The sequence below is a fragment of the Dinoroseobacter sp. S76 genome (assembly GCF_049801095.1).
In the GTDB taxonomy this organism is placed as follows: Bacteria; Pseudomonadota; Alphaproteobacteria; order Rhodobacterales; family Rhodobacteraceae; genus Dinoroseobacter.
Window position 1 is genome coordinate 1 of the sequence record NZ_JBNAGH010000001.1, and the last position, 108,369, is coordinate 108,369.

The following is a 108,369-nucleotide window of genomic DNA, read 5'->3' on the forward strand; positions in this document are numbered from 1 at the left end:
ATGCGAACCGCGCCCCTAGCCTCAGACCTTGCCCGGACGGTTGATCAGCACCAGCCCGACGAGCAGCATCGCGAAGGAGAGCCACAGGCTCCCGCTCAGGGGCTCGTCCAGAAGGAGCCAACCAAATCCGAACCCGCTCAGCGGCATCAGGAACCCGAAGCTCGCCACCCCATTGGCCGGGTAGATCGACAAGAGCCACAACCAAAAGATGTAGCCCGTGGTCACGATCACCACGATCTGGAACCCGAGGCTCCAGAGATGGATCGGCGCCAGATCCCGCACCAACGGCCCGAAAAGCGGCGCGATCGCCAGAAGCACCACGGCCGACACGCTCACCTGCCAGAGAAGCTGGATCTCCGGCCGCACCTGCCGCAGGGGCGAGGCCTTGGCCACCAGCCCGATCCCCGCCCAGCAGATCGCCGCCCCGAGGGACAAGAGATCGCTCAGCAGGGTGCCGGCCCCGATCCCCTCCCCGCGCCCGGCAAAGGCTACGGCCACCCCGCCAAAGGCCAGCGCGAGACCGAGGATCTTGACCGGTGTCATCTTCTCGCCCGGCAGCACCCAATGGCCGATCAGCGCGAGCCAGACCGGCATGGAATAGAAGATCACACTGACCCGGGTGACATTCCCGAGATCCAGCGCGTTGAAGAGAAACACGAACTCCAGCGCAAAGATCGCCCCGATCCCGAGACCGGCCATCGCCGTGCCCGGTGCAATCTCGACCTTGATCCCGCGAAACCGCATCCAGATCAGGATGCAGACCACCGCCCCGAGCGAGCGCAGCCCGGCGGCAAAGACCGGTTGCAACCCCTCGCCGACCACCTTGATCGCCACCTGATTGATGCCCATCAGGAGCGCGAAGCCGATCAGGGCCACCGCGCCGAAGGCGTCTACACTGTCGCGGCTGGGCATGAGGCTCTCCGGGTTACTATCGCCCTCGGTACCCCCATGTTAGGCTCTGCGCAACCCGGACCAAACCACGAGAAACCCGATGGATTTTGTACAGATCACCTCATTGTTGATCGTCTTGGCAGCCCTGTTCAGCACGTTGAACTACATGTTCCTGCGCTTGCCCCCGGCGATCGGCGTGCTGGTCGTGGCGCTGCTGGCCTCCATGGCGGTTCTGGGGATCGACGCTCTCTTTCCGCAAAGCGAGATGGCCGAGACCATGCGCGGCGCGGTCACCGCGTTCAACTTCTCGGACGCCTTGCTCGACGGGATGCTGGGGCTTTTGCTCTTTGCCGGGGCGCTCCATGTGAAAATCTCGGATCTGCGGGTCGAGGGGCGGATCGTGCTCCTGATGGCGACCCTGGGCGTGCTGATCTCGACCCTCGTGGCCGGGCTGGGCCTGTGGTGGCTGGCAGGCGCACCGATCCTGATCGCACTCGTGTTTGGCGCGCTGATCTCGCCCACGGATCCGGTGGCCGTGCTCGGCATCCTGCACAGCACGAACCTGCCGCGCAGTCTGGAGACCAAGATCGCGGGCGAGAGCCTCTTCAACGATGGCGTGGGCTATGTGGTGTTCCTGCTGCTCGTGGGGCTCGCCTTCCCGTCCGAGGCCCATGGGGGCGAGAGCGGTCTGATCCATGCGATCCTCCTCTTTGTGCGCGAGGCGGGGGGCGGCGCGCTGATCGGGGGCGTGCTGGGCTGGCTCGTCTTCAAGCTGATGGCGCGGGTCGATGACACCTCGGTCGCTGTGCTGCTGACGCTGGCGCTGGCGCTGGGGGGCTACTCCCTGGCCGAAACCCTCGGCGTGTCGGCGCCGATCATGGCGGTGGTGGCCGGGCTGATGATCGGTGAGGCGATGACAGAACACGTGATGTCCGAAGAGACCCGCGGCCATGTGGACACGTTCTGGCACATCATCGATCAGGTGCTGAACGCGATCCTCTTCCTGATGATCGGGTTCGAAATCTTTGCCGTGACCTTCACCCAGGCCTCGATCGAGATCGCGATCATCGCCGTGGGGCTGTCGCTGGTGGCGCGGCTCGCAGCGGTGATCCTGCCGAGCTACATGATGCGCAAGACGGAACCCATCACCCCCGAGGCGATCCCGATCATGACCTGGGGCGGATTGAAGGGCGGGATCTCGGTGGCGCTCGTGCTGTCCCTGCCCGAAAGCGATTGGTCCACGCTGTTGCTCACGGCGACCTATGTGGTCGTGGTCTTCTCGATCATTGTGCAGGGCCTGACCGTGGCGCCGCTGGCCCGGTTGCTGACCCGGTCCCATGGCACGCCGGAGGCCGCGCGCAAGGCGCCGGTGGACACGGATGCCGAGGCGCGCCCGACCGCAGACTGAGCCCGAGCCTTGACAGAATGCAGGGCAAGACGCGACCCTCGCTGAAAACCAGCGGGGGATCATGGATCTTGTCGTCGTAACAGGGGCTTCCAGCGGGGTTGGCGCAGCCACCGCCCGGGCCGTGGCCGAAACCGGCGCGCAAGTGGTGCTCGTGGCGCGCAACGCAGAGGCCTTGCGCCGGATCGCCGGGCAGATCGGCAAAGGCGCCGTGGTCGAGCCCTGCGATGCCAGCGACTGGCAGGCCGTGGACCGCATGGCGGGCGATGTCTTCGACAATTACGGCACGCCGGATGTGATCATCAATTGCGCGGGCGCGGGTCAGTGGAAGACCCTGCCCGAAACCTCCGCTGCCGAGGCCGCCGAGATGATGGGCGCGCCCTACTTCGCGGCCCTGCACACGACCAAGGCCTTTCTGCCCCAGATGCTCGAGAAGGATCGCGGCACGATCCTCCATGTGAACTCGCCCGCCTGCATCGCGCCCTGGCCTTCGAGCGTCGGCTATGCCGGAGCACGGGCGGCCCTGCGCGGGTTCCACGCGGCTCTGGCGCAGGACCTGCACGGGACGAGCCTGCGCAGCTGTCATGTGATTTTCGGCAAGATCAGTTCGGAGTATTTCGACCACAATCCCGGGGTCGAAGACCAGATGCCGCGCCTGACGAAGATCATCCCCACCCTGACGCCCGAGGCCTGCGCGGCGAAACTGGTGCAGCTCGCCCGGCAGCCACGCTATGAGGCGATCTATCCCGGGATCCTGCGGCTTTTGCTGATGTCCGGCGCGCTGGCCCCGCCGCTCACCCGTTGGCTTGCGCGGCTCTGAGCGCAAAATCGCGTTCCGCGGCTCGCTGGGGATGACCCGCAAGCGCCCCTGTGGCAGCATTCCGCGCGTATGATTTGGGAGGACAAGATGAGTTTCATGGGAACGCTCGCCAAGGTGGCGATCGGATATGCGGCGGCGCGGGGCGTCGACAAGCTCTCGGGCGGCGAAGGACTGGCCGGACTTCTGGGGGGCACCGAGGGCGAAGGGCTGCAATCCATGCTCGGAGATCTGGGCACTGGCGAGGGCGGCGGGCTCGAGGGCCTTCTGGGCAATCTCGGCGGGGATGCCGAGGGAGGCCTGGGCGGGCTGCTCGGCAATCTGAGCGAGGGGGCCGGCGGAGATGGCGATGGCGGCATGCTGGGCCTTGCCGGGATCGCGGGCGCGCTGGGGCTTGCGGGCGGGGCCGCGGCGGCCACCACGAGCCTGGGCGATATCCTGTCGGGCAATATCAATGACGGCGCGGACAGTGCCGAGGATGAGGAGAAGGCCAAGCTCCTGCTGCGCACCATGATCCAGGCGGCGAAATCCGATGGTGGGATCGACATGCAGGAGAAGCAGCGCATCCTCGACATGGTGGGCGATGCGAGCCCGGGCGAGATCAGTTTTGTCACCGCCGAGATGCAGGCGCCGCTGGATCCCGAGGGCCTTGCGTCGGATACGCCCCCGGCCCTCACCGAGCAGGTCTATTCCACGGCTTTGATGACCATCAAGCTCGACAACGAGGCCGAGGCGCAGTTCCTGGCCGAGCTGGGCCGGGCCCTGGGGCTCGCCCCGTCCCGGATCGATGATCTGCACCGGCAGATGGGCGCGCCAACGCTCTATTCCTGAGGGTCCATGTCGGACGTCTCATTCCTGACATCCATGTGATCCAGTTCACAGACCCGGCGGCGCGGGTCGCGCACACTTCCCTTGCGTAAAGCGCGAGACCTGACCCGCGCCCCCTTATCGGAGCTGAGATCATGCCGACAGAAGAGCTTTTTGGCGCCTACCAAACGCCCTCCAAGACGGACAGCTTCGAGTTTCGCAAGACCGAGCCCGAGGACGACGATCCCCAAGCCCTGGAGATCGACCTGAAATCCGTCATGGTCACGTCCTATTCCACCGGGGGCAGTGGCGCGGACTCAGCAGGCAAAGAAGAGCACTACTATACGGTCACGCTCACCGAAGCGACGATCAGCGAGACCGCCCCGGACACGGCCAGCGACGCCTTCCTCTTCTAGCCCCTGCGGCATTCCCCACCCGGATCCGGCCCCGCTTGGCTCTGGAACTGTCGGTCCCGATTGCGTATCAGTCGGAACACGACTTCTGGGGGGACCATGCCCGACACGATCCTGAGCCGCTGCGAGGCCAAAGGCCTGCGTATCACCGGTCCGCGCCGGGTGATCGCAACCGTTCTCGACTCGTCCAAGGATCACCCGGATGTGGAAGAGCTCTATGCCAGGGCGACGGCGGTAGATCCGAGCATCTCTCTGGCGACCGTGTACCGGACCGTGAAACTCTTTGAGGAGGCCGGGATTCTCGAGAAGGTGGATTTTGGCGATGGCCGCGCGCGCTATGAAGATGCGGAGCGTGACCATCACGACCATCTGATCGACCTGAACTCCGGGCATGTGATCGAGTTCGTCTCCCCCGAAATCGAGGCCCTGCAGGAAAAGATCGCCGAAAAACTCGGCTACCGGCTCAAGGGTCACAAGCTCGAACTCTACGGCGTGCCGATCAAGAAGGGCTGAACCCTGCACAGATCCTGTGCGGGTCCGGGCGTTGTGACGGCGCCGCTCTGACGGCATTCTCGGGTGCAGATCAGAGGAGCGCCGAGATGACTTTCCGTCCCGTGACATCCACCCATATGGCCCAACCCACGATGGAGGGCGCAGGTGTGCATCTGCACCGTGTCTTCGGCTTTGGCGATCCAGGCGAGAGCGATCCGTTCCTCCTGCTGGATGATTTTCGCAATGATGATCCGCGCGCCTATGAAAAGGGCTTTCCCTGGCATCCCCATCGCGGGATCGAGACGATCACCTATGTGCTCGAGGGCGAGGTGGATCACGGCGACAGCCTCGGCAATCACGGCACTTTGGGGGCGGGATCGGTACAATGGATGACCGCCGGATCGGGGATCCTGCATCAGGAGATGCCGCGCGGCAATGCTGCCGGGCAGATGCACGGGTTCCAGCTCTGGGCGAACCTGCCTGCCGCACAAAAGATGACCGCGCCGCGCTATCAGGACATCGCCGGCAGCGATATTCCCGAGGTGATCGAGGATGATGGCACCAAGGCGCGGGTGATCACGGGCTCCTTCTGGGGCGCCAAGGGACCGGTCGACGGGATCGCGGCGGAGCCGCAATATCTCGACATCTCCATGCCGCCCAACACCCGGCGCAGCCTGCCCGTGGACACCTATGCCAACACCTTCGCCTATGTCTTTGCCGGATCCGCCAGGTTCCACGACGCCTCGGCGCCGATTGGCGTGCGGGTGGAAAAGGAGCTCGCGGGCGAGGAGCTGAATATCCGCGACATGTCCGGCAATCGGACGCTGGTGCGGTTTGATACGGGCGATGAGATCTCTGTGACCTCGGGCCCTGAGGGCGCGCGGTTTCTGCTGGTCTCAGGCCGTCCGATCCAGGAGCCTGTGGCCTGGCACGGCCCAATCGTGATGAACACCCGTGCCGAGTTGCAACAGGCGATGCAGGATCTTAACAACGGGACCTTTATCAAACCGGTGGTCTAGTCCAGCCGCCGCACCAAAAAGGTTATGTGCCTCCGGCGGGGATATTTCCGGACTTAAGATCCCGTCAGGACACGCCCAGCGGTCCCGTCTGTGCGCGCTGCGGGTCCCTTAAGTCTCCAAATATCCTCGCCGAAGGCAGTCTGGACGGCTGCGGCTAGCGCAAGGATTGGAAAGCTGTGATGGCGACGCCAAGGGCGGCATCATCCACGTCGCGGTGGAGCACGAGGCGGATCTCCGGGCTCCCCGCGCTGATCCGAACCCCCTTGGCTGCAAGACGCGGGCCGATCTCTGGCGCGAGCTCAGGCGCGGGGGTGAAGAAGACCATATTCGTGGCCAGCCGCACCTGCCCCAGGGGGCGCAGTGCCTCGGCCAGTTGCGCGGCGCGGGCGTGATCCTCGGCCAGCCGCGGCACCACATGGTCCAGCGCCCAGAGCGCCGCCGCCGCAAGCACGCCGATCTGACGCATGCCGCCACCGAGCAGCTTGCGGGCGCGCCGGGCCCGGGCCAGAACATCGGCGGGACCGACGAGCACAGTGCCCGCCGGAGCACCGATCCCCTTGGACAGACACAGCGAGACCGTATCGCCGATCCGGGCCAGATCCTGCTCGGCACAGCCCAGGGCCGTGACCGCGTTGAAAAAGCGCGCGCCGTCAAGATGGATGGCGAGCCCGGCGGCGCGCCCCGCCTCTGCTGCGGCTTCCATGCGCGAAAGCGGGATCGCTCGCCCGCCCACGGTGTTCTCGAGGCTGAGCAGGCGCGAGGCCGCATAGTGCGGATCATCGGGCTTCAGGGCGGCGCGGATATCTGCAGGCTCCAGCGCGCCATCCTCTGCCACGGGCAAAGGGTCGAGGGCGAGGCCGCCCAGAACGCTCGCCGAACCCGCCTCATCCGCATAGATGTGATACTCCCGCCCGGTGATCACCTCATCGCCACGCCCGCATTGCGCCAGAAGGCAGGCCAGATTGCTCATGCAGCCCGTGGGAAAGAAGAGCCCGGCCTCTTTGCCCATGCGCTCGGCCAGATGCTGCTCGAGCCGGGTAACGGTCGGATCGTCGCCGTAGCAGTCATCGCCGACCTCGGCCGCGGCCATGGCAGCGCGCATCTCGGCGCAGGGCTGCGTCACCGTATCGGAGCGCAGATCGCAGAGCACCTTCTCTGCCGCAAAGCTTCCTGCATAGAGCACCATGGCCCGCCTCCGATCCTTCCTGTGATACACTCACGCCTGTCTATCGCTGCCCGGGACCCTTTCGAAAGAGCCACTGCGACAGAAAATGCGCCTCTCGGCCCGGCTCACAAGGTATTTCAGCAGTTCAAACCCCGCCTGCCCCCTGCTAAGGAACGGGCCAAGTCCGACGCACCAAAGGAAACGACCCCATGTCCATGATCGTTGATGTCTATGCCCGCGAAATTCTCGACAGCCGGGGCAACCCGACGGTGGAGGTTGATGTCACCCTTGATGACGGAACGCTGGGCCGTGCCGCTGTGCCCTCCGGCGCCTCGACCGGGGCCTATGAGGCGGTGGAGCTGCGCGACAAGGATACGGCGCGCTATTTCGGCAAGGGCGTGCGCAACGCAGTGGCCTTTGTGAATGGCGAGATCGCCGAAGCGCTGGTCGGCACGGATGCCACGGATCAGGTCGGCATCGACGCCGCGATGATCGAGCTTGATGGCACACCCAACAAAGGCCGTCTCGGCGCGAATGCGATCCTTGGCGTGTCCCTCGCGGTCTCCAAGGCGGCGGCCGAGGCCACGGGTCAGCCGCTCTATCGCTATGTCGGCGGCACCTCCGCGCGCGTTCTGCCGGTACCGATGATGAACATCATCAATGGCGGCGAGCATGCGGACAATCCGATCGACATTCAGGAATTCATGATCATGCCCGTCTCCGCCGACAGCATTGCCGAAGCGGTGCGCATGGGCGCGGAGGTGTTCCACACTCTCAAGAAAGAGCTCTCTGCGGCGGGCCTCTCCACCGGGATCGGCGATGAGGGCGGCTTTGCGCCGAACCTCAGCTCCACCCGCGATGCGCTCGACTTCGTGCTGAAGGCGGTCGAAAAAGCGGGCTACGTGCCGGGCGAGGACATCTACCTCGCGCTCGATTGCGCGGCGACCGAGTATTTCGAGAATGGCCGCTACGAGATGAAGGGCGAAGGCAAGACCCTGACCCCGGAAGCCAATGTCGACTACCTCGAGGCGCTGGTGAATGACTATCCGATCCTCTCCATCGAGGATGGCTGCTCCGAGGATGACTGGGAGGGTTGGGCGCTTCTGACCGAGCGGCTCGGCGACCGGGTGCAGCTGGTGGGCGATGACCTCTTCGTCACCAACCCCGAGCGTCTGGCCGAAGGCATCCAGAAAGGCTGCGGCAACGCGCTTCTGGTGAAGGTGAACCAGATCGGCACCCTGACCGAGACGCTGGCCGCCGTGGATCTGGCCCATCGCAACCGGATGGCCTGCGTGATGTCCCACCGCTCCGGCGAGACTGAGGACGCGACCATCGCGGATCTCGCAGTGGCCACCAATTGCGGGCAGATCAAGACAGGCTCGCTGGCGCGCTCGGACCGGCTCGCCAAGTACAACCAGCTGATCCGGATCGAGGATGAGCTCGGCGAGACCGCGATCTACGCGGGCAAGTCGATCCTGCGCTGAGCGGATCCCGGCACCTGATGTGACAGGCCGCTGCGGGGATCCGCGGCGGCCTTTTTGATTTGCAGCCCCGCGGGCCGCGTGGAGCTGCATCGCATTTGAAACGGCCCGCGATGGACCTGTCGCGGGGCAATTCGTAGATTGGTCCCATGAGCCACGCACCACCAAACTCGGACCGCCCGCTCGCGGGCATGGGAATGATGCTGGTCTTTTGCGCACTGGCGCCGCTCGGGGATGGGCTGGCCAAGCTGCTCGGCGGGGTTGTGCCGCTGGTGATCCTGCTGCTGGTGCGGTTCGGGTCGCAGGCCGTGCTGTTGAGCCCTGTCCTGCTCCGCCCTGCCCCGCGGTTGAGCCCGCGGCAATGGCGATTGATCGCCCTGCGCACCGGGTTGCATATGCTGGGCCTTGGGCTGATGTTCACGGCGCTGCGTTTCCTGCCCCTGGCGGACGCGGTGGCGATTGCCTTCGTGATGCCTTTCATCATGCTGCTGTTGGGGCGTTTCGTCTTGGGCGAGGCGGTGGGGCCCCATCGCATGGTGGCCTGTGTCTTCGGGTTTCTGGGCACTTTGCTGGTGATGCAGCCGAGCTTTGCCGAAGTGGGGTGGCCCGCCCTGTTGCCCGTGGGGGTGGCGATGAGCTTTGCCCTCTTCATGCTGGTGACGCGGCAGATGGCGCAAGAGATCTCTCCCCTCCGGCTGCAGGCGCTTTCGGGCGTGATGGCGAGCGTGGTGCTGCTGGGATTGCTGCTCTTCTGGGGGGACAGTTTCGGGCTGCGCACCTTCTGGCCGGATCCGCAAACGCTGCTGCTGATGGCGGTGCTGGGTGTGATCGGGACGCTGGCTCATCTGGCCATGACCTGGGCCTTGAAGCTGGCGCCCTCGGCAACCCTGGCGCCGATGCAATATCTCGAGATCCCCATAGCCACGCTGCTTGGCTGGCTGATGTTCCGCGATCTGCCCAATGGGATCGCCGTGCTCGGGATCACCGTGACCGTGGCAACCGGTCTCTACGTGATCTGGCGGGAGCGTCGCGCGGCGCAGACGCCGACCCCGGTGCCGCCACCGCTCTGACATGCTCCCGCCGTGGTCCCGCGGAGCGAGGGTTTGCCCCGCGAGACGTCTGAATAGGCATGGCGCGGCCTGCCAAGGCACGCCGCGCGGACGCGCTGGCTCAGGCCTTGGCGCGCTGGGACCGACGACGCGAGGTCAGGCCCATGGCGCCGAGACCGGCCAGCAGCAGCGGCAGCGCCGCCGGCAGCGGCACAGGGGCCACTTCCTCAAAGCTGATCGAGGCCAAGGCCGCGCCCACTGCATTGCCATCCACGGTGAAGCCCGCGACGGTCGGCTGACCGAAGAGGAAATCGATCCCGCTCAGCTCCACAACACCGCCGACAGTTTCGGTGGCGGTGCCACCGGCGGCGGAGAAGGCTGCGCCGAGGCCGTCATTTTCCTCGGTGCCGCCATCCCAGATGTCATTGGCATCCACGAGGATCTCGGAGATGTTCGTGAAATTGCCTTGATCGTCGAACAGCTCATAGGCCAGCGGATTGCCGTTGCCCACAAACGTGTCGTTGGACGGGATCACCATGGACAGGAACGAGTAGTAGCGATTGTCGCTCGGATCGAGATCGATCACGAAGGTCGTCACCTCACCGGCATCGAGCACCGGCGGCTGGCCCGGCTGCGACCCGAAGCCCTGGGGGCCGGTGGCGACGGCGGTTTGAGCGTTGATCCCGAGACTGTTGATCCGCTCGATCTCGGCCCCGACCATGCCTTCCTCGGCGATGGCCTCAAGCTGCGAGGAGGCGGCAGAGCCCTCCTGGAAGCCCGCATAGGTGCCATCGTGGAACACATTGAGGAACGGTGTCAGATACAGCCCGTCCGTGTCGCTGAGGTTCTCAATGGTCACCTGCAGCGACGTCGCATGCACCATCCCTGCTGTCAGACTGCATGCGCTGGCCAGCAACGCTGCTCTGATCATTGTCTTCATAATACTAGTCTCCTGAAAGTCTGGCACCACCCAATCGGTGCCGCGCCCACGGAGAAACAGATTGGTAAACCACACAAGCACACGGCCGCTCACCTCCGCGCGAGCGACATGTAAGTCCTTGAAATCCTGTATATCACGTTCTTGGGACAGGCCCGTGAGATCCCGTGAGCAAGGTGAATTCGGAGGGGTTGGCCCCCGGTCGGGACGTCACGGGGGCGTGACCTCAGCCCCGCGCAATTGTATCCTCGCGCGCAACAGTTCCTCCCGCAAACGCCACAGACAGGACCCCATGGACGCAGATGACATCATCGCCCGCCTCGAGCTTGCCCCCCATCCCGAAGGCGGCTGGTACCGCCAGACCTGGATCGCCGAGGCAGAGGGCGATGCCCGTCCGGCAGGAACTGCGATCTACTTCCTGCTGAAGGCCGGTGAGCGCAGCCATTGGCACCGGGTCGACGCAGCGGAGATCTGGCACTGGTATGGCGGCGCGCCACTTGACCTGTGGCTGGCTGCGACCGAGGCCGGACCTGCCACGCGCCATCCGCTCGGGCCGGATCTGAGCCGCGCCGCCCCGCAGGTGATCGTTCCGGAAGGCCACTGGCAAGCCGCCGAAAGCACCGGTGACTGGACGCTTGTGGGCTGCACCGTCTCCCCCGCCTTCCGCTTTGAGGGGTTTGAGCTTGCGCCCAAGGGGTTCGACATCCCCCGCGCTTAGGCGCCCGGCGTGCTGGTCACCCCACCGCCGACCGGGGTCGAGACCCCGGTCGTGCCCGGAAAGGAGGTCGGCATCCCGTTCAGGACCCGCACGGCCATATAGCCGAAGGCCTGCGCCTCGATCATGTCGCCATCGAACCCGAGCTCTTCCACCGGCAAGACGTTACATGAAGAAAATCGCGCAATAAACTGTTTCAAAGCGGTATTCTTGCGCCCGCCACCACAGAGGATGACCTGATCCACCGCGTCCGGTAGAAGCGCGATCCCCGCCGCCACGGAGGCCGCCGAAGCCGCCGTCAGGGTCGCCACTGCATCCGCAGTCTCCAACCCTGCGACCGCCTCCGGCAACCAATCGAACGCATCCCGATCCAGAGATTTTGGCGGCGGGCGCAGGAAGTAAGGATCCGCCAGCAAGCGGTCGATCACCGGCTGGGAGATCTGCCCGGCCTGCGCCAAGGCGCCCCCCTCGTCGAACCGCGCCCCGGTGCGGGTGCGCACCAGATCGTCAATCGGCGCATTCGCGGGCCCCGTGTCGAACGCCACCAGCGCCTCGGGCCCAGTGCTCGGATCCACGAAGGTCACATTGCCGACCCCCCCGAGATTGAGAAAACAGACGGGCCGCGTTAGCCCCGCGCTCTGCGCCACGGCCCAGTGATAGATCGGCGCGAGCGGCGCCCCCTCCCCGCCCAGGGACACATCGACCGAGCGGAAATCCCAGACCACCGGACAGCCCACAGCCTTGGCCAGCGCGGCCCCATCGCCCAGCTGATGGGTCCCTTCGGCGCGCGGCGCATGGGCGAGCGTCTGGCCATGAAAGCCCACCACATCCGGCCGGTCGAACCGGGCGATCACTTCAGCATGGGCACGGGCCACGACCTCCGCCGCCGCCTCCAGTCCCGGCCCGGGCCAGTGCCCGAGCACCGCGCGCAGGGCATCGCGCTCAGCCTCCGTATAGGGGCGATAAGTAGACGGCCCCTGCTCCAGCACCCGGATCCCATCCGTGCGGATCAGAGCGGCATCCACCCCGTCCAGTGACGTACCCGACATGCAACCCAGCGCCCAAAGCGGCTTTCCCTTCATTCCCGTCCCCGATATAGACCTCGCGACACTTCAAGATGGACCGATCCGGCAATGACCTACCAGCCCAAATCCGACTTCATGCGTGTGATGATGGAGCGCGGCTTTCTCGCCGATTGCACCGATTATCAGGCGCTGGACGAGGCCCTGAGCACGGGCGTGGTGCCAGCCTATATCGGCTTTGATGCGACCGCGCAGTCGCTCCATGTGGGCTCGCTGATCCAGATCATGATGCTGCGCTGGCTGCAAAAGACCGGCCACAAGCCGATTGTCCTGATGGGTGGCGGCACCACCAAGGTGGGCGATCCGAGCTTTCGCGCCGATGAGCGCCCCCTGCTGACCCCGGACCAGATCGACGCGAATATCGCAGGCATCAAACAGGTCTTCTCAGCCTATGTCAGCTTCGGCGAGGCGCCCACGGATGCGCTGATGCTGAACAACGCCGAATGGCTGGACGGGTTGAACTATCTCGAATTCCTGCGGGATGTGGGCCGCCATTTCAGCGTCAACCGCATGCTCAGCTTCGAGAGCGTGAAATCCCGCCTCGATCGGGAGCAATCCTTAAGCTTTCTCGAGTTCAACTACATGATCCTGCAGGCCTATGACTTTATGGAGCTGCAGCGCCGCTATGGCTGCCGGTTGCAGATGGGCGGCTCGGATCAATGGGGCAATATCGTCAACGGGATCGACCTGACCCGGCGGATCCTCGACGAGGAGGTGTTCGGTCTGACCTCGCCGCTCCTGACCACCTCGGACGGCAAGAAGATGGGCAAGTCCCAATCCGGCGCGATCTGGCTGAATCCGGATATGCTCTCGCCCTATGAATTCTGGCAGTTCTGGCGCAACACCAACGATGCGGATGTGGAACGCTTCCTCAAGCTCTACACGGAGCTGCCGCTGGAGGAATGCGCCCGGCTCGGCGCGCTCGATGGGGCCGAGATCAACAGCGCCAAGATCGCGCTCGCGAACGCGGTGACCACCCTCGCCCATGGGGCGGAGGCGGCTGCGACGGCCGAAGCCACGGCCCGCGAGGTTTTCGAGAAAGGTGGTATGGGCGACGACCTGCCGACCCTGAGCCTGACGGCGGAGGAGATCGGCGACGGGATCTCCATCGTGCAGCTGATTACCCGTTCGGGGCTCGCGAAATCCGGCAAGGAGGCCAAGCGCCTGATCGCCGAGAATGGCGCAAAACTCGACGACGCGCCCCTCTCCGATGCGGGCCTCATGATCGACGCGGCCCGGCTCGCCAGCCCGATCAAGCTCAGCGCCGGCAAGAAGCGCCACGCGCTGATCAAGCTCGACCGCTAAAGGCACTCGGCGCGCCCCCTCCAAAGGCGCGCCCTATCCCCCTTCGCGCAACACCTCAAATCGGCTCTCTCAGCAAGATCACCCCGTGCAGCCTGCCCGCTCAGAACCATCGGTGACGCCGCAGTGCCGGAGGCACATAGCTTCCGCGCGCTCCCCACTCCCCCAGCCACTCGAACAGCCCGGCCCGCAAAAAGGGCGCGGACCTCTCAGCCCGCGCCCCAAAACATGTCTTGCGGGCGTCAGCCCGCGCCTTTGGATCACCCGTCGCCGAGCATCCATTCGCCCTCGGGCCAAAACGCGTCATAGGCAAAGGCGAACATCACATCATGGGGCAGATCCTGCCCCTCGGCGTCCCGCACGCGGATCGCACCCACATCGCGGCCATCGGCGATCCGCGAACTGTCCAGCGCCGAAGCCTTGCCCGCCTTCCAGCTGATCGTCACCCCGGCCTCGGTCACCTCCTCGGCCACGCGCAGCCGCTCCAGCGGCCAGGCGCGATCGCCAACACGGATCACCCGGGCAAGCGCGGGGATGCCGTGGGGCGGCGGATCTCCGGAATAGAGGAACGGGCGGTGAGAACTGTCATAGTTCTCATAAGGATTACGGCCATAATCGCGCCGCCAGGGCGGCTCATCCATGACCAAACCATCGGGATTGCGGGTCGAGAACGCCTCCCAGCTCTCCATCCAGGTCGGCAACTGCGTCAGGACTTCCCCGGTCTGCACGCCGACAATCCCTTCGCCAATGGCCTGCTGCCACCAGCTCTCGGTTTCACGGTCATACATCACCATGTCCGACTTGCGCAGCTTGCCACTGACCCCGAGGGTCAGGACCTGCCCATTCACGCGCCGGTCAAAGGTGATCGCCGAGTTACAGAGCGGACAGAAGGTCACCGCGATGGGTTGCCCGTCCACCTCGTCATTCACGATCTCATGCCAGGTCAGGTAGCGGATCGGATAGGCCCGGGGCGTCGCATCCCCAAGCTCCACGGCGATCACGGGCTCCATCGCCCCCAGGCGGCTTTCCGCATCCACGGAGAGAAAGCTCGGATCGCTCAGCGCCGGAATTCCGTCCTTGGGCGGCCCGCCGGAGAGGATCTCGACAAAGGGCACCGACGAGATCGAGAAATCCGTGTTTGGCCATTCTTGTTTCCAGAATTGCGGATCGGCCAGAGCCGCCCCACTCCAAAGGCAGGTCGCCGCAATTGCAGCCGTCAATTGTTTAAGCACCTTGAGCCCTCCTGTCAGATGCGCCCAAGGTGCCAATCGAAACCGGTTCTCGCTACCCCGCCTCACGGCAAGGTGACGCAAGGTGCGTCAGGCCCGGATCCGCCGGGACCGCGCCGCCCCGAGCAGCCCCAAGCCCCCGAGCAGCAAGAGCCCCGCCGCAGGCAGCGGGATCGCGGCAAGCTCAACCAGATCCTCAAAACCCAGAACCGTCTGGGTGCTACCCGTGCCGAACTTGAACTGCTCGAACTGAGTCAGCGTCACCTCAAGGCTGTCGCCACCGCTGAGCAGGGAGAGCTCCACATTGAGGCCCGAGACCACCACATCGAAAATGTCCATCGCGGCGAAATCCGCGAAGATCACCATGTCCAGATCATCCCCACCGGAATAGAGATCCGCGCCCGAAAGCCCGGCAAAGCCCGTCCCCTCGAAGATCAGCATATCCGCATCATCGCCCAGAAGGATGTCGCCCATCACGATGCTCGACGCTTTCAGGGCGACCATGTCATCCCCCATCCCGAGATCGACCGCGACACCGGAGCTGCCTTGCAGGATGCCGGAATTGACGATCTCCTGAGCCGCGTCATCGGCCTCATCCACGGTGACCGCGAGGGTGCCCGCGATCAGGCCCGCATTCTCGATCAGCGAGGGACCGGCGCCCGGATCGAAGTCGATGGCCGCATTGGTCCGAGAGGTGATCTCGGCTCCGGCAAAGTTCCGCACGGTGCCGGAATCGATGTCGATGGCATCCTGCGCCTCCACATCACCGACGATATCCGCATCCAACTGGGTGTTGCGGATGATCCCGTAATTCTCGATCACCGCATCCTCGCCCATCTGAATGGCGTCATCAAAGGCCTCGACGATCCCGAAGTTGACAATCTTCGCCCCATCGCCGGTCTCGATCCCTTCATTCGTGCTGGAAGTGATACGGGCACCCGCGGCGTTCTCTACCTCTACATCATCACCATTGGCGTCGATGGCCTTCTCGACGGCCTCAACCAGTCCGCGGTTGATGACCTTGAGCGCATCGCCGCCCTGGATCCCCTCATCCCCGGACAGGATCGTACCGTCATTGGTCACGGTACTGTTCGCGCTGTCCTTGAGGTTGATGGTCCGGTCACCATTGCCCGTGGTGTCGAGAACGGCTCCGGTGAGCACATTGATCGTGATGTCGTCGCTTCCATCCTCGATGCCCCGGGTCTCGACCGCATCGGGACCGTCGAGCACGGAAACGGCGTCGCAGGTCACGGTATCTCCCGCGGAGATGCCTGACACAGCCGAGCAATCCGCATGGGCTGCGCTGCTCAGGGCGCCCGCCGCCAAGAGTGCGATCAATGAAATCCGAAGCATGAACCTGTCCCTCAAATGGTTAACGCCCCCGGGGTACGGGGGCGTTGTAACAATTTGATAAAGACGGGGCGTTCGGTGCGCCTACTCCGTGACGGTGACTGTCACCATGCGATCCGGTTCGCCGATCACGGCGCCGTTGCGACCCTCGCCGCGCTTGATCGCGTCGACCACATCCATGCCCTCGGTGACCACACCGACGACCGTATACTGACCATTCAGGAAATGGCCTGCGTCGAACATGATGAAAAACTGCGAGTTGGCGGAGTTCGGGTTCTGCGCCCGGGCCATGCCGACCACGCCGCGGTCATAGGGCATATCGCTGAACTCGGCAGGCAGGTCCGGACGGCTCGAGCCGCCGGTGCCCGCGCGGCGCATATCCGCGCCGAGCTTGCCATGTTCCACATCCCCTGTCTGGGCCATGAAGCCGTCGATCACGCGGTGGAACACCACGTCGTTATAGGCGCCTTCGGCCGCCAGCGCCGTGATCTGTTCCACATGCTGCGGGGCGAGGTCCTCGCGCAGGTCGATGGTGATCGTGCCATTGGCCTCCCCCGCGACCTCGATCTGCAGCCCGGTGGCGAGCGCAGGGCTCGCCAGCAGGCTGAGGGCCAGGGCGAGACTACGCATCGGCGGCCACCTTGACGGAGATCATCTGATCCGGGTTCATCGGCGGCTCGCCCCGGACGATCTTGTCCACATGCTCCATCCCCTCGATGACGCGGCCATAGACCGTGTATTGCCCGTTCAGGAAATGGTTGTCCGAGAAATTGATGAAGAACTGCGAATTCGCGCTGTCCGGGTTGGCCGAGCGCGCCGCGCCTAGTGTGCCACGATCATGGGGCAGCGAGGAGAACTCCGCCGGCAGGTTCGGCAGGTCCGAGCCGCCCGTGCCCGCCATGCGGATGTTGAAATCCTTGGCGGCGTTGCCATTGGCCACATCGCCGGTCTGGGCCATGAAGCCATCGATCACCCGGTGGAAGACCACGCTGTCATAGGCACCGGCGCGGGCCAGCTCTTTCATGCGCTCGGCATGTTTCGGGGCCACATCGGGCAAGAGCTCGATGGTGACGGTTCCGTCCTTGAGCTCCATCAGAATTGTGTTTTCGGGGTCTTTGATCTCAGCCATCTGGCATCCTCCTGCATCTGTCCCGCGCAACCTAGGCGGCGCGTGCCGGATGGGAAACCCCACAAACGCATGAGCAGGCTGGAACGGCAAAGGCACACCGGCGCGCCGGGCTGGCCTGCGCGACGCGGCGACAGGTTGACCTTTGCCATGGCTCTGGCAGAACGAGCGCAAGTGCAGATGGAGGCCGATATGAGCTGGAAAACCCTCGATGACATGGATCTGGACGGCAAGATCGTTCTGACCCGGGTGGATATCAATGTGCCCGTGGCCGATGGTCAGGTGACCGACGCCACGCGGATCACGCGGATCATCCCGACCCTGAAGGATATTCTGGCCAAGGGCGGGGTGCCGGTGCTGTTGGCGCATTTCGGACGGCCCAAGGGTCAGGTCGTGCCGGAGATGTCCCTGCGGATCGTCCAGCCCGCGCTGGAAGAGGCGCTGGGTCAGGCTGTGACCTTTGTGGAGCGCCCCTCGCGTGATGCGCTGGAGGCCCTGCCCGCAGGCAGCGTCGTACTCGTTGAGAACACGCGCTTTGCCGCCGGGGAGGAAAAGAACGATCCGCAGATGGCGGATTTCCTCGCGAGCCTCGGCGATATCTATTGCAACGACGCCTTCTCCGCGGCGCACCGGGCCCATGCCTCCACCGAAGGGGTTGCGCGGCGCCTGCCCTCCTGCGCCGGTCGGTTGATGCAGGCCGAACTGGAAGCACTGCAATCGGCGCTTGGCGATCCGGTCCGCCCGGTTGTCGCCGTTGTCGGTGGGGCGAAGGTGTCCACCAAGCTCGAGCTTTTGGGCAATCTGGTGGAGAAGGTCGATGATCTGGTGATCGGCGGAGGGATGGCCAATACCTTCCTCGCCGCGCAAGGCATTGATGTGGGCGCGTCGCTGGCCGAGCATGACATGGCCGACACCGCGCGGGAGATCCTCGCCAAGGCCGAGGGCGCAGGCTGCACCATCCACCTGCCCAAGGACATCGTGGTCGCGCGGGAATTCAAGGCTGGCGCCGCATCCGAGACCCTGCCCGCTGATGCCTGCCCGAGCGATGCGATGATCCTCGATGCGGGGCCCGAGACCGTGGCGGCGGTGGCGGAGGTCTTTGCCAAGGCCAAGACACTGATCTGGAACGGCCCGCTCGGTGCGTTTGAGATTGCGCCCTTCGATACAGCCACCAACGCCGCGGCCCTCGCGGCGGCGGAGGCGACAGCGGCGGGCAATCTCGTCACCGTGGCCGGGGGCGGTGACACGGTCGCGGCCCTCAACCAGGCGGGCGCGGCCGAGAAGTTCACCTATATCTCCACCGCCGGGGGCGCATTCCTTGAGTGGATGGAGGGCAAAACCCTGCCCGGCGTCGCCGCCCTGGAAGGTTAACAGCCTGAGCTATTGCGCCACTGTTAGCGCGAGCAGAATTGCAGCTTGATCCGGGCTCAGATAGATCCGGATCAAGCATCCTGATTTCCGCGGAGTTCCCCCCATGTCTCAAGTTGACCAGATTCGTTCCGGCCAAGGCTTTATCGCTGCCCTCGACCAGTCGGGTGGCTCCACCCCCAAGGCCCTGCGGCTCTATGGTGTCGAAGAGGATGCCTATGGTTCCGAGGCCGAGATGTTCGACCTGATCCACGGGATGCGCGCGCGGATCGTCGCGGCCCCGGCCTTTACCGGCGAGAAGGTGATCGGCGCGATCCTCTTCGAGATGACCATGGATCGCGAGTTTGGCGGCAAGCCGGCGCCGAGCTTTCTGTGGGAAGACAAGGGCGTCGTGCCCTTCCTGAAGATCGACAAGGGGCTTGAGGCTGAGGCCAATGGCGTCCAGCTGATGAAGCCGATGCCGGGTCTCGACGACCTGCTGGCACGGGCCGCCAAGATGGGCATCTTCGGCACCAAGGAACGCTCGGTGATCTCTGCCGCCGATGCCGAGGGCATCAAAGCGATCGTCGCCCAGCAATTCGAGGTCGGCGCGCAGGTGCTGTCCCACGGGTTGATCCCGATCCTGGAGCCGGAAGTCACGATCACCATCGCGGACAAGGCCGAGGCCGAGGACATGTTGCTGGCCGAAATCACCGCCCATCTCGACAGCGTCCCCGAGGGTCAGCAGATCATGCTCAAGCTGAGCTTGCCGACCAAGGCGAACCAGTATCTGTCACTGGTCGAGCACCCGAAGGTGATGAAGGTCGTCGCCCTCTCCGGTGGCTATAGCCGGGAAGAAGCGAATGGTCTTCTGTCGCAGAACACCGGCGTGATCGCGTCGTTCTCTCGTGCGCTGACCGAGGGGCTTTCGGCGCAGCAGAGCGATGATGCATTCAACGTCACCATCGCCGAGACCATTGACGGGATCCACGCGGCCTCCATCGCGGGCTGATCTCACAAGAACTTGACCTAGAACTTGACCTGGGCGCGGCTTTTTGCCGTTAGGGGATTCACACAGAGTCGCGCCTGTGCCATTGTGCTGCCACCGCGCGTCAGACGCGGAGATGAGGCAGCAATGACCAACCGCCAGAAACGATCCGCCATCCATGGCGCCCTCGTGACATTGGGGGCTTTTCTGGTGGGCACCTATTTCGTCTTTCACGCGGTGCAGGGCGATTACGGGCTGTTCAACCGGGTGCAGATCGAAGCCGAGGAAACCCGGCTGCGCACCGAGTTGGCCACGCTGCAGCTTGAGCTCGATGATCTGAAGAACCGCACCCAGCGTCTGTCTGACGGCTATCTCGATCTGGATCTGCTGGACGAGCAGGCTCGCAAGATCCTCGGCTATGCGCGCCCCAATGAGGTCATTATCCGCTGACCCTTTGGTCCTATGCGGGCTCGATTGACCGCGCGCGGAGAGTATCTTAGTTTAACTCTAAACTATCCGAGGCCGCATCTGGGAGGAGCGACCATGGCTGCACGCCGTGCTGCGAAGAAATCCAACGTCTCTAAGGAAGAGCTTCTGGAATACTACCGCCAGATGCTGCTGATCCGCCGCTTCGAAGAGAAGGCAGGTCAGCTCTATGGCATGGGCCTGATCGGCGGGTTTTGCCATCTCTATATCGGTCAGGAAGCGGTGGTCGTCGGGCTCGAAGCCGCGGCCAGCGAGGGCGACAAGCTGGTCACCAGCTACCGCGACCATGGCCATATGCTGGCCTGCGGGATGGATCCCAACGGCGTGATGGCCGAACTCACCGGGCGCGAGGGCGGCTATTCTAAGGGCAAGGGCGGCTCCATGCACATGTTCTCGAAAGAGAAGCATTTCTATGGCGGCCATGGCATCGTGGGTGCGCAGGTGCCCATTGGCGCGGGCCTTGCCTTCTCCGACAAGTACAAGGGCAATGACCGGGTGACCTTCGCCTATTTCGGCGACGGCGCGGCCAATCAGGGTCAGGTCTATGAGACCTACAACATGGCCGAGCTCTGGATGCTGCCCGTGGTGTTTGTCATTGAAAACAATCAATACGCCATGGGGACCTCCGTGGCGCGCTCGACCAAATCCCCGTCCCTGTGGGAGCGAGGCGCAGCCTATGGCATCCCCGGCGAGGAAGTCGACGGCATGGATGTGCTGGCCGTGAAAGCCGCAGGAGAGAAGGCGGTCGCCCACTGCCGCGCGGGCAAGGGCCCCTATATCCTAGAGGTCAAAACCTATCGCTATCGCGGCCACTCCATGTCCGATCCCGCCAAGTACCGGACCCGCGAAGAGGTTCAGAAGATGCGCGAGCAACGGGACGCAATCGAGCATGTGCGCGAGATGCTGCTGAGCGGCGGTCACGCGGCGGAGGATGACCTCAAGGCCATCGACAAAGACATAAAGGCCATCGTGAACGCCTCAGCCGAGTTCTCCAAGACCAGTCCCGAGCCGGATGTCTCCGAGCTCTGGACCGACATCTATGCAGAGCTGTGAGAGAGGAGGAACGCATGTCCACTGAAATTCTGATGCCCGCCCTCTCGCCCACCATGGAAGAAGGCACGCTCGCGAAATGGCTCGTGAAAGAAGGCGACGCCGTCTCCTCGGGCGATATTCTCGCCGAGATCGAGACTGACAAGGCCACCATGGAATTCGAAGCTGTCGATGACGGCGTCGTTGGCAAGCTGCTCGTCGCCGCAGGCACCGATAATGTGGCCGTCAACACGCCGATTGCGGTGCTGATTGAGGATGGCGAGACGCTGACCGAATTGCCTTCTGCTCCGGCAGCAGTTGCGGATGCACCGGCCGAGACCCCAGCCGCGGCGCCCGTCACACCGGCCAAGATCGTCATCCCGGACGAGCCTGACCTGCCGCCCGGCACGCAAATGAAATCCATGACCGTGCGCGAGGCCCTCCGCGATGCCATGGCCGAAGAGATGCGCGGCAATGAGAACGTGTTTCTGATGGGGGAAGAGGTCGCCGAGTACCAGGGCGCCTACAAGATCAGCCAGGGTCTGCTGGAAGAGTTCGGCTCGCGTCGCGTGATCGACACGCCGATCACGGAGCATGGATTTGCCGGGCTCGCCGTGGGCGCCGCTTTTGGCGGGCTGAACCCGATCGTCGAGTTCATGACGTTCAACTTCGCCATGCAAGCCATTGATCAAATTATCAATTCAGCAGCCAAGACGCTCTATATGTCCGGTGGCCAGATGGGATGCCCTATCGTCTTCCGCGGACCGAACGGGGCCGCAGCCCGCGTCGCCGCGCAGCACAGCCAGGACTACGCCGCGTGGTACGCCCACATTCCAGGCCTCAAGGTGGCAATGCCCTACTCCGCCTCCGACGCGAAGGGGCTGCTGAAATCCGCAATCCGCGACCCGAACCCGGTGATCTTCCTGGAAAACGAGATCCTCTATGGCCGCTCTTTCGAAGTGCCTATGCTAGACGACTACACCGTGCCGTTTGGCAAAGCGCGGGTCTGGCGCGAAGGTTCTGATGTGACGCTGGTGAGCTTCGGGATCGGCATGACCTACGCGCTCGAAGCCGCCGATCGCCTCGCCAAGGACGGGATTAGCGCCGAAGTCATCGATCTGCGGACCCTCCGCCCACTGGATACGGAGACTGTGATCGCCTCCGTGCAGAAGACCAACCGCTGCGTGACGATTGAAGAGGGCTTCCCGGTCGCCTCCATCGGCAACCACATCTCCGCCGTTCTGATGCAGGAAGCCTTCGACTATCTCGACGCGCCCGTCATCAACCTGACCGGCAAGGATGTGCCCATGCCCTATGCGGCCAATCTTGAGAAGCTCGCGCTGGTGACCACTGACGAAGTGATCGCTGCGGTTCACGCCGTGACCTATCGCTGACGGGAGAGAGACGATGGCAACTGAGATTTTGATGCCTGCCCTGTCACCTACGATGGAGGACGGCACCCTCGCCAAGTGGCTTGTGAAAGAAGGGGATCAGGTGTCTGCCGGGGATCTTCTGGCAGAGATCGAGACCGACAAGGCGACCATGGAGTTCGAAGCCGTCGATGAGGGCGTGATCGGCAAGTTGCTCGTTGCGGCAGGCACGGACGAAGTCGCCGTCAACACACCTATCGCAATCCTGCTCGAAGAGGGTGAAGAGCTAACCGACAGCCCTGCCCCCGCGCCGCAAGCTCCAGTGGCCGCGCCTGCAACGGCGGCTGCCGCACCCGTGGCTGCCAAAGCACCGCCCCCCAAATCTGGAGACCGCGTCTTCGCCAGCCCCCTTGCCAAGCGTCTCGCCGCTCAAGCCGGGCTCGATCTCGCGCAGGTCGCAGGGACAGGTCCCCATGGGCGGATCGTAAAGGCCGACGTGATCGCCGCCGAAGCCGCAGGCCCGGCCCCCAGCACTGCCCCCGCAACGACAGCTCAAAACGCGGCACCGGCAGCGGCTCCTGCCGCGGTAGCCCCGAAATCCGATGTGGCCGCAGCCTATGCCGATCGCCCCTTCAGCGAAGTGGCGCTGGATGGCATGCGCAAGACCATTGCAGCCCGCCTGACCGAAGCCAAACAGAGCATCCCGCATTTCTACCTGCGCCGCTCCGTCCGCCTTGATGCGTTGCTGAAGCTGCGCAGCGACCTGAACGCGCAACTCGCCACAACCGGCCGCAAGCTCAGCGTCAATGATTTTGTGATCAAGGCTTGCGCCAACGCGCTGCAAACCGTGCCGGCCGCCAATGCGATCTGGGCAGAAGACCGGATCCTGCAATTCGAACGCTCCGATGTCGCCGTGGCAGTGGCCATCGAAGGTGGTCTCTTCACCCCTGTGATCCAGAACGCAGATCAGAAATCGATCTCCGCCCTCTCGGAACAGATGAAAGACCTCGCCTCCCGTGCCCGCGACCGCAAACTTGCACCCGCGGAATATTCCGGTGGCTCCTTCGCGATCTCGAACCTTGGCATGTTCGGGATTGAGAATTTCGACGCGGTCATCAATCCGCCCCATAGCGCGATCCTCGCCGTCGGTGCGGGCACCAAGCGCCCTCATATCTCAGAGGACGGCGCCTTGGGCACAGCCACGGTGATGGATCTAACGCTCTCAGTGGATCACCGTGTCATTGACGGCTCTGTCGGTGCAGAGCTTCTGGGCTCCATCGTGCAAGGCCTCGAGGCCCCGTTGCTCATGCTCGCCTAAGCTAGGACGCGCCGAGCAACTGATCCATGGTCACGGAAGGCTGGGAACACCCGGCCTCCCCGACGATCTTCGCCGGAACGCCTGCCACCGTCTTGCAAGGCGGCACATCGTGCAAAACGACAGAGCCCGCCGCGATCCGCGAGCAATAACCGATCGAGATGTTGCCCAACACATGGGCCCCGGCTCCGATCAGAACACCGTCACCAATTTTCGGATGCCGGTCATCATCTTCCTTGCCGGTGCCGCCCAGGGTCACCGAGTGCAGCATTGAGACATTGTCGCCCACAACAGCGGTTTCACCGATGACGATGGAATGGGCGTGATCAATCATGATCCCCTGCCCGATCCGCGCTGCCGGATGGATATCGACGCCGAACACTTCGCTCACGCGCATCTGGACGAAATAGGCCAGATCCCGGCGCCCCTGCCGGTATAGCCAATGGCCCACCCGATACGCCTGAACCGCTTGGAACCCTTTGTAAAAGAGCAGTGGCTGCAGGAACCGATGGCAGGCCGGGTCGCGCTCATAGACCGCAACCACATCCGCGCGCGCTGCAACGCCCAAAGCCGGATCGTCGCGATACGCCGCATCGGCTAACTCGCGCATCATCTGCTCGGACATCTCGCCCGAGGACAACTTCAATGCGATCCGAAAGGACAGCGCGTCCTCAAACGTCGCGTGATGCAGGATGCTGGAATGCACCAAGCCGCCCAAAAGCGGTTCGTCCTGAACCGCCAGACGCGCTTCATCACCGATCCGATCCCAGACAGGATCAATGGATTTCAGGGTTTTCGACGTTTCTGGCATAACGCGATCTCCGGGACTGTCTCTCCTATGGTTTAGGCAGTTTGCCCTCACCATACAAGGACCCCAAAGAAAGACAGACGCCGCCTCGCGCGGCCTGCAGCCTGCGCCAGTCGGACAAAGCATTGACTACAATAGAAAAGTTCTCGAGCACTTCGTCCGTCAACCCTCGGTGAAGCCCGTGATGCGCTGCCAAATCCGGCCCCGTCGGAACTCCACGCAAACCCGCACGCGCGGCCGCTTTCGGTCCCAGTTTCTTGCGGACCTTGTGCCGGTTATGCCGTGCCTCGAACAACTCGAGGCACAACGCGTGTTTGGATGGGCGCGAGAGAGCAGGCAATCGACCGGCGATCACCACCAGATCCTCAAGGCTGACCGGAGGCATCAGACCGGTGCAGGAATGCCCAGCTCGATCATATGCACGACGAGCCGCACGGTCCCCCCGGCGAAATCACCGCCTTCAGCGGTCAACTGCAAAGGCGTCGCGCTGTAATAGGTCAGCGGCGACCCCGTCAGCCCGTGAACATAGCCATTCAGCCCAGTCCCAAGACCTGACCCGTAGCGGTTGTCGGACGTATTCACTCCCAACCGCCAGGAGGTCAGATCCCCCGTGATCTCGGAAATCACCCGCCCCGTGACACCAATCACCGAGGCATTGGCCGGGATCAGAGCGCTGGTCGCCACGCTGCTGCCTGCCGTGATTTCTTGATCAAAGCTCAAGGTCTTGAGCTGCGGCCCAACGGCGCCGGTGGTGCTCTGAGCAACCCAGTCTATGCCATCAAACAGAAACACGCCCTGCGCGTCCCGGATCCAGGCCTGCCAGCCTTCCCGCGGCGTGATGTACTCCCAACCGCCATTGCTGCGCACGGCCAGCAACCCGGTTGCGGCGTTCCAAGGCGGCTGCGCCCCGGCGGGAACCGCATAGACCGCGCCTTCTTCCGCATCGCTCGGCGGAGTGGTCTCGGTGATCGACTGCAGCACAAGCTGCGCCACCGCATCCAATCGGATCAGGCTTTCATTCACCGTCACGTGCTTTTGCGCCTGCGCCGCTTCAACGAGTGGCAGTTCAAGATTTGCGCTCTTAACCATCGAAGATCATCCTTCCAATTGCGCCCGGCCCGAAGCGGTCCGAAACCTGTGCGACCTCGATGATGAAGGGCGCCGAAAGCCCATCCGAAGCCTGCATTTCCGTTGTGTAGACCCAGCGCGGCTCGCTGAGGGTCACCTCGCGCTGCACCTCATCCTCCATCGATTTGACACGAAGGATGTATTGCTCGCGGTTCTCGCCGAGCGGCACCTCGTTGAGGTCCCACCGATCTCCATCGATCCGTGTGCGGCGGATGAATGTAACCGCCAGCCCGCTTGCGATTACCTCCGCACTAAGATGCGCGGGCGCATAGGGTCGCTGTCCGATCCCTGCAAAGGTCGGCGCGAGATAGACAAAGCTCGGATCGTCAATCGGTCGTTGCGCAGGACCGATCCGGAAATGCCGCGGCAAGCCGAGGGATTGGGATGAGAGCGAGATCTGCTCCACCGCTTCCGTCAACAACACGACCAGACTGCCTTCCGGCCAAGCTTCGCGCATATCCGCATCCGATCCCTGCTGACCACGCAACCGCATGGTCAGGTCATAGACCCCCGGATCCACTGGCGTGACCTCGGCGAACTGGAACAGCTCCCAGCCGCCCGGTTCCCCGGAACCGATTGCCATGAGGTTCGCGCCCCGCAGCACCGCCTCGGGACTAGCCGAGGCCAGCTGTCCGGTGGTCAGCTTCACACGCAAGGCAGGTCCACGATCCCAGACACCCGGCGCAGCCTGCTCCAACACGGTCTGCGTCACACCAAGTGTGGCGGGATCTCCCATGAACCGGTCCAATTCATATCCGGCATCCTCGGGCGAGCTATAGACCGCGACACTGCCCGGCCACGGTTTGGCCGTGATCGCCAGGCGCGGCGCGTGCTCGACCTCATCCCCTGTGATCAAAGGGAGGTCCAGGAAGACCGGATAGACCGGCACCGGCGCCGCGAAGCTGCGGGCAGGTGGCAGTTCCTCAACCGAGTCACTGGGCGTGTAGACAGCGCCTGACACGCGCACGGCATCGAGGCTCCGGACGAGCCCCTCTTCCAACCGATCAACCCGATAAAGCGCCGGAGCGCCTTCTGCGCCAAGCAACTCAATCGTGTCTCCAGCCGTCACATCCGACCGAGAGAGCGGCAGGGCAAATCGCGCCGTATCCCGCGCCACCCGCGACTCCGCGAGCCAACGCTCCACGATCGCCTTGCCCTCGGAATAGGTGAGCGACATTGGAAAGCTCGACTGGGACACGGATTGCGAGGTGTCATCGGGGAAAACCGCTTCAGCCGAGCGGGTCGTGTAATCGCCGCCCTCTTCGAGATATCTTAGCTGCACCCGTCCCGCGAGTTCCGCATCCGGCGCGCGCGTTAGTTGCAGGACACCATCAGTCTCCCCTTCGAGCGCCAACCGCTCCGGATCAATCTCCGCCGGAGCCTCTTCACGACGACTGCGGAAGACCAGCTGCCCCGCCTTCTCAACCACCTCGAACCCATGGGCAAGCATCAGCGGCTGAAGCGCCGCCCGCGCGCTGGAGATCTCATCAACGATAAACCCGCGCACCAAGCCAAAGAGCTCTGAGGTATCCACCTCTGTCACGCCCGAGGTATTGCAAATCTCGCGTACTACTTCGGGCAAGGATTGGGCTGTGATCCGCCCTCCGATCCAATGCCCGCGGGCATAGTTCGGAGAATCTGCCCAAAGGGTGCTGTTGTTCGGAAAGGCTGGCCAAGGCCGAGCGTCCCAGGCCCAGGCATGGATCCGCCCGGTGTCGAGCATCTGTCCACCATACTCCGTCGAGATCGGGTTGTTTTCCGGCCTGTTCCAATAGCTCAGGATCGCCTCGTAATAGGCATGCTGGATCAGGTCATCGCGCCGCCCATCGGAGTAACGGGGCCGCGCGGATTCCGATGACCGCAAGTCGATAAACTTGTTCGGCTGATTGGTCCCTTTGTCGATTGCGGCACAGCCGATCTCCGTGAACCAGAAGGGCTTGCTCTGCGGCACCCAGGCCGTCGGTGCAGAAGACCGCACGCCGCCGACGCGGTTGTGGTGGGTGTTGCGCCACCAGCCTTCCAGGTCCTTGTAGCGAAAGACCCAGGGCTCGTCGGCCAACCCATCCTCGATGGGCGTCCGGACTTGGGCATTCCGATCGGACTGAGAGGCGTAGAACCAGTCATAGCCCTCGCCACCAGCCACCCCGGCTTGCAGATACGCCTGATCATAGATGCTGCCATAGCTGGCATCCAAGTGATCGATACCCGCCCGCCAGTCCGACAACGGCATGTAATTGTCGATCCCAATGAAGTTGATGTCGTCATCCGCCCAGAGCGGGTCGAGATGGAAGAACACATCGCCAGAACCATCCTGCGGGTGGTAGCCGAAATACTCTGACCAATCCGCCGCGTAGCCAATCTTGGTATCAGGCCCGAGGATCGCGCGGACATCTGCCGCCAAGGCGCGCAGAGCTTCGACCGCTGGGAAGGAGTTATCGGCCCCCCGGATCTGGGTCAGGGCCCGCATCTCCGACCCGATGCAAAAGGAGTCCACCCCACCCGCCGCGGCACAAAGCGTCGCGTAGTGCAGGATGAAATGACGGTATTTCCAATCGACCGAGCTCCAAGACACACCATTTCCAGCAACGGACATGCTCGATCTAGAGGCATTGCCAAAGAACGCCGCGACCTCGGCTTCCGCCGCCACGGTGCCATCGGGCGAGCCCTCAACCTGCGGTGCCAGCGAGGTCGTGATCCGCCCCCGCCAAGGCAGCACAGGCTGCCCCTCACCGCCGCTATAGGGGTCGGGTAACGTGTTGTCCGGCACCTGGTCCATCAGGATAAAGGGATAGAAAACAACACTCTTGCCGGTCTCGCGGAGCTTCCGGATCGCCTCGATCACGGATTGATCGCAAGGCGTGCCACCATAGATCTGCGCCTCGTCGATCCGCACGATCTCCTGCAGGTCATAGCGCGACCGGTTGCCCACCCGATAGGGCATCTGGACACCGTCAAACCGCTTCTGATCCACCTTGGGACGCAGCGTACAGGTGTCACAGCGCAGATCATCACCAAACCAGCTCACGACCAGCGAGACGGACTCGCAGGCAGGCAAATCCCGCTCGAGGTTCCGAAGAGAGACGTTGAAATCCGTGTCCCCAGCCGGGGAGTTGATATTGATCGAGGTATTGGCGCCCGGCCCTTCGCTCCAATGCACAGGGGTCGTGGCCAACGCGTATTCACCGGTGCCCGGGATCATCGCGACGCCCGGAACACGGGCCGCCAAGGGCAAGTCCGCGTTCTCCGGCTGCGCAGGACGATACACCTCGAAGCTGAATTGTGGGACACGGTTGCCATACTGGCCGAGATCAAGATCCTCGATCAGCACATAGGCCGTGCCGCGAAATGCTGGCACGCCACCGCCCTCGACAGCTTCGATCTTCGGGTCGATGCTCTGGTCCGCCGCGCCGGTATAGATCCGCAGGTTCAGATCGCTCTGCGAGATCTCGACCCCATCGGCCCAGATGCGACCCACGCTCTGGATCTCGCCTTCGCACAGGGCAATGGCCAGGCTGACCGTATAGGTATAGTTCGTCACCTTGGGACGCGCGGGCGAGCCCTTGCCGCCCCCGCGTGAGGTCGATGTCTCCTGAAAGCGCGACGCCCAGATGACCTGACCGGCCACCCGCATCTTGCCATGGATCACCGGGATCACATCGCCTTCACTGGCATTCGAGATCCGGAACCGGTCGATCCGCCCGGTCTCAACCGCCGCAGAGCCGCTGCCCAGCACACGCTGGTCGATCGCCTGCCCGAGGGTCGCCCCGATCGCGCGCCCGATCACCGTCGCCGACAGGCCAAACGCCGCGCCACCAATGGAGGAGCCAATGGCCGCCCCGGCCGCGGATAAGACAAGTGTGGCCATGTTCAGTCTCCTTCGGGAAAGGCAAAGCGCGCCGCGATCCGGCGCGCCCATGGCGCCGAAAGCGGACTTTCCGTCACCCCATGCCCGGAATATGCGTGGATAAAGCGCGGCGAGGCCCCAGTCCGGGACTGGATGCCCAGATGCTTGGCCACCCCGGCCGCGCGCATGCGAAAGAGCAGGACATCACCGATGGCGACATCGTCCACACCCTTTTCGCGCAGATGCCGCTTGGCACCTTCCCAGAGGATCTCTTCCCTCTGGGGCTCAGACCAATCGGCGGTATAGGGCGGCACCTCTTCCGGCTCCGCGCCATAGACCCCGCGCCACACCCCGCGCAACAGGCCCAGGCAATCCGCACCGGCCCCGCGCACAGAGCCTTGGTGGATATAAGGCGTGCCCAGCCAAAGTCGGGCCTCCTGAACGATACGATCAGAGGTGGTCATCCGCGCAGGCTCCCACCATCATTCTGTCCGCCTTGAACAGGGTAGCTGACAAGCCAGTCATCCCCCGGGATGAACGGAAATCCCTGAAAGTTCTCGATGTTCTGGAACTTGAAGCGACAGGTTTCCTGACGCTTGTCGCACCCGGCGATCAGCTTCACACGATCTCCCGGCACCACAGCCTGGCCAATCGCTTCCCAAACCTCGATGTCCCGACGACCATCCAGCCAGCGGTCATTCTTGATCAGCGCATGGAGACCCGCCGCAGCCCCGCTGAGCACGATGAACCGCCCGCGCTCGAACCAGCTCAGATCAAACGCCTCGAGAGGGGCAAAGGAGAATACACGACCCTCGCTTTGCGCCGTGACTTCCGCCTCGACCGAAAACTTGGGATCACTGACATCCAGGGCACAATTGGCATCGCCCAGCACAGCGGTACAGTCGCGCTGGTAAACACGGCCATGGGGCTGGTTCAACAGCTCGGTCAACCCGCGCAGCTCAGCCCGGAAGGCACCGTCAATCTGCTGCACCTCTCCGATCATGCCGCGAAACTGCACGGCGCGCTCATCGGGGTTGCTCCAGTTGACCAGCCAGATCTCAACCCGTGCACCATCAAAGCGTCCGGCGCGAATGTCCTCTTCCGAGATCGCCATGTCCGACAGAGCGCCCACGGCCTCGGAATTGTCCACGGACAGACCGGTGGATTGCTGCAAGGCCGCCGCCGAGAGCCCGGAATCTGCCACAAACGTCGTCCCGTCAAAGCTGAGGGGCAGGTCATGATCGGTGAAGCCGAACACAACGCCATCGAGACGCGACACACGCCAACACCGGCACACAGTGGTCAGCCCGGTGGCCAGATGCGCGAGCAGCGCGCTCTCCGCCCCGCTCATACCCGTAGCTCCACAACCGGCACCGAGGGGATATCCCCCGCCTGGAACGACGCGACCGAGGTCTGGATCCGGTCCGTGTCGAACCGCACCGGCACGTCAAACTCGAAGCCCGCCGTGACAGAGGCCCCTGTGGCCGGCGCATCGGTGAAGATGACAAGACCCTGCGCCGTATCAATCTCGTAGTGAACACCCTCGGACAGGGCGACCCCGTCCACTCCGGCGCGGACCGAGCCGATCACCGGCTTCGAGATCACACGGCCATAGGACTGGCTTCCGGACCGATAGCTCTTGACGAGCTGAAACGCGGTGGTCTCGCCATCGCCGCTGCCAATGACCTGGTCATCGAACGTCACATCCTGCGACGGCGCGCAGCTTTTGAAGTCGGACCAGTCTTTCCAGCGGAACCCGTACATCTGACCCTGTCGCGCCTCGAAAAAGCCGATGAGCTGCTCGATGTCATCCAAAGACCGCATCCCAACACCCGCGTCGTAGCGACGACGGGACTGGGACCAGGGCGTGTTGCGCTCTTCAAACCCGTTGGCGAGCGTCACGATCTCCGTGCGCCGCTCGGGCCCGCCGGTGGAGCCAAAGCTCAGATTGGCGGGAAATCTCACTTCATGAAATTGCATGTCGGGTTCCTATCGGTTCCGCTGACCAAGGGTCAGCGCGCGGCCCATATCGGCGGCCAGCTGGCTGCGCGACCGGCGGAAGCTCTCTACATCCGGGGTGGAGATATTCATCACCACCTGCACCGGGCGCGACGTGCCCATGCCGTTGGCCCGCACGCCCAGACGCCCATCGGCACCGCGCGCAAGTGGCATGATCGCCTCCGGCCCCGCCTCGCCCATCAGGCCCGTGGCTCCTTTCATGGGAAAGGTCGTCGGCGAGGTCACAACACCGCCCTTGGCGAAGGGCATCACGCGACCTTGGGAAAAGCTGCCCCCGTGGGAGAACCCGAACGCCGTTGACAGCACGCTGTTGATCCCAGAGGATAGCGTGTTGCCCAGCGCCTGCTGCACGGGCTTCATCGCGGTGTTATAGGCGGCATCCACCATCGACTGGGCGACGGTCTTCAGGGCATCCGACAGCTTCAGCCCGTCAAAGGCCAACCCGTCAAAAGCGCGCCGCAGCCCGCCCCCGATGCTGGTGCCCAGAGAGGCTGCTTCACGCTCGGTATAAAGCATGCTGTCACGCACCCGCGTCATCTCGGCATCGAAGGCGCTGGCGACCGCCGTGGCATCGCCGAGCGTCTGCTCCAGCTCGGCCATCCGCGCATCGAAGCCTTCGATCTCATCAAAATCCGTCATCTTCGGTGTCCTCCGTCCTGTCCGGGAACTCCCGGACCAATTCTTCCAGACGCGCGCGCCCCAGAGGCGCGTCCCCGCCCCCATCGGCCCCAAGCATCAGAAGGAGTTCGACTGGCGTCAGCGCCCAAAACTCGTGGGGTTTGAGCTTGAGCCCGGTCAGGCCAAGCCGCATCAATCCAGGCCAGTCGAATTCGGTCATGGCGTGCCCGCCCCTTGCGGCACCGCAAAGGCCCGCGCGAGCAGCATCGCGGCACTGCGCGCCGCGTGGACCGGACCGCCCTCGATCTCGGCATGGGCAAGATCCTCGAGCTGACCGCTCCAGCCCCCGCCGCGCAGCCCTGCATTCAGCAGAAGCATCACATCGCGCACCCGGTAGCGGCCCGCCTCAAAGCGATCCACCACCGCGATCAGGGATTCCGCACCCAGATCCGCCTCCAGCTCGGCCAATGCGCCAAGCGTCAGCTTCATGGCGTGACGCTCACCATTCACGGTCAGCGTCACCTCTCCGGCATAGGGATTGGCCATGGGGCTCAGATCGCGTTGAAGGTGAGCTGACCGGCCGAGGCGATCGTCATCTCATAGGTCGCCTCGCCATTCTGGCTGCCCGCATATTCGATCGCAGTGATCATGAAGGCACCTTCGACAATGCCGAAATCCGGGATGATGACCTGGAAATTCGGAACCTCACCGTCAAAGAAGATCTGACGCGCGCGCTCATCGGTGTTCTCATCGCGGAACACGCCGGAGCCCGAAATCGACGCGCTCTTGACGCCTGCGCCGCCCAGAAGCTCGCGCCATCCGCCCGCGCTCTCCAGCGAGGTGACATCCACCGTCTCGGTGTTGAAGGTGATCCGCGTGGCCCGCAGACCGGCGATGGTCTCGAACTGGCCCGTGCCGGTCATGTCGAGTTTGATCAGAAGGTCTTTGCCTTTTTGCACAGCCATTGGGCTCTCCAAATCTGGGGGTTAGTCATCTTCGAGACGCGCGCGGAACCACAGGTCCACCTGGCGCATCTGACCGTTGGTACTGAGACGCGCCTTGGCGCGCAGGAAATCCAGGGTGCTGAGCGAACCGCGGCTCAAGGTCAGCGGGGCATCCACCAGAATGTCGCTGACACTGGCGGCAACATCCTTGATGGTCTGGAACCCGTCGGCCTCCGTATGGACGCTCACCACGAAGTCGTGGCGCGTGGCCGCCGAACTGCGATCCGCCCGGGCCACGGCATTCTCCGGGCCGAGAGTTATATAGGTCGCGGGCAGCGTGCCCTTGGGGACCGCGTCATAGACCGCATCCCCTACAAGGGCCTGCAGGGCCGGATCCGCAATCAGCGCGCCATAGACCGCCGCCTGCAAGGCGCTGGACAAGGCATAACTCATCCCGGAACCTCCTCATCTGCAAAACATGTCAGGAACCGCGCCTGCGGATCCGCCTCGGCCACCGCAAGGATGCGGTAGATCCGGGCGCCCTCGCGGAAACGCTGCTCCGGCTTGGGACGGCTCGGGCTGTCAAAGGGCGCTGCCCGCACCAGGATCCGGTACGAAGTCAGCGAGACCGAGGCCGCCGGCCGACCCCGCACCTGACGGCCCGACCGGTGCTTGACCTCGGCCCAGAGCGTGCCGCGCTCTTCCCAGGTTTCGGTGAAACCGCCCGCCCCGTCCGATGTCTGCACCCGCGCTTCCAGCGTGAGCTTCCGGGTCAGTTTCGGGGTCATCTCGGACGCCCTCCGAAGACGCGGATGTCGCGGAACATCTCGATCAGCGACCGCACCATCCGTGGCAGACCGCGGGTCCCGAGCCCGTCACGGGTCTCGTAGAAATGGGCGGCCAGGATCAGAACAGCCTGCGCCAGACTGTCCGGGATCGCATCCCATTGCGCGCCGTATCCGGCATCGAACCGGATCTCCACAAAGGCCCCGTTGGGTACCTGCGGAAAGCTGGTCACGGCCTTGATCCCCGGCCGAAACGTGTCGGCCAGCACATAGTACGACCCGTCCGCCAGGATGGTCTCCGATCCGTCGGCCTGAACCAGCGCGACCTTGGCAACTGACTGCACAGGCCCGCGCGGAAAGGACTGAACGCCCGGCGCCTCCCAGTTGTCGAGCCGCAGGCGAAAGGATCGCCGCAGCAAGGCCTTGCCGGTTCGTGTCTCGATCGCCGAGACAGCCGCGAGCAGCGTGCTCTCCAGAACGGCATCCTGAAGCTCGTCGTCGGAAAACCCGCGCCCGAGACGCAGATGATCCCTGTAAGCCTCAAGCGGCAAGGCCGCGAGAGGCACTGGCGATACTTCTGTCAAATTCATTTTCCGCGCTCCCATCAGGGCTTCAAGTGTCGGTAGTGGACGTGCGCGACGGCGCTACTCGGACGGAGGAAAAAAGCTAGACAACGCCGCCTAGTTTCACGCACGCCCACCGATCCGCCCCGAGAGGCGGAACTGAACTACGGTGCTGGCCGCAGGGCCTTAGCTGACCGCAAACTTGAGAAGCTTGATGGCGGCGAAATCGCTCACATCCCCGCCCACGCGCTTGGTGGCATAGAACAGGACATGGGGCTTGGCCGAGAACGGATCGCGCAGGATGCGCAGGTCCGGACGCTCCGCGATGGTGTAGCCGGAGGCAAAGTCGCCAAAGGCAATCGCGGTAGAATCGGCTGCGATATCCGGCATGTCTTCCGAGATCAGAACCGGATAGCCCAGCAGACGCGCAGGCTCACCGGCGGCCAGACCATCGGACCACAGGAAACGACCATCCGCGTCCTTGATCTTGCGGACCACACCGGCGGTCTTGGAGTTCATCACGAAGGACGCATTGGCGCGGTAGCGGGCGCCGAGGGCGTAGACCAGATCCACGATCGCATCCGCCGGGTTCACGGCGTCGAACTCACCATCCTGACCGGTGACCACGTAGCCCAGATTGCCCCAAGCCCAGACGTCATTGTCGACGCTGGCATGATCGAGGAAGCCGCGCGGCTTGTCCTGACCGTCGCCGATCACGAAGGCCGAGGCTTCGGAGCGTGCGAACTTGTCCGCAATGCGCTCAGCCAGCCAAGCTTCGATATCGAAAGCCGCATCGTCCAGCAGACGCTGGCTGACCTTCGGCAGGGCGGCCAGCTCGTGCAGCGGGATCGAGATCCGGTCGATCTGCGGGGTGTCGGTCTCGGTCAGGTTCGCGGTCTCGCTCGCCCAGCCGCTGCCCACTTCGGTCTGGTCCACCAGAACGTCGTAGGAGGTGGCTTCGACGGACACGATCTGCGCGATGCTGCGGATCGAGGCCTGGGACTTCAGAACGGCCTTCACCGTCTCTGCGGTCTGGGGGTCGACCAGATAGCCGCCATCGGCAGACACAGCCGTGGACATGGCCTTGCCTTCCAGGTCGAGACCACGCAGCGCGTCGTCATCGCCGGAACGCAGATAGGCGTCAAACGCCTTCTGATGGGGGGCCGCCTCTTCGACAGCACCGGACAGCGCGGGACGCGCGGGCGAGATGGATTTGCGATCAAGCATGAGAAGACGCTCTTCTTGTTGTTTCAGTCGGGATTTCAACTCGGCTTTCTGGGCCGTCACTTCGCGCACAAAGGCGGTCAGTTCTGCGGTGACTTCAGCGATCGGAGTAGTCCCGTCCGCCACGGCGTCCGAAGCCGCTTGTCCTGCGCGAACGGCAGTAGGATTGCTGTCGCTCATTCTTCACTCCTTTTCGAAGTCGGTATCCGCCAGGATCGGATCACCCAGCGCCACACGAGCGGCACGCAGCGCGCTCGCCAAAGACCGCCAGTCGCCAGAAAGCTCTTCAGCCTTCTGTCCGACCCGCGCCTCCGGAAGCATCGGGAAGGTCACCAGAGACACCTCCCAAAGCTCCACCTCGGTCAGATGGCGTCGCCCCTGCGCGTCCTTGCTGGCGCGCTTGGTGCGATAGCCGATCGACAAACCATCCAGGGCCCCGGCCGCGATCAGCTCGGCGGCCTCGCGCCCCTTGGCGATTTCGGGAAGAAGACGACCTTTGACGTAAAGCCCGGTCTCGTCCTCATAGACCTCGTCCCAGATCCCGATGGGCTGGGCCGGGTCATGCTGCCAGAGCATCTTGACCTGCCGTCCCGCCGCCGCGAGCGCCTTGAGCGAAGCCGCATAGGCCCCCCGCTCGACAACGTCATTGCCCTGATCCACGGCCCCGAAGAGGCTGGCATAGCCCTCGATGGCATAGCCCTCGGCCACGGCCCCGTCCTGCGGGGAGTCGCCAAATTGGCAAAACTTCATCTCCAGCCCGGAGCCAAGCTCCGGTCCGTGTTTCGCATCCGTCATATGGACTGCTCCTATTGGGTGCTGAGGATCGACTGCACGGCCTCGGCGAGAACCGCGCTCGCCACCCCCACAATCGTCAGCCAAAGCCGTTTCTCGAGACGCGCCAGAAGCGCGTTCATCGCGTTGAGCCGGTATTCCAGCGCGTCCCAACGCTCCTGGGCGACGCGCTCATTGGCCTCGATCTTGTGCGAGGGCGCGCAATTGGTCGCCCGGCAATCAAAGGCGTCATAGAGAAACCGCGACCCCGTAAAGGATTTGGGCCGGTCACTCATGACGTGCTATCCGTCTGCGCCGGAAGCCCCAGCAGGACGCGCTTTTCCGCGTCGCTGAGGAAATCCGCATTGCCGATCCGGGCCCATTGGGCGTCGCGCTCCGCCGAGAGCGCCGGGATCTGATCGAGATCCGGGGCCACCGAGACGGTCTCACCGCTCAGATCCGACAACCAGTTCGCAAGCCCCGCCGTGACCTTCTGCGCGAGGGGCAGCACAGTCAGGCGATAGAAGGCCCGATGTGCCTCCTGGTAATTGGCATAGGTCGCATCTCCGGGGATCCCTAGAAGCATGGGCGGAACCCCAAAGGCCAGCGCGATCTCGCGGGCCGCAGCTTCCTTGGTCTTCTGGAACTCCATGTCGGACGGGCTGAACCCCATGGGTTTCCAATCGAGCCCGCCTTCCAGCAGCATCGGACGCCCCGCATTGCGCGCGCCCATATGGTAGCTGTCCATCTCATCCACAAGGCGCGAATACTGCTCGGGCGACAGGGTCGTATCCCCGTCCACGCCCTTGTAAACCAGCGCCCCCGAAGGCCGCGCCGCATTGTCGAGCAGCGCCTTGGACCAGGAGGTCGCGGCGTTATGCACGTCCAGCGCGCTGGCAGCCGCCTGCATCGGGGAGAGACCGTAATGGTCATCCTGCGGATGGAAGGCGCGCAGATGGCAAATGGGCGTGCGCCCCTCTTCCACCTTGAACCGGTGCTTATGGGCCCCGACGCTATAGTCATAGGCCGCAGGCCAGCCATCCGCCCCGGGCACGATCCGCACCCGGTCCGAGCGCAGCACATGCAGCTCTGCGGGCAGCTCTTCGGTGCCGAACACCGCCTCGGCAAACCCGTCCCCGCTCAGCAGAAGCTGCGCATAAAGCGCCTCAAAGAACTCCGCGCGCCCCTGCCCCGGATTGGGACGGGCCAGCAGGGAGACAAACGGATGCTGCTCATAGCGCCGCTCCGCATCCTGAAAGCTCAGCGGCAGGGCCGCCGCCGCCTCAGCGATCATCTTGACGGCGCGGAACCCGACCGGGTTCCCGGCAAATCCGTTTCGCGTCAAAGACCCGGAATCCCGCGGTGTCCAGGCCACGCGCCCGGAATTGCCCATGGCCACGACCCGGCCCGTGGCAGACGCCTTGGTCTCGGGAACAACGTCCGTCGCCGGAACGCCTTGCTTTTGTCGAAACAGATTGAACACCATCGAGGATGCTCCCTTTTACGAGCGCGCGCGGCGACACCCCGGTCCCCTTGGGGGATCGGGCCGAAGCCATGCGGGATTTATGAAGTGCGACCGCGCCGCGAGTTGCGGCTACAGCGAGCGGATCTGCGGGTCTGCTTTCGGCTTGGGCGCATCCAGCAGCAATTCGGTCAGCGCCCAAACCAGCGCGTCGACCCGGTCCGGGCTGCCCTTGCCCTTGAACCCGTGATTGGTCATCTGGCACATCTGGTCCTCCAGATCCCCCAGCCCCCGAACATGTTTCACCCGCCCCTGCTCATAGAGCGCGGCGACGGGCTCGGCCCGCACCGCCTTGCCGCGCGTGGCGCGCACGGCGCGGTAGGGCATCAGGTCATCGACCTGGCGCAGGACGGTCTCGACGAGATCGCCGCCCTGGTTGACCTCGGCCACAACCCGCTCCGCCTGATGGCGCGCGGCGGCCTCGACAGCGGCCTCTGCCCATTGCAGCGGGGTCTTGGCCGACACCGTCGCGTCCTCGAGGACATAGGCCTTCCAGTTCCGCGGATCGCCCTGGGCCATGAGGCCCGCAACCACGATCCCGCAGTCATCCGAGCCCTTATGGCCAGTGACCGGCGGGTCCACCGCGACCACGATCCGGTCCAGCGCCGGGACGGTCTCAACCCGGTTCGCCTCGATCGCTTCGCTGGTCCAGAGCGCGCCCTCCACATCATCAAGCAGAACCCCGTCCAGCTCCTGACGGCCAAGGCGCGTCCCGGCATAGCGCTGCCGGATCTCTTCGAGAAAGCTCGCCGCCAGATAGGCACGGTTGGCTTCCGTCGGAGCCGTGGTCATGACCGTAGAGGTCATATTGATGATCTGCTTGAGCAGAGGCACCGCCCGGGGCGTCGTGGTGACAACCTGGCGCGGCCGCTCCCCGAGACGCAGCGCGAATTGCAGCATGTCCCAAGTGTCGTCGGGCTTGGGCCATTTGGCCAGCTCATCCACCCAGGCCGCATCGAACTGCGGCCCGCGCAGGGCTTCCGGGTCATTGGCCGAATAGCATTTCGCCGTCGCCCCGTTCGGCCATTCTAGCTGCCGCTTGGTGGCAACCCATTCCGGTTTGCGATCCGGGGGGCAGCACGCGAGAATCCCGCTCTCCCCCTGCACCATCACGTCACGCACCTGGTCATAGGTCTCGCCGACCAGCGCGACCCGGCGCGAGCGGCCCGGATCCAGCGGACGCGGTCCCTCGACCTCGCGGCGCACCCATTCGGCCCCGGCACGGGTCTTGCCCGCGCCACGCCCGCCCAGCACGACCCAGGTCCGCCAGACATCCGCTGGCGGCAACTGGTGCGGCAGGGCCCAAAACTCGAACAGGTAAGGCAAGGCCGCAATGGCATGCTCACTCAGGCTCGACAGAAACGTCTCCGTAACTTCTGGCTCTTCGGAGCTCAGCCAGTCGGCGCCCAATCTCAGCGTTGGCTGCTTCGAGATCGAGGGCACCTGCATGGAGGCCACCGTTAGACTTTGCGAGTTCGTCTGCAAGACGATCCTCCTCTTTCAGGGCAATCTTGGATATCTCGCGCAAGTCCTTGAGGACGGTGCGCAACTCTTTGGTGACTGTCCCATCCGGCTCACCGGTATGCGTCATCTGCTCGACCTTCGCGATCGCGCATTGGACACAGTTTCGCAGGTAGACGACTTCGTCTGCTGCCGCGTCAAGAAAGCTGCCGGGTCGGCATGCTCCGCTTTCGGAGTCTTGGTACATGCTGAAAGGCCTCTCAGGCTTTCCGCACGAGTAAAAGAAAAAGCGACCGAAGATGACCTCGATCGCTTACCCACTTTTTCTAGCTTGACACAATGTATACTTTCGAGCGTTCGCAGAGTCAAGCGTTCAACTTTAGGTTGCAGCAACACCACCGAACGCATCTCGACGCAACACCGCTAGTTTCCTTGGCGGCTCCGCTCGATTTCGCGCCACCGCGCCACGTTTTCGTTATGCTCCACAAGGGTCCGGGCAAAAGCGTGCCCCCCGGTGCCATCGGCCACGAAGAAGATGTATTCCGACTCCGCCGGCTGTACCGCCGCAAAGATCGCGTCACGCCCCGGATTGGCAATCGGCGTCGGCGGAAGACCCGAGATAACGTAAGTATTATAGGGTGTTGAGGCACGCAGCTCGCTCCGCCGCAACCCGCGACCCAAAGTGCCAACCCCATTGGTGATCCCGTAGATCACCGTCGGGTCCGTCTGCAATCGCATACCCCGATTGATCCTGTTCACGAAGACCGACGAGACCACATCCCGCTCCTCGGGGACCGAGGTTTCCTTTTCGATGATCGACGCGAGGATCAGCGCTTCCTCCGGGCTTTCCAGGGGAACCTCCGGATCGCGCGCCTCCCAGGCCTGGGCGAGGATGCGCGTTTGCGCCTCTGCCATACGTGCAACAATTTCGCTCCGCGCGCCGCCGCGTTCCACCTCGTAAGTGTCCGGTGCAAGGCTCCCTTCGGCAGGCAAAGCCCCCACGTCGCCGGTCAGGAAATCCGCTTTCCGGAGCGCATCCGCGATCTGCCAGCTGGTCACGCCCTCGGCCACCGAGATCCGGTGCGCCATGGGCGTACCCGCCGCGACCAGATCCGCATAAAGCTCCGGCAGCGGATCCTCCGGCGCAAAACTCGCCACCAGCTCCGCCCGACCATCCCCGGCACTTCGCTCGGTCAGCCGTGTCTCGGCGCTGTCGACCCGGATGAAATAGGTGGCCACGTAACGGAACGAAGCCGCCCCACCGGTGGTCAGGATATCCAGTACCTCCGCCATGGACGCGCCCGCCGGCAGTTCGTAATTCCCGAATTTCAGGTCTTCAGCCTGCTCCGTATATTGCGCGCCCAGTCGAAACAGGATCGCCGAGGAAATCGCCCCATCCGCTTCCAACGCATCCGCCACCCGCGTCAGCGACGCGCCCCGCGGCACCTCAAAGAAGATCGGCGCGTCCAGCGGCCCGGAGGTCACATAGCTCCGCTGCCCCCAGCCGATCACCGCCACCAGAAGGACCGCGCCAACGATCAGCAGCGTCATCATGTTTGACGCAAGGGCGCGCCACATCAGTCTGTGACCCGAGCCATCACAAGCGAAGCATTGGTGCCGCCAAAGCCAAAGGAGTTCGACAGGGCGTAGTCGACCTTGCGCTCCCGCTTGACGTTCGGCGCCAGATCAAGCGCGCTTTCCACCGCCGGAGTGTCCAGGTTGATGGTGGGCGGAACGACCTGATCGCGGATCGCGAGGATCGAGAAGATCGCCTCAACCGCCCCCGCCGCGCCCAGCAAATGGCCCACGGCGGATTTGGTCGAGCTCATGGTGGCGGACCCAACCGCATCGCCGAGCACGCGTTCCACCGCGCCCAGCTCGATCACATCGGCCATTGTCGAGGTGCCATGGGCGTTGATGTAGTCGATCTGCGCGCCGTCAATTCCGGCCCGGGCCAGTGCCGCGCGCATGGCCCGCTCACCGCCCTCACCATCCTCGGACGGCGCCGTGATGTGATACGCGTCACCGGACAGGCCATAGCCCACGATCTCGGCATAGATCTTGGCGCCCCGCGCCTTGGCGTGCTCGTATTCTTCCAGAACCACGACGCCCGCGCCCTCGCCCATCACGAACCCGTCGCGATCCGCGTCATAGGGGCGGCTCGCGGTCTCGGGGCTGTCGCCGCGCTTGGTGCTCAGCGCCTTGCAGGCGTTGAACCCGGCAATGCCGATCTCGCTGATCGGGCTCTCGGCTCCGCCCGCAACCATGACATCCGCATCATCCAGCATGATCAGCCGCGCCGCATCGCCAATGGCATGGGCGCCCGTAGAACAGGCCGTCACCACCGCGTGGTTCGGCCCCTTGAACCCGTGCCGGATCGAGACCTGACCGGAGACAAGGTTGATCAGCGCGCCCGGAATAAAGAAGGGCGAGACCCGGCGCGGCCCGCGCTCTTTGAGAAGGACCGCCGTCTCGGCGATGCTTTGGAGCCCGCCAATGCCCGAGCCGATCATCACGCCGGTGCGCAGCTTGCCCTCTTCGTCTTCCGGGGCCCAACCGCTATCGGCCACGGCCTGATCGGCGGCGGCCATCCCATAAAGGATGAACTCATCGACCTTGCGCTGCTCTTTCGGAGCCATCCACTCATCTGGGTTGAAAGTCCCGTCACTGCCATCGCCGCGCGGCACTTCGCAGGCATAAGTGGTGGCGAGATGGCTGGCATCGAACCGCGTGATCGTGCCCGCCCCCGATTGACCGGCCAGAAGACGCGTCCACGTCTCCTCAACCCCGCTGGCCAGCGGTGAAACCATTCCCAATCCAGTGACGACGACCCGACGCATGCGCATTCCTCAAAGGTGTTCTCGTTTCGCCACCTGATACACGGGCCGCCCCCCGAGGGGCAAGGCGCAAGCCGCCGCAAGAGCGGTATCACGCGAACGAAACCGGGCCCTCGGCCCGCTTTTCAAATAGAAAACGGCGCCCCGAAGGACGCCGTCTCGGAAAACTCAGTCTGCTGATCGGATCAGCTGGCTTTGCTGATGAAGCCGACAGCGTCGCCAAAGGTCTGGATCGTCTCAGCCGCGTCGTCGGGGATCTCGATGCCGAACTCTTCTTCGAAGGCCATGACCAGCTCAACAGTGTCCAGGCTGTCTGCGCCCAGATCGTCGATGAACGAAGCGTTCTCGACCACTTTGCCTTCTTCCACGCCCAGATGCTCAACAACGATCTTCTTCACGCGATCCGCAACGTCGCTCATGTCCTAGTCCTCATTCGTGTTCTTGGGTCTTTGCCCGGTGTCGTCTGTGTCGCTCAAGTCGCGACGATGGTAGCCCGCGCAAGCGGCTGGATCGGTTCCCCGCTCCGAAACTGCGCCGCCTATAACACATGGCTTGGCAAAGGCAAACGCTTTCGCCGAAGACCAGCTATGCGCGTCAGAGCATCGCAAGTCCACCATTTACATGCAGGGTCGTGCCCGTCACATAGCCCGCTTCAGGGCTTGCAAGATAGACAGCCGCCGCCGCGATCTCGTCGACTTCGCCCATGCGCGCAGAGGGGACCTGGACCAGCAGTTTCTGCTTCTGATCATCGGTCAGCTTGTCGGTCATGGCCGTGGTCACAAAGCCCGGCGCGATGGCGTTCACGGTGATCCCGCGGCTGGCCACCTCATAGGCCAGGGATTTCGACATCCCCACCATCCCTGCCTTGGACGCCGCGTAATTCGCCTGCCCCGGATTGCCCGTAGCGCCCACGACGGAGCTCACATTCACGATCCGCCCCCAACGGGCCTTCATCATCCCGCGCATGACGCCCCGGCAGAGCCGCATGGTCGAGGTCAAGTTCACCTCGAGCACGGTCGCCCATTCCTCGTCCGACATGCGCATGAAAAGGTTGTCCCGCGTGATCCCGGCATTGTTGACCAGAATATCGACCGAGCCCATGGCCGCAGCCGCCGCCTTGGGAAGCGCTTCAACGGCTTCTGCGTCGCTCAGGTTGCAGGGCAGGACATGGGCGCGCTCTCCGAGCTCGGCCGCCAGCGCCTCGAGCGGTTCGGTCCGCGTCCCGCTCAGGCCCACCGTGGCGCCCTGCCCGTGCAAGGCCCGCGCAATCGCGCCGCCAATGCCCCCGGATGCGCCGGTGACCAGCGCAGCTTTTCCGGTCAGATCAAACATCATGCGTCTTCCTTCTTGTCGCCGAGGGCGGCCACAACATCCGCCGAGGTGCCAATCGCCTTGGTCGCCACGGAGCGGTCGATGCGGCGCACCATCCCGATCAGGGCCTTGCCCGCGCCAACTTCCCAAATCTCCGAAACACCTTGCCCGGCCATCCAGCTCACGCTTTCGCGCCAACGGACGGAGCCGGTGATCTGCTCCACCAGCAGATCACGGATCACCGCCGGATCCGCCACGCCTTCGGCGCGGACATTCGCCACGACCGGCACGCGCGGGGCCTGGATATCGACCGAGGCGAGCGCGTCGGCCATCACCTCCGCCGCCGGCGCCATCAATGCGCAATGGAACGGTGCGCTCACCGGCAAGAGAACCGCGCGTCGGGCCCCCTTTTCCTTGGCCAGCTCCACCGCGCGCTCCACAGCCGCCTTGTGACCCGAGACCACAACCTGGCCCGGATCATTGTCATTCGCCGCTTCGCAGATCTCGCCCTGGGCCGCCGCCTCGGCAACCTCCTTGACTGCCGCGAAGTCGAGCCCGAGCAGGGCTGCCATCGCGCCCACGCCCACGGGCACCGCCTCTTGCATGGCCTGCCCCCGGGTACGCAGCAGCTTGGCCGTGTCGCCCACGCTCAGCGCGCCTGCCGCGGCCAGCGCGGAATACTCGCCCAGGGAGTGCCCCGCCACGAAACGGGTCTCCGCCCAATCGAGCCCCTCGGCCTCAAGCGCCCGCAGCGCCGCCAGCGACGTCGCCATCAGCGCAGGCTGCGCATTGGCCGTCAGCGTCAGCGTCTCCGCCTCGCCTTCCCAGATCAGCGTGCTGAGCGCCTCGCCCAGCGCGTCATCCACCTCCTCGAACACCGCTTTGGCGGCCGGATAGGCCTCCGCGAGATCGCGGCCCATTCCAATGGTCTGCGCCCCTTGTCCGGGGAAAACGAAGGCTCGGCTCATGGGAACTCCTGAATGTGGCCCTGAAAATGGCGTGGTGCCTCTTACCCGAGCACGGCATCTGGTGCAATCGGGGCCGAGGGGTCGCAATCGCCGCACAATGTCTGTGCCTGTCCGACTGTTTATCGCAGGAAGCGCGCGGTCTATCTCAGGTCCAACACAAGGACGGAGCAGCGACATGGCCCTCGGCAACACCCATCAGAGCTACGGCAGCCTTTCGAAAACCCTGCATTGGGCGACCGCGCTGTCGATCCTGGCACTCATCCCCCTTGGGATCATTGCCAATGGCCTGCCCTTCGACACCAGCGAGGAGCTGGCGCGCAAGGCCTTCCTCTTCTCGATCCACAAGACACTGGGCGTCACGGTCTTCTTGCTCGCCCTGATCCGCATCGGCTGGATGATCACGCAGCCCAAACCCGCGCCGCTCCATCCCGAACGACGGTTGGAGACCTTCGCGGCCGAGATGGTCCATTGGGCGCTCTATGGGGCGCTGGTGCTGGTGCCGCTCTCGGGCTGGATCCACCATGCGGCCACGACCGGATTTGCCCCGATCTGGTGGCCCTTCGGGCAAAACCTGCCGCTCGTGCCGAAATCCGAAGAGGTCGCCCATCTCTTCGCCGGTCTGCATATCGTCTTTGAGCGGGTTCTGGTCATCGCTCTGGTCCTCCATATCGCAGGCGCGTCGAAGCACCGGATCCTGGACAAGGACGGCACCCTGGCGCGGATGCTGCCCCGGGGCGGCACCGTCCCCCCCGCCCCCCAGCGTGCGGACAGCGCTGCGCAGCATATCCTGCCGCCGCTGGCTGCCATCGCTGCCTTCGTGCTCGCCATCGGCGTGGGCAATGCGCTCGGGGTCTTTCACGGCAAGGACGCCGCCCCTGTGGCCCAGGCCGAGCTGGCCGAGGTCACCTCGGATTGGCAGGTCGAGAGCGGCACGCTGGCCATCACTGTGAGCCAGCTCGGTGCCCCGGTCACCGGCCAGTTCGAACAATGGACCGCCGAGATCGCCTATGATCCGGACACCCAGACCGGCGCGACAACCGTCACCGTGGCGATCCCGAGCCTGACGCTGGGTTCGGTCACCGGACAGGCGCTTGGGGCGGAGTTCTTTGACGCGACCACCCACCCGACCGCAGTCTTCACCGCCGAGATCACCCCTGCCCCCAACGGCGCAGAGGCACCGCTGGTCGCGACCGGCACGCTCAGCCTGAAGGGCACAGAGATGCCCCTCACCCTGCCCTTTGATCTGAACCTGACCGATGGTCTGGCCGAGGTGTCGGGCAGCGTCACGGTCCAGCGGCTCGATTTCGGGATCGGCCCGAGCTATCCGGATGAGGCCAGCGTGGGCTTCGTGGTGGAGATCTCCGTCGCCCTCACCGCCCGGCAGCAGGACAGCTAAACCACCCGCCAAGAGCGCCATGTCGCAAACTGGATAGCGCGACACGATCTGATCGGGCATGCTCCGGGGATTGTTCTCTCGGAGCGTGTCCGTTTTGGCATGAATGACTTTACGACTTTCGCGGTAGCGGACCTGGCCGGGCTGGTCGGCGTCTTCTTCTACATCATCTCTTACTTCCTGCTGCAGATCGGAATGCTGGCGAGCGATCGCTACACCTATCCGGTGCTGAACCTGATTGCCGCATGCTGCGTGCTCTACAGCCTGCAGACCCATTTCAACTTCGCCTCGGCCCTGATCCAGCTCAGCTGGATCGCGATCAGCCTGCTCGGGATCACCCGCCTTTATCTGATCGCCCATCGCACGCGCTTCTCGGACGAGGAGCAGGCCTTTCTCGATGCCAAGCTGCCGGAGGTCCCGCCCCATTGGGCGCGACGGGTGCTCGACCGGGCCAAGTGGCGCGCACTGGCGGCGGGGACGACCCTGGCACATCAAGCGGAACCGGTCAGCCATCTGACCTATCTGGTGGAGGGGGTCGCGGACGTCTTTCTCGACGGCAAGCCCATCGCGGAGCTCGGCCCCGGTGCGCTGATCGGCGAGATGAGCTGCCTCCATGACCACCCGGCCTCGGCTACGGTGGTGCTGCGTGGCTCTGCCCGCGTGATGCAGATCGATGCGAGGGGCCTGCGCCAGCTCTGCCGCCGGATCCAGGGTCTGGCCCCGCTACTGGAGCTCAGCTTCGCCCAGGAAGTGCGCGGCAAGCTCCTGCAGGCCAACCGATCGCGTCTGGCCATGGACATCTGACCCCACGCATCAGGGTCCGGAAACGCAAAACGCGCCCCGAAGGGCGCGTCTGTGGTCGCGAAATTGCGGTGTGCGTTATTCGGCGATCATCGCCTCGATGGAGATCAGAACCTCGACCTCATCGCTGACGAAGGGCGCAAAGGCGCCAACATTGAAGTCCGAGCGCACGAGCGTGGTGGTCGCATCGAACCCGGCCCAGTCCTTCTGCGCCATGGGATGGGTGCCCATGCCGTTCAGCTTGGCATCCAGCACGACCGACTTGGTCACACCATTCAGGGTCAGATCGCCAGTGATCAGCGCGGTATCTTCGCCAGTCACCTCTATGCCGGTGGAGGTGAAGGTCACCAGATCGTTGTCGTCATCGGCCCCAAAGAAGTCATCGCCCATGAAATGCTCAAAACGGCCTTCCCAGCCGGTGATCATCGAACGGACGGGCATGGCGACCGAGACAGAAGAGTTGCCCGGGTTTTCCTTGTCGAAGGCGATCTCGCCCTCGAAGCCCGAGAACATGCCATAGGTGGTCGAATAGCCCAGATGGTTATAGCTGAACACGATCTGGCTGTGGCTGGCATCAAGAACATAGTTCTGCGTCTCGGCCTGGGCGGCCCCTGCAGTCAGGGCAAGTGCGGCAGCAGCGATCGTGGAGGAGAGGAGTTTCATGGTGAGCACCTTGGATATGGAGTTATGCGAGGAACATGGGTCCAAGGTGACCCAGCGACAATTCCAACAGCTTCAACAGTTTCTCTGCACCAGCGCGCAGAGCGCAAACGACGGAAAGCGCCACCCGGCGCGTAACAGGAACCACGCCGCCCCAAGGCAACAGCAGCGGGCCTGCACGGGACGCTTGCGTTCGCAGGCACAGCCCGTATAAGGCGCGGGTCCCGATCACATGACCCTGCGTGGCCTCTCGTGTGCGGCCCGGGACCTCGGCAAGCCGCACTATGAAACACGCGTATCAGAACTGGAGAGCGCATGCCGTTTTATGAGCATGTCTTTATCTCGCGTCAGGACCTGTCCAACGCGCAAGCCGAAAGCCTGGTTGAGCATTTCGGAACCGTCCTCGCAGACAATGGCGGCAAGGTCGTCGACAGCGAGTACTGGGGCCTCAAGACCATGGCCTACAAGATCAACAAGAACCGCAAGGGCCACTATGCCTTCCTGAAGACCGACGCCCCCGCGCCGGCCGTGCAGGAAATGGAGCGCCTGATGCGTCTGCATGATGACGTGATGCGCGTCATGACCATCAAGGTCGACGAGCATGCAGAGGGTCCCTCGATCCAGATGCAGAAGCGCGAAGAGCGTGACAACCGTCGCGAACGCCGCTGATCAACGCTTGAGAAAAGGACGCTAAACCATGGCTGCAAAACCATTTTTCCGCCGTCGCAAAGTCTGCCCCTTCTCCGGCGACAATGCACCCAAGATCGACTACAAGGACACCCGTCTCCTGCAGCGCTACATCTCCGAGCGCGGCAAGATCGTCCCGTCCCGTATCACCGCCGTCTCGGCCAAGAAGCAGCGTGAGCTGGCCCGTGCCATCAAACGCGCCCGCTTCCTCGCCCTGCTGCCCTACGCCGTGAAATAAGGAGCCGAGCACATGCAAGTCATCCTTCTTGAACGCGTGGCCAAGCTTGGTCAGATGGGCGACGTCGTGGACGTCAAGCCCGGCTATGCGCGCAACTTCCTGCTGCCCCAAGGCAAGGCGCTGAACGCGTCGGACGCCAACATCAAGCAGTTCGAAGCTCAGAAAGCCCAGCTCGAGGCGCGTAACCTCGAGACCAAGAAAGAAGCCGAGGATCTGGCCGAGAAACTCGACGGTCAGCAGTTCGTCGTGATTCGCTCCGCCTCCGATGCGGGCGCGCTTTATGGCTCCGTCACCACCCGTGACGCCGCCGACGCCGCCACCGCCGACGGGTTCTCCCTCGATCGCAAGCAGGTCGCTCTGGCCCGCCCGATCAAGGATCTGGGTCTGCACACCGTGCACGTGACCCTGCACCCCGAAGTGACCGCGGATATCGTGCTGAACGTGGCGCGCTCCACCGAGGAAGCCGAGCTGCAAGCCTCCGGCAAGTCGATCCAGGAACTCGCCGCCGAAGCGGAAGCCGAAGCCGAGTTCGAGATCGCGGAACTCTTCGACGATATCGGCTCTGCCGCGTCCGAGGACAGCGACCTCGTGGAGACGGTTGAAGACAAAGCCGCCGACGAGAGCGAGGACGAGCAGCCCTGATCGGGCGCTCATCCCAGGCATTCGCGCCGTCCGGATCTCCGGGCGGCGTTTTTTTTGGGCGGATAGATGCCACACAGGTAACAGTTTTCCCGAAAATGGCTCTTTTTTGATGACGGCAAAGGGTTAATTCGTGCAACCATCGCGCGAGTACAGCCAAAGGATCGACCTTATGATTGCTCGACTTTCCCGCCGGACTTTTCTCGGCACAGCCGCTGGAGCCAGCTTGATTGCCTTGCACCCCTATTCCGCCCGTGCCGCCGCGAACCAGGCGCATCTGCGGATTATGGAAACCACTGACCTGCACGTGCATGTGTTTCCCTATGACTATTATGCAGACCGTCCGCGCGACACGGTGGGTCTCGCCCGCACCGCCGCGCTGATCGACGGGATAAGGGCCGAGGCCACAAACACGCTGCTGGTCGATAATGGCGACTTCCTGCAGGGCAACCCGATGGGCGACTACATCGCCTATGAGCGCGGGATGAAAGAGGGTGACATGCACCCGGTCATCGCCGCCATGAACGCGGTGGGCTTTGACGCCTCGACCCTGGGCAATCACGAGTTCAATTACGGGCTCGATTTCCTCATGAAATCTCTCGCCGGTGCAAACTTTCCGGTGATCTCGGCCAATGTGGTGCGCGAGATGGGCGCGAGCCCCACCGCCGACAAGACGCTGATCCCGCCTTACGTGATCCTCGACCGCATGGTCACCGATGGCGCGGGCGAAGAGCACGCGATCAAGGTCGGGCTGATCGGTTTCGTGCCGCCCCAGATCATGAACTGGGACCGCAAACATCTCGAAGGCAATGTGCAGGCGCGCGATATCCTTGAGACTGCGCGGGCCTATGTCCCGCAGATGCGCGAGCAAGGCGCGGATATCATCATCGCGCTCAGCCATTCCGGCATCGGCTCCGCGAAGGAGAGCGACGGGATGGAGAACGCCTCGGTGCCGCTGGCCGCGCTCGACGGGATCGACGCGATTGCAACGGGGCACAGCCATCTGGTCTTCCCCTCGCCCACCTATGCGGATTACGCCGCCGTGGATGCCGAGGCCGGGACGATCCATGGCAAGCCCGCCACCATGGGCGGCTTCTGGGGCTCCCATATGGGGCTGATCGATCTGATGCTCGAGCATGAGGGGGGCGTCTGGCGCGTGGTCTCGTCTGAAACCGAAGCGCGCCCGATCTCCAAGCGCAACGAGGACCGCTCGATCACGCCGCTGGTCGAAAGCCAGCAATATGTGCTCGATGCGGTGCAGCAGGACCATGATGACACCCTCGCCTATGTCCGCCGCGCCGTGGGCAAGACCGACGCGCCGCTGCACTCCTACTTCGCGTTGGTGGCAGATGACCCCTCGGTGCAGATCGTCTCGATCGCGCAGAGCTGGTATATCGGCGAGATGCTCAAGGGCACGGAGTATGAAGGCCTGCCGATCCTCTCGGCGGCAGCGCCCTTCAAGGCCGGCGGCCGGGGCGGTCCGGAATACTACACCGATGTGCCCGCCGGAGATGTGGCGATCAAGAACGTCGCCGACCTCTACCTCTACCCGAACACTGCCCGTGCGGTGCTGGTCACCGGGGCACAGGTCAAGGATTGGCTCGAACGCTCTGCGGGGATGTTCAACCAGATCACCCCGGGCCAGGCCGACCAGCCCCTGCTCAACCCCGATTTCCCGAGCTACAATTTCGATGTGATCGACGGGGTCAGCTACGAGATCGACCTGAGCCAGCCCTCGCGGTTTGACTCCAAGGGCGGGCCGCTCAACCCGACCGCAAGCCGGATCGTGAACCTGACCTATAACGGCGCACCGCTCGACCCGGAGGCCAAGTTCATCATCGCGACGAACAACTACCGCGCCTCGGGCGGCGGCAGCTTCCCGGGCACGGGCGACACGATCATCTTCGAAGGTCCGGACACCAATCGCGACGTGATCGTCCGCTACATCGTCGAGCAGGGCACGATCAGCCCGCGTGCCGATGGCAACTGGCGCTTTGCGCCCATGGCCGACACTTCGGTCCTGTTTGAGACCGGGCCCAAGGCCGCTGGCTATATCGACGATGTCACCGAGCTCGAAATTGCCCCCGCAGGCGAGGGCCCCGAAGGTTTCGCGCAGTTCCGGATCTCCCTCTGATCCACCGGCACCCGCTCAGAAACGCAAAAGGCCGCCCCGAGGGGCGGCCTTTGTCATTCCTGTGAGGGGTCGCCTCAGATATCGTCTTCAAGCGCTTCGACAGCCGCTTGCAGCTCGTCCTTGGAGACCTCTTTCTCGGTCAGCGTGGCCAGCTCGAACACATAGTCCACGACCTTGTCTTCAAAGATCGGCGCGCGCAGCTGCTGCTGCATCTGCTGGTTCTGCTGGATGAACTCAAAGAACTGACGCTCCTGACCCGGGTACTGACGCGCCTGCGCCATGATCGCCTGGGTCATCTCGGATTCAGTCACTTCGATTTTGTTCTTCTGACCCAGCTCCGCCAGCAGCAGGCCCAGACGCACACGGCGCTCGGCGAGCTTGGTGTGCTCTTCCGTTGCCTCGATCTCCGGGTGGTCATGGCCCTGAACCTCGGGGTTCTCTTCATGCCACAGCTGATGGGCGATCTGGCCCGCTTCGGCTTCCACCAGGCTCGGCGGCAGCTCGAACTGCACCAGCGTGTCCAGCTCATCAAGCAGCTTGCGCTTCATCACAGCCCGGGCCGCCCCAGCGTATTCCGCTTCGAGACGCTCGGTGATCTGACCCTTCAGCGCGTCGAGGTCTTCGGCCCCGAACTGCTTGGCCATCTCGTCATCGACCTCGGCAGCCTTCGGTGCCTTCACTTCCTTGATCTTGCACTCAAAGACCGCGGCCTTCCCGGCCAGATGCTCGGCTTGGTACTGTTCGGGGAAGCTGACCTCGACATTCTTCTCTTCACCGGCAGAGGTGCCGACGAGCTGCTCTTCGAAGCCCGGGATGAAGGAGTTCGAGCCGAGGGTCAGCGGATAGTCTTCAGCGGCACCGCCATCAAAGGCTTCGCCATCGACCTTGCCGAGGAAATCGATCACGACCTGATCGCCATCCTCCGCAGCACCTTCCTTGGTCTCGAAGGACTTGGCGTTCTCCGCGAGGTTCGACAGGGCCTCGGCCACCGCTTCGTCATCTGCCTTCACCACCAGCTTCTCGAGCGCGACGGTGCTGAAATCGGTGTCGGGAACATCCGGCAGAGCCTCATAGCTCATGGCGACCTCGATATCGTCGCCTTCCTTCCAGTCCTCATTGGTCATCTTGACCTCGGGCTGAAGGGCCGGACGGTCACCGCTATCCTCGAAATGCTTGGACATGGCGCCATCGATGGATTCCTGCATCGCTTCGCCGAGCAGCTTGGGCCCGAACTGCTTTTTCAGCAGCGCCATCGGGACCTTGCCCTTGCGAAAGCCCTTCATCTCGATTTCGGGCTGAGCTTCTGCGAGCTTTTCATTGACCTTGGCATCGAGCTCATCGGCGGTCACAGTGATCGAATAGCCGCGCTTGAGGCCTTCATTGAGGGTCTCGGTGACGTTCATGTCATCCCCTATCGGTTCAGTTCGGAAAGGCGGAAACGACCTCCGCCAGCAGGTAAATCAGCCGATCTTCTATGTGCGCAGCGGCAAGGGTGCAAGGGGGGAATCGGCCCCGAAGCGGCGTGATCCGGGGGACAAGCGCGGCACAGGGGCGAACCGGGTGCCTCTGAGCCGGTCAGGCCGCCTCCAGCGAGGCGTCTTCGGTCCCCCGATCGCGCGACCCCGGGCCTCTGCGCGGCACGTCACGCGGGGTTTGGCGCGCGCCTCGCCAAGGGTCCGGCCCGAGCTGGCCACCCGAGAGAGCCTAGGCGCAACCTAACGCCCTCCTCACGACCACATCACAACGCAGCAGGATCCTGAAGGGGCGACGTGTCGGATTTGTACGTCGCGCAGAACTCTTATGGAGGACAGTATGTTATTCTTGAAAGGCCATGGTGGTCACGCAATCTATGACGATCCGAGCACGGGCTAATCATTGTCCCACGCGTCGGAAGCCAGATCCGTCTGCGGTTTTGGCGTCGCTTAAAGCTACCCGGACTGGACCGATGCAAATCTCGGAAAGTTTGGCTATCTCTGCCTGTCCGACGAAGATGCCCCCCACGGCGCGGCGGTCCTGCATGCGCTGACACATGTTGCGTCGGACATGATCGATCAGGATCCGCCCGAGGTATCAAACAGCGACATCCCGGCTGCCTATACCTATTTCGGGCAGTTCGTGGATCACGACATCACGGCCGGAACCGATCGCGCCGTTTCGGTTTCGAAGAACGACACCGAGGATCTGGCCCCGCTGCCACGCGCCGTGGTGGTGGAGCAGCTGAGCAACCTGCGGACCGGGCGGCTCGACCTGGACAGCCTGTATGGCGGCGCCGTGCTGAGCCTTGGAACCACCACTAAGATCCCGGGACAGACAACGCCCTTCAGCACGACAGAGACAGGGTGCAAGCGTTTACACATAGCGTTTCTCCTATCTTTCGTATTCGTCCCAGGGTTTCAGTTGATTAGCCAGCGCCGTCATAGCAAGGCGGGTCACACGGTTCACTGGAACATCCCGGCCAGCCTTGGCATCAGCAAACCACGACTGCATTTTGTTCCGCGACGCATCCAGAGCGAGGGCGGCTTGACGTGCAGAGGTAAGGCCGGTCGCCTCGGTCCATGCAAGAAAGTCTTGAGCTTTCATAGCTATAACTCCACATTCAGGGTAGCCGCCCTCTGTTTCCGGGGGACGACCACTCCGATCACCAGTGGTGGACGATGTTGGTGACAAGGGCCACCACTGTAAAGATCTGGAGAGCAGTAGAGATGATTTGAAGTTTCATCCTTTTGCCTCCTGTGCGGGGCGGGACCATCCCGCCCCCTCTAGCACTTGTTTGCATTGGGGGGGCACATGGCTAAGGCGATGGGCCAACACCGTAGAACAGCAGTCAGCGAGCCGCACAAGAAAACGCGGGCGCACCGCCAGAGGGAGCGCAGGTCAAGCTCCTCGCGCCAAAGGAACAACGTCAAGTGGAAAGCATTCCGCAAAGTCTTTGCATATTTGAATGAGATGGACGTCGCTGCTGCTGCATTTGTGGCAATCGCACGGGATGCCACTCGCGCCGCGCAGCAGGAAAAAGGATAGACCTTGCCCGCCACTTCCAAGCCAGTGACGTGCCGTCCAGTGCACTCCCAAGAGGTGTTCGGCATCAGCCGCGCGACCCTCTACCGCTGGGCGAAGGACGGCCACATCAACATCTACAAAAAGGCCCCATGAGCTTTGTTAAGGTAGACGAAGTGCCGTTCTACATCGAACAGGGTGTGGGATAGAAGGTGGGTTCAAAACCGCCTATCCGGGATCTTCGCAATAAAATCAACGGGAGCTGGTGCGGGTGAAGGGACTCGAACCCCCACGCCTTGCGGCGCCAGAACCTAAATCTGGTGCGTCTACCAGTTCCGCCACACCCGCACGTGCTCCGGTTAGCAAAGCCTCGCCGCGAAGGCGAGAGGGAATTGTCGCGCAGACAGTTTCATGACACTAACGCGACGTTCAGAACTCTGGTGTATGGCGGGGTTCAACTCGTTGAAACAACTTGGCGCCCCAGGCATTGTCCTACAAAATCTACGCCTTGGAAGAGACCCATATCACAGTCGCCGGAGGCCAGCTCTCCGGGGGCAATCAGGGCAATGGCAAGCACCTTGTCGGCAAGGAGATCACGCTCAATACCGGCGATTGGGTGCCGGTCTCGATCTCGGACAATGACGACCATTTCGCCGATTCCGATGGCAGCCAGCGGTTGGCTGAGCCACTCGACTTCAACGGAGGCTCCTATTCCGGCAACCAGAAGGTCGAGGCCGAGTATACACTCCAGGTCACTGACGGGAGCGAGACCTACACGCTCATCGGGTTCAACATCAACGAGCCCGGCGCGAAGAACGCCTATGGCACGGTGGAAGGCCTCGCCTTCATCGACAAGTTTCCGCCCGTGGGCACGCCGCTCAAGGTGGTCAGCGCCTCCGAGGGGCCGGGCAAAAGCGCGCAACACCACGAAACTTATGCCCAGCCGCCTTGTTTTACCGCAGGTACACTGATCGAGACACCAAAGGGCCCGGTTCCGGTCGAGACCCTGCGCGAGGGGGATGCCGTGCTGACCCGGGACGCGGGGGTACAGATCATCCGCTGGGCCGGGGCGGCCCATATCGACAGCGCGCGACTGGCTGGAAACGCGCGGTTCCGCCCGGTTCTGATCCGGGCAGGCGCCTTTGCCCCGGGACTGCCCGCGCGCGACATGCAGGTGTCGCGTCAGCATCGGGTGCTGATGGAGGATTGGCGCGCGGATCTGCTCTTTGGCAGCACGGAGGTGCTCGCCGCGGCGGTGCATCTGGTCAATGATGACACGGTGCAACATGTCTACGACCTGACCCCTGTCACCTATTACCACTTCATGTTCGACGCCCATCAGATCGTGCGCGCGGACGGGATCTGGGCCGAGAGCCTCCGCCCCGGCCCCGCGGTGGTCTCAACTCTGGGCCGTGCGGCACAGGAAGAGTTGTTCGAGATCTTCCCGGAATTGCGCGAGGCGGAGGAGGCCCCCTTCCCCGCCGCGCGGCCATTGCTGCGCGATTGGGAGACGGCGGTCCTACTCCAGTCCTAGATCCCGGAACACGTGCGGCAGCATCTCCGGCAGGTCCTCGGCGATCAGCCCGGGACCAAAGGCGCGCGCGGCCTCCATATGGAGCCACACACCGGTTTCGGCGGCCAATTGCGGATCGAACCCGCGCGCGAGCAGCCCCGTGATGATGCCGGCCAGTACATCGCCCGACCCGGCGGTCGCCAGCCATGGTGCGGAGCGCTCATAGAGAGCCGCGTTGATAGCACATCGCCCGTCCGGGGACGCAATCACCGTATCAGGGCCTTTGAAGAGCACAGTGCAGCCCGCGCGCTTCGCCGCCGCCCGCGTGGCGTCGACCTTGGAATAGGCGGGGCCTTTGAGAGGTGGGGCCGCAAGCTCCGCCGCGATATCCGGGAACAGCCGCGCGAACTCGCCCCCATGGGGCGTCAGAACCACACTCGGGTGAAGCGCATCGAACAAAGCCTGCGGGTCTTCGGCGAAGGAGGTCAGCGCATCCGCGTCCAGCACCGTCGCGCGCTCGGCAGAAAGGGCCGCAATGACAAGCGCGCGGGTGTCGTCCCCGACCCCGAGCCCCGGCCCAAGGCAAAGCGCGTTCAAGCGGCCGTCTTCCAGCAACCCTGTCAAACCTACGGCATCCTCACAGCGCCGCAGCATGATCGCCGTCAGCTGGGTCGCGCATTCCATCATCGCGGATCCCGGCGCGCCGACCGTCACCAGCCCTGCCCCGACCCGAAGCGCTCCACGCGCCGCAAGACGGGCAGCGCCGGATCTGCCCATGGGACCGGACAAGACCAAAGCATGGCCGTGGCCAAACTTGTGCTCTGCCTTGTGCTTGGAGAGTGCGGACGCAGACGGCGCGTCCACTGAAGTTGTGATGTCGCCCGGCGGCACCGCTGGGCCGGTCCCGACCGCTCGCAACCTCGGGCGAGAACGTTCCGCAGCAGAGCCATCTGCAGAGCTCAGACCGATGCTTTTGACCACAACCTTGCCGCACGCCTCGGGACCATCCGCCAGCACATGCCCCAGTTTGGCGCTATGGAGTGTCACCGAAAGATCCGCGGGCAGAGTCGTACCGAGGATGCGACCGCTATCCGCGCAGAGCCCGCTTGGCGTATCGACCGCGACCCGGCGCACGCCTTTCGCAACCAATTGATCTTGCAAGGGCGGGGTGGCGAGCGTGGAAAACAGCCCACCGAAGGCCCGTGTCAGCCCCGTGCCGAAGAGCGCATCAAGGAGCAGATCGACGCCCCTCTCGATATGCAAGTGATCATCCATCAAGGGCTTGGGCGCGATGGCGCGGGTCTCAACCGCGCCAAGTTCCAACCACCTCTCATAATTCACCCGAGCATCCGGCGGCAGCTTGTTCGGGTCGCCATAAAGAAAGACTTCGACCTGCCAGCCCAACTCCTTCAGCAGCCGCGCCACCACAAAGCCGTCACCGCCATTGTTGCCGGGACCACAGAGGACCACGGCGCGGTGCGGCACCTTGGCCAACTCCGGCCATTCCTCGAAAATCGCCTCGACCACGCCGCGCCCGGCGCGCTCCATCAGCTCAAGCCCGGTCACAGCACCGCTGTCGATCGCGGCCTGCTCGATGGCCCGCATTTGGGCCGCTGTGAGGAGCTCTGACATCTCACCCCATCAAGTTGTTTTTCAGTTGCCCATTTTGAAGGCATGCTGCACAAATCGCAGACAGCGTCTGTGTTTTCGCAAGATGCGACCTAGTCCCGTCACGCTACCGAATTGTGGAGGGTAAATGAAAGTGTTCTGCAAAAGGCCACGGAATTAGAGGGAGTCGGGGGATGAAGAAAATCGAGGCTGTCATCAAGCCGTTCAAGCTCGATGAAGTGAAGGAAGCGCTCCAGGAAATTGGTGTTCAGGGGCTTTCCGTCGTCGAGGTCAAAGGCTTTGGACGCCAGAAGGGACATACGGAGCTCTATCGGGGCGCGGAGTATGTCGTGGATTTTCTGCCCAAGGTGAAAATCGAAGTCGTTCTGTCCGATGATCAGGCCGAGGGGGCGATTGACGCCATCGTGGCCGCCGCCAAAACCGACAAGATCGGCGATGGCAAGATCTTCGTCTCGACTGTCGAGCAAGCCATCCGCATCCGAACCGGCGAGACCGGCGAAGACGCGCTCTGATCGCACGGCGCGGCCGCGCCCAGCGCCCGCGCAGCACTTACAACAACCCACACAACCGATTGAAAGGGAAAGGTCACATGAGCAAAGACGCTGTTCTCAAGACCATCAAGGACGAGGACGTCGAATATGTCGACATCCGCTTCACGGACCCGCGCGGCAAGCTGCAGCACGTGACGGTGATGTCCGACCAGGTGGATGCGGACTTCCTCGACGAAGGGTTCATGTTCGATGGCTCCTCCATTGCCGGCTGGAAATCCATCGACGAGTCGGACATGAAACTGATGCCCGACACCGAGAGCGCGTATATCGACCCGTTCTATGCCGAAAAGACCCTCTGCCTGCACTGCTCCATCGTCGAGCCGGACACGGGCGAAGCTTATGCCCGTGACCCGCGCGGCACTGCCGAGAAGGCCGAGGCCTACCTGAAGTCCTCCGGCATCGGCGACGTCTCCTATTTCGGGCCCGAAGCGGAATTCTTCCTCTTTGACGACGTGCGCATCTCCACCGAGATGAACAAGGTCGCCTTCGAGGTGGACGCTCAGGACGCTGCCTGGAATGGCGACGCCGAGTACGAGATGGGCAACATGGGCCACCGCCCGGGCGTCAAGGGCGGCTACTTCCCGGTCAACCCGACCGACGCGGCACAGGACCTGCGCTCCGAGATGCTCTCGACCATGAAGCGCATGGGCATGAAGGTCGACAAGCACCACCACGAAGTGGCGTCCTGCCAGCACGAGCTGGGTCTGATCTTTGGCTCCCTGACCCATCAGGCGGACGAGCTGCAGAAGTATAAGTACGTGATCCACAACGTGGCCCACGCCTATGGCAAATCGGCGACCTTCATGCCGAAGCCGATCGCGGGCGACAACGGCACCGGCATGCACGTGAACATGTCCATCTTCAAAGACGGCAAGCCGCTCTTTGCAGGCGACAAGTACGCAGACCTGTCCCAGGAGGCGCTGTACTTCATCGGCGGTATCCTGAAGCACGCCAAGGCTCTGAACGCCTTCACCAACCCCTCGACCAACTCCTATAAGCGTCTGATCCCGGGCTTCGAAGCCCCCGTTCTGCGCGCGTATTCCGCTCGGAACCGCTCCGGCTGCGTGCGGATCCCGTGGGCCGAGAACCCGAAGGCCAAGCGCGTCGAGGCGCGCTTCCCCGACCCGGCGGCGAACCCCTATCTGTGCTTTGCGGCCCTGCTCATGGCTGGCCTCGACGGCATCAACAACAAGATCGATCCGGGCGAAGCCTCCGACAAGGATCTCTACGATCTGCCGCCGGAAGAGCTGGCCGGCATCCCGACCGTCTGTGCCTCCTTGCGCGAAGCCATGGACGAGCTCGAGAAGGATCACGAGTTCCTGCTGGCCGGTGACGTGTTCACCAAGGACCAGATCGAGGGCTACATGGAGCTCAAGTGGGAAGAGATCTACGCCTACGAGCACACGCCGCACCCGATGGAATACAAGCTGTACTACAGCTGCTGATCCTCGGATCCGAACCAAGATCGAAAGGGCGCCTCCGGGCGCCCTTTTTTATTGCTCGATTTCAATTTGGGAGTTGAGGCAGGCAAGCTTTTGTATTCGAGAGCCGGCTTGCTTCTCACTATCCAGGGTTAGCCCTGAGCCAGTCGCAGCTTGTTTCAAGCCCCATTTCGCAGGCGCTTATCATCAGCTCGAGAGCGCGGGCTTTGTCAATCGACGTACGTTGTCCTAGCCAAAGCACAACACCGAGGTTCCAGCAGCCTTTCGCGTCTCCCCTGTCACAGCCATAAGTGTAGTACCTCTCTGACTGGATCGGATCCGACTGGACGCCGAGGCCCTCGCTGTACAGAAAGCCCAGGTTGGTGCAACCGCGCGCGTCCCCGCCCTCACAGCCTTCAGCGTAAAGCTCAGCGGCCTTCTCTGGATCCGAAGCCACGTCAAGCGCCCGCTCATACACAAACCCAAGACTGGTGCACCCGCGCGCGTTGCCCCCACGACAACTTGCGGCAAGAAGCCGCTCGGCGGTTTTGCCGTCGATCTCCAAGATGTCCCGCCCTCGGGCATAGCACTCCTCCGTAAGGCCACTCTCGCAGGCCTGCTCAAGCAAAAACAGTTGCAGTTGTTCATCGTCGGTGAGCTCTGCCATGACGTAGCAAATCTCGCCTGGCAAAAGCACACAGACAACACGGTCGCCCAGCGTCACGGCGTCATCATTCTGGTTCGCAGCAGCGGCGGTCAGCGCCCCGAGCAGAACCGCAAGCCCAGTGATCCCTCCAATCACTTCTCCCGGGTAGCCTTTTAAGTCAGTCCGTCGGGGCAGGTTCAAACCGACCATGGCTTTGATCGCAAGCGTGCTCAACACGAACGCCCAAACCCAGAACGAAGTCAAGAAGGTAGAATAAAAGAACACCGCATACACGCTGAAAGCAGTTAAAAGCTCTGCTAGGCCAAACGCCGATCCGGAGTGGAGAGGTGATTGGCTATACAACCAAAGTGCTCCGAAAATGATCGCGCCGGTAAGAAGCAAATCTAACAGCAGCACACCAACTTGTGCCAAAGGATGGGTCCAGCGCGTTTCCATCTGCCCCAATAGCCAACGGGTTTCCAACAACGAAATATAATCTGCAACCACGTTCACCACGATGCCTGTCGCAAGAAGCGTCGGGAAGGCCAGAACCGCCTGAGCCCGCGTCTCAAAGAGTCCTGCTCGACTCATTAGCAGCCAGATCAGGACCACAAACAACAGGGAAGCAATTGCTGAGCGCTTGATGCAACGCCAAGATCGGTGATCGTCTCCGAACACCCCATCGAACAAAGTATTGAACTGCCGCGGCCAACCTCCCGGCTCTGCTCCAGCAAGCCAGAGGAACAACCGTTTCTTTGCATCGACTGACATCACACGGACAGCAAAGGCGGTTCCACCGCCAAAGGTAAGAGCGATTTTCCAGGCCCAATTCCAGTTTTCAGCAATGCTGCTTAGAAACGCGTCCAAAACCAATTCCTTAGATCAAATATCCCCTAACCTTACGGCATCTTAGATTTGTTTCAACCTTCTCGCTCCCCGTCACCCTTGCGTGACGGCGCTGACACATGGGTTGCCTGACACCTGCGCGCCCCCCATTCTCAGGCTCCAACCACGGAGCTGCCCCATGCCGACGGAAAAACTCACATTCACAGGTCACGCTGGCGATACGCTGGCGGCGCGTCTCGATCTGCCCGAGGGTCCGCATCTGGCCACGGCGCTCTTTGCCCATTGCTTCACCTGCTCCAAGGATATCCCGGCGGCGCGGCGCATTGCCCAGCGGCTCGCGGCCATGGGGATCGCGGTGCTGCGGTTCGACTTCACCGGGCTTGGGCATTCCGGGGGCGAGTTCAAGAACACCACCTTCAGCTCCAATGTGGGCGATCTGCATCTGGCCGCCGAGGCGCTGGCCGCAAAGGGCATGGCCCCGAGCCTGCTGATCGGGCACAGCCTCGGGGGTGCGGCGGTGCTCAAAGCGGCGCGTGGCATTCCCGGCATCAAGGCCGTGGCGACGATCGGCGCGCCCTTTGATCCCGAACATGTGACCCATAACTTCACCGATGCCCTCGAAGAGATCGCCGAGACCGGCGAGGCCGAGGTCAAGCTTGGCGGGCGCCCCTTCCACATCAAGCAGGCCTTTGTCGAGGATGTGGCCGCCGAGCAGCTCGCCCCGGAGATCGCCGCCCTCAAGGCTGCCCTCCTCGTTCTGCACGCGCCGCTCGATGCTCAGGTCGGGATCGAAAACGCCACACAGATCTTCAGCGCGGCCAAGCATCCAAAGAGCTTCGTCACGCTCGACGATGCCGACCATCTGATCACCCGCGCGGAAGATGCGGAATACGCTGCCGAGGTTATCGCGGCCTGGGTCGGACGCTATCTGGACCTGCGTCCCCCGGCGCCACCTCCCGGCGCACCCGAGGGGATCACCCGCGTGGCCGAGGCCGATCCGGCGGGCTTCCTTCAGGATGTGAATGCCGGGCCCGTCCACCATATTCAGGCCGATGAGCCCTTCGCCTATGGCGGCACCAATCGCGGCATGACCCCCTATCAGCTGGTGGCGGCCGGGCTCGGCGCCTGCACCTCCATGACCTTGCGGATGTATGCCCGGCAGAAGGGCTGGCCCCTGACCCATGTCTCAGTGGATGTCATGCATGACAAGGTCCATGGGCAGGACGCCAAGGGCGCCTATGACCGGATCGACAGCTTCAAGCGGCGCATCCATCTGGAAGGAGATCTGGACGACGCGCAGCGCGCGCGCCTGCTCGAGATCGCCGATAAATGCCCGGTGCACCGCACGCTGGAGGCCGGTGCGCAGATTGTCACCGAGCTGGCCGAACCTGCGAAAGTGACCGCCTAGGCCCGGATGTAGCGGCTCGTCATCACATAATCCTTGCGCGGCCCGGTCACCCGCCAGCGCGACTGCCAGCGAGGCCAATCGGCGAAATCGTAGGTCACGTCATACTGATCCGGATCGCAGAAATGCGCCGCCTCCGCCTGCGCGCCGAGCGAGAAGCGGTGAAAGAACCGCCCATCGGCGAAATGCACTGCGACCCCGCCCTCCTCGGGCTCTTCGGTCCAGTGATACTGGCGTGCGGCCGCGAAGCTGCCGCCCTGGGCGAGGGTCAGAACCCCCTCCTCCGCATAGAGCAACGCGCCCGGCCCGGACGCCGAGAGCTGCGCGCGCCCCGCGAAATGGCCCGTCCCGCTGAGCGCGTCGGCGATCTCGCGCTCGATCTGCCAAACCCCTTCAAATGCTGCGAATGAGATCATGTCCTGCCTTTGGCGGCCCTGCGACGGCCCGCAACCTTGTTCGTCCTGCTCATGCCCCGTATGACGCGCGCAAACCTGTTCAAAACGCAAGGCCCAGACATGATCCCTCGCTATTCCCGTCCCGATATGGTTGCCATCTGGTCGCCCGAGACCAAGTTCCGCATCTGGTACGAGATCGAGGCCCATGCCTGCGATGCCATGGCTGAGCTGGGCGTGATCCCCAAGGAAAACGCCGAGGCCGTCTGGAAGGCCAAGGATGTGGAGTTCGACGTGGCCCGGATCGACGAGATCGAGGCCGTCACCAAGCATGACGTCATCGCCTTCCTGACCCATCTGGCCGAGCATGTGGGCTCGGAAGAGGCGCGCTTCGTGCATCAGGGCATGACCTCTTCGGACGTGCTCGACACCTGTTTCAACGTGCAGCTCACCCGCGCCGCGGACATTCTGATCAAGGATCTCGAAGGGCTTCTCGCCGCCCTGAAGCGCCGCGCTTTGGAGCATAAGGACACGGTCCGCATTGGCCGCTCGCACGGGATCCATGCGGAACCCACGACCATGGGCCTGACCTTTGCGCGGTTCTATGCGGAGATGGATCGCAACCTCACCCGGATGCGCGACGCGCGGGCCGAGATTGCCACGGGCGCGATCTCTGGCGCGGTGGGCACCTTCGCCAATATCGATCCGGCGGTTGAGGAGCATGTCTGCGATCGGCTCGGCCTCGTGCCCGAGCCGATTTCCACCCAGGTGATCCCGCGCGACCGGCACGCGGCGTTCTTCGCGACCATGGGCGTCGTGGCCTCCTCGATCGAAAACATCGCGGTTGAGATCCGGCACATGCAGCGGACCGAAGTGCTGGAAGGGGCGGAGTTCTTCTCCATGGGCCAAAAAGGCTCTTCGGCCATGCCGCACAAGAAAAACCCGGTCCTGACCGAGAACCTGACGGGACTCGCGCGCATGGTCCGCTCCGCCGTGATCCCGGCCATGGAGAATGTCGCCCTCTGGCATGAGCGCGATATCTCCCACTCCTCGGTCGAGCGGATGATCGGCCCGGACGCGACCATCACCCTCGACTTCGCCCTCGCCCGCCTGACCTCGGTCGTCGACAAGATGCTGATCTTCCCCGAGAACATGCTCGACAACATGAACAAGTTCCCCGGCCTCGTGATGAGCCAGCGCGTGCTGCTGGCCCTGACCCAGGCCGGTGTGAGCCGCGAGGACGCCTATACCTATGTGCAGCGCAACGCGCTGAAGGTTTGGGAGCATCGGACCGACTTCAAGGCGGAGCTGCTCGCCGACGCGGACGTGACCGCCGCCTTGAGCCCTGCCGAGATCGAGGAAAAGTTCGATCTGGGGTATCACACCAAGCATGTGGACACGATTTTCGCCCGCGTTTTCGGCGAATGACGGGAAAATAGACGCGCAGCAAAGCCATATCCGAAAAAAGGCTTTGCTGAGTGGGTTTCCGTGCTACCGTTTCACCGTTCAAACACGGAGAGACGATATGCGCCTACCCGCGATTTTTACGGTTGCGATCCTCGTAGTGACACCCGGCCTCGCCATGGCTGAGTGCAGCTGGGGTCACAAGATGGAACAGACCGTCGCAAGCTGTGCCGAAGGCAAGGTTTGGGACGCGAGCACACAGGCTTGTGTGGACCAGCTCTCGGGCTGATCTGACCGGTTCAGGTTTTTCGAAAACGGCGCGCCCCGGCGGGCCGTTTTCTTTTGTGCCCAAGGGCCTATCTTTGCCGAAACCCCAATTGCAGGAGCGACCCCATGCGCTGGATTTTACTTGTTGGCCTCTGTCTCACCCCGGCTGCCGGGCTCGCGGCGGGTGGCGACAGCTTTGCCCCGCCGGTGAAGTCGGAGACCACCACAAGCTGCAGCGGCAACACGGTCTGGGACGCGAAGACGCGCAGCTGCGTGAGCTCCAGCCAGAGCAGCCTTGGCGACGATCAGCGCCACGAGGCCGTGCGCGAGCTGGCCTATGCCGGGGCCTATGACCGGGCGCTCCAGGTGCTGGCAAGTTATGACAATCCACAGGATCCCCGCGCCCTGACCTATCAGGGGTTCATCGCGCGCAAGACCGGCGATCTGGACGGGGCCATGGTGTTCTATGCCGCAGCACTTGCGCAGAACCCCGATTACCACCCGGCGCGCTCCTACCGCGCACAAGGCTATCTTGAAATCGGCCAGCGTGCCGCGGCCGAGGCCGAGCTGCGCGAGATCAAGGCCCGCGGCGGGCGCGAGACCTGGGCGGCCTTCTCCTTGGCGCAGGCTTTGCGGTCAAATACCGGTTACGCCTATTAAAATCTTGTTTGCCCTAACCGGGCGTTAAGCTTCGCCTGCGACACCTGTGGGAAACAGCGCAGGCGGAGTTTCGGGTGAGCACGACCACTGTATCAAAACCCAGGACGCCCTCCGGTGGGGCCCTTGTGACGCTGACACGGCGGCAGAAAGCGGCTGTCGTGCTGCGGCTTCTGCTCGAGGATGGGCTGGCCCCGGATCTCACGGGGCTCAGCGCCCACCAGCAGGCAACCCTGGCTCAGGAGATGGGGCAATTGAAGCCCATCACCCGCAACGAGTTGCAATCGGTGGTCGGCGAGTTTCTCGGCGAGCTCGAGGAGTTAGGCCTGTCCTTCCCTAAGGGGCTGGGCGATGCGCTGGAGAAGCTCTCGGGCCATATCTCCGATGAAGTGGCGCAGCACCTCCGTCAGGAGGCCGGGTTGAACGGCCAGACCTCGATCTGGGATCTTTTGTCGGAGATGGAGCCGGAGGCGATCGTCCCGCTGATCGACGGGGAAAGCGCCGAGATCTGCGCGGTGATCCTGTCGAAGATCAAGGTCGGCAAGGCCGCCGATGTGCTGGGGCTTCTGCCCGGGCCGCGGGCGCGGCGGATCACATTTGCGATCTCTCAGACCAGCGGGATCAGCCCGGTGCTCGTGGATCAGATCGGGGAGAGCCTGCGGGTCCGCCTCGAGGATACGCCGGTCAGCGCCTTTACCAAGGACCCGGTGTCACGGCTCGGCGATATCCTCAACTCCACGGCGGCGGCGACTCGCGATGATCTGCTGAACAGTCTGGATGAGACCGATGAGGGGTTCGCCAGTCAGGTCCGCAAGGCGATCTTCACCTTCGCCCATATCACCGAACGGGTCTCGGCGCGGGACGTGCCCGCGATCACCCGCGAAGTGGATGGCGATGTGCTGGTGCGCGCCCTGGCGGCGGGGACCGAGACCTATCCCGATGTGGTGAACTTCATCCTCGACAACATGTCCAAACGCATGGCCGATCAGCTCCGCGATAGCATGTCAGAGGCCGGTGCTGTGCCCGAGCGGGATGGCGAAATCGCCATGACCGACGTGGTGATGGCCATTCGCAAGCTCGAAGCCGATGGCGAGATCACCCTGATCGTTCAGGAAGAATAGCCCGGACCGAGGCCACCCGTCAGGCATTGTCGCGGCCCGATCATGGGGCTAGGCTGTGGCCATGCATGATACCCCACCCCCTCCCGACACGCCTCTCACCGCCCGCAGCTGGTTCGATATGGGCGGCACGGAGGCTGGCCCCGTGTTGCCGGAAGAGCATGACTTCGCCCTCTGGGAAAAGCGCGTCGATGCGCTTGTGATCCTGTGTCAGGCCAAGGGGCTTTTCACCGTGGACGGGCTGCGCCGCGCGCTGGAGGATATGGGTCCGGCGGCCTTTGAAACCATGAGTTATTACGAGCGCTGGGTCGCCTCCCTGCGCCGCAATCTGGTGGAATCCGGCGCCGTCACCCCGACCGAGGTCGCTGCGAAAATCGACGAGATCCGCGCCCGGGGTCTGAGCTATGGCGAGGTAACAGGTGGTGACTGAGCCAACCCTGCCCACCCGCGTCCGGGTCAAGACCTGGGCCCCGCCGGGCCATATCCGCACGCCCGGATATCTGCGCGGCAAGACCGGCGAGATTGAACGCCGCCTGCCCGCCTTCCCGAATCCGGAGCTGCTGGCCTATCGCCTCCCCGCGCCGGAGGTACCGCTCTTGCGGGTGCGCTTCACCATGGCCGAGATTTGGGGACCGGAGACGCCTCACCCCGACGACACGCTCGACGCCGAGATTTACGCCCATTGGTTGGAGCCTGCTGATGCCCCATGACCACGCACACCCGCACCCGCATCGCCCGGATCAGGACGGCCCGCTCACCGAGGCCCAATTGACGGAGATCGCTCTGCGCGAGCTCTTGATCGAGAAAGGCGTGCTGACCCCGGCAGAGGTCACCGCACAGGTCACGGAAATGGATGCCCGCAGCCCGGCCAACGGCGCTGCGGTGGTGGCCCGGGCCTGGACCGATCCGGCGTATCGCGCGCGGTTGCTCAGCGATGGCTCCGCCGCTTGCCGGGAGATGGGGTTTGATATCGGCACCCTGAACCTGATCGCGGTTGAGAACACGCCAGAGACCCATAACGTGATCGTCTGCACACTGTGCTCCTGTTATCCGCGCAACCTGCTGGGCTTGCCGCCGGATTGGTACAAGAGCCGAGCCTACCGCTCGCGAACGGTGCGGGATCCACGGGGCGTGTTGTCGGAGTTTGGCACGACCCTGCCCGAGGGCATGACCGTGAGGGTCCATGATTCCACGGCCGATATGCGCTATATCGTGCTGCCGGAGCGACCCGCGGGCACTGAGGATTTGGATGCAGAGGCTTTGGCAGCTCTGGTCACACGCGATGGGATGATCGGCGTGACCCGCCTCTGACCCCGCCTTGCGGGTTTACTTGACCCGCGCGGCCGCGACCATGGGGCCGTGCTTGTCTTCCTGTACGATGACCACCGCGAGGCCACCTTCGGGCTTGGGATGACGGAAGGTCTTCTTGCTGCGCCCGTCCCATTTGCCAAGGGTCACCATCTCCCGCACGGTGTTGGTGTAGGTGATCGTGCGCCCGGCATTCTCGCCGCGCTTGATCTTGACGGTTTCCTTCGGCTCATAGCCGATCAGGTTGACCACCATCTGCCCGCGCTTGCGACCGGGTTCTAGCGTCACCACCACCGTATTGTTGGCGAGCCGCGCCGCAACATCGGCCCCATCAGGCACATCGCGATGCTTCTGCACGGTATTGGCCACATCCATGGGCTTGTACCCGACGACATGGTCGAGCCCGCCAATCACCATCTGGGGCGTATAGATGCTGCGCGCGCCTGCGGCCCGGGCATAGCCTTTTTGCCGCGCCGTATAGGCGGGATCGGCGAAGATATCCTTCCAGCCGATATAGTCCCAGTAATCCACGTGCAGCGCGAGCGCGATCACATCCGCATTCTCGTCCAGCTTGGCCAAAAGCGCATCCGCCGGCGGGCAAGAGGAACAGCCCTGTGACGTAAACAGTTCCACAACAACGGTTTTCTCCGCCGCAGCCACAGGCGCGGTCGTCGATACAGCAAGGGCAGTCCAGAGTGCTAGAAGAGTGCTCGTAAAGCGCATGTCAGGTCCTCGATTCTGTCTCAATATCTAGACCAGCCCTGCGGACATAACCAATCAAGGAATTGCGAGTTTCCGCGAGCGTGTTGCAATGATCGCGACAGCGCGCTCCATGTGCGCGAATACGGCATACAATCGTATACACTTCCATTGAACAGGTTTCGCACGCTCTTATATCGAGAGGCAGACAGCACCACATTTCAATCAGATCGGGAGCCATCTCATGCCCATTTCCGTTGGCCAGGATACCGCCAAAACCCGCAAGACGCTGCGCGTAGGGGATCAATCCGTCTCCTACTACTCCATTCCAGCCGCGCAGGAGGCCGGGCTGGGTGATTTCACCCGTCTTCCGGCGGCCCTGAAAGTGGTGCTCGAGAACATGCTGCGCTTCGAGGATGGTGGGCGGACGGTCTCCGTGGACGACATCAAGGCTTTTGCGGATTGGGGCGCACAAGGTGGGCAGAACCCGCGCGAGATCGCCTATCGCCCGGCCCGCGTCCTGATGCAGGACTTCACCGGGGTGCCTGCGGTGGTCGACCTCGCGGCCATGCGCGACGGGATCGTGGGCCTGGGCGGCGATGCCGAGAAGATCAACCCGCTCAACCCCGTGGATCTGGTCATTGACCACTCTGTGATGATCGACGCGTTCGGCAATCCCCGCGCGTTTCAGATGAATGTGGACCGGGAGTATGAGCGCAATCTGGAGCGGTATACCTTCCTCAAATGGGGCCAATCGGCCTTCAACAATTTCCGTGTGGTGCCCCCGGGGACTGGGATTTGCCATCAGGTGAACCTGGAATACCTCGCCCAGACCGTCTGGACCGACACGGATCAGAACGGGGCGGAGGTCGCCTATCCCGACACGCTGGTGGGCACGGACAGCCACACGACCATGGTCAACGGGATGGCCGTGCTCGGCTGGGGCGTGGGCGGGATCGAAGCCGAGGCGGCCATGCTCGGTCAGCCGATCTCGATGCTGATCCCCGAGGTGATCGGGTTTGAGTTGACCGGCGCGATGATGGAAGGCACCACGGGTACGGACCTCGTGCTCAAGGTGGTCGAGATGCTGCGCGAAAAGGGCGTGGTCGGCAAATTCGTGGAGTTCTATGGCGCGGGGCTCGACAGCCTGCCCCTCGCAGATCGCGCCACCATCGCCAATATGGCGCCGGAATACGGGGCAACCTGCGGCTTCTTTCCAATCGATGGCGAGACCCTGCGCTATATGCGCACCACGGGCCGGGACGAGGCGCGGATCGCGCTGGTCGAGGCCTATGCCAAGGAGAACGGGCTTTGGCGCGGCGATGACTATGCGCCGATCTATACGGATACGCTGAGCCTCGATATGGGCACGATTGTCCCCGCGATCTCGGGCCCGAAACGCCCGCAGGACTTCGTGGCGCTGACCGAGGCCAAGACAGCGTTCACCCGCGAAATGGCAGAGACCTTCGACCGTCCCATGGGCCAGACCGTGCCCGTGAAGGGCGAGGACTACAGCATGGAATCCGGCAAGGTCGTGATCGCCTCGATCACCTCCTGCACCAACACGTCGAACCCTTACGTGATGATCGGCGCAGGGCTTGTGGCGCGCAAGGCGGTGGAGCTCGGGCTCGACCGCAAGCCTTGGGTGAAGACCTCCCTCGCGCCGGGCTCCCAGGTCGTGTCGCAATATCTCGAGGCCGCGGGCCTGCAGGAGGATTTCGACAAGATCGGCTTCAACCTTGTGGGCTATGGCTGCACCACCTGCATCGGCAATTCCGGCCCGATCCAGCCCGAGATCTCCGAGGCGATTGCCGAAGGCGATCTGGTGGCCACGGCGGTTCTCTCCGGCAACCGCAATTTCGAAGGCCGGATCAGCCCCGATGTGCGCGCGAACTACCTCGCCTCCCCGCCCCTCGTGGTGGCCTATGCCCTGGCCGGGACCATGGATATCGACCTGACCTCGGAGCCAATTGGCACAGGCAAGGACGGGCAGGACGTCTTCCTCAAGGACATCTGGCCCAGCACCCAGGAGATCGCGGAGCTCGTGGAGCAGACCGTCACGCGTGAGGCGTTCCAGACGAAATATGCCGATGTCTTCAAGGGCGATGAGAAATGGCAGAGCGTCGAGACCACCGACAGCCTGACCTATGACTGGCCGACGAGCTCGACCTATGTGCAGAACCCGCCCTATTTCCAGGGCATGGGCGCCGAGGCGGGCACGATCCAGAACATCGAAGGCGCCAAGGTGCTTGCCATTCTCGGTGACATGATCACCACGGACCACATCTCGCCTGCCGGGTCCTTCAAGGAGAGCACCCCGGCCGGGCGCTATCTGACCGACCGGCAGGTGCAACCGCGGGAGTTCAACTCCTATGGCTCCCGACGCGGCAATCACGAGGTCATGATGCGCGGCACCTTCGCCAATATCCGCATCAAGAACGAGATGCTCGACGGGGTCGAGGGCGGCTACACGCTTGGCCCGGACGGCGCGCAGACCTCGATCTTCGAGGCGGCCATGGCCTATCAGGAGACGGGCACACCGCTCGTCATCTTCGGGGGCGAGCAATACGGCGCGGGCTCCAGCCGGGACTGGGCCGCCAAGGGCACGAGCCTGCTCGGTGTGAAGGCCGTGATTGCCGAAAGCTTTGAGCGGATCCACCGCTCCAACCTCGTCGGCATGGGCGTCATTCCGTTTGAATTCACCGGGGGAGACACCCGCAAGACCCTCGGCCTGAAGGGCGATGAGACCGTGTCGATCACCGGGCTGGAGGGCGAGATCGTGCCCCTCTCGGAGATGCCCTGCACCATCACTTACGCGGATGGGACCACACGCGAGATCATGCTGAAATGCCGGATCGATACGGAGGTGGAGATCGAGTACATCGAAAATGGCGGCGTGCTGCATTACGTGCTGCGCAACCTCGCCAAGGCGGCCTGACCGCCCGCAGCAGGGCGACGCTCCGGCCCGCCCTGCACGCCCAGTTTCTCGTTTCGCAGAACGGGCCCCCTCCCCTAAGCGCGGGCAAATCGGGTGGGCCCCATGCCAACGCTGAAACATAAGCTGCACAGCACCACGGATCGGCTGACGCTCCATGTCTGCACGATCCCCTCGGCCACCGTGTCCCAGGCCATGGCGGCGGCGGGCGCGGATGGGGTGATCATCGATCTGGAGCATGGGGCCGTAGATTACGCCTCCGCCCATGCGATGATCGCCGCGACCCAGGGCTTTGACTGCGCGCCCACGGTGCGGATCGCCAAGAACGATCCCGCCCATGTGAAACGCGCGCTGGATCTTGGGGCCGAGGGCATCGTCTTTCCCCTGATCGACACGGCGGAGGATGCGCGCGCCGCAGTCGAGAGCCTGCGCTATCCGCCCGCAGGCACGCGCGGCTTTGGCCCGTTCATCGCCCATTCGCGCTGGGGCACGCCCATGCTCGACTATCGCGCAGGGATCGAGCCCGCGCTCTGCTGCATCCTGCTGGTGGAGACGCGCGCAGCGGTCGAGAATATCGACGCCATTGTCGAGGTCGAGGGCATCGACATGATCATCCCGGCGCAGTTCGACCTCTCGACCGCGCTGGGTGTCTCCGGGCAGTTCGATCATCCCGAGTTTCAGGCGGCCGTCGCCAAGGTCGAGGCGGCCTGCCGCGCCAAGGGCATCCCCCTGGGCGGTGTGGGTCTGGCAGAGGCACAGGCCGAGGCGCTCTTTGCCCGGGGCTACCGGGCGATTGCGGGGTCTGATCTGCTCTGGCTCAAGGCGAAGGCCGCCGAGACCCAGAGCTGGTGTTCGGGCTGAGCTAGGCTCGGCGCCGCGCGCGCAGCCCGCCCAAAAGCCCCAGCGCGCCCAGCATCAGCCAGGCCGCAGCGGGGAGCGGGATGACTGCCGCAGGCCCCGCCGCGATCGGCAAGACCCGACCATTGGCGTCCGTAAACTGCAGGCTCACCCCCACATCATCGCCGCTCACCAGATTGAGAAAGGAGATCTCCGCGCCGAGACTGTCATCCATCGAGAGCGCTGGCGGCTCCGGCTGGGGGTTGAAGAAGAGGGCATCCGCATCAATCACCGAGCCCGAGCCATTCTGCACAAAGCGCAGCTCCAGCGTCAGATCCGTGCCGAGATCGGTCATGAACCCCACATCAAAGCCCAGCAGACCGGGCAAGCCCACCGCATCCACCGCCTGGAACCCGGTGGTGAACATGCCGCCCCCTGCCGCGAGATAGAGCTGGAACGGTGTCGGTTCGACCCCCAGCACTTCCCGCAGGGCCGCGGTCGGATCAAGCGTGGTCTGGGCCACAAGGGCTGGTGGCTCCGGTTGTGGGTTGAAGCCGAAGATCACCAAGGGGTTCTCCGGTCCGGCGGGAACGGAGACCGACACGGTCTTCTCCCAATCCACCGAGGCTGCGGTGGCCCATCCCGGGGCCAGAGTGACCGCGAGCGCGATCAGAAAACGTGAAAACATCAAAAATCCTCCCTGAAAAATACCGTCAAGGCGAGGGGTCAGCCTAGCCAAGCGATGGTTTTCGGGCAAAGGATTTTCACTGGCGGGTCCGCGCGCGCAGAGGGCGCAGACCCGTTTTCAAGGCTGGGGTCAGGCGCGCCGACGCAGACCGGCACCGCCCAGCAGGCCCAGACCGCCCAGCATCAGCCAGGCCGCCGCCGGCAGCGGGATCGGCGCCACATCCACCGTGGCGATCTTGAAATTCACGTCCAGCCGCGAGCGTTGCGGCGGCAGAGCGCCCTCAAAGACCGCCGTGACCTCACCGGAAAGGGTCCAGCTATCTGCGAAATCCACATCCGACACAGCGAGGTAATTCGCATTGGCCGAACCGCCGCCCACATAGCCGACATCCGGAATGGCCGTCCCGTCGATCACCATGTTGCTGAGGGTGATGGTGTTGTTGTCGTCCTCGCTCCGGGCCCGGATGAACAGGGTGTCGATGCTGTCAAAAGCATTTGCGGCGAGCATGGTGCTCGACGTGACGGAGGCCGATTGTGACTTCAGGCTCAGAGACAGGCTGTCCGCCATCGCGTCATAGGCAAAGCTGAAAGAGACGGCCTCGCCGCTGACCCAGGCCCATTGCTGGACATCGAGGGGGGTGCCAGGCGGGTTCTGCACGCCGACCTCCCAATCGCCGCTGAGCCCCGCGGTCCCCCCGCGGATCTCGCCCACGGCGGCCTCGCAATCAGTGTTCGAGACGCCCTGATTGCACTGTGTGTTGAAGGTGCTGTCGCCGACAAAACTGCTGGTGGTGGCTGCATGACCCATGGAGGTCCCGAGCAGCAGGGCCGCGGAGACCGCGGCAGATTTTGTATACATGATCACACTCTCTAATACGTTACCGCTCGATGGTTAACAAATAGACGGGATTTGAGTCAAATCCGGCTGCGCGCATGGTTAACCCGGGCGGGTCAGGCTTCGGCGAGCGCGGGCCGAATGTAATCGCGCACGATATTGGACAAGACCGGCCCCGCATAGCGCAGCAGGATCCGGCCCTCGCCGTTCAGGACATAGGTCTCCGGCAGGCCGGTCAGGTTCCAGTCGCGATAGGTGGCCAAAGTGCCATCCTCGCCGAGCTTGGTGAAGGGCGAGCCGAGCTCGTCCAGAAAAGCCAGACTATCCGCCTCGATGTCCCGGTGGGTGATGCCATGGATCGGGATCCCCTCCGCCGCGAGCCCCATCAGGGCCGGATGCTCGGCCCGGCAAGGGGCGCACCAGCTCGCCCACCAATTGACCAGCTTGGGTCCCGGCGCCTTCAGATCCGGATAGGTCAGGAAGGGCTGGTCGCGCAGGGGGCCAAGGGTCAGCGGCGGGGCCAGCCGACCGGCCCGGGCACCGGGCTCAGGCGCGGGATCGGAGGGCGACATGAGCAGCGAGGAGGACAGATATCCTGCTCCTGCACTGACTGCGACGGCGCCTCCGAAGAGCAGAAGGTTACGCCTTTTCATTCGCCTCTTTGCGCGCCTCTTCAAAGGCCCGAAGCTGCGCGCGGACCTTGCGGCTCTTGGCGAGGGTCACGGCCACAAGGATGCCGAGCAACGCCAGCGACACAACATAGGCCATGGAGACCTCGAAGGCGTATTTCCCGAGATCCGGCATCACGCAGCCTGCCGTTCCCGCAGCCGCAGCGCCGACAGGCGCCGGGTGCGGATTTCCGTCCGGGTGCGCAGAAGCAGCAGCGTGATGAAGAGCAGCACGAAGCCAGCCAGACAGAACAGGAGCGGCTGATAGAACACATCCGCCACGTTCTTTTCCTTGTCGAGCGACAGGGAGGCGCCCTGATGCAGGCCCTGGTTCCAGAAATTGGCCGCGTAACGGCTGAGCACGGCGAAGACCGAGCCCACAAGGCAGAGGATCGAGGTCAGATCCGCCGCCGTGTCGGAGTTCTCGATCGCGGACCAGAGGGCGATATAGCCGAGATAGAAGAGGAAGAGGATCAGGAAGGAGGTCAGCCGCGGATCCCATTCCCACCAGGTCCCCCACATGGGCTGGCCCCAGATCGCCCCGGTAAAGAGCGCGATCAGCGTCATCACCACGCCAATGGGCGCCGCCGCCTTGGCCGCCAGCACCGAGACATGGTGCCTCCGGATCAGCCAGATAAGGGAGGTGACCAGCATCATCACCCAGATATTGATTGCCATCATCGCCGAGGGCACATGCAGATAGATGATCTTCACGGTCGATCCCTGGCGGAAATCATCCGGCGTGAAGAAGAAGCCCCAGACGAGCCCGACCACCAGACAGATCGCTGTCAGCCCCGCCGAATAGGGCAGGATCGCAGCCGAGGTCTGCATGAACTTCTTTGGATTGGCGTATTCCCAGAGTGACATGGGCTCGAAGGTAGGGCGCTGGCGCGAGGCTCGCAACGCGACAAAAGCCGCGAACGCTAACGCAGGTTGATACGGATTGCCGCAGCCGCCGCGAAGGGCAGCAGCGCGATGGTGCCGAGCGTGATCCCCGAGAGCATCAGGAGCGGCGTTGTCGTGTCGAACCCATCCACCGCCCGGCGCACGGTTTCTGCACCAAAGATCAGCGTCGGCACATAGAGCGGCAGGACCAAGAGCGACAGCAGTAGCCCGCCGCGTTTGAGCCCCACGGTCAGGGCCGCACCGAAGGTGCCGATCATGCTCAGGGCCGGTGTGCCGAGTGCGAGGGATATCACCAGCCATGGAAAGCCCGCGGGATCGAGGTTCAGAAGCACCGCCAGCACCGGGGCCAGCAGCGTCAGCGGCAGTCCGGTGGTCAGCCAATGGGCGAAGGCCTTGACCGCTACCAGCCCCTCCAGCGGCAGGGGGGCCGTGACCAGCAGGTCGAGCGAGCCATCCTCGAAGTCGAGCTGAAAGATCCGGTCTAGGGACAGAAGGCACGCCAGCAACGCCCCGACCCAGAGGACCCCGCTCGCCACCTCGCTCAGGATCCCGGTATCCGGCCCGACCCCGAAGGGTACGAGCACGGTCACGATCAGGAAGAACGCAAGGCTCAGGCCAAAGCCTCCACCCGCCTTGACCGCCAAGGCGAGGTCCCGGAGCAAAAGCGCCTTCACAGGAAGGCCTCGTCGAGCTCGGTCTCCTCGATCGGAGCCACGGCCTTGTAGGGCGCGAGATCGAGGGTCTTGGCCTCAATCCCCAGCTCGATATGGGTCGCCATCAGGGCCATGCCCCCGGTCGCCAGATGCCCGGAGATCATCTCGCCAAAGAGTGCCACATTGGCCGCGTCCAGAGAGACCGTCGGCTCATCAAGGATCCAGATCGGGCGCCCGGTGACCATCATCCGCGCCAGCCCCAGCCGACGCTTCTGCCCTGCCGAGAGATCCTGCGCCTGCCGGTCCGCAAGGGGACCGAGGGCATAGAGCTCCAGCGCCGGGGCGATATCGGCGACCCCGTAAACCTGCGCCCAAAAGGACAGGTTCTGGGTCACGGTCAGCGGGCCTTTCAGCCCATCCGCGTGGCCCGCATAGGCCATGCAATCCTCAGGCGCTTCGACCTGCCCGGCCACGGGCGGCTGCAACCCGGCGACTGTGCGCAGGAGCGTCGTCTTGCCGATCCCGTTCGGGCCACGCAGCACCACCGCCTCCCCGGGTGCGAGCGCGAAGCTCACCCCCTCGAGCACGGTCAGGCCACCGCGCTGGCAGCTCAGATTTTCGACACGTAATTCCACGGGTTGGGCTTAGCGGATGCAATCGAGCCGGGGAAGCGAATTCCTCAGGGTGCCTCAACCACGGGCAGAAGCGCGAGGCCCACGCGGCGTCCCTCAGACAGGAGCACGTTGTAGGTCCGGCAGGCCGCCGGGCTCGACATCACCTCGAGGCCGATCCCCTGCCCCTCCACCGCGTCGCGAAACGCGGCGGGCGCATGGGCGATCTCGGCCCCCATGCCGAGAAAGAGCACGTCGATCTCTTCGGCATTGAGCGGGCCCAGATCCTCGAGCCCGCCCCAGCGTTGCACGCCCGCAGGCGAGAGATAGAGCGCGCCGTGGTGCACTTCGCCGCCCACACGAAAGAAGCCGGGGCCATAGCCCTCAACCGGCTGAGCGTCGGAATAGACAACTTCGTTCAAGCGCATGACGGCTCCCTCACACAGAGATTGGCAGGCCCAGGATCGCGGCGGCTGCGATGATGACATAGGCGGTGACCCGGTAGAGCCCCGCGCGGCCCGGGGTGAAGAACGCCCGCCCGAGGGCCGTACCAAGGGCATAGGGGATCAGGAGCAGAAGGCCAAGGCTCACAGCCCCAGGGGGCACCGCCCCTTGCAGGGCCATGACCGGTAGAAAGGCGAGCGAGCTGAAGGTCAGAACGAGGATCGTGTTGGCGCGGCTGCGCGCGGCCTCATCCTGCCCGCCCAGCTGAAAGAGCACGAGAACCGGCCCGTTGAGCCCGGTGGCCCCACCGAGAAACCCGACCCCTGCCCCGACCGAGAGCCAGGCCCGCGGCCCGGGCGGACGGGTGTAGCGCAGCCCTGCGATCAGCGCAACAAGCGTGCCGATCACCACCGCCGAGACCGCCCATTGCAGCACATCGCCCGACAGGTGGCGCAGAACCCAGACCCCGGGAAAGGTCGCCAGCACCGCGGCGATCAGCAGGAACCGCACGGCGCGCAGATCCGCCTCCCGCAGGGCTCCGGGCACGACGGTGAAAACCGAGGAGAGGGCCGACAAGGAAAACGCCCCCACCGCGAGGGAGGGGGCGATAAAGATCGTCGCGAGCGGCATGAAGATCAGCGCCGCGCCAAACCCGGCAAAGCCATAGATCAAACCGGCCAGCGCCGAGATTCCGCAGAGCCAGAGCAAGCCGGGCGTTGCCAGCCCGGCCGCCAGCATCTCAGGCATCGATATTGGCGTATTGGTTGCCCTTGTTCGCGTCCGGCTTGGACCAGTCCCGCTTCACCCCGAGATAGAGCAGGATCGCAGAGGCCACGAAGACCGAGGAATAGGTCCCGATGATCACGCCCCAGATCATGGCAAAGACGAAGCCCCGGATCACGTCGCCACCCAGCACATAGAGCGAAATCAGCGCGAGCAGCGTGGTGACGGAGGTCATCACCGTCCGGCTGAGGGTTTCGTTGATGGACTGGTTCAACACCTCCATCAGCGTCTTCTTCTTGTACTTGATCAGATTCTCGCGCACCCGGTCGAAGACCACCACCGTATCGTTCAGCGAGTAGCCGACGATGGTCAGCAGGGCCGCGATGATCGCGAGATCGAACCGGATCTGCAGCAGGCTGAACACCCCGATGGTCAGAAGCACGTCATGGACCAGCGCCGCAACGGCGCCCACGGAGAACTGCCATTCAAACCGCAGCCAGATGTAGAGGAGCACCGCCCCGATGGCGAGCGCCACGGCAATCACCGCCGATTGGATCAACTCGCCCGAGACCTTGGGCCCGACGCTCTCGACGCTCGGGAAAGTCATGTCGGGATAGACCGCCTGGAGCGCCTCCTCGATGGCGAGGATGGTCTCCGGCGTCACGCTCTCCTGACCCTCCTGGGCCTGAATGCGGACCATGGCCACATTACGCTCGGGCCCGAAGGTCGGGTCGAACACCTCGGTGATCGAGATATCGCCCAGATCCAGCGAGCCGATGGCGTCGCGATAGGCGCCCACATCGACGGCCTGGGTGCTCTCGGTGCGGATGGTCGTCCCGCCTCGGAAATCGATTCCGAAATTCAGGCCGACCACGGCGAAGATCACGATGGCCGCGATGACCGCTGCGACAGAGGCCCCGAAGGTGACCTTCCAAAAGCGGAAAAAGTCATAGGAGGTCTCGGTGGGAACTAGCTTCAGACGCATGGCTCAGACCTCGATCGTTTTGGGGCGTTTGCGCTCGAACCACATGATCACGAGCAGACGAGTGACGAAGATGGCCGTGAAGACCGAGGTGAGGATGCCGAGCCCGAGGGTGATCGAGAAGCCGCGCACCGGGCCGGAGCCCATGACGAACAGGATCACCGCCGTGATGAAGGTGGTGATATTGGCATCGAGGATCGCGCTCAGGGCCTTTTCATAGCCAAGCTCGATGGCCCGGGCGGGGCCGCGCGCGGTCTTGAGCTCTTCGCGGATCCGCTCGAAGATCAGGACGTTGGCGTCCACCGCCATCCCGATGGTCAGCACGATCCCCGCGATCCCAGGCAAGGTCAGGGTCGCACCGATCATGCTGAGAAGGCCAAAGATCAGGCCCACATTGATGATGAGCGCGATGTTGGCGAAGATCCCGAACAGGCCATAGCTGAGGAACATGAAGAGCAGCACGCCCGCAAAGGCCACCAGACAGGCGATGGTGCCCGCGTCGATGCTGTCCTGACCAAGCTCAGGGCCGATGGTGCGTTCTTCGAGGAAGATCATCTCCGCCGGCAGCGCGCCCGCCCGCAGGAGAACCGCGAGCTGGGTGGATTCCTCGACCGAGAAATTTCCGGTGATGATGCCCGATCCGCCCGGGATATGGGACTGGATGACCGGGGCAGAGATCACCTCTTCATCCAGCACAATGGCGAAGGGCAGCCCGATATTCTCGGCCGTGTAGTCGCCAAAGAGCCGCGCGCCCGTAGGATTGAACCGGAAGTTCACCGCAGGGCGGCCGTTCTGGTCAAAGGCGGGTTGGGCATCGGTGAGCTGGTCGCCGGAGACGACCGGCGTCTGTTCGAGGATGTAATAGGTGTTCGGCTCGTCAATCGAGGGCAGCAGCATGTTGCGCGGCCCCGGAGGCGCATCTGCATCCCCGGTCCGGCTCACCACCGGGTGGAAGGTCAGACGCGCGGTCGTGCCGATGATCTCCTTGAGCTCGGCGGCGGAACCGATCCCCGGCACCTGGATCAGGACCCGGTCCTCTCCCTGACGCTGGATCGTCGGCTCGCGTGTGCCGACCTCATCCACACGGCGGCGGATGATCTCAAGGCTCTGCTGCAGGGTCCGATCGTCGGTGGCCTGCCGCTCCGCCTCGGACAATTGCACAATGACATCAGCGCCTTCGAAGGTGACCTCAATGTCAGTGGACCCGACCCCGGTGAGCGAGGTCACAGGCTGCGCCAGCCCCCGCACGATGGCCACGGCGCGGGTGATCTCGGCCGGTTCAGAGATCCGAACGCGGAGCTGGTCCGGCGGGCTGTCCTGACGGCGAATGGTGCCGATCGTGGACCGCGCCTCCCGCAGGGCGTCGCGGACATCGGGCCAGAGCCCATCCATCCGGTCCGCATAGACATCGGCGACCTGCACTTCGGCCAGCAGATGCGCGCCGCCCCGCAGGTCGAGCCCGAGATTCACAAGGCTCGAGGGCAGCACACTCGGCCACTGGCCCAGATCCGCTGCAATTTCCCCCGTCTCGGCCGCCCCGGCCTCGACCAGCTTGGCGGCGTCATTATGGGTCTCGACCCGGCTGTAGAACGCGTTGGGCATCGCAAAGGACAGCCCCAAAAGGACCAAACCCCAGATAACCACCCGTTTCCAAAGGGGAATTTGCAACATGTCTGGATCAGCTCGCCGGTTCGGTCTTGGTCAGAACCTGCTGGATCGTGTGGCGCACCACGCGCACCTCGGTGCCCGATGCGATCTCGACCTTCACTTCGTTGTCGTCAACGACCTTGGTCACTTTGGCGATCAGCCCGCCTTGGGTCACGATCTGATCCCCGCGCCGCAGAGCCTCGACCATCGCCTTGTGTTCCTTCACTTTTTTCTGCTGCGGACGGATCAGCAGGAAATACATGATGGCAAAGATCAGGATCAGCGGCACGAAGGAGGTAAAGGCCCCTCCGGCCCCGGCGGCCTGGGCGTAGGCAGGTGTGACGAACATGAATGTCCCCTCAGTCAGAAGATCTGTTTTGGGCGGCCCCCCGCCCGGTCAATCGGCGCGCACCGTATAGACGGGCCCGCGGGCATTCAAGGCAGATAAGGCGCGTGCAAGCCCGCAGCAACCACCGAATTCCGGCGGCAGCGATCCGTCGGTCATCTGTCGGACTTCTGTCGGACATGTGTCGGGCAAAATGTCGGACCCCCAGATCTTGCGTTTTGACCGACACTCCCTGTGTTTGGAGGGACGTAGTGAGAGAACGCGACCCGCCCAAGGCCCGCACAAAACGTGAGAGCAGCGGCGCAGCCCGAGCACTATGTTTGTTGTCCTCTCATGTGTTGCCAGCGAAACCGCAGCGATCAGACCGAAAGGTCGGTCACGCGCGCCCTCTGCCCGATCCTGCCTGAGGGCGGACACGCTGGGGTCGGACGGGATCTTCGACGGCTCGACATCTCGCCAAGGGGGCGACGGTCCTGGCTGGCCATGGCCGCTCAGAACCAAGTCTTCGGTCGGAGATGTACCCCTGCGCGAGCGGCCGCCTTCGCGCCCTTCATTTATCCGTTGCCAATGAAAAGGTTACCCAGGCGCAGCCGCTTTTCGACATCACGCGACACCACCGATTTGCCCTTCTGAAGACCCGGTCACGACTGGCTTGAAAGGCGCTGCAAGCCCATCTGGGGCCGTTAACCATTTGTTAGCCAATTATTTGACAGAGAACCGGTGCGCTCTTAGGGCTGGAGCTGTGTTTGGTAACGGTTCTTCGAGGAAAAACCCCATGAAAAAACTACTCGCGGCAGCAGCCGCATGCTTTGTTCTGCCGCTCGGCGCCCAGGCCGCCAGCGTCACAGTTAACCTGGATCCGGGAACGCTGTTCACGACCGATGCGATCGGCTCGTTTTCCACCGATGGCGGTGACATGGACGGTATGCTCGTCACCGGCACCTTCGCGGGCGGCGGCAGCGAAACCCTGACCTTCAATGGCACGGGCGGGTCCGCCGGCTCCACCGGCGCGGGCAGCTTCAGCCTCAGCCTTGGCAGCGACAGCTTCAACGGCATCTGGTCCGTTGATGTCAGCTCCGGCCTTCTGACATCCGTGCTGATCCAGGGTTCGCCCGGTGACACGGTGTTTGACATTGCGACCAACCTCGCGGGCGGCAGCACTGAAAACAGCGCAAGCGGCCGGACGTTCACCGAGACCTCCGACCTGACTGGGGCGATCGATGTGACCTACTCGAATGCGGTCGCTCTGACCGGCGACCCGGCCGTGGGCGATCTCTACGAGTCGCTGTTCATCGACCTGTCGGGGCTCTCGGGTGGCGGTCTGACCACCACGCAAACCCTGGCGTTCCGCGCGGACACCGACAATGCGGCAGCCGGCTCCTCGGTTGTCCCGGCTGTCCCGCTGCCGGCCTCCTTCCCGCTCATCCTCGCCGGTCTCGGTGCACTGGGCCTGACGCGGAAGCGCCGCAAGGCCTGATCGTCTGCGCCCGGGCACTGGTGCTTTCCCATGGGAAGCGGCTCCGGAGCTGGGCAACACGCTCGGACAGAGTGAGAGAAAAAGCAGCGTGCCACCACAGGTGGCGCGCTGTTGCGTTTTGCGCCCGAGGCGGCGGACCTTTGGGAGCCGCGTCGCGTCTTCCAACCAGTGCCCCCGTGTGCGCGCTAGGCAGCCCGCTGGACGAAGCCAGTGAAGTGTCTATGACCCGCCTCAGCGGATCGTCGTTGGACTTGGAAGCGGCAGCGCTGCACTACACTGCGATGAAAATCACAAGTCTGGGGCCCAAAACCAATTGCCGTCGTTTCTCGAAGATTCTGGATTTATTGAGTCCCAATGTGACGTTCATTTCTATTCCAGCATTTGCCTGTGGCGTGTATTGCTCTTACGTCTGAAACCACGCGACCCAAATTGAAAAAGGACTCCACAGTGCTGAAATGGATCGACGCGCGCGTTGAGGCGCTGGAAGACATGATTGAAGAACGTCCAGGGCGGATGATCATTTACTCACTGTGTAGCGGCATTGCGTTACTTGCGGTCCTGATCACTGTTCTCGGGTGGGTTTCGGAACGATTTGGAACCGCGTATCACAATTCCATTGTGGTTGTGTTTTTCGGGCTGGCCTTTACGTGTTTAGGTGTGACGATGAAGGCAATGCATTCTATTGTGCGGCGTTGGGATAGCGCGCACCGCGCAAAATACATTGTAAAAAGGCCGAAGTGATCGTGGGCTCGTTGCGGCATCCGAAATCTGCGTCATAGAGCATTCCAGCCGTACTCGTGCGAGGACACCTCCCAGCCTGAGACGATACAAGAGACCGCCCTTGGTGCCTTACTGAGCCTGGCGGCTCGGATCCTCGGCACCTCGCGCTCCGCGGCCCCTAGCCCTCGGCGCAAATCTCGGCCATATACCCGGCGACGGCCCATTCCGGGTCCGCCACGGCCAATTGAGGACTGCCCGCCATGCATGATATCCGCCTGATCCGCGAGACCCCGGAGGCGTTTGACGCCGCTTTGACCCGCCGGCCCGGTGTGTCTGCGGTCTCTGGATCGCTGCTGGAGCTGGATGCGGCGCGGCGGGCCAAGATCCTCGCCGCCGAAACGGCGCAGGCGGAGCAGAACGCGGCCTCCAAGCAGGTCGGGGCGGCCAAGGCCAAGGGCGATGAAGCGGAGTTCGAACGGCTGCGCGCGCTGGTCGGGGCGAAGAAGGCCGAGGTCGCCGCGCTCAAGGCCGAGGCGGCGGAGGATGATGCGGCGCTTACGGCGCGGTTGATGGAGATCCCGAACCTGCCTTTCGAGGACACGCCCGAGGGGGCGGATGAAGAGGACAATGTCGAGATCAAGCGCTGGGGCACGCCGCGCGCCTTTGATTTCGCACCGCAGGAGCATTACGCCCTGCCCTCGGTCACGCCAGGCATGGATTTCGAGGTGGCGGCAAAGCTTGCGGGCTCGCGCTTTGTGGTGCTCTCGGGGGCCGTGGCGCGGCTGCACCGGGCGCTCGCGCAGTTCATGGTCGACACCCATGTGGAAGAGAACGGGCTGACCGAGACCTGGACGCCGGTGCTGGTGCGCGAGGAGATGATGCTCGGGACCGGGCAGCTGCCGAAATTCGGCGAGGACAGCTATCAGACCCGGGAGGGGTGGTGGCTGGTGCCGACGGCGGAGGTGTCACTGACCAATCTGGTCAGCGGGGAGATCCTGGAGGAGAGCTATCTGCCCCGGCGCTATGTGGCCCATACCCAGTGTTTCCGCTCGGAGGCGGGCTCGGCGGGGCGGGATACGGCGGGGATGCTGCGCCAGCACCAGTTCGAGAAAGTCGAGATGGTGTCGATCACCAAGCCCGAGGACAGCCGGGCGGAGCTCGATCGGATGACCGCTTGCGCGGAAGGTATCCTTGAGGCGCTCGGGCTGCCCTACAGGACCATCGTGCTCTGCACCGGCGATATGGGGTTCGGCGCGCGGCGCACCCATGACATCGAGGTCTGGCTGCCCGGGCAGGACACCTATCGCGAGATCAGCTCGGTCTCGGTCTGCGGCGATTTCCAGGCCCGGCGGATGAATGCGCGCTACCGGCCAGAGGGCGGGGGCAAGCCGGAGTTTCTCCACACGCTGAACGGCTCGGGGCTCGCGGTGGGGCGCTGCCTGATCGCGGTGCTGGAAAACGGGCAGCAGGCGGATGGCTCCGTGGATCTGCCCGAGGTGCTGCACCCCTATCTGCGCGGCAAGACGCGGATCGACGCGACCGGTACGCTGGTCTGAGCCAGGCGGGGGCCGCAAAGCCCCTGCCCCATTGCCATTCGCGCGCGCACCCCTAGGCTCTCCCCCAAGGCAGAGCAGGACGGGGCGCAGATCATGGACAGACGGGTTTTCGGAGCGGGTCTCGCGGCCTTCGCACTTACGGGTTGCGGAGGTGCGCCGCGCACGACCAGCGTGCAGCAGGCCAGCGGGCTGCCCGATGACCTGCGGCCCGCGCCCAATGCGAACTATGACGCCTGGGTCAGCCGGTTTCGCGCCCGCGCGGCGGATCAGGGATTTTCCCAGGACCTGCTGCGGCGGGCCTTTGCGGGCACGGGCTATCTGCCCGGGGTTGTGCGCCGCGACCGGAACCAGACCGAGTTCACCCGCACGCTGGAAGACTATCTCGCCATCGCCGTCTCGGACGAGCGCGTGGCCCGCGGTCAGGCCGCCTATGCCACCTATCGCGACACGCTGGAGGCGATCGCCACGCGCTACGGCGTGCCCGCCCATGTGGTGACCGCGATCTGGGGGCTTGAGAGCTTCTATGGTGACCGGCGGGGCGATGTGCCGGTGATCTCGGCGACCTCCACCCTGGCCTTTGACGGACGGCGCGGCGCGTTCTTTGAACAGCAGCTCGTCGCGGCCCTGCGAATCCTCGAGAATGGCGACACGACCCCGGCGCGGCTGGTGGGCAGTTGGGCGGGGGCCATGGGGCATACGCAGTTCATTCCGACTTCCTACGAGGCCTTCGCGGTGGATTTCACCGGCGATGGGCGGCGGGACATCTGGGCCGAGGATCCCAGCGACGCGCTGGCCTCGGCGGCGGCCTATCTTGACCGCAATGGCTGGGTCAGCGGGCAGTCCTGGGGGCGCGAGGACCTGAATGGCAGCTTGCAGCCGCAAGCCGGGGGACCGCGCTTCACCACCACGCGGAATTTCGCGGTGATCAAGCGCTATAACAACTCGGATGCCTATGCGATCGGGGTCGGACATCTGTCGGACCGGATCCTCGGCGGCCCGCCCCTGCGCCAGCCGTTCCCGCCAGACGCAAACGGGTTGACCAAGGAGGACCGGGTCGCCCTGCAAGAGCGGCTGACCGCGCGGGGCTTCGATACGGGCGGCGCGGATGGGGTGATCGGCCCGAACAGCGAGGCCGCGATCCGGGCCTATCAAGCCAGCCGCGGCCTGCCGGTGACGGGGGTGCCATCGCGCGAGCTCTTGCGGATGCTGGGCTGATACGCGCCACAGCCCGCTGGCCGCGCGCGAGGCGTGGCGGTGGGCTTGTGCCCGCCCTGGCTCAGGCCAGTCCCCCCCCTGCCGCCTGCAGCCGCGCTTTGGACTTGTCCGTCTTGCCTGCCGCCAAGGTGCCATCAGCGACCACCGTCACCGCAAAGCCCCGGGCCCGCGCCGCGAGTGCGGTCTTCAGCACACAATAGTTGAAATCGAGCCCAACGATCCGCAGCTGCCCCACATCAAGCTCCGCCAGAAGCGGATCCAATGCGCCGGTCTCGAACCCGTCCTGCACCCGCTTGACCAGCGCGTGATCTGCCAGCCCGGAGAAGGGCGCAGCAAACTCGGTGCCCTCGCTGCCCGGAAGCGCCTGCCCTTTCATGAACAACCGTGCGACGCTGCGGGGCGCGGGTTGCGACCACTCCTGCCGGATCTCGATCACCGGATGGCCCGCGGATTTCGCGGCATCGACCTCCCTTAGGATGGCCGCCTGCGCCGCGGATTTCCGGGCATCGGAATAGGCGCCCCCGTCCCAGAACACGGTTTGCAGATCGATCATCAGCAGGGCCGTGCTGGGACGCTCCGGGATCGGATCGCCGCTACTCACTGCACTGATCTGCCACAGCCCGTAGCCCAACCACAGGAACCCGGCGCAAACGAGGGCCGCGAGAAGATAGGGGAGCATCAGGGAGCCTCCTCGGCGTGGGATTTGAGCTGCGCGGTGAGCGCGCGCACGATGCGGAGGGCGGCGGCGACCTCCGCCGGGTCGAGATCCGCGCCGATGCGCTCGATCAGGGCCAATTCGCGGGCGATGACTTCGGCGATCAGGCGGCCTCCGGTCTCGGTCAGACTGAGGCGCGGGGATCGTTTGTGACGCGGGTTCGGTCGCTGTTCGGTCAGACCAGCGGCGAGGGTCTCATTGACCATGAGCTGCACATATTGACGCTTGATCTCGAGCCGCTCCGCGACCTCCGGCACGGTGAGCTCCCCGTGGGCGTGAAGCATTTCCAGAACCGCGCGCATCCGCACCGTGAGCCCTGTCCCAGCGAGGCCCTTTTCCACAGACGCCTCCGCCGCCTGCATCAGGGGGCGGGACATCCAGACGAGATCATAAAGTGGCGAGTCAGTCATAATGACAATATAGATGTCATTCTGACATGCATAATGTCAATGCACGACCACCTACACGTTCAGCGCCCCAACACGCGCATCCCTCGGTCGATGCCATCGAGGGTCATGGGGACCATGCGTTCGGGGCCGAAGACCTGTTGGATCATCTCGATGGACTGGGTGTAGCCCCAGTGGCGCTCGGGCACCGGATTGAGCCAGAGGTGGTTCGGCCATTGGTCGCGCAGCCGCTCCAGCCAGACATAGCCAGCTTCGGCATTCCAGTGCTCATTCGCGCCGCCGGGATGGGCGATCTCGTAGGGCGACATGGAGGCATCTCCGACGATGATGCATTTATAGTCCGACCCATAGGTGCGCAGGATCTCGAAGGTCGACATCTGCTCGGACCAGCGGCGGCGATTGTCGCGCCAGACGCCCTCATAGATGCAGTTGTGGAAGTAGAAATACTCCAGATGCTTGAACTCGGCGCGGGCGGCGGAGAAGAGCTCTTCGACGAGTTTGATATGGGGGTCCATGGAGCCGCCCACATCGAGAAACAAGAGAACCTTGACCGCGTTGCGTCGCTCGGGCCGGGTCTGGACGTCGAGATAGCCATGCTCGGCAGTGGAGCGGATCGTGCCGTCGAGATCGAGCTCATCGGCGGCCCCGTCGCGGGCCCATTGGCGCAGGCGTTTCAGGGCGACCTTGATGTTGCGGGTGCCGAGCTCGACGGTATCGTCGAGGTTCTTGAAGGCGCGCTTGTCCCAGACCTTGACCGCGCGCTGGTGGCGACTGCCCTCCTGTCCGATGCGGACGCCTTCGGGATTGTAGCCATAGGCGCCGAAGGGCGAGGTCCCGGCGGTGCCGATCCACTTGTTCCCGCCCTGATGGCGGCCCTGCTGCTCCTTGAGGCGCTCCTTGAGGGTCTCCATCAGCTTGTCAAAGCCGCCCAGCGCTTCGATCTCGGCGCGCTCTTCGTCGGTCAGGTGCTTTTCGGCGAGCTTCTCCAGCCACTCCTTCGGCAGGTCGACAGACTCGAGCACCTGCTCCACCGTGATCTGCTCCAGCCCCTTGAAGGACGCGGCAAAGGCCCGGTCGAACCGGTCCAGATGGCGCTCGTCCTTCACCATGGCGCAGCGCGCGAGATAGTAGAACGCCTCGGGGTCGTAGACCGCCATGCCCTGCCCCAGCCCTTCGAGAAAGGTCAGGTATTCCCGCAAGGAGACCGGCACGCCGCCGGTCCGAAGCTGGGAGAAGAAGGGCAGGAACATGGGGGCTCAGGCCGCCAGACGTTCCAGCACGATGGTGGCGATGAGGCCGATCAGGCCCCAGAATATCGCGAAGCCGGCGGCGTATTGCGCCATGTCGCGCTTCAGCCCATTTCGCGATTTGGCGAGCCACGCGCCCCAGCCGGCCCCGCCCAGTAGTCCTGCAACAATCAGCATCAGCTTCCCCGATCCGTGGTCTCTTCGGGCGCTCTCACGGGTGGAGGCAGGGCGGCGATCTCCGCCAGCCGGGCCCGCACCCTGGCGTCCGAGCCGATGCCATATCTCGCCCAGCCCAGACTGTCGAGACGCACGGCCTCCGCCTCGGAAGCGCGGCCCAGAAGATCGAGCGCCTCGGCTTTCATCATGAGAAGCGTGGCCAGAAGTGCTGCATTCTCGGAGCGTTGCACCGCGGGCAGCGCGGAATTGGCCAGACGCAGGGCGGTGTTGGCCTGCCCGTTGATCAGCGCGAAGGCGACGATCTGCATGGTGACATGGGCCTGCTGGACCTCGGTGCCCTCGGCGGCCCCGTAGAGCCCCCCCGCCTGCAGGAAGGAGGCGAGCGACAGCTCAGGGTCGGAGCCGAGCGCGAGGCGGCCCAGCACGTAATAGCTGAAGGCGCTGCGCACATCGGGGAACTGGGCGTCGCGGGCGATGCGCACGGCCTCGACGGCGGTCTCCTCGCGCTTGCGGGGCGAGGTGCCCGGGCCAAGCGCGGCCTCCACCGCGTTGATCCAGTCGCGCCGGGGCACGTTGGGTTGCGCCCGCCCGGCGGGACGCCCGCCCGGATTGAGCCGGTTCAGGATCCGGGGCAGCTTCTCGGCCACCTGCGCGGGCAGCATGCCGGAGCGCAGCTCGGGCGCGTAGGTCACGCGGAGCATGAGCATGTCGAAACTGGTCAGGACCGGATGGAAGTTGTCGTCATTGAAGACCGAGTTTTCCAGCCGGTAGAGGTCATTGAGCGGGCCGAGAGCCTGGGCGATCTCCTCATGGAGGCAGTCGCGCACCTCCTGCGGGCTCACGTCATTGGGCACGAAGACCGAGGCGCGGGTCCGTGTCTGCAACCGGGTCCAATCCACGGTCGAGGAACGGCGGTTGCGCAGGAACTCATTCCAGCCCGCCACGTTCGGCACCACGAAACAGGCCGCTTGCGGGACATAGCGCTGGATCTCGCGGCGCGGCAGGGCCTCGACCACGATCTGGGCCGCCTCGTTCTGGCCCGCGCGCGCGATGTCGAGCCCCGCCTCCCGCTGCAACCGGTCGAGCAGCCGCGCGAGATCGGGGCCGAGGGTCAGGGGCGCATCGCCGAACACCGCCACCCGCACGGGGCCTTCGAAACGGGTGAAGCGCGTGAGCGCACGACCGCTTTCCATCTGAAAGCTGAGCTCCATGAAATCGGCGGCCAGCTGTCCATTGGACCGCCCCACGGGCGCGGGCTTGTAGGCGCCGAAGGTCTTCATGGGAGGCAGCTCGCCACTTGGCTGCAACCGGCTTGGCGGATCGCTCACAGGCGGCGCTGTCGGCCCCGAGGCGCAGCCCGCCAGCAGCAGCGCGACCGGCAGGAGCCAGGCCAAGCGCCTCATGCGGGCACCCGCGTGTATTTGATGAAATCCGTGACCTGAGCCACCTGATCATAGAGGGCGCGCGCGGTCGCGTTGCCCTCTTGCGTCGTCCAATAGACCGAGGCCGCGCCGTCCCGGTCGGCGGCGTCATAGACCGCTTCGATCAGGGCGCGGGCGACCCCCTGCCCCCGGGCCTGCGGAACCGTATAGAGGTCCTGAAGGTAGCAGACCGGCGCGATATGCCAGCCATGGCGGTGATAGATGTAGTGCACAAGGCCGAGGATCTGCCCGTCCCGCTCGGCCAGAAGCCCTTGGTAGTCGGTGACCTCCGGATCGCAGAGGCGGGCAAAGCTCGTCTCATAGACCGCTTCGGGCAGCTCGGTCTTGTAGAAGGTCAGATAGCCCGTCCAGAGCTGCCGCCACGGGGCCGCATCGCGCGTCTCGATCGGGCGCAGGGAAAGGGGAGATCCGGTCATGGGCGCAGCATGCGGGCTGCCACCGGGGGGCGCAAGCCCGCGGCGCCGCAGGGATGGCGGAGCGTTGCCACTGGGCCCCGCTGCGCCTAGCGCCGACCGGAGCGGGCGAGAAAGGCGAGCCGCTCGAAGAGCGCCACATCCTGCTCGTTCTTCAGGAGCGCGCCGTGGAGTTTCGGCAGGGCATTGGCGCCGTCGCGCTTGAGATCCTCCGCCGTCAGGTCTTCGGCCAGAAGAAGCTTGAGCCAATCCAGCACCTCGGACGTGGAGGGTTTCTTCTTGAGCCCCGGGGTCTCGCGGATCTCGTAGAACTGGGTGAGCGCCGTGCTCAGGAGTGCGCCTTTGAGGCCGGGATGGTGCACCTCGACGATCTTGCGCAGGGTCTCTTCCTCGGGAAAGGAGATGTAGTGAAAGAAGCAGCGGCGCAGGAAGGCGTCCGGCAGTTCCTTTTCGTTGTTCGAGGTGATGATCACAATCGGGCGCGTTTTCGCGCGGATCGTCTCGCCGGTCTCGTAAACGAAGAACTCCATCCGGTCGAGTTCCTGCAGCAGGTCATTCGGGAACTCGATATCCGCCTTGTCGATCTCGTCGATCAGCAACACGACCTTGTCGTCGGCCTCGAAGGCCTGCCAGAGCTTGCCCTTCTTGATGTAGTTGGCGACGTCATGGACGCGCTCATCGCCAAGCTGGCTGTCCCGCAGACGGCTCACGGCGTCATATTCATAAAGGCCCTGCTGCGCCCGGGTGGTGGATTTGATCGACCATTCGATCATCGGCAGGCCGAGGGCCGCGGCCACCTGACGGGCCAGTTCGGTCTTGCCCGTGCCCGGCTCGCCCTTGACCAGAAGCGGGCGTTCCAGCGTCACGGCGGCGTTGACCGCAACCTTCAGGTCATCGGTGGCGACATAGTCCTTGGTGCCGTCAAAGCGCATGGGGGCTCCTGGAAAATGGGATCTCTTGCGACGTTACACCAGCTTCGATTTCGCCCGGCAACCCCCTATATTTGCGTGACAAGGTGTGGGAATCTGAGTATGACGCAGACAGGGAGGGCAACGGATGTCAGGTGAACCAGACGCTGAACAATCCGGCCTGTATGAGGGAGCAAACATGCGCGCTGAGACGTTTTTGCCAGACGATTACCGTCCTGCTGAGGACGAACCGTTTATGAACGACAAGCAGACCGAGTATTTTCGCCGCAAGCTGTTGGCGTGGAAGAACGAGCTGCTCGAAGAAAGCCAGAACACCATTTCCGAATTGCAGGGCGCGGCCCGGAACATCCCTGACGTGGCCGACCGGGCCTCGGAAGAGACCGACCGTGCGCTGGAACTGCGGACCCGTGACCGTCAACGCAAGCTGATCACCAAGATCGATGCGGCCCTGCGCCGGATCGACGAGGGTGAGTATGGCTATTGCGAAGCGACCGGGGAGCCGATCTCGCTCAAGCGGCTAGACGCCCGTCCGATCGCGACCCTGAGCCTTGAGGCGCAGGAGCGTCACGAGCGCCGCGAAAAGGTCCATCGCGACGACTGACCCCGCCCATCGCGCGGGGCCAGCCTCGGACGCGATGCAGAGCGGCCACACCTGAGACAGCACCGGAGGGCAACCTCCGGTGTTTTTCGTTTCCAGCTTTGAAACGGAATATTTTGCGGCTACTCCCCACATATGGTGTTGGTCGGACGAGAGATAACTGTTCTTGGGGCCGGGATCGGGGGGCTTTGCGCTGCGATCTGTCTTGCTGCGCGTGGCGCACGGGTCACCGTTCTCGAACAGGCCGACGAGATCCGCGAAGTTGGCGCCGGGATCCAGATCAGCCCGAACGGCATGCATGTTCTGAACGCGCTGGGACTGGGCGACCGGCTCTCGGCCATGGCGATGCAATCGCGCGCCGTGGTGCTGCGCGACTTCGCCGATGGGCGCGAGGTGCTGCGGATGCCCCTGCCCGAGAGCCCCGGCTTCATGCTGACCCATCGGGCGGATCTGATCACCCTGCTGGCAGAGGCCGCCCGGGAGCTCGAGGTGGCCATCGAGCTCGGCTGCAAGGTCGATAGCGTCACCCTCTCCCCCGGTATGGCGCCGAGCCTCAAGCTCGCCGGTGGTCAAACCCGGAGCGCGGAGCTGCTGGTGGGGGCGGATGGTCTGCACTCGCAAGTGCGCAAGGCCGTGGACAAGCCCGCCAAGCCCTTCTTCACCGGTCAGGTTGCCTGGCGCATGATCCTGCCCCAGACCCATGCGCCGGACCCCGAGGCCTCGGTCTTCATGGGGCCGGGCCGCCACGTTGTCAGCTACCCCCTGCGCGAGGGCACGGTGCGCAATATCGTGGCCGTGGAGGAGCGGGACCGCTGGACCGCCGAGGGCTGGACCCAGCCCGACGATCCCATGCGCGTGGCCCGGGCCTTTGCCAGTTTCGCGCCGCAGGTCCGCAATTGGATGAAAGCCGCGCAGGAGGTCCATGTCTGGGGCCTCTTCCGGCATGAGGTGGCTCAGAGCTGGTATCGCGACGGGGCGGTGATCCTCGGGGACGCGGCCCATCCCACCCTGCCCTTCCTCGCTCAGGGCGCGAATATGGCGCTGGAGGATGCCTGGGTTCTGACCGACAGTCTCGCGCGGGAGGAAAGCGCTGAGGCGGGGTTTGCCCTCTATGAGGCCCGGCGCGCGGCGCGCGTGACCAAGACCGTGCAGGCCGCCAACAGCAATGCGCGCGCCTATCACCTGCCCCAGGGCCCGGTGCGCAGCATGGCCCATGCGGGGCTCTCGCTGCTCAACCGCTTTGCGCCGCATCTGCCCCTGCGCAAGTTCGACTGGCTTTATGGCGAGGATGTCACCAAGGGCTGACCCCTTGGCTCAGGCGGCGAGATCCACGATCACGGGCACATGGTCCGAGGGCTTCTCGCCCCCGCGCACGGCTGCATCGATCCGGCAGTCCCGCATCAGGTCCGCGCAATCGGGCGTCATCAGCACATGGTCGATCCGGATCCCGTCATTCCGCTGCCATGCCCCCGCCTGATAATCCCAGAAGGAGTAGTGCCCGGCACCCTGGTGGCGCGCGCGAAACGCTTCGGTGAAGCCGAGATTGAGGATCCGCCGGAAGGCCGCACGGGAGGCCGGCAGGGCGAGCGCGTCCTTGTGCCAAGCATCGGGCCGGGCGGCATCCTCATCCTGTGGAATGATGTTGTAGTCACCTGCCATGAGCGCAGGCTCCTCAGCGGCCAGCAGCGCCCGCGCGCGGGCCTCCAGCCGAGCCATCCAGGCGAGCTTGTAGTCGTATTTCGGCCCCGGCGCCGGGTTGCCATTGGGCAGATAAAGCCCGCACACCCGCACGGGCACATCGCCCATCACGGTCGCCTCGATCCAACGCGCCTGTTCGTCTTCGTCATCCCCGGGCAGGCCCCGGGTCACATCCTCCAGCGGCAGCTTGGAGAGGATCGCGACGCCATTGAAGCTCTTCTGCCCATGGGTCTCGACGATATAGCCCATGTCTTCAAAGAGCTCGCGCGGGAAGTTCGCGTCGATCGACTTGATCTCCTGAAGCACGACCACATCGGGGCTCGCCTCGCGGAGCCACTCCGGAAAAGCGTTGATCCGGGCCTTGATGCCATTGATGTTGAAGGTCGCAACCTGCATGTCCCTGCCCTCTCGGTTTTGCCCGATAGAGCCCGAGGGGCGCGGGAAAGTCCAGAGCCGCCGCGCCCGCGGCGGCGGTCCGCTTGGCGGTTTTCCAGACCCCCGACACGGAGGCGACGGAAGGTGCCACGCGGGTCCGCCGCATGCTGAATGGCATGCGGCCGTATCGCCGGACTAGAGCTCGACGATGCGCACCTTGCTGCCCTTGGTCGTCAAAGCAATCTCACCGTCACAGAGCCTGAGCGCATCACGCCCGAAAACCTGCGCCCGCCAGCCCTTGAGGGCCGGTCCATCAAGCTGCCCTGCGGCCATACTGTCGAGCTCGGCCGTGGTGGCGATCATCCGCGAGGCGACCCCCGCATCCTCGGACTTTGCCTTCAGAAGCACCCGTAACAGATCCGCCAGCGCAGAGTTCACCTGCATCTTGTCCCGCGTGCGGTCGACCTTGGGATAGGTCGCGGGATCCGCGCTCTGCCCGGCTTCGACAGCGGCGAGAATGCCATCGGCGATCTCCCCCTTGCGCGCCTCGCGCAACAGAAGCCGCGAGCGGCTGAGATCCTGCATGCTCTTGGGCCGGGTCGAGGCGAGCTCCAGCAGGGCATCATCCTTGAACACCCGGCTGCGCGGCACGTTCCTAGTCTGGGCATAGGTCTCGCGGAACTCTGCCAGCGCCCGCACCGTGGCGAGGAACTTGCCGGAATTGGTCCGGGTCTTGATCCGCCGCCAGGCGTTCGCAGGCTCGACCACATAGGTCTCGGGCTGCAGCAGGATCTGCAACTCCTCCTCGACCCAGGGGCGGCGGTTGTTGCGGTCAATCTGAGCCGAGAGATGCTCGTAGATCACCCGCAGATGGGTGACATCCGCGAGTGCGTAGGTCTTTTGCGCCTTGGAAAGCGGCCGGTGCGACCAATCCGTGAAGCGCGAGGTCTTGTCGAGGCTCTCGCGCGCGATCTTGCGCACGAGGGTCTCGTAGCCGACCTGTTCGCCAAAGCCGCAGACCATGGCCGCGACCTGAGTGTCAAAGAGCGGTTCGGGGAAGACCCCGTGCTCCACAAAGAAGATCTCGAGATCCTGTCGTGCCGCGTGGAACACCTTGACCACACCGGGATCGCGGAAGAGGTCGAGCATCGGCTCAAGGGACATGCCCTCGGCCAGGGGATCGACCAGCACCGCGCTCTCGGGCCCCTCGCCGGGATAGGCGAGCTGCACCAAACAGAGCTTGGCGTAATAGGTGCGTTCTCGGAGGAACTCCGTATCTACGGTGACATAGGAATGTTCGGCGGCACGGGCGCAGAACTCGGCGAGCGCGTCCGTATCAGTGAGTATGTCCATCTGGGCCTTGCAGTTTATTTCTTATTTGGCCTCGCTAACTTGATCCTACGCGGTTTTGACCAGTTGGAAAAGAGTGGCTTTTCAACCGGACCCGAGACGTCGCGTCACGGGGGGGGGCGCAGATCAACTCAGCTGGTGAAAGCTCCGGTCGCCTTGGGCAAAGCGGCGCAGCACATCCGGGTAAAGACGGTGTTCAAGGGTCAGCACCCGGCTTGCGAGGCTCTCGGGCGTGTCCCCCGGGGCGATCGCGAGGCAGGCCTGGCCGAGGATCGGGCCGTCATCGAGCTCCGGCGTGACTTCATGCACCGTGCAGCCATGTTCTGCATCCCCGGCCTCGAGCGCGCGGGCATGGGTGTTCAGCCCCTTGTATTTCGGCAGGAGCGACGGGTGGATATTGAGCATCCGCCCCTGCCAGCGCGCCACAAAGCCCGGGGTCAGCACCCGCATGAAGCCCGCAAGGCAGAGGATATCCGGAGCCGCCTCTTCCAGCGGCGCCGAGAGCGCGGCCTCAAACGCCGGACGGTCGCCCTTGAAAGGGCGGTGATCCACCGCTGCGGTCGCAATGCCCATTTCGGCGGCGCGTTTGAGCCCGCCCGCCTCCGGATCGTTGCTGGCCACCAGCACCGGCCGGGCGGGATGATCGCCCACCATGCTCTCGACCAGACGCAGCATGTTCGAGCCGCCGCCGGAGATCAGAATGGCGACCCGTTTCGTCACAGAAGGGTTCCGGAATAACGGACTGCGCCCGGGGCATCCTCGACGACCGTGCCGATCACATGGACGGTCTCTCCGGCGTCGCGCAGGGTCTCGGCCAGGGCCTCGGCCCGGTCGGCGGCCACCACGAGGGCCATGCCGATCCCGGCATTGAAGGTCTTGAGGAGTTCCGCCTCGGCCAGACCGCCCTCGGCTGCGAGCCAGGCAAAGACCGGCGGCAGATCCCAGGCGCCCAGATCGATGGCAATCCCCAGCCCCTCGGGCAGCACCCGGGGCAGGTTCTCGGTCAGGCCCCCGCCGGTGATATGGGCCAGCGCATGGACACCGCCCGCCTGCACCGCCGCGAGGGCCGGTTTGACATAGAGCCGTGTCGGCGTCAGCAGCGCGGCCCCGAGGCTGTCCTCGGCGAAGGGTGCCGGATCGGCCCAGCTCAGACCCGAGCGCTCGACCACCCGGCGCACCAGCGAATAGCCATTGGAATGCACCCCGTCCGAGGCGAGCCCCAGCACCACATCGCCCGCGGTTACACCGGCGGGCAGATCCGCGCCCCGCTCCATCGCGCCGACGGCAAAGCCCGCCAGGTCGAAATCGCCCGCGTCATACATGCCCGGCATCTCGGCGGTCTCGCCCCCGATCAGCGCACAGCCCGAACCGGAGCAGCCCTCGGCGATCCCCTCGATGATCGTGGCGGCGGCCTCGACCTCCAGCTTGCCGGTGGCGAAATAGTCGAGAAAGAAGAGCGGCTCCGCCCCCTGACAGACCAGATCATTGACGCACATGGCCACCAGATCGATCCCGATCGTGTCGAAATGGCCCGTGTCGATGGCGATGCGCAGCTTGGTGCCCACCCCATCCGTCGCGGCCACCAGCACCGGGTCGGAATAGCCCGCCCCCTTGAGGTCAAAGAGCGCGCCGAAGCCGCCCAGACCACTCATCACACCGGGCCGGGCCGTGGCCTTGGCCGCAGGTTTGATCCGGTCCACCAGCGCATTGCCAGCATCGATGTCGACCCCGGCCTCGGCATAGGTCAGACCCGTCTTGGGGGTGTCATTCATGGCAGGATTCCGGCAGCAGCTAACGTTGGCGCCGACCTAACAAGACCGTACCCGCCTGTCCATGGCCGGGCCCTACATGGCATTCTTTGCCGCAAGCTTTTCCTGGCGGCGCTGCTCGTCCCTCACGCCATAGCCGAAGGAAAACCGCGCGACCACGGCGCCGATCAGGAACACGACACCCATTATGACCGCAAAGCCTCCAAGCCCGAAGAAGAACAATTCCTCGGCCATCTCGCCGCCGATGCCAAGCGCCAGCACGACCGCGATGGCGAGCGAAAAGCCAACCACGATATTGATCAGCGACATGATCCAGGACAGCTTCCACATTGTGCTTGAGCTCGGCGCCGCCTTATTCCGGCGCATGTAGAGGGCACCGACAAACATTGCCGGAAGCATATGCGTCACGACACTGACAGCGACGCCAATGTCGAAGTCGAGAAAAAAGAGTAACCCGCTCGACAGAGCATACACGAAGATCATGGAGATGAGCGTGTAGAGCGCGTGACGCAGCAGAAGGGAGGATATGGACATGAAGACGCGTTCCTCGGTTCGGGTCGGCTTCGTTTCGCGGTCCTTTTCTGGCTATCATGCCATCGGGCTTGACGCGAGGCTGCACTCTGGTAGCCATCGGGTGCGGCGGGCCTGTAGCTCAATTGGTTAGAGCAGAGCGCTCATAACGCTTTGGTTGCGGGTTCAAGTCCTGCCGGGCCTACCATGTTCTTTCTGTCGCACAGATCTGAGCCTCCGACCGGTGGGAGTAGTGCTTTGGTGCGCCCACTGCGGGCTCTTCTGCCCAAGAACAGAGCACCCTGCCCCGTCCCAGTCCAATCGGGCAGGCCCACTCCCGTAATGCGGGAACGCGTGCGCCGCCCTTCCGCTCAAACAGGTCATCTGCCGGAGTTTCACGTCCTATTTACTGGAAAGTGCGACATTCTGCCCCATCCTTTCACAGCGAGGACAGAAGGAGTGGATGATGACATTTCTCAAAACACTGGGCTTTGCCGTGCATAACCTGTCGCGCATGGGCTATTACCATGCCGGTGCAGAGATGTGTGGCGGCAGCGAGCGGCGCGCCAAGGCCGACGCCTATCGCAACCTGAGCAACATGACCGGCGGCCTGGTCCGCATGCAGGTGATGGACGCGATCTCCCGCAGCCCGCGCTTCACCGCGCAATCGCAAGATCAGCTTTAAGACCGCCCAGCGTCTCGGAGGTTCCGAGGCGCAAAGATCCGCCATGGCTCCGCGCGATATCGGACGCGATGGCGAGACCGAGCCCCACGCCGCTACCGGCATTCTGGTTGCGCGCCGCATCCAGTCGGGCAAAGGGTTTGAGCGCGGTGTCGCGCATGTCCTCGGGGATCCCCGGCCCGTCATCTTCCACCGTGAACCGTACCGCTGATCGGAACACCTCCACCGTTACCGCCGCCGTCTTGCCATAGCGCAGGGCATTGCCCACCAGATTGTCCAGGGCACGCTCGATCGCCATGGGGCGCAGGGTGACGAGGCACTCCTCCTCCGGATCCGCCCCCTTGAAGGTCAGCGTCACCTCGCCCCCGGTGCGGCGATGCTGATCCACCACCGCCTCAGCCAGATCAAACGGATCCAGCGCCTCGGGATCCTCCAACGCATCGGCCCGGGCGAAATCGAGAAAGGTGTTCAGCAGCCGGGACATATCCTTCACATCCCGCTCCAGCGCCTCGACCTCCGGCGACGGGGGCAGCATGGATAGCTCCAGTTGCATGCGGGTCAGGGGCGTGCGCAGATCGTGGCTCACCCCCGACAGCATCATGGTCCGCTGCTCGATCTGCCGCTCGATCCGGGTCCGCATATCGAGGAAGGACTGCCCCGCCGCCCGCACCTCCAGCGCGCCACTGGGCTTGTAGGGCATGGTCCGCCCCTTGCCGAAGGCCTCCGCCGCCTGCGAGAGCCGCGCGATGGGCCGCAACTGGTTGCGCAGGAAGATATAGGCGACCAGCGTCATCAGGCCGCCCACGAAGATCATCAACACCAGCAACTGATGGGGATTGGAGGCAGAGACCCGGCGCCGCTCCAGCTCCAGCAGCACCGGGCCCTTTTGGGTCGAGAGCGAGAAGGCCAGTCGCCGGTCATCGCTTGCCAGATCGATCAGGCCGATCCCGGTCAGCTCCTCGCGTAGGGTGGCGATCACCGTCAGGCCGGAGATGTCGTAGAAGACCCGCTCATCCCGGATCGCCTCGGGCGCGTCCAACGCGCTGAGCCGGATCCGGAGCCCGGTGGCAAGGCTCGAAGCTGCCGCCAGCCCCTGCTCGGCCACCGTATCCCGCAAAAGCCGCGCCTCGGTCACCACGGTCATGGTCATCTGGCGCGTCACATCTTCGAAATGACGCTGCAGAAAGGTGATCGACACCACAAGCTGAATGGTGACAATCGGCACGATCAGGATCAGCGCAGCCCGCGCGTAGAGCCGACGAGGGAGAGAGTTCTTGAGAAAGCGGAACATGGCGCGCAGCCTAGACCGGGGATGCGCCGGGCGGAAGGGAGCGCGGGTCTGATGGCCTTGCCCCCGCGCCCCGCGCCCGTGACCCAGCTCGCGCCCGGTCTGCGCCGGGTGCTGGCGGATAATCCGTCGCCCATGACCTATTGGGGCACCAACAGCTATATCGTCGGGACCGGCGCGGTCGCGGTGGTCGATCCGGGCCCCGCGGATCCGGCGCAGATCGCGGCGATCCTGACCGCGCTGGAGCCCGGCGAGACCGTCAGCCATATCTTTGTCACCCATGCCCATCTCGATCACAGTCCCGGCGCTTCCCTGCTGGCCGCCGAGACCGGGGCTCTGGTCTTGGCCTATGGCGATGCGCAAGCCGGGCGCAGCGCCCAGATGGCCGCCCTAGCCGCCCAAGGCGGGCTTGCCGGAGGGGAAGGTGTCGATGCGGGTTTCGCGCCGGATCAGATGCTGGCCGATGGCGAGGTCGTCAGCCATGGGGATTGGCAGCTCGAGGCGCTCTGGACGCCCGGCCATTTCGGCAATCACCTGTCCTTCGCCCTGCCCGAAGGTCAGGGGCTTCTTTGCGGTGATCTCGTGATGGGCTGGGCCAGTTCACTCGTTTCGCCCCCGGACGGGGATCTGGCCGCTTTCATGGCCTCCCTGGCGCGGCTCGCGGCACGGCGTGATGCCGTCTACTACCCCGGCCACGGGGAGCCCATCACAGCGCCTGCGGCACGGGTCGCCGAACTCAAGGCTCATCGCGAGATGCGCGGTCGCCAGATTGCCGAAGCCTTGCGCGACGCGCCCGGAACCGCCGCCGACCTCGCCGCGCGGATCTATACGGACACGCCCGCGGCCCTTCTGCCCGCAGCCGCTCGGAACGTCCTCGCTCATCTCATTGAAATGGCGTCAAAAAACGAAGCGCAGCACGAAGGCGCCCTGCGCGCCGACAGCGTTTTCGCGCCCCTGCAAGAATAGTTGCGCTTTTTTCGCCAGGACCTCTGGACAGCCATTCCCGGAGTTGCTAAATCCCGCGCCAGTTCCGGCGTAGCTCAGCGGTAGAGCAGTTGACTGTTAATCAATTGGTCGTAGGTTCGATCCCTACCGCCGGAGCCAAAATCTAAATTTGGTCAAAGCCTTGGGCGGCGTAGTAAGCGCAGCGCTGTGCTGGGTGTGACTTGCGTTGAAGTCTGGGTGCGAGGCCCCCCGTGCGCTGGGGCTTCCGACACATGTCTGCGCCCCGCATGGGGACGCTGACGCGTTAGACGGTTGAGGGGCTGTGTCGGGTGCAGAGGCTCTGGGCCAGGCAGCGCCCGTCCGGGCCGTCGTGCCAGAGAGTCATACTCCCGCTTTCACAATCCGCCCTGGTCGCGAGGACCCTGTCGCCCGCCTCGATATTGCTGAAATAGGTCACGAGGCGGTGGCGGAGCGGAGACCAACTGCGGGTCGCGGTCATCTGCGCTTCCGCCTGTTCGAACATCCGGCTGTAGCTCGGGAAGTAGAGCAGTCCGACCGCATTGAAGTCGCTGCCGAGACAGGGATGCAGCGTGACCCGCGCACTGGCGATCTGTGCCCCGGCGCGCTGCCTGCGGGCCAAGGCACTGGTCTCTTGCGCAAAACTGTCGGGGGCTTGAGGCAGTACCGGCAGCAGATAGGGATTGGCGCGGCAGACGCTGGCATTCACGCCGGGCTCTTCATGGGTGACAAAGGTCGAGATCAGGCGAAACCGGGCGACCTCCTCCCCGTCACACCGCAAATGGTGGATCGACTGCAGCCGACTGCGACCGGCGGCCCAGAGCGTGGAGTCCAGCGCGACCGCTCCGCCCAACCCTGCCCTCTCGGGCCGGGTTTGCGCGAACTCGGTGGCACAGAAGGCGGCGTAGATCTGCCGCCCCTTTGCGTCGCGAAAAACCGTGTTGTTCTGGCCGACCGCATCCGCGATCAGCTGCCAATGTACATCGCCCAGATGACGCAACCACCAATCCTCGGACAGCCCGCGCGGCGCGAGCTGCGCCATGCCGAGGGTCAGCTGTGCCGCGCGTCGGACCGGACCGGGGGAGAGCGCCCGCGCCGTGTTCATGACGCCGCCTGAAGCGCCTGCTTGGATTTCACGAGGATCGCATCGGAGAGGTATCGCGCATCCTCATCAATGCCGAGAAACCGCCCCGACCCCCAGGTGTTGAGCCAGCCCAGACCAATGAAATAGAACCCGGACTTGTCGCAGATGCCCCGGTCAAACTGCGGCCGGCCATGTGCGTCGAACACATCCACATCGATCCAGTCATAATCCGGACGGAAGCCGATCGCCCAGAGGATCGAGGTGATCCCGGCCTCGGCGCAATCAATCTCGGTGATCTCCTGCGCGGGGCGCCAGAGCTTCTCGAAGGCGGGCTCTTCGGGCGCGTCGATCCCGTTCTCCGCGATATGGGCGTCGATGGAGGTCCGGATCCCCAGATAGCTCGCATCCGCATCGTCGAGATTGGTCTCGAGATCCGGCAGGAAGGAGATCCGCGTCCCCGCCATCCCGCTGACGGAGCCATAGAGCGACACGCCTTGGGTCGCGAATTTGCGCAGATCGATCTCATGCCCGCCATCGCGGCCGCTCATATAGTGGTTGGTCTTGGTCACGGCGTGGATCGGGTCCGGATGCTCGGCAATCGTGATGTCGTAATGGCCCATGTCATGGAGCCAATCCGTGGCATCCCGCCCGCGATACTTGCGCGGTGAGCGTGGGGCGGGCCCCACGGCCAGATGCACGTCGCGGCCTTCGAGGTGCAGATCCTCCATCAGTTGCACGCCCGATTGCCCGGTGCCCACGATCAGTGTCCCGCCCTCAGGCATCTGCGCCGGGCGGCGATAATCGACCGAGTGCATCTGCTGGATCGCCGGGTCGAGCTGTGCGGCATAGGGCGGCACGATGGGGTTGTCATAGCCCCCCGTGGCGATCACGACCTGATCGGTGCTGTAATTGCCCTGGCTCGTGTCCACGAGATAGCCGCCCCCGGGCCGTTCGGTGATCTGCGTGACGGCGCACTCCTCGACCAGCGGCGGATCAAAGGTCTCGGCAAAGGCGTCGAGATAGTCGGTGATCTCGTTGCGCAGCATGAACCCGTCCGGATCGCTGCCCTGATAGGGGAAATCCGGCAGGCGGCATTGCCAGTTCGGCGTCACGAGGCAGAAGCTGTCCCAGCGGTTCACCCGCCAGGAGTGGAACTTCTTGTGACGCTCGAGCACCACATGATCGAGGCCCTTCTGGGCGAGGTAGTAGCTGACGGAGAGGCCGGCCTGTCCGCCGCCGACGATGACGACCGGGATGTGAGCACGCTGGGTCATGGCTGGGTCCTTATGAAATCGAGAGGCAGACAACATCTGCCGGGGGCGAGAAGTCACGCACGGTCCGCTCGATCCGGGCGAGCTGGGCATCGGCGCTGGTGCAACGGAAGCCGTATTTCGCCTCCACCCGCAGGCTCGCCTGTTCGAGTGCTGCGCGGCAGCGATCAGTGAACTCCGCGAGCGGATAGGTCACCCCGGCGCTCAGGTGGTCGTGAATCACGGTCGAGGGAGAATAGAGCTCTTCGGTACGGCCATCGGGCCAGCGCACCGTAAACCGGGTCTCAGGCATGGCGGACCTCCGGGGCAGAGAGGTTGAGATAGGGGGTCCGGGCATAGTCCCAGAACGGCGCGGAGCCTTCGCGGCTGGTCAGATGCACGGCCGAGCCCTCGGTCACATCCCCGCACGGGGTGGCCGAGATCCCGTGCCGATGGAAGGCACCGCAGACCGCGTCCGCCTCCTCGGCGGCGGCGGTGAGCAGGAAGCCGAAGCTCGGGAAGCTGCGCAGCCATCGCTCCATCTCGACCCCATCCGGGCGCGGCAAGGCCTCAAGCTGGATGTCGATGCCCACGCCGGAGGCTTCGGCCAGCATGAGCGCCGTGCCTGCGATACCCCCCTGGCTGATATCCTTGCCGCTGGTGACCAGCCCGGCTTCGGAGAGCTCGGGCAAGATCGACAGGGCACCGCGCAGGGCGGCGGGCGGCGTTGTGAGTGCGGCATTCCAATTGTCAAACGGCTCGCGATAGCTCCCGCGCAGGTCCACGGCGCAGATCAGGACATCGCCCGGGCGCGCGGTGAAGCTGGAGATCACCTTGCGCGCATGGCCGAGGATCGAGACCGAGAGCTGTAGCGCATCCGTGCGCAGGTTCGTGTGCCCGCCGACGATGGGCACGCCGTAGGCCTGCGCGGCGGCCTTCATCCCCGCCAGCACCGGTTGGGCTTGCTCGGCATTCGGGGCCCAGATCGCATTGGTCACGGCCCGGGGACGCCCGCCCATGGAGAGGATGTCCGAGATGTTCACCATCACCCCGCACCAGCCCGCGAACCACGGATCGGCCTCCACAAAGGCGTTGATGAACCCCTCGCAGGCAAAGAGATCGTAGCCCCCCTGCGCAGGCAGAACCGCGCAATCATCGCCGGGCTGGCCCGTGCTGTCAGCGCTGAGGCCGAGGGTTGCCGTGCTTTGGGCGATGTCAAGCTTGCCGCGGATCGACGGATGCGCGCGCAAGCCCCGCACGATCTCGCGGAGGGGGATATGGGGTTTCATCACTGCCGCCTCCGTTTGGGTGACAGGGTCTTCCACCCGACAAACGGATCGGGGATGGGTGGATAGGCCGAAAGCTCCGCCTCCATTTCCATATGGGGGACGCCATGGACCTCGATCTCGCGCAAGGGCTGCCAGCGAAGGCGCTTGAAGAGGTTGACGTTCTGCATCTGCACCTGGGCCAGAAACCGGTCGCAGCCGCGACCATGGGCGGTGCAGACCGCGAGCCGGATCAGCTCCGCCCCCAGACGCCCCATGCGGCGATGGCTCTCGGCCACGGCGAGGCGCGATCCGCGCCAGATCCGCGGGGCCTCCTCATGGATGCGGACGGTGCCGACCACTTGGTCCGCCTCGGAGGCCAGGGTGCTGATGGCGGCCAAGGGCGTGGCGATGGCGTCGATCGCATCGCGGTCGTGCTCGGCGAAGATCCGTTGTTCTTCGACAAAGACCCGGTGGCGCAGGTCGCGCACCCCGGCCAGCTCCCAAGGCTGAGCGGCGGCACGGATAATGAAGTCCGGCGAGAGAAAGGCGCTGGCGTTCTGGAAACTCATGACGCCCTCAGCTTTTCGTAGGTGGCCAGCGCCGAGCAGGCGCCGCATTTGGCGCAACCGGCCTTGGCTGTCTCGGCGCTCATGCCTGCGCGCAGGATCATGCCCGACAAAGGTTTGAGGATCTGCGCCATGAAATCGGAGCTTGGGGCCGGATGGCTTTCCAGCGGCGTGCCCGAGACCGGCACGAAGGGCACCACGAAGGGGTAGACCCCGATCTTGCAGAGCTCCTGCGCGGTGGCGAGGATCGCCTCGGGCGTATCACCAAGCCCCGCGAGGATGTAGGTGGAGACCTGCCCGCGCCCGAAGACCGCCACGGCGGTGCGGAAACTGCTGAAGTATTTCTCAAGGCTCACTTGCGCCTTGCCGGGCATGATCCGGGCGCGCACCTCGGGCGTCACCGCCTCCAGATGCATGCCGAGCGCATCGACCCCGGCCTCGGCCATGCGCTCATGCCAGGCGTCATCTTCGGGGGGCTCGCATTGGGCCTGAATGGGCAGATCCACGGCGGCCTTGATCGCCGCCGCGCTCTCGGTCAGCACCGCCGCGCCGCGATCCTTGCCCGCCGGGGTCCCGGTGGTCATGACCATATGCTTGACCCCATCGAGCTCCACCGCGGCCTTGGCCACCTCGGCGAGCTGCTCCGGCGTTTTGTGGGCGATGGTGCGCCCCGCTGCGAGCGACTGCCCGATGGAACAGAACTGGCAGGTCTTCTTGCGGCTCTCATAGCGGATGCAGGTCTGAAGCACGGTCGTCGCCAGCACGTCCTTGGAATGAAGCGTGGCGATCTTGCTGTACTCCACCCCATCGGCGGTCTTGAGGTCATAAAACCGCGGCCGCGTCGGGAAGCGGACCGTGCCGAGGGAGACACCGGATCTCGTCACTTCCGCTAGCCCGTCCGCACCGGGGGCCTGCACGAGGTAAGGGCTGTCAAAAGCGGGGGCTGTGTGGACCGGCACCATGACGGTGGTGTCGCCAACGGTCACCGCCTTGTGGTCGGTCGGGCCCGCGCCGCCTCGGCGGCTTTCCATCCCGGCAGTGGGATCCACCAGCCGCATGCCACGGGTCTGCAATTCGTTGATGAGATCGGCCTCAGACATCTTCGACCTCCGTCTCCGATTGGGGGGTGAGGTCCTGACCCGTCTCGATCCGGTGGACGGGCTGCGCGGGCCGCGCGTCATGGACCAGATGCAAAAGCTCGGGCCGCGCGTAATGGCCGACGCTGTCCATCATCCGCTTGCGCTTGGTCACCAGCCGCATGTCGAGATCGGCGATCAGGATGCCCTCCCCCTCGGTCAGGGGCGGCACCACATGGCGGCCTTCGGGGGAGATGATGCAGGTCATGCAGCCATCGCGCAGACCCTTTTGCAGCTTGGGATCCTGAGAGATGCTGGCGATCTGCTCTTCGGTGAGCCAGCCCGTCGCATTGACCACAAAGGCCCCGGCCTCCAGCGCGTGATGGCGCATGGTGACCTCGATTTGCTCGCCAAAGATCGGCCCCACAAGGCTCCCGGGGAAGTGCCCCACATGGATCTCTTCATGCTGGGCCATCAGGGCATAGCGGGCGAGCGGGTTGTAGTGCTCCCAACAGGCGAGCGCGCCGATGCGGCCCAGCTTGGTCTCCACGACCTTGAGCCCTGCGCCATCCCCTTGGCCCCAGATCATGCGCTCATGATAGGTCGGGGTGATCTTGCGCCGCTTGAGCACCAGCGAGCCATCGGCATCAAAGATCAGCTGCGTGTTGAAGAGCGAGCCCTTGTCCCGCTCATTCACGCCCAGCACGATCACCACGCCCCGTTTCAGGGCCGCATCGGCCACCGCCTGGGTCTCGGGTGAGGGCACCACGACAGCCTCTTCATAAAGGCGCAGATGCTCGGCCCCCTGCAGCATGGGGGGCAGGACAAAGGAAAAATAGGGGTAATAAGGCACGAAGGTCTCGGGAAAGACGATCAGCTCAGCGCCCTTTTCGGCAGCCTCGGCAATGGCGTTGAGCACCCGTTCGATCGTGCCCGCGCGGCTGGTCAGATCCGGGGCGATCTGAACGGCGGCGGCGCGCACCATCCGGTTGGGATCGGCATCAGGCATGGAGAGGTCCTTTCAGGCGCGGGGTGGCGACGCCGTTGCCGCCGAGGGAAATGAGGAAGAGAGAGACCGGGGCAACGCCGTTGCCGCCCCGGTCCAGGCCTGGGTCAGAGGGTCCAGGTATCAAGGATCAGGGCGTTGTCGCGCACATGGAGCAGCTTGAGGTCGAGCACGTCCTGCGGCGCAATCGGCGTGATCCCGGGCAGGAGCGACGGCTCCCCATGGCCCATAAGCATCTGGAGCGCGAAGCGGCAGGCATAGACCTTGCCGCCCTCTTTCATGAACTTGGTCAGGTTCGCGGCGTAGTTCTGCGCGCCGGGGAACGCCTCGTCGCCCAGGGTCGGGAAACCGCGCTGCACACCGAGCGACACGCCGGGGCCATAAAGCAGGACGGAGGTCTCGAAGCCTTTGCGCTGCAGGCGGATGGCCTGAAGGATATTGACCAGACCGATGGAGCCTTCGAAGGCCACGGTGTGGAAGGTCACGAGGGCTTTCTGGCCCTCCTCGGCCTGAACATCCTCAAAGACCTTGTGTTCGTAGTCGACGAAAAAGTCTCCGTCCTTGTGAGCGGGGGTTGTGACTTCTGGCATCGCATTCTCCTGTCATGCGCTTTTGGTGTTTCACCTAGCTAGGCGGCGCGATCAGGAGGGGGCCATTGATCCATACAATTTTGCATATACTATTATTGTATTGATTGTACGAATGCGCCTATGCGACGGGCGACAGGCAAAGCATATGACACGAAATTAGGCACATCTTGACTGTAAACAGGGTTGTTAGCGCCAATTTCGATCTGCAAGATTGTCTACATAATATGCATACAATAAGGGTTCACCTGGCAAAACACGAGAGAGCGCGATGCAGAACTGGCCTCAACGAATCAAGCAATCCGGCCTCCCCCGCTATCTGGCGATCGTCGACTGCATTGCGCAGGACATGAAGGACCGGGTGCTTTTGCCCGGAGATCAGCTCCCGCCGCAGCGCCAGCTCGCCGATATCATCGGGGTGAATTTCACGACCGTCTCGCGCGGCTATACGGAGGCGATCAATCGCGGGCTCATCGCCTCCCATGTGGGGCGCGGCACCTTCGTGCTGCCGCAAAAGAGCATGAGCACGAGTGACGAGCGGCGGGCGCTGGCCAATGACCTGACCATGAACGCGCCGCCGGAGCCGACCGACCCGGACCTGTTGGAACGGATGCGGGCGGGGCTCTCGGCGGTCTCCGATGATCTGGTGCATCTCTTGCGCTATCAGGATCCGGTGGGCGGCAGTGTCGACAAGGAGGCGGCCTCGATCTGGCTCTCCATGCGAGGGCTCGTGCCCAATCTGGAGCGGATCGCGGTCACGCCCGGCGCCCATGCCACCATGCTCGCGATCCTGACAGTGCTGGCCCGGCCCGGCGATTGCATCCTCTGCGAGGAGATCACCTATGCCGGGTTCAAGAAGATCTGCACCCAGCTCGGCCTGAAGCTGGTCGGTCTGCCAATGGATGCGGATGGGGTGCGCCCCGACGCGCTGGAGGCCGCCATCGCAGAGCATCAGCCACGTGCACTTTATCTCAATCCAACGCTGCACAACCCGACGACCATGATCGTGCCCCAGGACCGGCGGCTCGAGATTGCCGAGGTGATCAAGCGCCACAACCTGCCCCTGATCGAGGACGATGCCTATGGCTTTGTGCTGCCCGATGCGCCCCCGCCCATGGCGACCAGCGCGCCGGAGCAGACCTGGTATATCGGCGGGCTCGCGAAATGCATTGGCGCGGGGCTGCGTCTGGCCTTTACGGTGACGCCCAGCGCCCGGGCAGGTTTCGCGCTGGAGAACGGGATCCGCGCGGCCTCGGTCATGTCCTCGCCGGTCTCCATGGCGCTGGCCACGCGCTGGGTGCTCGACGGCACGGCGGATCAGATCCGCCGCTTCATCCGCAACGAGACCAAGCTCCGTCAGGGCATTGCGGCGGAGGTCATCACCGAGGCGGAGTTCGTGGCCACCCCCCATGCGTTCAACATCTGGCTGCGCCTGCCGGATCAGGTGACCTGCGCGGCGCTGATGGCGAATATGTCCAACCACGAGATCGGGATCACCCCGGAGAGCGCGTTTCGCACCTCGGCCTGCGAGGACCGCTTTGTCCGCATCTGTCTGGGCGGGCGGATCCCGCGGGACACCCTGCCCCAGACCCTGTCCCATCTGAACAACCAGATCTGGCAGCTGTCGCATTAGCCTTTGGCGCGGGGCAGCACCCCGCGCCGGGCGGCTCAGTAATCCTCGCCCTTATAGCGGTTGCGTTGACC

Annotated in this window: 117 protein-coding genes and 3 tRNA genes (1 of these 120 only partly in view); 48 read left to right on the forward strand and 72 right to left on the reverse strand. The window is 64.1% G+C overall.

Going from position 1 to position 108,369, the window contains the following annotated elements; genetic code table 11:
* Window positions 1-21: 21 nt before the first annotated feature.
* A complete protein-coding gene (locus ACP153_RS00005) occupies window positions 22-912 on the reverse strand; it encodes a DMT family transporter (protein ID WP_424968914.1) in 891 nt (296 codons plus the stop codon).
* Window positions 913-991: 79 nt separating this feature from the next.
* Between ACP153_RS00005 and ACP153_RS00010 the strand changes: the two genes are divergently transcribed.
* The 6 genes from ACP153_RS00010 to ACP153_RS00035 all read left to right on the forward strand — a co-directional run bounded on the left by ACP153_RS00010 (window position 992) and on the right by ACP153_RS00035 (window position 5,844).
* The gene (locus ACP153_RS00010; RefSeq protein WP_424968915.1) at window positions 992-2,299 is read left to right on the forward strand and encodes a cation:proton antiporter; all 1,308 of its coding nucleotides are present in this window, start codon (window positions 992-994) and stop codon (window positions 2,297-2,299) included.
* A 61-nt stretch (window positions 2,300-2,360) separates the two neighbouring features.
* A complete protein-coding gene (locus ACP153_RS00015; RefSeq protein ID WP_424968916.1) occupies window positions 2,361-3,116 on the forward strand; it encodes an SDR family NAD(P)-dependent oxidoreductase in 756 nt (251 codons plus the stop codon).
* Window positions 3,117-3,203: 87 nt separating this feature from the next.
* Entirely contained in the window at window positions 3,204-3,944 is a 741-nt protein-coding gene (locus ACP153_RS00020; RefSeq protein WP_424968917.1) for a DUF533 domain-containing protein, read from the forward strand.
* A 131-nt stretch (window positions 3,945-4,075) separates the two neighbouring features.
* Window positions 4,076-4,336 carry a hypothetical protein gene (locus ACP153_RS00025; protein ID WP_424968918.1) on the forward strand — a complete coding sequence of 87 codons (261 nt, stop codon included), beginning with the start codon at window positions 4,076-4,078 and terminating at the stop codon, window positions 4,334-4,336.
* 96 nt (window positions 4,337-4,432) lie between these two features.
* Window positions 4,433-4,846 (forward strand): Fur family transcriptional regulator, encoded by a 414-nt coding sequence (locus tag ACP153_RS00030; RefSeq protein WP_424966906.1) that lies wholly within the window; start codon window positions 4,433-4,435, stop codon window positions 4,844-4,846.
* 86 nt (window positions 4,847-4,932) lie between these two features.
* Window positions 4,933-5,844: a pirin family protein gene (locus tag ACP153_RS00035; protein WP_424968919.1), complete on the forward strand. Its 912-nt coding sequence runs from the start codon at window positions 4,933-4,935 to the stop codon at window positions 5,842-5,844.
* Between the two features lie 154 nt (window positions 5,845-5,998).
* Here ACP153_RS00035 and ltaE read toward each other — a convergent pair whose 3' ends face one another.
* Window positions 5,999-7,030: a low-specificity L-threonine aldolase gene (ltaE, locus tag ACP153_RS00040; protein ID WP_424968920.1), complete on the reverse strand. Its 1,032-nt coding sequence runs from the start codon at window positions 7,028-7,030 to the stop codon at window positions 5,999-6,001.
* A 188-nt stretch (window positions 7,031-7,218) separates the two neighbouring features.
* Here ltaE and eno point away from each other — a divergent pair, with 188 nt between their 5' ends.
* Together eno and ACP153_RS00050 are read left to right on the forward strand one after the other, a co-directional pair.
* Entirely contained in the window at window positions 7,219-8,493 is a 1,275-nt protein-coding gene (gene eno, locus ACP153_RS00045; RefSeq protein WP_424966909.1) for a phosphopyruvate hydratase, read from the forward strand.
* A 146-nt stretch (window positions 8,494-8,639) separates the two neighbouring features.
* Window positions 8,640-9,560 (forward strand): DMT family transporter, encoded by a 921-nt coding sequence (locus ACP153_RS00050; RefSeq protein ID WP_424968921.1) that lies wholly within the window; start codon window positions 8,640-8,642, stop codon window positions 9,558-9,560.
* Between the two features lie 100 nt (window positions 9,561-9,660).
* Here the strand turns inward: ACP153_RS00050 and ACP153_RS00055 are convergent, their stop codons facing one another.
* Window positions 9,661-10,479 (reverse strand): spondin domain-containing protein, encoded by an 819-nt coding sequence (locus ACP153_RS00055; protein ID WP_424968922.1) that lies wholly within the window; start codon window positions 10,477-10,479, stop codon window positions 9,661-9,663.
* 289 nt (window positions 10,480-10,768) lie between these two features.
* Between ACP153_RS00055 and ACP153_RS00060 the strand changes: the two genes are divergently transcribed.
* Window positions 10,769-11,194, forward strand: coding sequence for a cupin domain-containing protein (locus tag ACP153_RS00060; protein ID WP_424968923.1), 426 nt, complete (start codon window positions 10,769-10,771; stop codon window positions 11,192-11,194).
* Here ACP153_RS00060 and ACP153_RS00065 read toward each other — a convergent pair.
* Window positions 11,191-12,273 carry an anhydro-N-acetylmuramic acid kinase gene (locus ACP153_RS00065; protein ID WP_424968924.1) on the reverse strand — a complete coding sequence of 361 codons (1,083 nt, stop codon included), beginning with the start codon at window positions 12,271-12,273 and terminating at the stop codon, window positions 11,191-11,193. The two genes, ACP153_RS00060 and ACP153_RS00065, sit on opposite strands and share 4 nt — an antisense overlap.
* 51 nt (window positions 12,274-12,324) lie before the next feature.
* Between ACP153_RS00065 and tyrS the strand changes: the two genes are divergently transcribed.
* Window positions 12,325-13,578: a tyrosine--tRNA ligase gene (tyrS, locus tag ACP153_RS00070; protein WP_424968925.1), complete on the forward strand. Its 1,254-nt coding sequence runs from the start codon at window positions 12,325-12,327 to the stop codon at window positions 13,576-13,578.
* Window positions 13,579-13,835: 257 nt separating this feature from the next.
* On the opposite strand, the gene ACP153_RS00075 is transcribed toward tyrS, so the two are convergent.
* The 4 genes from ACP153_RS00075 to ACP153_RS00090 form a co-directional block, all read right to left on the reverse strand.
* Window positions 13,836-14,807 carry a DUF3179 domain-containing protein gene (locus tag ACP153_RS00075; protein ID WP_424968926.1) on the reverse strand — a complete coding sequence of 324 codons (972 nt, stop codon included), beginning with the start codon at window positions 14,805-14,807 and terminating at the stop codon, window positions 13,836-13,838.
* 87 nt (window positions 14,808-14,894) lie between these two features.
* A complete protein-coding gene (locus ACP153_RS00080) occupies window positions 14,895-16,157 on the reverse strand; it encodes a hypothetical protein (protein ID WP_424968927.1) in 1,263 nt (420 codons plus the stop codon).
* 81 nt (window positions 16,158-16,238) lie between these two features.
* Entirely contained in the window at window positions 16,239-16,784 is a 546-nt protein-coding gene (locus ACP153_RS00085) for a peptidylprolyl isomerase (protein WP_424968928.1), read from the reverse strand.
* Window positions 16,777-17,283 (reverse strand): peptidylprolyl isomerase, encoded by a 507-nt coding sequence (locus ACP153_RS00090; protein WP_424968929.1) that lies wholly within the window; start codon window positions 17,281-17,283, stop codon window positions 16,777-16,779. Before ACP153_RS00090 ends, ACP153_RS00085 begins: the two co-directional genes overlap by 8 nt.
* Before the next feature lie 189 nt (window positions 17,284-17,472).
* Between ACP153_RS00090 and ACP153_RS00095 the strand changes: the two genes are divergently transcribed.
* The 6 genes from ACP153_RS00095 (at window position 17,473) to ACP153_RS00120 (ending at window position 23,818) form a co-directional block, all read left to right on the forward strand.
* The gene (locus ACP153_RS00095) at window positions 17,473-18,651 is read left to right on the forward strand and encodes a phosphoglycerate kinase (RefSeq protein ID WP_424968930.1); all 1,179 of its coding nucleotides are present in this window, start codon (window positions 17,473-17,475) and stop codon (window positions 18,649-18,651) included.
* A 103-nt stretch (window positions 18,652-18,754) separates the two neighbouring features.
* Entirely contained in the window at window positions 18,755-19,639 is an 885-nt protein-coding gene (locus ACP153_RS00100) for a fructose bisphosphate aldolase (RefSeq protein WP_424968931.1), read from the forward strand.
* Window positions 19,640-19,762: 123 nt separating this feature from the next.
* The gene (locus ACP153_RS00105; protein WP_424968932.1) at window positions 19,763-20,065 is read left to right on the forward strand and encodes an FtsB family cell division protein; all 303 of its coding nucleotides are present in this window, start codon (window positions 19,763-19,765) and stop codon (window positions 20,063-20,065) included.
* 93 nt (window positions 20,066-20,158) lie between these two features.
* A complete protein-coding gene (pdhA, locus tag ACP153_RS00110) occupies window positions 20,159-21,154 on the forward strand; it encodes a pyruvate dehydrogenase (acetyl-transferring) E1 component subunit alpha (protein ID WP_424968933.1) in 996 nt (331 codons plus the stop codon).
* Window positions 21,155-21,168: 14 nt separating this feature from the next.
* Window positions 21,169-22,524 (forward strand): pyruvate dehydrogenase complex E1 component subunit beta, encoded by a 1,356-nt coding sequence (locus ACP153_RS00115; RefSeq protein WP_424968934.1) that lies wholly within the window; start codon window positions 21,169-21,171, stop codon window positions 22,522-22,524.
* A 13-nt stretch (window positions 22,525-22,537) separates the two neighbouring features.
* On the forward strand, window positions 22,538-23,818 hold the full coding sequence (locus ACP153_RS00120) for a pyruvate dehydrogenase complex dihydrolipoamide acetyltransferase (protein ID WP_424968935.1): 1,281 nt from the start codon (window positions 22,538-22,540) through the stop codon (window positions 23,816-23,818).
* 1 nt (window position 23,819) lies between these two features.
* Here ACP153_RS00120 and cysE read toward each other — a convergent pair whose 3' ends face one another.
* The 18 genes from cysE to ACP153_RS00210 all read right to left on the reverse strand — a co-directional run bounded on the left by cysE (window position 23,820) and on the right by ACP153_RS00210 (window position 39,490).
* Complete coding sequence (gene cysE, locus ACP153_RS00125; RefSeq protein WP_424968936.1) at window positions 23,820-24,626, reverse strand: serine O-acetyltransferase; 807 nt, start codon at window positions 24,624-24,626, stop codon at window positions 23,820-23,822.
* Window positions 24,627-25,007: 381 nt separating this feature from the next.
* Complete coding sequence (locus tag ACP153_RS00130) at window positions 25,008-25,712, reverse strand: DUF2793 domain-containing protein (RefSeq protein WP_424968937.1); 705 nt, start codon at window positions 25,710-25,712, stop codon at window positions 25,008-25,010.
* On the reverse strand, window positions 25,705-29,616 hold the full coding sequence (locus ACP153_RS00135; RefSeq protein WP_424968938.1) for a baseplate multidomain protein megatron: 3,912 nt from the start codon (window positions 29,614-29,616) through the stop codon (window positions 25,705-25,707). Before ACP153_RS00135 ends, ACP153_RS00130 begins: the two co-directional genes overlap by 8 nt.
* A 2-nt stretch (window positions 29,617-29,618) precedes the next feature.
* A complete protein-coding gene (locus ACP153_RS00140) occupies window positions 29,619-30,059 on the reverse strand; it encodes an NlpC/P60 family protein (RefSeq protein ID WP_424968939.1) in 441 nt (146 codons plus the stop codon).
* Window positions 30,056-30,946 (reverse strand): DUF2163 domain-containing protein, encoded by an 891-nt coding sequence (locus tag ACP153_RS00145; RefSeq protein ID WP_424968940.1) that lies wholly within the window; start codon window positions 30,944-30,946, stop codon window positions 30,056-30,058. Before ACP153_RS00145 ends, ACP153_RS00140 begins: the two co-directional genes overlap by 4 nt.
* On the reverse strand, window positions 30,943-31,575 hold the full coding sequence (locus ACP153_RS00150) for a phage distal tail protein, Rcc01695 family (RefSeq protein WP_424968941.1): 633 nt from the start codon (window positions 31,573-31,575) through the stop codon (window positions 30,943-30,945). Before ACP153_RS00150 ends, ACP153_RS00145 begins: the two co-directional genes overlap by 4 nt.
* Window positions 31,576-31,584: 9 nt before the next feature.
* Window positions 31,585-32,253: a phage tail tape measure protein gene (locus tag ACP153_RS00155; protein ID WP_424968942.1), complete on the reverse strand. Its 669-nt coding sequence runs from the start codon at window positions 32,251-32,253 to the stop codon at window positions 31,585-31,587.
* A complete protein-coding gene (locus tag ACP153_RS00160) occupies window positions 32,240-32,452 on the reverse strand; it encodes a rcc01693 family protein (RefSeq protein WP_424968943.1) in 213 nt (70 codons plus the stop codon). Before ACP153_RS00160 ends, ACP153_RS00155 begins: the two co-directional genes overlap by 14 nt.
* On the reverse strand, window positions 32,449-32,778 hold the full coding sequence (locus ACP153_RS00165; protein WP_424968944.1) for a gene transfer agent family protein: 330 nt from the start codon (window positions 32,776-32,778) through the stop codon (window positions 32,449-32,451). The genes ACP153_RS00160 and ACP153_RS00165 overlap by 4 nt, the downstream gene beginning before the upstream one ends.
* Window positions 32,779-32,783: 5 nt before the next feature.
* Window positions 32,784-33,197 carry a phage major tail protein, TP901-1 family gene (locus ACP153_RS00170; RefSeq protein ID WP_424966933.1) on the reverse strand — a complete coding sequence of 138 codons (414 nt, stop codon included), beginning with the start codon at window positions 33,195-33,197 and terminating at the stop codon, window positions 32,784-32,786.
* A gap of 21 nt (window positions 33,198-33,218) precedes the next feature.
* Complete coding sequence (locus tag ACP153_RS00175) at window positions 33,219-33,629, reverse strand: DUF3168 domain-containing protein (protein ID WP_424968945.1); 411 nt, start codon at window positions 33,627-33,629, stop codon at window positions 33,219-33,221.
* A complete protein-coding gene (locus ACP153_RS00180) occupies window positions 33,626-33,964 on the reverse strand; it encodes a phage head closure protein (protein WP_424968946.1) in 339 nt (112 codons plus the stop codon). The genes ACP153_RS00175 and ACP153_RS00180 overlap by 4 nt, the downstream gene beginning before the upstream one ends.
* Entirely contained in the window at window positions 33,961-34,551 is a 591-nt protein-coding gene (locus ACP153_RS00185) for a head-tail connector protein (protein ID WP_424968947.1), read from the reverse strand. Before ACP153_RS00185 ends, ACP153_RS00180 begins: the two co-directional genes overlap by 4 nt.
* A 159-nt stretch (window positions 34,552-34,710) precedes the next feature.
* Entirely contained in the window at window positions 34,711-35,928 is a 1,218-nt protein-coding gene (locus ACP153_RS00190) for a phage major capsid protein (RefSeq protein WP_424968948.1), read from the reverse strand.
* A gap of 3 nt (window positions 35,929-35,931) precedes the next feature.
* Window positions 35,932-36,498, reverse strand: a complete 567-nt coding sequence (locus ACP153_RS00195; protein WP_424969989.1) for an HK97 family phage prohead protease — start codon at window positions 36,496-36,498, stop codon at window positions 35,932-35,934.
* A gap of 56 nt (window positions 36,499-36,554) precedes the next feature.
* A complete protein-coding gene (locus ACP153_RS00200) occupies window positions 36,555-36,815 on the reverse strand; it encodes a GTA head formation protein, RCAP_rcc01685 family (RefSeq protein WP_424968949.1) in 261 nt (86 codons plus the stop codon).
* Window positions 36,812-38,005: a phage portal protein gene (locus ACP153_RS00205; protein WP_424968950.1), complete on the reverse strand. Its 1,194-nt coding sequence runs from the start codon at window positions 38,003-38,005 to the stop codon at window positions 36,812-36,814. The genes ACP153_RS00200 and ACP153_RS00205 overlap by 4 nt, the downstream gene beginning before the upstream one ends.
* Window positions 38,006-38,113: 108 nt before the next feature.
* On the reverse strand, window positions 38,114-39,490 hold the full coding sequence (locus ACP153_RS00210) for a DNA-packaging protein (protein WP_424968951.1): 1,377 nt from the start codon (window positions 39,488-39,490) through the stop codon (window positions 38,114-38,116).
* Here ACP153_RS00210 and ACP153_RS00215 point away from each other — a divergent pair.
* Entirely contained in the window at window positions 39,489-39,929 is a 441-nt protein-coding gene (locus tag ACP153_RS00215; RefSeq protein ID WP_424968952.1) for a hypothetical protein, read from the forward strand. The two genes, ACP153_RS00210 and ACP153_RS00215, sit on opposite strands and share 2 nt — an antisense overlap.
* Here ACP153_RS00215 and mltG read toward each other — a convergent pair.
* The 5 genes from mltG to fabD form a co-directional block, all read right to left on the reverse strand.
* Window positions 39,926-41,080 (reverse strand): endolytic transglycosylase MltG, encoded by a 1,155-nt coding sequence (gene mltG, locus ACP153_RS00220; protein WP_424968953.1) that lies wholly within the window; start codon window positions 41,078-41,080, stop codon window positions 39,926-39,928. The genes ACP153_RS00215 and mltG overlap by 4 nt on opposite strands.
* Window positions 41,080-42,342, reverse strand: coding sequence for a beta-ketoacyl-ACP synthase II (gene fabF, locus ACP153_RS00225; protein ID WP_424968954.1), 1,263 nt, complete (start codon window positions 42,340-42,342; stop codon window positions 41,080-41,082). Before fabF ends, mltG begins: the two co-directional genes overlap by 1 nt.
* Before the next feature lie 182 nt (window positions 42,343-42,524).
* Entirely contained in the window at window positions 42,525-42,758 is a 234-nt protein-coding gene (locus tag ACP153_RS00230) for an acyl carrier protein (protein WP_424966943.1), read from the reverse strand.
* 175 nt (window positions 42,759-42,933) lie between these two features.
* Window positions 42,934-43,671 (reverse strand): 3-oxoacyl-[acyl-carrier-protein] reductase, encoded by a 738-nt coding sequence (gene fabG, locus ACP153_RS00235; protein ID WP_424969990.1) that lies wholly within the window; start codon window positions 43,669-43,671, stop codon window positions 42,934-42,936.
* The gene (gene fabD, locus ACP153_RS00240) at window positions 43,671-44,618 is read right to left on the reverse strand and encodes an ACP S-malonyltransferase (RefSeq protein ID WP_424968955.1); all 948 of its coding nucleotides are present in this window, start codon (window positions 44,616-44,618) and stop codon (window positions 43,671-43,673) included. Before fabD ends, fabG begins: the two co-directional genes overlap by 1 nt.
* 175 nt (window positions 44,619-44,793) lie before the next feature.
* On the opposite strand from fabD, the gene ACP153_RS00245 reads away from it, so the two are divergent.
* Window positions 44,794-46,014, forward strand: a complete 1,221-nt coding sequence (locus ACP153_RS00245; RefSeq protein ID WP_424968956.1) for a cytochrome b/b6 domain-containing protein — start codon at window positions 44,794-44,796, stop codon at window positions 46,012-46,014.
* A 99-nt stretch (window positions 46,015-46,113) separates the two neighbouring features.
* A complete protein-coding gene (locus tag ACP153_RS00250; protein ID WP_424968957.1) occupies window positions 46,114-46,815 on the forward strand; it encodes a cyclic nucleotide-binding domain-containing protein in 702 nt (233 codons plus the stop codon).
* Between the two features lie 75 nt (window positions 46,816-46,890).
* Here the strand turns inward: ACP153_RS00250 and ACP153_RS00255 are convergent, their stop codons facing one another.
* The gene (locus ACP153_RS00255) at window positions 46,891-47,475 is read right to left on the reverse strand and encodes a YceI family protein (RefSeq protein ID WP_424968958.1); all 585 of its coding nucleotides are present in this window, start codon (window positions 47,473-47,475) and stop codon (window positions 46,891-46,893) included.
* A 312-nt stretch (window positions 47,476-47,787) separates the two neighbouring features.
* Between ACP153_RS00255 and rpsF the strand changes: the two genes are divergently transcribed.
* The 4 genes from rpsF to ACP153_RS00275 all read left to right on the forward strand — a co-directional run bounded on the left by rpsF (window position 47,788) and on the right by ACP153_RS00275 (window position 51,170).
* Window positions 47,788-48,141, forward strand: coding sequence for a 30S ribosomal protein S6 (gene rpsF, locus ACP153_RS00260; RefSeq protein ID WP_424968959.1), 354 nt, complete (start codon window positions 47,788-47,790; stop codon window positions 48,139-48,141).
* A gap of 28 nt (window positions 48,142-48,169) precedes the next feature.
* The gene (gene rpsR, locus ACP153_RS00265; protein WP_005982441.1) at window positions 48,170-48,397 is read left to right on the forward strand and encodes a 30S ribosomal protein S18; all 228 of its coding nucleotides are present in this window, start codon (window positions 48,170-48,172) and stop codon (window positions 48,395-48,397) included.
* 12 nt (window positions 48,398-48,409) lie between these two features.
* Complete coding sequence (gene rplI, locus ACP153_RS00270; protein WP_424968960.1) at window positions 48,410-49,039, forward strand: 50S ribosomal protein L9; 630 nt, start codon at window positions 48,410-48,412, stop codon at window positions 49,037-49,039.
* Between the two features lie 169 nt (window positions 49,040-49,208).
* Window positions 49,209-51,170 carry a bifunctional 2',3'-cyclic-nucleotide 2'-phosphodiesterase/3'-nucleotidase gene (locus ACP153_RS00275; RefSeq protein WP_424968961.1) on the forward strand — a complete coding sequence of 654 codons (1,962 nt, stop codon included), beginning with the start codon at window positions 49,209-49,211 and terminating at the stop codon, window positions 51,168-51,170.
* Window positions 51,171-51,244: 74 nt separating this feature from the next.
* Here the strand turns inward: ACP153_RS00275 and tig are convergent, their stop codons facing one another.
* A complete protein-coding gene (gene tig / locus ACP153_RS00280) occupies window positions 51,245-52,573 on the reverse strand; it encodes a trigger factor (RefSeq protein ID WP_424968962.1) in 1,329 nt (442 codons plus the stop codon).
* Between the two features lie 640 nt (window positions 52,574-53,213).
* Between tig and ACP153_RS00285 the strand changes: the two genes are divergently transcribed.
* Window positions 53,214-53,834, forward strand: coding sequence for a hypothetical protein (locus ACP153_RS00285; protein ID WP_424968963.1), 621 nt, complete (start codon window positions 53,214-53,216; stop codon window positions 53,832-53,834).
* A gap of 596 nt (window positions 53,835-54,430) precedes the next feature.
* On the opposite strand, the gene ACP153_RS00290 is transcribed toward ACP153_RS00285, so the two are convergent.
* A tRNA-Leu gene (locus ACP153_RS00290) sits at window positions 54,431-54,515 on the reverse strand.
* A gap of 139 nt (window positions 54,516-54,654) precedes the next feature.
* Between ACP153_RS00290 and ACP153_RS00295 the strand changes: the two genes are divergently transcribed.
* Window positions 54,655-55,701, forward strand: a complete 1,047-nt coding sequence (locus ACP153_RS00295; RefSeq protein ID WP_424968964.1) for a Hint domain-containing protein — start codon at window positions 54,655-54,657, stop codon at window positions 55,699-55,701.
* Here the strand turns inward: ACP153_RS00295 and ACP153_RS00300 are convergent.
* Window positions 55,687-57,312: an NAD(P)H-hydrate dehydratase gene (locus tag ACP153_RS00300; protein ID WP_424968965.1), complete on the reverse strand. Its 1,626-nt coding sequence runs from the start codon at window positions 57,310-57,312 to the stop codon at window positions 55,687-55,689. The two genes, ACP153_RS00295 and ACP153_RS00300, sit on opposite strands and share 15 nt — an antisense overlap.
* A 170-nt stretch (window positions 57,313-57,482) precedes the next feature.
* On the opposite strand from ACP153_RS00300, the gene ACP153_RS00305 reads away from it, so the two are divergent.
* A complete protein-coding gene (locus ACP153_RS00305) occupies window positions 57,483-57,821 on the forward strand; it encodes a P-II family nitrogen regulator (RefSeq protein WP_424968966.1) in 339 nt (112 codons plus the stop codon).
* A 77-nt stretch (window positions 57,822-57,898) separates the two neighbouring features.
* Window positions 57,899-59,305, forward strand: coding sequence for a type I glutamate--ammonia ligase (gene glnA / locus ACP153_RS00310; protein WP_424968967.1), 1,407 nt, complete (start codon window positions 57,899-57,901; stop codon window positions 59,303-59,305).
* 118 nt (window positions 59,306-59,423) lie between these two features.
* Here glnA and ACP153_RS00315 read toward each other — a convergent pair whose 3' ends face one another.
* On the reverse strand, window positions 59,424-60,794 hold the full coding sequence (locus tag ACP153_RS00315; protein WP_424968968.1) for a tetratricopeptide repeat protein: 1,371 nt from the start codon (window positions 60,792-60,794) through the stop codon (window positions 59,424-59,426).
* A 157-nt stretch (window positions 60,795-60,951) separates the two neighbouring features.
* Between ACP153_RS00315 and ACP153_RS00320 the strand changes: the two genes are divergently transcribed.
* Complete coding sequence (locus tag ACP153_RS00320) at window positions 60,952-62,181, forward strand: alpha/beta fold hydrolase (RefSeq protein ID WP_424968969.1); 1,230 nt, start codon at window positions 60,952-60,954, stop codon at window positions 62,179-62,181.
* On the opposite strand, the gene ACP153_RS00325 is transcribed toward ACP153_RS00320, so the two are convergent.
* A complete protein-coding gene (locus tag ACP153_RS00325; RefSeq protein WP_424968970.1) occupies window positions 62,178-62,594 on the reverse strand; it encodes a DUF6314 family protein in 417 nt (138 codons plus the stop codon). The genes ACP153_RS00320 and ACP153_RS00325 overlap by 4 nt on opposite strands.
* Window positions 62,595-62,693: 99 nt before the next feature.
* Between ACP153_RS00325 and purB the strand changes: the two genes are divergently transcribed.
* The 7 genes from purB (at window position 62,694) to nthA (ending at window position 67,327) form a co-directional block, all read left to right on the forward strand.
* On the forward strand, window positions 62,694-63,998 hold the full coding sequence (gene purB / locus ACP153_RS00330; RefSeq protein ID WP_424968971.1) for an adenylosuccinate lyase: 1,305 nt from the start codon (window positions 62,694-62,696) through the stop codon (window positions 63,996-63,998).
* A 97-nt stretch (window positions 63,999-64,095) separates the two neighbouring features.
* A complete protein-coding gene (locus ACP153_RS00335; protein ID WP_424968972.1) occupies window positions 64,096-64,263 on the forward strand; it encodes a hypothetical protein in 168 nt (55 codons plus the stop codon).
* A gap of 104 nt (window positions 64,264-64,367) precedes the next feature.
* Window positions 64,368-64,901, forward strand: coding sequence for a tetratricopeptide repeat protein (locus ACP153_RS00340; RefSeq protein WP_424968973.1), 534 nt, complete (start codon window positions 64,368-64,370; stop codon window positions 64,899-64,901).
* A gap of 74 nt (window positions 64,902-64,975) precedes the next feature.
* Window positions 64,976-66,019: a flagellar motor switch protein FliG gene (locus ACP153_RS00345; protein ID WP_424968974.1), complete on the forward strand. Its 1,044-nt coding sequence runs from the start codon at window positions 64,976-64,978 to the stop codon at window positions 66,017-66,019.
* Between the two features lie 61 nt (window positions 66,020-66,080).
* On the forward strand, window positions 66,081-66,446 hold the full coding sequence (locus ACP153_RS00350; RefSeq protein WP_424968975.1) for a ScnB-like protein: 366 nt from the start codon (window positions 66,081-66,083) through the stop codon (window positions 66,444-66,446).
* On the forward strand, window positions 66,439-66,726 hold the full coding sequence (locus ACP153_RS00355) for an SH3-like domain-containing protein (protein WP_424968976.1): 288 nt from the start codon (window positions 66,439-66,441) through the stop codon (window positions 66,724-66,726). The genes ACP153_RS00350 and ACP153_RS00355 overlap by 8 nt, the downstream gene beginning before the upstream one ends.
* A complete protein-coding gene (gene nthA / locus ACP153_RS00360) occupies window positions 66,716-67,327 on the forward strand; it encodes a nitrile hydratase subunit alpha (RefSeq protein ID WP_424968977.1) in 612 nt (203 codons plus the stop codon). The genes ACP153_RS00355 and nthA overlap by 11 nt, the downstream gene beginning before the upstream one ends.
* A 15-nt stretch (window positions 67,328-67,342) precedes the next feature.
* On the opposite strand, the gene ACP153_RS00365 is transcribed toward nthA, so the two are convergent.
* Entirely contained in the window at window positions 67,343-68,047 is a 705-nt protein-coding gene (locus ACP153_RS00365) for a DUF1223 domain-containing protein (protein ID WP_424968978.1), read from the reverse strand.
* Between the two features lie 220 nt (window positions 68,048-68,267).
* Between ACP153_RS00365 and acnA the strand changes: the two genes are divergently transcribed.
* Both acnA and ACP153_RS00375 read left to right on the forward strand, forming a co-directional pair.
* Complete coding sequence (gene acnA / locus ACP153_RS00370; protein WP_424968979.1) at window positions 68,268-70,961, forward strand: aconitate hydratase AcnA; 2,694 nt, start codon at window positions 68,268-68,270, stop codon at window positions 70,959-70,961.
* Window positions 70,962-71,063: 102 nt separating this feature from the next.
* Window positions 71,064-71,819, forward strand: a complete 756-nt coding sequence (locus tag ACP153_RS00375; RefSeq protein ID WP_424968980.1) for an HpcH/HpaI aldolase family protein — start codon at window positions 71,064-71,066, stop codon at window positions 71,817-71,819.
* A 1-nt stretch (window position 71,820) separates the two neighbouring features.
* Here ACP153_RS00375 and ACP153_RS00380 read toward each other — a convergent pair whose 3' ends face one another.
* The 12 genes from ACP153_RS00380 to yajC all read right to left on the reverse strand — a co-directional run bounded on the left by ACP153_RS00380 (window position 71,821) and on the right by yajC (window position 80,300).
* The gene (locus ACP153_RS00380; RefSeq protein ID WP_424968981.1) at window positions 71,821-72,483 is read right to left on the reverse strand and encodes a hypothetical protein; all 663 of its coding nucleotides are present in this window, start codon (window positions 72,481-72,483) and stop codon (window positions 71,821-71,823) included.
* A 129-nt stretch (window positions 72,484-72,612) separates the two neighbouring features.
* Window positions 72,613-73,341, reverse strand: coding sequence for a choice-of-anchor W domain-containing protein (locus ACP153_RS00385; protein WP_424968982.1), 729 nt, complete (start codon window positions 73,339-73,341; stop codon window positions 72,613-72,615).
* A 92-nt stretch (window positions 73,342-73,433) separates the two neighbouring features.
* Complete coding sequence (locus tag ACP153_RS00390; protein WP_424968983.1) at window positions 73,434-73,889, reverse strand: DsbE family thiol:disulfide interchange protein; 456 nt, start codon at window positions 73,887-73,889, stop codon at window positions 73,434-73,436.
* A 67-nt stretch (window positions 73,890-73,956) separates the two neighbouring features.
* Window positions 73,957-74,121 (reverse strand): heme exporter protein CcmD, encoded by a 165-nt coding sequence (gene ccmD / locus ACP153_RS00395; protein ID WP_424968984.1) that lies wholly within the window; start codon window positions 74,119-74,121, stop codon window positions 73,957-73,959.
* Window positions 74,121-74,852: a heme ABC transporter permease gene (locus tag ACP153_RS00400; RefSeq protein WP_424968985.1), complete on the reverse strand. Its 732-nt coding sequence runs from the start codon at window positions 74,850-74,852 to the stop codon at window positions 74,121-74,123. The genes ccmD and ACP153_RS00400 overlap by 1 nt, the downstream gene beginning before the upstream one ends.
* A gap of 56 nt (window positions 74,853-74,908) precedes the next feature.
* On the reverse strand, window positions 74,909-75,565 hold the full coding sequence (gene ccmB / locus ACP153_RS00405; protein ID WP_424968986.1) for a heme exporter protein CcmB: 657 nt from the start codon (window positions 75,563-75,565) through the stop codon (window positions 74,909-74,911).
* Window positions 75,562-76,179: a heme ABC exporter ATP-binding protein CcmA gene (gene ccmA, locus ACP153_RS00410; RefSeq protein WP_424968987.1), complete on the reverse strand. Its 618-nt coding sequence runs from the start codon at window positions 76,177-76,179 to the stop codon at window positions 75,562-75,564. Before ccmA ends, ccmB begins: the two co-directional genes overlap by 4 nt.
* Before the next feature lie 44 nt (window positions 76,180-76,223).
* Window positions 76,224-76,583, reverse strand: a complete 360-nt coding sequence (locus ACP153_RS00415; RefSeq protein WP_424968988.1) for an Mth938-like domain-containing protein — start codon at window positions 76,581-76,583, stop codon at window positions 76,224-76,226.
* 10 nt (window positions 76,584-76,593) lie between these two features.
* Window positions 76,594-77,346: a TSUP family transporter gene (locus ACP153_RS00420; protein ID WP_424968989.1), complete on the reverse strand. Its 753-nt coding sequence runs from the start codon at window positions 77,344-77,346 to the stop codon at window positions 76,594-76,596.
* A complete protein-coding gene (secF, locus tag ACP153_RS00425; RefSeq protein WP_424968990.1) occupies window positions 77,339-78,307 on the reverse strand; it encodes a protein translocase subunit SecF in 969 nt (322 codons plus the stop codon). Before secF ends, ACP153_RS00420 begins: the two co-directional genes overlap by 8 nt.
* 3 nt (window positions 78,308-78,310) lie before the next feature.
* On the reverse strand, window positions 78,311-79,975 hold the full coding sequence (gene secD, locus ACP153_RS00430; RefSeq protein ID WP_424968991.1) for a protein translocase subunit SecD: 1,665 nt from the start codon (window positions 79,973-79,975) through the stop codon (window positions 78,311-78,313).
* A gap of 7 nt (window positions 79,976-79,982) precedes the next feature.
* A complete protein-coding gene (yajC, locus tag ACP153_RS00435) occupies window positions 79,983-80,300 on the reverse strand; it encodes a preprotein translocase subunit YajC (RefSeq protein ID WP_424968992.1) in 318 nt (105 codons plus the stop codon).
* Between the two features lie 772 nt (window positions 80,301-81,072).
* Between yajC and ACP153_RS00440 the strand changes: the two genes are divergently transcribed.
* The 4 genes from ACP153_RS00440 to ACP153_RS00455 all read left to right on the forward strand — a co-directional run bounded on the left by ACP153_RS00440 (window position 81,073) and on the right by ACP153_RS00455 (window position 85,265).
* A complete protein-coding gene (locus tag ACP153_RS00440; protein WP_424968993.1) occupies window positions 81,073-81,774 on the forward strand; it encodes a VPLPA-CTERM sorting domain-containing protein in 702 nt (233 codons plus the stop codon).
* Between the two features lie 447 nt (window positions 81,775-82,221).
* Window positions 82,222-82,515 (forward strand): hypothetical protein, encoded by a 294-nt coding sequence (locus tag ACP153_RS00445; RefSeq protein WP_424968994.1) that lies wholly within the window; start codon window positions 82,222-82,224, stop codon window positions 82,513-82,515.
* Between the two features lie 239 nt (window positions 82,516-82,754).
* Window positions 82,755-84,050: a serine--tRNA ligase gene (gene serS, locus ACP153_RS00450; RefSeq protein WP_424968995.1), complete on the forward strand. Its 1,296-nt coding sequence runs from the start codon at window positions 82,755-82,757 to the stop codon at window positions 84,048-84,050.
* A gap of 93 nt (window positions 84,051-84,143) precedes the next feature.
* The gene (locus tag ACP153_RS00455) at window positions 84,144-85,265 is read left to right on the forward strand and encodes a lytic murein transglycosylase (RefSeq protein WP_424968996.1); all 1,122 of its coding nucleotides are present in this window, start codon (window positions 84,144-84,146) and stop codon (window positions 85,263-85,265) included.
* 61 nt (window positions 85,266-85,326) lie between these two features.
* Here the strand turns inward: ACP153_RS00455 and ACP153_RS00460 are convergent, their stop codons facing one another.
* The 7 genes from ACP153_RS00460 to ACP153_RS00490 all read right to left on the reverse strand — a co-directional run bounded on the left by ACP153_RS00460 (window position 85,327) and on the right by ACP153_RS00490 (window position 90,598).
* Complete coding sequence (locus ACP153_RS00460; RefSeq protein WP_424968997.1) at window positions 85,327-85,944, reverse strand: cysteine hydrolase family protein; 618 nt, start codon at window positions 85,942-85,944, stop codon at window positions 85,327-85,329.
* Complete coding sequence (locus tag ACP153_RS00465; RefSeq protein WP_424968998.1) at window positions 85,944-86,390, reverse strand: MarR family winged helix-turn-helix transcriptional regulator; 447 nt, start codon at window positions 86,388-86,390, stop codon at window positions 85,944-85,946. The genes ACP153_RS00460 and ACP153_RS00465 overlap by 1 nt, the downstream gene beginning before the upstream one ends.
* 59 nt (window positions 86,391-86,449) lie before the next feature.
* Complete coding sequence (locus ACP153_RS00470) at window positions 86,450-87,637, reverse strand: vWA domain-containing protein (RefSeq protein WP_424968999.1); 1,188 nt, start codon at window positions 87,635-87,637, stop codon at window positions 86,450-86,452.
* 6 nt (window positions 87,638-87,643) lie between these two features.
* Window positions 87,644-87,811 carry a hypothetical protein gene (locus tag ACP153_RS00475; RefSeq protein ID WP_424969000.1) on the reverse strand — a complete coding sequence of 56 codons (168 nt, stop codon included), beginning with the start codon at window positions 87,809-87,811 and terminating at the stop codon, window positions 87,644-87,646.
* Window positions 87,811-89,214: a DUF2927 domain-containing protein gene (locus ACP153_RS00480; RefSeq protein ID WP_424969001.1), complete on the reverse strand. Its 1,404-nt coding sequence runs from the start codon at window positions 89,212-89,214 to the stop codon at window positions 87,811-87,813. Before ACP153_RS00480 ends, ACP153_RS00475 begins: the two co-directional genes overlap by 1 nt.
* Entirely contained in the window at window positions 89,211-89,669 is a 459-nt protein-coding gene (locus ACP153_RS00485; protein WP_424969002.1) for an N-acetyltransferase family protein, read from the reverse strand. Before ACP153_RS00485 ends, ACP153_RS00480 begins: the two co-directional genes overlap by 4 nt.
* A gap of 86 nt (window positions 89,670-89,755) precedes the next feature.
* Window positions 89,756-90,598 (reverse strand): AAA family ATPase, encoded by an 843-nt coding sequence (locus tag ACP153_RS00490; RefSeq protein WP_424969003.1) that lies wholly within the window; start codon window positions 90,596-90,598, stop codon window positions 89,756-89,758.
* Between the two features lie 175 nt (window positions 90,599-90,773).
* On the opposite strand from ACP153_RS00490, the gene dksA reads away from it, so the two are divergent.
* Both dksA and ACP153_RS00500 read left to right on the forward strand, forming a co-directional pair.
* Entirely contained in the window at window positions 90,774-91,196 is a 423-nt protein-coding gene (gene dksA / locus ACP153_RS00495; protein WP_424969004.1) for an RNA polymerase-binding protein DksA, read from the forward strand.
* Window positions 91,197-91,328: 132 nt separating this feature from the next.
* Window positions 91,329-92,498 carry an FAD-dependent monooxygenase gene (locus ACP153_RS00500; protein ID WP_424969005.1) on the forward strand — a complete coding sequence of 390 codons (1,170 nt, stop codon included), beginning with the start codon at window positions 91,329-91,331 and terminating at the stop codon, window positions 92,496-92,498.
* A 9-nt stretch (window positions 92,499-92,507) separates the two neighbouring features.
* Here the strand turns inward: ACP153_RS00500 and xth are convergent, their stop codons facing one another.
* The 5 genes from xth to ACP153_RS00525 all read right to left on the reverse strand — a co-directional run bounded on the left by xth (window position 92,508) and on the right by ACP153_RS00525 (window position 96,919).
* Entirely contained in the window at window positions 92,508-93,287 is a 780-nt protein-coding gene (gene xth, locus ACP153_RS00505) for an exodeoxyribonuclease III (protein WP_424969006.1), read from the reverse strand.
* Between the two features lie 174 nt (window positions 93,288-93,461).
* Window positions 93,462-94,619 carry a ribonuclease D gene (rnd, locus tag ACP153_RS00510; protein WP_424969007.1) on the reverse strand — a complete coding sequence of 386 codons (1,158 nt, stop codon included), beginning with the start codon at window positions 94,617-94,619 and terminating at the stop codon, window positions 93,462-93,464.
* Window positions 94,620-94,742: 123 nt separating this feature from the next.
* Window positions 94,743-95,336 (reverse strand): phosphoribosylglycinamide formyltransferase, encoded by a 594-nt coding sequence (gene purN, locus ACP153_RS00515; protein WP_424969008.1) that lies wholly within the window; start codon window positions 95,334-95,336, stop codon window positions 94,743-94,745.
* Window positions 95,333-96,388 carry a phosphoribosylformylglycinamidine cyclo-ligase gene (gene purM, locus ACP153_RS00520; protein WP_424969009.1) on the reverse strand — a complete coding sequence of 352 codons (1,056 nt, stop codon included), beginning with the start codon at window positions 96,386-96,388 and terminating at the stop codon, window positions 95,333-95,335. Before purM ends, purN begins: the two co-directional genes overlap by 4 nt.
* A 72-nt stretch (window positions 96,389-96,460) precedes the next feature.
* Window positions 96,461-96,919 (reverse strand): ABZJ_00895 family protein, encoded by a 459-nt coding sequence (locus ACP153_RS00525; RefSeq protein WP_424969010.1) that lies wholly within the window; start codon window positions 96,917-96,919, stop codon window positions 96,461-96,463.
* A 107-nt stretch (window positions 96,920-97,026) separates the two neighbouring features.
* Between ACP153_RS00525 and ACP153_RS00530 the strand changes: the two genes are divergently transcribed.
* Window positions 97,027-97,103, forward strand: a tRNA-Ile gene (locus ACP153_RS00530).
* 258 nt (window positions 97,104-97,361) lie between these two features.
* Complete coding sequence (locus ACP153_RS00535; RefSeq protein WP_424969011.1) at window positions 97,362-97,580, forward strand: hypothetical protein; 219 nt, start codon at window positions 97,362-97,364, stop codon at window positions 97,578-97,580.
* Here the strand turns inward: ACP153_RS00535 and ACP153_RS00540 are convergent.
* Window positions 97,552-98,868 (reverse strand): ATP-binding protein, encoded by a 1,317-nt coding sequence (locus tag ACP153_RS00540; RefSeq protein ID WP_424969012.1) that lies wholly within the window; start codon window positions 98,866-98,868, stop codon window positions 97,552-97,554. The genes ACP153_RS00535 and ACP153_RS00540 overlap by 29 nt on opposite strands.
* Window positions 98,869-98,919: 51 nt before the next feature.
* Here ACP153_RS00540 and ACP153_RS00545 point away from each other — a divergent pair, with 51 nt between their 5' ends.
* Both ACP153_RS00545 and ACP153_RS00550 read left to right on the forward strand, forming a co-directional pair.
* The gene (locus tag ACP153_RS00545) at window positions 98,920-99,831 is read left to right on the forward strand and encodes an MBL fold metallo-hydrolase (protein ID WP_424969013.1); all 912 of its coding nucleotides are present in this window, start codon (window positions 98,920-98,922) and stop codon (window positions 99,829-99,831) included.
* 63 nt (window positions 99,832-99,894) lie between these two features.
* A tRNA-Asn gene (locus ACP153_RS00550) sits at window positions 99,895-99,969 on the forward strand.
* A 145-nt stretch (window positions 99,970-100,114) separates the two neighbouring features.
* Here ACP153_RS00550 and ACP153_RS00555 read toward each other — a convergent pair.
* The 8 genes from ACP153_RS00555 to ACP153_RS00590 form a co-directional block, all read right to left on the reverse strand.
* A complete protein-coding gene (locus tag ACP153_RS00555) occupies window positions 100,115-100,933 on the reverse strand; it encodes a Pnap_2097 family protein (RefSeq protein ID WP_424969014.1) in 819 nt (272 codons plus the stop codon).
* Entirely contained in the window at window positions 100,930-102,186 is a 1,257-nt protein-coding gene (locus tag ACP153_RS00560) for an MSMEG_0569 family flavin-dependent oxidoreductase (protein ID WP_424969015.1), read from the reverse strand. Before ACP153_RS00560 ends, ACP153_RS00555 begins: the two co-directional genes overlap by 4 nt.
* Before the next feature lie 10 nt (window positions 102,187-102,196).
* Window positions 102,197-102,475, reverse strand: coding sequence for an MSMEG_0570 family nitrogen starvation response protein (locus tag ACP153_RS00565; RefSeq protein WP_424969016.1), 279 nt, complete (start codon window positions 102,473-102,475; stop codon window positions 102,197-102,199).
* Entirely contained in the window at window positions 102,468-103,451 is a 984-nt protein-coding gene (locus tag ACP153_RS00570) for a sll0787 family AIR synthase-like protein (RefSeq protein ID WP_424969017.1), read from the reverse strand. Before ACP153_RS00570 ends, ACP153_RS00565 begins: the two co-directional genes overlap by 8 nt.
* A complete protein-coding gene (locus ACP153_RS00575) occupies window positions 103,451-103,999 on the reverse strand; it encodes an MSMEG_0567/Sll0786 family nitrogen starvation N-acetyltransferase (RefSeq protein WP_424969018.1) in 549 nt (182 codons plus the stop codon). The genes ACP153_RS00570 and ACP153_RS00575 overlap by 1 nt, the downstream gene beginning before the upstream one ends.
* Complete coding sequence (locus ACP153_RS00580) at window positions 103,996-105,096, reverse strand: MSMEG_0568 family radical SAM protein (protein ID WP_424969019.1); 1,101 nt, start codon at window positions 105,094-105,096, stop codon at window positions 103,996-103,998. The genes ACP153_RS00575 and ACP153_RS00580 overlap by 4 nt, the downstream gene beginning before the upstream one ends.
* Window positions 105,089-106,081 (reverse strand): Nit6803 family nitrilase, encoded by a 993-nt coding sequence (locus ACP153_RS00585; RefSeq protein ID WP_424969020.1) that lies wholly within the window; start codon window positions 106,079-106,081, stop codon window positions 105,089-105,091. Before ACP153_RS00585 ends, ACP153_RS00580 begins: the two co-directional genes overlap by 8 nt.
* Before the next feature lie 104 nt (window positions 106,082-106,185).
* Complete coding sequence (locus ACP153_RS00590) at window positions 106,186-106,668, reverse strand: MSMEG_0572/Sll0783 family nitrogen starvation response protein (RefSeq protein ID WP_424966511.1); 483 nt, start codon at window positions 106,666-106,668, stop codon at window positions 106,186-106,188.
* Window positions 106,669-106,936: 268 nt separating this feature from the next.
* On the opposite strand from ACP153_RS00590, the gene ACP153_RS00595 reads away from it, so the two are divergent.
* Entirely contained in the window at window positions 106,937-108,298 is a 1,362-nt protein-coding gene (locus ACP153_RS00595; RefSeq protein ID WP_424969021.1) for a PLP-dependent aminotransferase family protein, read from the forward strand.
* Window positions 108,299-108,333: 35 nt separating this feature from the next.
* Here ACP153_RS00595 and ACP153_RS00600 read toward each other — a convergent pair whose 3' ends face one another.
* Window positions 108,334-108,369 carry the end of a protein tyrosine phosphatase family protein gene (locus tag ACP153_RS00600; protein ID WP_424969022.1) on the reverse strand. Its footprint extends 441 nt past the window's final position, so only the last 36 of its 477 coding nucleotides appear in the window; the start codon falls outside the window, past its right edge; it ends in the stop codon at window positions 108,334-108,336.

What these genes read in the sequence shown, in the direction of transcription:
- ACP153_RS00155 (WP_424968942.1), bottom strand. Translation starts at nt 32,253, where the DNA reads ATGACGGATTTTGATGAGATCGAAGGCTTCGATGCGCGGATGGCCGAG.
- ACP153_RS00055 (WP_424968922.1), bottom strand. Translation starts at nt 10,479, where the DNA reads ATGAAGACAATGATCAGAGCAGCGTTGCTGGCCAGCGCATGCAGTCTG.
- ACP153_RS00480 (WP_424969001.1), bottom strand. Translation starts at nt 89,214, where the DNA reads ATGAGGCGCTTGGCCTGGCTCCTGCCGGTCGCGCTGCTGCTGGCGGGC.
- fabG (WP_424969990.1), bottom strand. Translation starts at nt 43,671, where the DNA reads ATGTTTGATCTGACCGGAAAAGCTGCGCTGGTCACCGGCGCATCCGGG.
- ACP153_RS00485 (WP_424969002.1), bottom strand. Translation starts at nt 89,669, where the DNA reads ATGACCGGATCTCCCCTTTCCCTGCGCCCGATCGAGACGCGCGATGCG.
- ACP153_RS00490 (WP_424969003.1), bottom strand. Translation starts at nt 90,598, where the DNA reads ATGCGCTTTGACGGCACCAAGGACTATGTCGCCACCGATGACCTGAAG.
- ACP153_RS00380 (WP_424968981.1), bottom strand. Translation starts at nt 72,483, where the DNA reads ATGTTTTCACGTTTTCTGATCGCGCTCGCGGTCACTCTGGCCCCGGGA.
- ACP153_RS00470 (WP_424968999.1), bottom strand. Translation starts at nt 87,637, where the DNA reads ATGTTCCTGCCCTTCTTCTCCCAGCTTCGGACCGGCGGCGTGCCGGTC.
- ACP153_RS00400 (WP_424968985.1), bottom strand. Translation starts at nt 74,852, where the DNA reads ATGTCACTCTGGGAATACGCCAATCCAAAGAAGTTCATGCAGACCTCG.
- ACP153_RS00065 (WP_424968924.1), bottom strand. Translation starts at nt 12,273, where the DNA reads ATGAAGGGAAAGCCGCTTTGGGCGCTGGGTTGCATGTCGGGTACGTCA.
- ACP153_RS00415 (WP_424968988.1), bottom strand. Translation starts at nt 76,583, where the DNA reads ATGCGCTTGAACGAAGTTGTCTATTCCGACGCTCAGCCGGTTGAGGGC.
- ACP153_RS00465 (WP_424968998.1), bottom strand. Translation starts at nt 86,390, where the DNA reads ATGACTGACTCGCCACTTTATGATCTCGTCTGGATGTCCCGCCCCCTG.
- fabF (WP_424968954.1), bottom strand. Translation starts at nt 42,342, where the DNA reads ATGCGTCGGGTCGTCGTCACTGGATTGGGAATGGTTTCACCGCTGGCC.
- ACP153_RS00335 (WP_424968972.1), top strand. Translation starts at nt 64,096, where the DNA reads ATGCGCCTACCCGCGATTTTTACGGTTGCGATCCTCGTAGTGACACCC.
- tyrS (WP_424968925.1), top strand. Translation starts at nt 12,325, where the DNA reads ATGACCTACCAGCCCAAATCCGACTTCATGCGTGTGATGATGGAGCGC.
- ACP153_RS00590 (WP_424966511.1), bottom strand. Translation starts at nt 106,668, where the DNA reads ATGCCAGAAGTCACAACCCCCGCTCACAAGGACGGAGACTTTTTCGTC.
- ACP153_RS00200 (WP_424968949.1), bottom strand. Translation starts at nt 36,815, where the DNA reads ATGAGTGACCGGCCCAAATCCTTTACGGGGTCGCGGTTTCTCTATGAC.
- ACP153_RS00120 (WP_424968935.1), top strand. Translation starts at nt 22,538, where the DNA reads ATGGCAACTGAGATTTTGATGCCTGCCCTGTCACCTACGATGGAGGAC.
- ACP153_RS00565 (WP_424969016.1), bottom strand. Translation starts at nt 102,475, where the DNA reads ATGCCTGAGACCCGGTTTACGGTGCGCTGGCCCGATGGCCGTACCGAA.
- fabD (WP_424968955.1), bottom strand. Translation starts at nt 44,618, where the DNA reads ATGAGCCGAGCCTTCGTTTTCCCCGGACAAGGGGCGCAGACCATTGGA.
- ACP153_RS00580 (WP_424969019.1), bottom strand. Translation starts at nt 105,096, where the DNA reads ATGTCTGAGGCCGATCTCATCAACGAATTGCAGACCCGTGGCATGCGG.
- dksA (WP_424969004.1), top strand. Translation starts at nt 90,774, where the DNA reads ATGCGCGCTGAGACGTTTTTGCCAGACGATTACCGTCCTGCTGAGGAC.
- ACP153_RS00540 (WP_424969012.1), bottom strand. Translation starts at nt 98,868, where the DNA reads ATGTTCCGCTTTCTCAAGAACTCTCTCCCTCGTCGGCTCTACGCGCGG.
- ACP153_RS00365 (WP_424968978.1), bottom strand. Translation starts at nt 68,047, where the DNA reads ATGCGCTTTACGAGCACTCTTCTAGCACTCTGGACTGCCCTTGCTGTA.
- ACP153_RS00010 (WP_424968915.1), top strand. Translation starts at nt 992, where the DNA reads ATGGATTTTGTACAGATCACCTCATTGTTGATCGTCTTGGCAGCCCTG.
- yajC (WP_424968992.1), bottom strand. Translation starts at nt 80,300, where the DNA reads ATGTTCGTCACACCTGCCTACGCCCAGGCCGCCGGGGCCGGAGGGGCC.
- ACP153_RS00420 (WP_424968989.1), bottom strand. Translation starts at nt 77,346, where the DNA reads ATGCCTGAGATGCTGGCGGCCGGGCTGGCAACGCCCGGCTTGCTCTGG.
- purB (WP_424968971.1), top strand. Translation starts at nt 62,694, where the DNA reads ATGATCCCTCGCTATTCCCGTCCCGATATGGTTGCCATCTGGTCGCCC.
- ACP153_RS00185 (WP_424968947.1), bottom strand. Translation starts at nt 34,551, where the DNA reads ATGAATTTGACAGAAGTATCGCCAGTGCCTCTCGCGGCCTTGCCGCTT.
- ACP153_RS00300 (WP_424968965.1), bottom strand. Translation starts at nt 57,312, where the DNA reads ATGTCAGAGCTCCTCACAGCGGCCCAAATGCGGGCCATCGAGCAGGCC.
- ACP153_RS00205 (WP_424968950.1), bottom strand. Translation starts at nt 38,005, where the DNA reads ATGGTGTTCAATCTGTTTCGACAAAAGCAAGGCGTTCCGGCGACGGAC.
- ACP153_RS00130 (WP_424968937.1), bottom strand. Translation starts at nt 25,712, where the DNA reads ATGGTTAAGAGCGCAAATCTTGAACTGCCACTCGTTGAAGCGGCGCAG.
- serS (WP_424968995.1), top strand. Translation starts at nt 82,755, where the DNA reads ATGCATGATATCCGCCTGATCCGCGAGACCCCGGAGGCGTTTGACGCC.
- ACP153_RS00215 (WP_424968952.1), top strand. Translation starts at nt 39,489, where the DNA reads ATGGAGGCCACCGTTAGACTTTGCGAGTTCGTCTGCAAGACGATCCTC.
- ACP153_RS00545 (WP_424969013.1), top strand. Translation starts at nt 98,920, where the DNA reads ATGGCCTTGCCCCCGCGCCCCGCGCCCGTGACCCAGCTCGCGCCCGGT.
- eno (WP_424966909.1), top strand. Translation starts at nt 7,219, where the DNA reads ATGTCCATGATCGTTGATGTCTATGCCCGCGAAATTCTCGACAGCCGG.
- rplI (WP_424968960.1), top strand. Translation starts at nt 48,410, where the DNA reads ATGCAAGTCATCCTTCTTGAACGCGTGGCCAAGCTTGGTCAGATGGGC.
- rpsR (WP_005982441.1), top strand. Translation starts at nt 48,170, where the DNA reads ATGGCTGCAAAACCATTTTTCCGCCGTCGCAAAGTCTGCCCCTTCTCC.
- ACP153_RS00050 (WP_424968921.1), top strand. Translation starts at nt 8,640, where the DNA reads ATGAGCCACGCACCACCAAACTCGGACCGCCCGCTCGCGGGCATGGGA.
- ACP153_RS00460 (WP_424968997.1), bottom strand. Translation starts at nt 85,944, where the DNA reads ATGCTCCCCTATCTTCTCGCGGCCCTCGTTTGCGCCGGGTTCCTGTGG.
- ACP153_RS00030 (WP_424966906.1), top strand. Translation starts at nt 4,433, where the DNA reads ATGCCCGACACGATCCTGAGCCGCTGCGAGGCCAAAGGCCTGCGTATC.
- ACP153_RS00560 (WP_424969015.1), bottom strand. Translation starts at nt 102,186, where the DNA reads ATGACCCAGCGTGCTCACATCCCGGTCGTCATCGTCGGCGGCGGACAG.
- ACP153_RS00555 (WP_424969014.1), bottom strand. Translation starts at nt 100,933, where the DNA reads ATGAACACGGCGCGGGCGCTCTCCCCCGGTCCGGTCCGACGCGCGGCA.
- ACP153_RS00230 (WP_424966943.1), bottom strand. Translation starts at nt 42,758, where the DNA reads ATGAGCGACGTTGCGGATCGCGTGAAGAAGATCGTTGTTGAGCATCTG.
- ACP153_RS00255 (WP_424968958.1), bottom strand. Translation starts at nt 47,475, where the DNA reads ATGAAACTCCTCTCCTCCACGATCGCTGCTGCCGCACTTGCCCTGACT.
- ACP153_RS00150 (WP_424968941.1), bottom strand. Translation starts at nt 31,575, where the DNA reads ATGCAATTTCATGAAGTGAGATTTCCCGCCAATCTGAGCTTTGGCTCC.
- ACP153_RS00250 (WP_424968957.1), top strand. Translation starts at nt 46,114, where the DNA reads ATGAATGACTTTACGACTTTCGCGGTAGCGGACCTGGCCGGGCTGGTC.
- ACP153_RS00145 (WP_424968940.1), bottom strand. Translation starts at nt 30,946, where the DNA reads ATGAGCGGGGCGGAGAGCGCGCTGCTCGCGCATCTGGCCACCGGGCTG.
- ACP153_RS00135 (WP_424968938.1), bottom strand. Translation starts at nt 29,616, where the DNA reads ATGGCCACACTTGTCTTATCCGCGGCCGGGGCGGCCATTGGCTCCTCC.
- ACP153_RS00170 (WP_424966933.1), bottom strand. Translation starts at nt 33,197, where the DNA reads ATGGCTGTGCAAAAAGGCAAAGACCTTCTGATCAAACTCGACATGACC.
- ACP153_RS00570 (WP_424969017.1), bottom strand. Translation starts at nt 103,451, where the DNA reads ATGAAACCCCATATCCCCCTCCGCGAGATCGTGCGGGGCTTGCGCGCG.
- acnA (WP_424968979.1), top strand. Translation starts at nt 68,268, where the DNA reads ATGCCCATTTCCGTTGGCCAGGATACCGCCAAAACCCGCAAGACGCTG.
- ACP153_RS00440 (WP_424968993.1), top strand. Translation starts at nt 81,073, where the DNA reads ATGAAAAAACTACTCGCGGCAGCAGCCGCATGCTTTGTTCTGCCGCTC.
- ACP153_RS00100 (WP_424968931.1), top strand. Translation starts at nt 18,755, where the DNA reads ATGTCTCAAGTTGACCAGATTCGTTCCGGCCAAGGCTTTATCGCTGCC.
- ACP153_RS00140 (WP_424968939.1), bottom strand. Translation starts at nt 30,059, where the DNA reads ATGACCACCTCTGATCGTATCGTTCAGGAGGCCCGACTTTGGCTGGGC.
- secD (WP_424968991.1), bottom strand. Translation starts at nt 79,975, where the DNA reads ATGTTGCAAATTCCCCTTTGGAAACGGGTGGTTATCTGGGGTTTGGTC.
- ACP153_RS00475 (WP_424969000.1), bottom strand. Translation starts at nt 87,811, where the DNA reads ATGCTGATTGTTGCAGGACTACTGGGCGGGGCCGGCTGGGGCGCGTGG.
- ltaE (WP_424968920.1), bottom strand. Translation starts at nt 7,030, where the DNA reads ATGGTGCTCTATGCAGGAAGCTTTGCGGCAGAGAAGGTGCTCTGCGAT.
- ACP153_RS00525 (WP_424969010.1), bottom strand. Translation starts at nt 96,919, where the DNA reads ATGTCCATATCCTCCCTTCTGCTGCGTCACGCGCTCTACACGCTCATC.
- ACP153_RS00085 (WP_424968928.1), bottom strand. Translation starts at nt 16,784, where the DNA reads ATGCGTAGTCTCGCCCTGGCCCTCAGCCTGCTGGCGAGCCCTGCGCTC.
- ACP153_RS00320 (WP_424968969.1), top strand. Translation starts at nt 60,952, where the DNA reads ATGCCGACGGAAAAACTCACATTCACAGGTCACGCTGGCGATACGCTG.
- ACP153_RS00080 (WP_424968927.1), bottom strand. Translation starts at nt 16,157, where the DNA reads ATGCTTCGGATTTCATTGATCGCACTCTTGGCGGCGGGCGCCCTGAGC.
- pdhA (WP_424968933.1), top strand. Translation starts at nt 20,159, where the DNA reads ATGGCTGCACGCCGTGCTGCGAAGAAATCCAACGTCTCTAAGGAAGAG.
- glnA (WP_424968967.1), top strand. Translation starts at nt 57,899, where the DNA reads ATGAGCAAAGACGCTGTTCTCAAGACCATCAAGGACGAGGACGTCGAA.
- ACP153_RS00160 (WP_424968943.1), bottom strand. Translation starts at nt 32,452, where the DNA reads ATGACCGAATTCGACTGGCCTGGATTGATGCGGCTTGGCCTGACCGGG.
- tig (WP_424968962.1), bottom strand. Translation starts at nt 52,573, where the DNA reads ATGAACGTCACCGAGACCCTCAATGAAGGCCTCAAGCGCGGCTATTCG.
- ACP153_RS00210 (WP_424968951.1), bottom strand. Translation starts at nt 39,490, where the DNA reads ATGCAGGTGCCCTCGATCTCGAAGCAGCCAACGCTGAGATTGGGCGCC.
- ACP153_RS00165 (WP_424968944.1), bottom strand. Translation starts at nt 32,778, where the DNA reads ATGGCCAATCCCTATGCCGGAGAGGTGACGCTGACCGTGAATGGTGAG.
- ACP153_RS00275 (WP_424968961.1), top strand. Translation starts at nt 49,209, where the DNA reads ATGATTGCTCGACTTTCCCGCCGGACTTTTCTCGGCACAGCCGCTGGA.
- secF (WP_424968990.1), bottom strand. Translation starts at nt 78,307, where the DNA reads ATGCGTCTGAAGCTAGTTCCCACCGAGACCTCCTATGACTTTTTCCGC.
- ACP153_RS00025 (WP_424968918.1), top strand. Translation starts at nt 4,076, where the DNA reads ATGCCGACAGAAGAGCTTTTTGGCGCCTACCAAACGCCCTCCAAGACG.
- ACP153_RS00585 (WP_424969020.1), bottom strand. Translation starts at nt 106,081, where the DNA reads ATGCCTGATGCCGATCCCAACCGGATGGTGCGCGCCGCCGCCGTTCAG.
- cysE (WP_424968936.1), bottom strand. Translation starts at nt 24,626, where the DNA reads ATGCCAGAAACGTCGAAAACCCTGAAATCCATTGATCCTGTCTGGGAT.
- ACP153_RS00195 (WP_424969989.1), bottom strand. Translation starts at nt 36,498, where the DNA reads ATGAAGTTTTGCCAATTTGGCGACTCCCCGCAGGACGGGGCCGTGGCC.
- ACP153_RS00105 (WP_424968932.1), top strand. Translation starts at nt 19,763, where the DNA reads ATGACCAACCGCCAGAAACGATCCGCCATCCATGGCGCCCTCGTGACA.
- ACP153_RS00115 (WP_424968934.1), top strand. Translation starts at nt 21,169, where the DNA reads ATGTCCACTGAAATTCTGATGCCCGCCCTCTCGCCCACCATGGAAGAA.
- ACP153_RS00350 (WP_424968975.1), top strand. Translation starts at nt 66,081, where the DNA reads ATGCATGATACCCCACCCCCTCCCGACACGCCTCTCACCGCCCGCAGC.
- ACP153_RS00285 (WP_424968963.1), top strand. Translation starts at nt 53,214, where the DNA reads ATGATCGATCAGGATCCGCCCGAGGTATCAAACAGCGACATCCCGGCT.
- ACP153_RS00035 (WP_424968919.1), top strand. Translation starts at nt 4,933, where the DNA reads ATGACTTTCCGTCCCGTGACATCCACCCATATGGCCCAACCCACGATG.
- ccmD (WP_424968984.1), bottom strand. Translation starts at nt 74,121, where the DNA reads ATGCCGGATCTCGGGAAATACGCCTTCGAGGTCTCCATGGCCTATGTT.
- ACP153_RS00090 (WP_424968929.1), bottom strand. Translation starts at nt 17,283, where the DNA reads ATGGCTGAGATCAAAGACCCCGAAAACACAATTCTGATGGAGCTCAAG.
- ACP153_RS00455 (WP_424968996.1), top strand. Translation starts at nt 84,144, where the DNA reads ATGGACAGACGGGTTTTCGGAGCGGGTCTCGCGGCCTTCGCACTTACG.
- ACP153_RS00175 (WP_424968945.1), bottom strand. Translation starts at nt 33,629, where the DNA reads ATGAGTTATGCCTTGTCCAGCGCCTTGCAGGCGGCGGTCTATGGCGCG.
- ACP153_RS00575 (WP_424969018.1), bottom strand. Translation starts at nt 103,999, where the DNA reads ATGAGTTTCCAGAACGCCAGCGCCTTTCTCTCGCCGGACTTCATTATC.
- rnd (WP_424969007.1), bottom strand. Translation starts at nt 94,619, where the DNA reads ATGGACATACTCACTGATACGGACGCGCTCGCCGAGTTCTGCGCCCGT.
- mltG (WP_424968953.1), bottom strand. Translation starts at nt 41,080, where the DNA reads ATGTGGCGCGCCCTTGCGTCAAACATGATGACGCTGCTGATCGTTGGC.
- ACP153_RS00245 (WP_424968956.1), top strand. Translation starts at nt 44,794, where the DNA reads ATGGCCCTCGGCAACACCCATCAGAGCTACGGCAGCCTTTCGAAAACC.
- ACP153_RS00305 (WP_424968966.1), top strand. Translation starts at nt 57,483, where the DNA reads ATGAAGAAAATCGAGGCTGTCATCAAGCCGTTCAAGCTCGATGAAGTG.
- purM (WP_424969009.1), bottom strand. Translation starts at nt 96,388, where the DNA reads ATGAATGACACCCCCAAGACGGGTCTGACCTATGCCGAGGCCGGGGTC.
- ACP153_RS00060 (WP_424968923.1), top strand. Translation starts at nt 10,769, where the DNA reads ATGGACGCAGATGACATCATCGCCCGCCTCGAGCTTGCCCCCCATCCC.
- ACP153_RS00375 (WP_424968980.1), top strand. Translation starts at nt 71,064, where the DNA reads ATGCCAACGCTGAAACATAAGCTGCACAGCACCACGGATCGGCTGACG.
- ACP153_RS00340 (WP_424968973.1), top strand. Translation starts at nt 64,368, where the DNA reads ATGCGCTGGATTTTACTTGTTGGCCTCTGTCTCACCCCGGCTGCCGGG.
- nthA (WP_424968977.1), top strand. Translation starts at nt 66,716, where the DNA reads ATGCCCCATGACCACGCACACCCGCACCCGCATCGCCCGGATCAGGAC.
- ACP153_RS00535 (WP_424969011.1), top strand. Translation starts at nt 97,362, where the DNA reads ATGACATTTCTCAAAACACTGGGCTTTGCCGTGCATAACCTGTCGCGC.
- ACP153_RS00095 (WP_424968930.1), top strand. Translation starts at nt 17,473, where the DNA reads ATGAGCTGGAAAACCCTCGATGACATGGATCTGGACGGCAAGATCGTT.
- ACP153_RS00015 (WP_424968916.1), top strand. Translation starts at nt 2,361, where the DNA reads ATGGATCTTGTCGTCGTAACAGGGGCTTCCAGCGGGGTTGGCGCAGCC.
- rpsF (WP_424968959.1), top strand. Translation starts at nt 47,788, where the DNA reads ATGCCGTTTTATGAGCATGTCTTTATCTCGCGTCAGGACCTGTCCAAC.
- ACP153_RS00020 (WP_424968917.1), top strand. Translation starts at nt 3,204, where the DNA reads ATGAGTTTCATGGGAACGCTCGCCAAGGTGGCGATCGGATATGCGGCG.
- ACP153_RS00190 (WP_424968948.1), bottom strand. Translation starts at nt 35,928, where the DNA reads ATGAGCGACAGCAATCCTACTGCCGTTCGCGCAGGACAAGCGGCTTCG.
- xth (WP_424969006.1), bottom strand. Translation starts at nt 93,287, where the DNA reads ATGCAGGTTGCGACCTTCAACATCAATGGCATCAAGGCCCGGATCAAC.
- ACP153_RS00500 (WP_424969005.1), top strand. Translation starts at nt 91,329, where the DNA reads ATGGTGTTGGTCGGACGAGAGATAACTGTTCTTGGGGCCGGGATCGGG.
- ACP153_RS00390 (WP_424968983.1), bottom strand. Translation starts at nt 73,889, where the DNA reads ATGTCGCCCTCCGATCCCGCGCCTGAGCCCGGTGCCCGGGCCGGTCGG.
- ACP153_RS00385 (WP_424968982.1), bottom strand. Translation starts at nt 73,341, where the DNA reads ATGTATACAAAATCTGCCGCGGTCTCCGCGGCCCTGCTGCTCGGGACC.
- ACP153_RS00325 (WP_424968970.1), bottom strand. Translation starts at nt 62,594, where the DNA reads ATGATCTCATTCGCAGCATTTGAAGGGGTTTGGCAGATCGAGCGCGAG.
- ACP153_RS00595 (WP_424969021.1), top strand. Translation starts at nt 106,937, where the DNA reads ATGCAGAACTGGCCTCAACGAATCAAGCAATCCGGCCTCCCCCGCTAT.
- ACP153_RS00005 (WP_424968914.1), bottom strand. Translation starts at nt 912, where the DNA reads ATGCCCAGCCGCGACAGTGTAGACGCCTTCGGCGCGGTGGCCCTGATC.
- ACP153_RS00180 (WP_424968946.1), bottom strand. Translation starts at nt 33,964, where the DNA reads ATGACCCCGAAACTGACCCGGAAGCTCACGCTGGAAGCGCGGGTGCAG.